This is a genomic window from Cryobacterium breve, assembly GCF_004402375.1.
Taxonomy (GTDB): domain Bacteria; phylum Actinomycetota; class Actinomycetes; order Actinomycetales; family Microbacteriaceae; genus Cryobacterium; species Cryobacterium breve.
On sequence record NZ_SOGJ01000022.1, the window covers coordinates 1 to 115,343 of the forward strand.

General features: G+C 65.9%; 96 protein-coding genes, 1 tRNA gene, 1 other RNA gene and 1 pseudogene (1 of these 99 running past the window's edge). 26 read left to right on the top strand and 73 right to left on the bottom strand.

Annotation, left to right across the window (positions count from 1 at the left end; genetic code table 11):
• Positions 1-317 precede the first annotated feature (317 nt).
• The 3 genes from E3O65_RS08975 to E3O65_RS08985 form a co-directional block, all read right to left on the bottom strand.
• Positions 318-2,666, bottom strand: a complete 2,349-nt coding sequence (locus E3O65_RS08975) for a HelD family protein (RefSeq protein WP_134363399.1) — start codon at positions 2,664-2,666, stop codon at positions 318-320.
• 109 nt (positions 2,667-2,775) lie between these two features.
• A complete protein-coding gene (locus E3O65_RS08980; protein WP_134363400.1) occupies positions 2,776-3,822 on the bottom strand; it encodes an LCP family protein in 1,047 nt (348 codons plus the stop codon).
• A complete protein-coding gene (locus tag E3O65_RS08985) occupies positions 3,819-5,132 on the bottom strand; it encodes a UDP-glucose dehydrogenase family protein (protein ID WP_134363401.1) in 1,314 nt (437 codons plus the stop codon). Before E3O65_RS08985 ends, E3O65_RS08980 begins: the two co-directional genes overlap by 4 nt.
• A gap of 116 nt (positions 5,133-5,248) precedes the next feature.
• Here E3O65_RS08985 and E3O65_RS16695 point away from each other — a divergent pair, with 116 nt between their 5' ends.
• On the top strand, positions 5,249-5,395 hold the full coding sequence (locus E3O65_RS16695; RefSeq protein WP_166785706.1) for a hypothetical protein: 147 nt from the start codon (positions 5,249-5,251) through the stop codon (positions 5,393-5,395).
• A 14-nt stretch (positions 5,396-5,409) separates the two neighbouring features.
• Here the strand turns inward: E3O65_RS16695 and E3O65_RS08990 are convergent, their stop codons facing one another.
• Positions 5,410-6,867, bottom strand: a complete 1,458-nt coding sequence (locus E3O65_RS08990; protein ID WP_166785707.1) for a DUF4012 domain-containing protein — start codon at positions 6,865-6,867, stop codon at positions 5,410-5,412.
• Between the two features lie 601 nt (positions 6,868-7,468).
• On the bottom strand, positions 7,469-8,917 hold the full coding sequence (locus tag E3O65_RS08995) for an acyltransferase family protein (protein ID WP_134363403.1): 1,449 nt from the start codon (positions 8,915-8,917) through the stop codon (positions 7,469-7,471).
• On the opposite strand from E3O65_RS08995, the pseudogene E3O65_RS09000 reads away from it, so the two are divergent.
• Positions 8,857-9,078 (top strand): annotated as a pseudogene (locus E3O65_RS09000) (ATP-binding protein); the annotation flags it as partial. The gene E3O65_RS08995 and the pseudogene E3O65_RS09000 overlap by 61 nt on opposite strands.
• Positions 9,079-9,666: 588 nt before the next feature.
• Here the strand turns inward: E3O65_RS09000 and E3O65_RS09010 are convergent.
• From E3O65_RS09010 to E3O65_RS09165, 31 genes are all read right to left on the bottom strand, one after another.
• Positions 9,667-10,776 (bottom strand): DegT/DnrJ/EryC1/StrS family aminotransferase, encoded by a 1,110-nt coding sequence (locus tag E3O65_RS09010; RefSeq protein ID WP_134363405.1) that lies wholly within the window; start codon positions 10,774-10,776, stop codon positions 9,667-9,669.
• A complete protein-coding gene (locus E3O65_RS09015) occupies positions 10,773-11,180 on the bottom strand; it encodes a sugar 3,4-ketoisomerase (protein WP_134363406.1) in 408 nt (135 codons plus the stop codon). Before E3O65_RS09015 ends, E3O65_RS09010 begins: the two co-directional genes overlap by 4 nt.
• A 147-nt stretch (positions 11,181-11,327) precedes the next feature.
• Complete coding sequence (locus tag E3O65_RS17425) at positions 11,328-11,825, bottom strand: acyltransferase (protein WP_134363407.1); 498 nt, start codon at positions 11,823-11,825, stop codon at positions 11,328-11,330.
• 491 nt (positions 11,826-12,316) lie between these two features.
• On the bottom strand, positions 12,317-13,066 hold the full coding sequence (locus E3O65_RS09025) for an ATP-binding protein (RefSeq protein WP_134363408.1): 750 nt from the start codon (positions 13,064-13,066) through the stop codon (positions 12,317-12,319).
• Positions 13,063-13,359 carry a hypothetical protein gene (locus tag E3O65_RS09030; RefSeq protein ID WP_198411695.1) on the bottom strand — a complete coding sequence of 99 codons (297 nt, stop codon included), beginning with the start codon at positions 13,357-13,359 and terminating at the stop codon, positions 13,063-13,065. Before E3O65_RS09030 ends, E3O65_RS09025 begins: the two co-directional genes overlap by 4 nt.
• 594 nt (positions 13,360-13,953) lie before the next feature.
• Positions 13,954-15,117: an IS30 family transposase gene (locus tag E3O65_RS09035; protein WP_338419180.1), complete on the bottom strand. Its 1,164-nt coding sequence runs from the start codon at positions 15,115-15,117 to the stop codon at positions 13,954-13,956.
• A gap of 734 nt (positions 15,118-15,851) precedes the next feature.
• Positions 15,852-16,790 (bottom strand): glycosyltransferase family 2 protein, encoded by a 939-nt coding sequence (locus E3O65_RS09040; protein WP_134363409.1) that lies wholly within the window; start codon positions 16,788-16,790, stop codon positions 15,852-15,854.
• Positions 16,772-18,082: an O-antigen translocase gene (locus E3O65_RS09045; RefSeq protein WP_134363410.1), complete on the bottom strand. Its 1,311-nt coding sequence runs from the start codon at positions 18,080-18,082 to the stop codon at positions 16,772-16,774. The genes E3O65_RS09040 and E3O65_RS09045 overlap by 19 nt, the downstream gene beginning before the upstream one ends.
• Positions 18,079-19,365, bottom strand: a complete 1,287-nt coding sequence (locus tag E3O65_RS09050; RefSeq protein WP_134363411.1) for a hypothetical protein — start codon at positions 19,363-19,365, stop codon at positions 18,079-18,081. Before E3O65_RS09050 ends, E3O65_RS09045 begins: the two co-directional genes overlap by 4 nt.
• A 103-nt stretch (positions 19,366-19,468) precedes the next feature.
• Positions 19,469-20,611 (bottom strand): non-hydrolyzing UDP-N-acetylglucosamine 2-epimerase, encoded by a 1,143-nt coding sequence (gene wecB, locus E3O65_RS09055; protein ID WP_134363412.1) that lies wholly within the window; start codon positions 20,609-20,611, stop codon positions 19,469-19,471.
• A 2-nt stretch (positions 20,612-20,613) separates the two neighbouring features.
• Positions 20,614-21,708: a polysaccharide biosynthesis C-terminal domain-containing protein gene (locus tag E3O65_RS09060; RefSeq protein ID WP_134363413.1), complete on the bottom strand. Its 1,095-nt coding sequence runs from the start codon at positions 21,706-21,708 to the stop codon at positions 20,614-20,616.
• Positions 21,708-22,754 carry an SDR family NAD(P)-dependent oxidoreductase gene (locus E3O65_RS09065; protein ID WP_134363414.1) on the bottom strand — a complete coding sequence of 349 codons (1,047 nt, stop codon included), beginning with the start codon at positions 22,752-22,754 and terminating at the stop codon, positions 21,708-21,710. The genes E3O65_RS09060 and E3O65_RS09065 overlap by 1 nt, the downstream gene beginning before the upstream one ends.
• Positions 22,751-23,995, bottom strand: coding sequence for a glycosyltransferase family 4 protein (locus E3O65_RS09070; RefSeq protein WP_166785709.1), 1,245 nt, complete (start codon positions 23,993-23,995; stop codon positions 22,751-22,753). The genes E3O65_RS09065 and E3O65_RS09070 overlap by 4 nt, the downstream gene beginning before the upstream one ends.
• Positions 23,992-24,966, bottom strand: a complete 975-nt coding sequence (locus E3O65_RS09075) for an NAD-dependent epimerase/dehydratase family protein (RefSeq protein WP_134363416.1) — start codon at positions 24,964-24,966, stop codon at positions 23,992-23,994. Before E3O65_RS09075 ends, E3O65_RS09070 begins: the two co-directional genes overlap by 4 nt.
• Positions 24,963-25,961 (bottom strand): MraY family glycosyltransferase, encoded by a 999-nt coding sequence (locus E3O65_RS09080; RefSeq protein ID WP_166785710.1) that lies wholly within the window; start codon positions 25,959-25,961, stop codon positions 24,963-24,965. Before E3O65_RS09080 ends, E3O65_RS09075 begins: the two co-directional genes overlap by 4 nt.
• Positions 25,962-25,987: 26 nt before the next feature.
• Positions 25,988-27,829, bottom strand: coding sequence for a polysaccharide biosynthesis protein (locus tag E3O65_RS09085; protein WP_241985765.1), 1,842 nt, complete (start codon positions 27,827-27,829; stop codon positions 25,988-25,990).
• Positions 27,820-28,797: a beta propeller repeat protein gene (locus E3O65_RS09090; RefSeq protein ID WP_134363418.1), complete on the bottom strand. Its 978-nt coding sequence runs from the start codon at positions 28,795-28,797 to the stop codon at positions 27,820-27,822. Before E3O65_RS09090 ends, E3O65_RS09085 begins: the two co-directional genes overlap by 10 nt.
• Before the next feature lie 8 nt (positions 28,798-28,805).
• The gene (locus E3O65_RS09095) at positions 28,806-29,411 is read right to left on the bottom strand and encodes an arsenate reductase/protein-tyrosine-phosphatase family protein (protein WP_134363419.1); all 606 of its coding nucleotides are present in this window, start codon (positions 29,409-29,411) and stop codon (positions 28,806-28,808) included.
• Positions 29,411-30,853, bottom strand: coding sequence for a tyrosine-protein kinase domain-containing protein (locus E3O65_RS09100; protein WP_134363420.1), 1,443 nt, complete (start codon positions 30,851-30,853; stop codon positions 29,411-29,413). Before E3O65_RS09100 ends, E3O65_RS09095 begins: the two co-directional genes overlap by 1 nt.
• Positions 30,854-31,003: 150 nt before the next feature.
• Positions 31,004-33,430: a sensor histidine kinase gene (locus tag E3O65_RS09105; protein WP_134363421.1), complete on the bottom strand. Its 2,427-nt coding sequence runs from the start codon at positions 33,428-33,430 to the stop codon at positions 31,004-31,006.
• Positions 33,427-34,080: a response regulator gene (locus tag E3O65_RS09110; protein WP_134363422.1), complete on the bottom strand. Its 654-nt coding sequence runs from the start codon at positions 34,078-34,080 to the stop codon at positions 33,427-33,429. Before E3O65_RS09110 ends, E3O65_RS09105 begins: the two co-directional genes overlap by 4 nt.
• 260 nt (positions 34,081-34,340) lie before the next feature.
• Positions 34,341-34,970, bottom strand: coding sequence for a thymidine kinase (locus E3O65_RS09115; RefSeq protein ID WP_134363423.1), 630 nt, complete (start codon positions 34,968-34,970; stop codon positions 34,341-34,343).
• Positions 34,971-35,028: 58 nt separating this feature from the next.
• Positions 35,029-36,531 (bottom strand): hypothetical protein, encoded by a 1,503-nt coding sequence (locus E3O65_RS09120; RefSeq protein ID WP_134363424.1) that lies wholly within the window; start codon positions 36,529-36,531, stop codon positions 35,029-35,031.
• Positions 36,528-37,835: a sensor histidine kinase gene (locus E3O65_RS16700; RefSeq protein ID WP_134426016.1), complete on the bottom strand. Its 1,308-nt coding sequence runs from the start codon at positions 37,833-37,835 to the stop codon at positions 36,528-36,530. Before E3O65_RS16700 ends, E3O65_RS09120 begins: the two co-directional genes overlap by 4 nt.
• 960 nt (positions 37,836-38,795) lie before the next feature.
• Complete coding sequence (locus E3O65_RS09135) at positions 38,796-40,265, bottom strand: malate:quinone oxidoreductase (protein ID WP_134363427.1); 1,470 nt, start codon at positions 40,263-40,265, stop codon at positions 38,796-38,798.
• A gap of 88 nt (positions 40,266-40,353) precedes the next feature.
• Positions 40,354-40,806: a DUF1801 domain-containing protein gene (locus E3O65_RS09140; protein ID WP_134363428.1), complete on the bottom strand. Its 453-nt coding sequence runs from the start codon at positions 40,804-40,806 to the stop codon at positions 40,354-40,356.
• Positions 40,803-43,370: an EAL domain-containing protein gene (locus tag E3O65_RS09145; RefSeq protein ID WP_134363429.1), complete on the bottom strand. Its 2,568-nt coding sequence runs from the start codon at positions 43,368-43,370 to the stop codon at positions 40,803-40,805. The genes E3O65_RS09140 and E3O65_RS09145 overlap by 4 nt, the downstream gene beginning before the upstream one ends.
• Before the next feature lie 79 nt (positions 43,371-43,449).
• Positions 43,450-44,535 carry an aspartate-semialdehyde dehydrogenase gene (locus E3O65_RS09150; RefSeq protein ID WP_134363430.1) on the bottom strand — a complete coding sequence of 362 codons (1,086 nt, stop codon included), beginning with the start codon at positions 44,533-44,535 and terminating at the stop codon, positions 43,450-43,452.
• 346 nt (positions 44,536-44,881) lie between these two features.
• The gene (locus E3O65_RS09155; protein WP_134363431.1) at positions 44,882-46,219 is read right to left on the bottom strand and encodes an aspartate kinase; all 1,338 of its coding nucleotides are present in this window, start codon (positions 46,217-46,219) and stop codon (positions 44,882-44,884) included.
• 323 nt (positions 46,220-46,542) lie between these two features.
• Complete coding sequence (gene recR, locus E3O65_RS09160) at positions 46,543-47,142, bottom strand: recombination mediator RecR (RefSeq protein ID WP_134363432.1); 600 nt, start codon at positions 47,140-47,142, stop codon at positions 46,543-46,545.
• Positions 47,143-47,145: 3 nt separating this feature from the next.
• A complete protein-coding gene (locus tag E3O65_RS09165; RefSeq protein ID WP_134363433.1) occupies positions 47,146-49,830 on the bottom strand; it encodes a DNA polymerase III subunit gamma and tau in 2,685 nt (894 codons plus the stop codon).
• 41 nt (positions 49,831-49,871) lie between these two features.
• Here E3O65_RS09165 and E3O65_RS16705 point away from each other — a divergent pair, with 41 nt between their 5' ends.
• Entirely contained in the window at positions 49,872-50,042 is a 171-nt protein-coding gene (locus E3O65_RS16705) for a hypothetical protein (protein ID WP_166804627.1), read from the top strand.
• A gap of 33 nt (positions 50,043-50,075) precedes the next feature.
• On the opposite strand, the gene E3O65_RS09175 is transcribed toward E3O65_RS16705, so the two are convergent.
• Entirely contained in the window at positions 50,076-50,486 is a 411-nt protein-coding gene (locus tag E3O65_RS09175; protein WP_134363435.1) for a YccF domain-containing protein, read from the bottom strand.
• Between the two features lie 552 nt (positions 50,487-51,038).
• Between E3O65_RS09175 and E3O65_RS09180 the strand changes: the two genes are divergently transcribed.
• Positions 51,039-51,941: a type IV toxin-antitoxin system AbiEi family antitoxin domain-containing protein gene (locus tag E3O65_RS09180; RefSeq protein WP_134363436.1), complete on the top strand. Its 903-nt coding sequence runs from the start codon at positions 51,039-51,041 to the stop codon at positions 51,939-51,941.
• A gap of 1,011 nt (positions 51,942-52,952) precedes the next feature.
• On the opposite strand, the gene E3O65_RS09185 is transcribed toward E3O65_RS09180, so the two are convergent.
• The 4 genes from E3O65_RS09185 to ffs form a co-directional block, all read right to left on the bottom strand.
• Positions 52,953-54,170: an acetate/propionate family kinase gene (locus E3O65_RS09185; protein WP_134363437.1), complete on the bottom strand. Its 1,218-nt coding sequence runs from the start codon at positions 54,168-54,170 to the stop codon at positions 52,953-52,955.
• Positions 54,167-56,401: a phosphate acetyltransferase gene (pta, locus tag E3O65_RS09190; RefSeq protein WP_134363438.1), complete on the bottom strand. Its 2,235-nt coding sequence runs from the start codon at positions 56,399-56,401 to the stop codon at positions 54,167-54,169. Before pta ends, E3O65_RS09185 begins: the two co-directional genes overlap by 4 nt.
• A gap of 3 nt (positions 56,402-56,404) precedes the next feature.
• A complete protein-coding gene (locus E3O65_RS09195) occupies positions 56,405-58,873 on the bottom strand; it encodes a phosphoketolase family protein (RefSeq protein WP_134363439.1) in 2,469 nt (822 codons plus the stop codon).
• A gap of 176 nt (positions 58,874-59,049) precedes the next feature.
• An RNA gene (ffs, locus tag E3O65_RS09200) (signal recognition particle sRNA small type) lies at positions 59,050-59,146 on the bottom strand.
• A 129-nt stretch (positions 59,147-59,275) separates the two neighbouring features.
• On the opposite strand from ffs, the gene E3O65_RS09205 reads away from it, so the two are divergent.
• A tRNA-Ser gene (locus E3O65_RS09205) sits at positions 59,276-59,363 on the top strand.
• A 569-nt stretch (positions 59,364-59,932) separates the two neighbouring features.
• On the opposite strand, the gene E3O65_RS09210 is transcribed toward E3O65_RS09205, so the two are convergent.
• From E3O65_RS09210 to E3O65_RS09220, 3 genes are read right to left on the bottom strand one after another with little or no spacing between them, the layout of a single operon-like run.
• Positions 59,933-60,175: a putative acetyltransferase gene (locus E3O65_RS09210; protein ID WP_134363440.1), complete on the bottom strand. Its 243-nt coding sequence runs from the start codon at positions 60,173-60,175 to the stop codon at positions 59,933-59,935.
• Positions 60,176-60,196: 21 nt separating this feature from the next.
• A complete protein-coding gene (locus tag E3O65_RS09215; RefSeq protein ID WP_241985626.1) occupies positions 60,197-60,895 on the bottom strand; it encodes a potassium channel family protein in 699 nt (232 codons plus the stop codon).
• A complete protein-coding gene (locus E3O65_RS09220) occupies positions 60,888-62,255 on the bottom strand; it encodes a TrkH family potassium uptake protein (RefSeq protein WP_241985627.1) in 1,368 nt (455 codons plus the stop codon). Before E3O65_RS09220 ends, E3O65_RS09215 begins: the two co-directional genes overlap by 8 nt.
• A gap of 161 nt (positions 62,256-62,416) precedes the next feature.
• On the opposite strand from E3O65_RS09220, the gene E3O65_RS09225 reads away from it, so the two are divergent.
• Together E3O65_RS09225 and E3O65_RS09230 are read left to right on the top strand one after the other, a co-directional pair.
• Positions 62,417-63,016: a hypothetical protein gene (locus E3O65_RS09225; protein ID WP_134363441.1), complete on the top strand. Its 600-nt coding sequence runs from the start codon at positions 62,417-62,419 to the stop codon at positions 63,014-63,016.
• 212 nt (positions 63,017-63,228) lie between these two features.
• Entirely contained in the window at positions 63,229-63,729 is a 501-nt protein-coding gene (locus E3O65_RS09230; protein WP_134363442.1) for a hypothetical protein, read from the top strand.
• A 25-nt stretch (positions 63,730-63,754) separates the two neighbouring features.
• On the opposite strand, the gene E3O65_RS09235 is transcribed toward E3O65_RS09230, so the two are convergent.
• The 8 genes from E3O65_RS09235 to E3O65_RS09270 all read right to left on the bottom strand — a co-directional run bounded on the left by E3O65_RS09235 (position 63,755) and on the right by E3O65_RS09270 (position 71,899).
• Positions 63,755-65,422, bottom strand: coding sequence for a helicase HerA-like domain-containing protein (locus E3O65_RS09235; protein WP_134363443.1), 1,668 nt, complete (start codon positions 65,420-65,422; stop codon positions 63,755-63,757).
• A gap of 63 nt (positions 65,423-65,485) precedes the next feature.
• Positions 65,486-66,859, bottom strand: coding sequence for an NAD(P)/FAD-dependent oxidoreductase (locus E3O65_RS09240; protein ID WP_134363444.1), 1,374 nt, complete (start codon positions 66,857-66,859; stop codon positions 65,486-65,488).
• Between the two features lie 184 nt (positions 66,860-67,043).
• Entirely contained in the window at positions 67,044-67,478 is a 435-nt protein-coding gene (locus tag E3O65_RS09245) for a DUF805 domain-containing protein (RefSeq protein ID WP_134363445.1), read from the bottom strand.
• Between the two features lie 590 nt (positions 67,479-68,068).
• On the bottom strand, positions 68,069-68,575 hold the full coding sequence (locus tag E3O65_RS09250) for a hypothetical protein (RefSeq protein WP_134363446.1): 507 nt from the start codon (positions 68,573-68,575) through the stop codon (positions 68,069-68,071).
• On the bottom strand, positions 68,572-70,881 hold the full coding sequence (locus tag E3O65_RS09255; protein ID WP_134363447.1) for a TNT domain-containing protein: 2,310 nt from the start codon (positions 70,879-70,881) through the stop codon (positions 68,572-68,574). Before E3O65_RS09255 ends, E3O65_RS09250 begins: the two co-directional genes overlap by 4 nt.
• The gene (locus tag E3O65_RS09260) at positions 70,878-71,228 is read right to left on the bottom strand and encodes a DUF6507 family protein (protein ID WP_134363448.1); all 351 of its coding nucleotides are present in this window, start codon (positions 71,226-71,228) and stop codon (positions 70,878-70,880) included. The genes E3O65_RS09255 and E3O65_RS09260 overlap by 4 nt, the downstream gene beginning before the upstream one ends.
• Before the next feature lie 16 nt (positions 71,229-71,244).
• The gene (locus tag E3O65_RS09265; protein WP_174722284.1) at positions 71,245-71,562 is read right to left on the bottom strand and encodes a pore-forming ESAT-6 family protein; all 318 of its coding nucleotides are present in this window, start codon (positions 71,560-71,562) and stop codon (positions 71,245-71,247) included.
• Between the two features lie 10 nt (positions 71,563-71,572).
• Complete coding sequence (locus tag E3O65_RS09270; protein WP_241985628.1) at positions 71,573-71,899, bottom strand: hypothetical protein; 327 nt, start codon at positions 71,897-71,899, stop codon at positions 71,573-71,575.
• A 148-nt stretch (positions 71,900-72,047) separates the two neighbouring features.
• Between E3O65_RS09270 and E3O65_RS09275 the strand changes: the two genes are divergently transcribed.
• The 8 genes from E3O65_RS09275 to E3O65_RS09310 are packed head-to-tail and all read left to right on the top strand — an operon-like array spanning position 72,048 to position 81,761.
• Positions 72,048-73,157, top strand: coding sequence for an FHA domain-containing protein (locus E3O65_RS09275; protein WP_166785712.1), 1,110 nt, complete (start codon positions 72,048-72,050; stop codon positions 73,155-73,157).
• Positions 73,154-74,263: a DUF6177 family protein gene (locus E3O65_RS09280; protein ID WP_134363451.1), complete on the top strand. Its 1,110-nt coding sequence runs from the start codon at positions 73,154-73,156 to the stop codon at positions 74,261-74,263. Before E3O65_RS09275 ends, E3O65_RS09280 begins: the two co-directional genes overlap by 4 nt.
• The gene (locus tag E3O65_RS09285; RefSeq protein WP_134363452.1) at positions 74,253-74,510 is read left to right on the top strand and encodes a hypothetical protein; all 258 of its coding nucleotides are present in this window, start codon (positions 74,253-74,255) and stop codon (positions 74,508-74,510) included. Before E3O65_RS09280 ends, E3O65_RS09285 begins: the two co-directional genes overlap by 11 nt.
• A complete protein-coding gene (locus tag E3O65_RS09290) occupies positions 74,507-75,835 on the top strand; it encodes an EsaB/YukD family protein (protein ID WP_134363453.1) in 1,329 nt (442 codons plus the stop codon). The genes E3O65_RS09285 and E3O65_RS09290 overlap by 4 nt, the downstream gene beginning before the upstream one ends.
• A 2-nt stretch (positions 75,836-75,837) precedes the next feature.
• A complete protein-coding gene (locus E3O65_RS09295) occupies positions 75,838-76,692 on the top strand; it encodes a CpaE/TadZ family protein (protein ID WP_134363454.1) in 855 nt (284 codons plus the stop codon).
• Positions 76,689-80,837, top strand: coding sequence for a type VII secretion protein EccCa (eccCa, locus tag E3O65_RS09300; protein ID WP_134363455.1), 4,149 nt, complete (start codon positions 76,689-76,691; stop codon positions 80,835-80,837). The genes E3O65_RS09295 and eccCa overlap by 4 nt, the downstream gene beginning before the upstream one ends.
• On the top strand, positions 80,827-81,177 hold the full coding sequence (locus tag E3O65_RS09305; protein ID WP_134363456.1) for a hypothetical protein: 351 nt from the start codon (positions 80,827-80,829) through the stop codon (positions 81,175-81,177). The genes eccCa and E3O65_RS09305 overlap by 11 nt, the downstream gene beginning before the upstream one ends.
• Positions 81,174-81,761: a hypothetical protein gene (locus E3O65_RS09310; protein WP_134363457.1), complete on the top strand. Its 588-nt coding sequence runs from the start codon at positions 81,174-81,176 to the stop codon at positions 81,759-81,761. The genes E3O65_RS09305 and E3O65_RS09310 overlap by 4 nt, the downstream gene beginning before the upstream one ends.
• 32 nt (positions 81,762-81,793) lie before the next feature.
• On the opposite strand, the gene E3O65_RS09315 is transcribed toward E3O65_RS09310, so the two are convergent.
• The 3 genes from E3O65_RS09315 to E3O65_RS09325 form a co-directional block, all read right to left on the bottom strand.
• Positions 81,794-83,071: a saccharopine dehydrogenase family protein gene (locus E3O65_RS09315; protein ID WP_134363458.1), complete on the bottom strand. Its 1,278-nt coding sequence runs from the start codon at positions 83,069-83,071 to the stop codon at positions 81,794-81,796.
• A 108-nt stretch (positions 83,072-83,179) separates the two neighbouring features.
• Positions 83,180-83,893 carry a phosphatase PAP2 family protein gene (locus tag E3O65_RS09320; RefSeq protein WP_134363459.1) on the bottom strand — a complete coding sequence of 238 codons (714 nt, stop codon included), beginning with the start codon at positions 83,891-83,893 and terminating at the stop codon, positions 83,180-83,182.
• A gap of 212 nt (positions 83,894-84,105) precedes the next feature.
• Positions 84,106-85,383, bottom strand: coding sequence for a multidrug effflux MFS transporter (locus tag E3O65_RS09325; protein ID WP_241985629.1), 1,278 nt, complete (start codon positions 85,381-85,383; stop codon positions 84,106-84,108).
• Positions 85,384-85,983: 600 nt separating this feature from the next.
• Between E3O65_RS09325 and E3O65_RS09330 the strand changes: the two genes are divergently transcribed.
• Entirely contained in the window at positions 85,984-86,856 is an 873-nt protein-coding gene (locus E3O65_RS09330; RefSeq protein WP_134363460.1) for a DsbA family protein, read from the top strand.
• 107 nt (positions 86,857-86,963) lie between these two features.
• Positions 86,964-87,290 carry a CHY zinc finger protein gene (locus E3O65_RS09335; RefSeq protein ID WP_134363461.1) on the top strand — a complete coding sequence of 109 codons (327 nt, stop codon included), beginning with the start codon at positions 86,964-86,966 and terminating at the stop codon, positions 87,288-87,290.
• 15 nt (positions 87,291-87,305) lie between these two features.
• On the opposite strand, the gene E3O65_RS09340 is transcribed toward E3O65_RS09335, so the two are convergent.
• Entirely contained in the window at positions 87,306-88,148 is an 843-nt protein-coding gene (locus tag E3O65_RS09340; RefSeq protein WP_166785713.1) for a M23 family metallopeptidase, read from the bottom strand.
• A gap of 306 nt (positions 88,149-88,454) precedes the next feature.
• On the bottom strand, positions 88,455-88,814 hold the full coding sequence (locus E3O65_RS09345) for an ArsR/SmtB family transcription factor (protein ID WP_134363463.1): 360 nt from the start codon (positions 88,812-88,814) through the stop codon (positions 88,455-88,457).
• 155 nt (positions 88,815-88,969) lie between these two features.
• Here E3O65_RS09345 and arsB point away from each other — a divergent pair, with 155 nt between their 5' ends.
• Genes arsB through E3O65_RS09360 form a run of 3 tightly spaced genes read left to right on the top strand, consistent with a single transcriptional unit; the run spans position 88,970 to position 91,281 of the window.
• Complete coding sequence (arsB, locus tag E3O65_RS09350; protein WP_134363464.1) at positions 88,970-90,124, top strand: ACR3 family arsenite efflux transporter; 1,155 nt, start codon at positions 88,970-88,972, stop codon at positions 90,122-90,124.
• Positions 90,125-90,184: 60 nt separating this feature from the next.
• Positions 90,185-90,595 carry an arsenate reductase ArsC gene (locus E3O65_RS09355; protein ID WP_134363465.1) on the top strand — a complete coding sequence of 137 codons (411 nt, stop codon included), beginning with the start codon at positions 90,185-90,187 and terminating at the stop codon, positions 90,593-90,595.
• Between the two features lie 11 nt (positions 90,596-90,606).
• Positions 90,607-91,281: an arsenate reductase/protein-tyrosine-phosphatase family protein gene (locus E3O65_RS09360; protein ID WP_134363466.1), complete on the top strand. Its 675-nt coding sequence runs from the start codon at positions 90,607-90,609 to the stop codon at positions 91,279-91,281.
• A gap of 110 nt (positions 91,282-91,391) precedes the next feature.
• Here the strand turns inward: E3O65_RS09360 and E3O65_RS09365 are convergent, their stop codons facing one another.
• Positions 91,392-93,506, bottom strand: a complete 2,115-nt coding sequence (locus tag E3O65_RS09365; protein WP_134363467.1) for a hypothetical protein — start codon at positions 93,504-93,506, stop codon at positions 91,392-91,394.
• Positions 93,507-93,682: 176 nt separating this feature from the next.
• Between E3O65_RS09365 and E3O65_RS09370 the strand changes: the two genes are divergently transcribed.
• Positions 93,683-94,042, top strand: a complete 360-nt coding sequence (locus E3O65_RS09370; RefSeq protein ID WP_134363468.1) for a TIGR02611 family protein — start codon at positions 93,683-93,685, stop codon at positions 94,040-94,042.
• Here E3O65_RS09370 and E3O65_RS09375 read toward each other — a convergent pair.
• Complete coding sequence (locus tag E3O65_RS09375) at positions 93,963-94,490, bottom strand: MarR family winged helix-turn-helix transcriptional regulator (protein ID WP_134363469.1); 528 nt, start codon at positions 94,488-94,490, stop codon at positions 93,963-93,965. The two genes, E3O65_RS09370 and E3O65_RS09375, sit on opposite strands and share 80 nt — an antisense overlap.
• Before the next feature lie 85 nt (positions 94,491-94,575).
• Between E3O65_RS09375 and E3O65_RS09380 the strand changes: the two genes are divergently transcribed.
• The gene (locus E3O65_RS09380; RefSeq protein WP_134363470.1) at positions 94,576-95,025 is read left to right on the top strand and encodes an organic hydroperoxide resistance protein; all 450 of its coding nucleotides are present in this window, start codon (positions 94,576-94,578) and stop codon (positions 95,023-95,025) included.
• An 86-nt stretch (positions 95,026-95,111) separates the two neighbouring features.
• Here the strand turns inward: E3O65_RS09380 and E3O65_RS09385 are convergent, their stop codons facing one another.
• Positions 95,112-95,771, bottom strand: coding sequence for a ScbR family autoregulator-binding transcription factor (locus E3O65_RS09385; RefSeq protein ID WP_134363471.1), 660 nt, complete (start codon positions 95,769-95,771; stop codon positions 95,112-95,114).
• Positions 95,772-96,007: 236 nt separating this feature from the next.
• Here E3O65_RS09385 and E3O65_RS09390 point away from each other — a divergent pair, with 236 nt between their 5' ends.
• Positions 96,008-96,229, top strand: coding sequence for a PLDc N-terminal domain-containing protein (locus E3O65_RS09390; RefSeq protein WP_134363472.1), 222 nt, complete (start codon positions 96,008-96,010; stop codon positions 96,227-96,229).
• A gap of 10 nt (positions 96,230-96,239) precedes the next feature.
• On the opposite strand, the gene E3O65_RS09395 is transcribed toward E3O65_RS09390, so the two are convergent.
• Complete coding sequence (locus tag E3O65_RS09395) at positions 96,240-96,710, bottom strand: universal stress protein (RefSeq protein WP_134363473.1); 471 nt, start codon at positions 96,708-96,710, stop codon at positions 96,240-96,242.
• 160 nt (positions 96,711-96,870) lie between these two features.
• Here E3O65_RS09395 and E3O65_RS09400 point away from each other — a divergent pair, with 160 nt between their 5' ends.
• From E3O65_RS09400 to E3O65_RS09410, 3 genes are all read left to right on the top strand, one after another.
• Complete coding sequence (locus E3O65_RS09400; protein ID WP_134363474.1) at positions 96,871-97,761, top strand: hypothetical protein; 891 nt, start codon at positions 96,871-96,873, stop codon at positions 97,759-97,761.
• Positions 97,762-98,163: 402 nt separating this feature from the next.
• A complete protein-coding gene (locus E3O65_RS16910; RefSeq protein WP_181446282.1) occupies positions 98,164-99,072 on the top strand; it encodes a hypothetical protein in 909 nt (302 codons plus the stop codon).
• Between the two features lie 258 nt (positions 99,073-99,330).
• Positions 99,331-99,777: a DUF1801 domain-containing protein gene (locus E3O65_RS09410; RefSeq protein ID WP_134363475.1), complete on the top strand. Its 447-nt coding sequence runs from the start codon at positions 99,331-99,333 to the stop codon at positions 99,775-99,777.
• Here the strand turns inward: E3O65_RS09410 and nrdF are convergent.
• From nrdF to E3O65_RS09470, 12 genes are all read right to left on the bottom strand, one after another.
• Positions 99,774-100,748 carry a class 1b ribonucleoside-diphosphate reductase subunit beta gene (gene nrdF, locus E3O65_RS09415; RefSeq protein WP_134363476.1) on the bottom strand — a complete coding sequence of 325 codons (975 nt, stop codon included), beginning with the start codon at positions 100,746-100,748 and terminating at the stop codon, positions 99,774-99,776. The two genes, E3O65_RS09410 and nrdF, sit on opposite strands and share 4 nt — an antisense overlap.
• A 113-nt stretch (positions 100,749-100,861) precedes the next feature.
• Positions 100,862-102,994 carry a class 1b ribonucleoside-diphosphate reductase subunit alpha gene (gene nrdE / locus E3O65_RS09420; RefSeq protein WP_134363560.1) on the bottom strand — a complete coding sequence of 711 codons (2,133 nt, stop codon included), beginning with the start codon at positions 102,992-102,994 and terminating at the stop codon, positions 100,862-100,864.
• Between the two features lie 5 nt (positions 102,995-102,999).
• The gene (nrdI, locus tag E3O65_RS09425) at positions 103,000-103,404 is read right to left on the bottom strand and encodes a class Ib ribonucleoside-diphosphate reductase assembly flavoprotein NrdI (RefSeq protein ID WP_134363477.1); all 405 of its coding nucleotides are present in this window, start codon (positions 103,402-103,404) and stop codon (positions 103,000-103,002) included.
• A gap of 77 nt (positions 103,405-103,481) precedes the next feature.
• The gene (gene nrdH / locus E3O65_RS09430; protein WP_134363478.1) at positions 103,482-103,715 is read right to left on the bottom strand and encodes a glutaredoxin-like protein NrdH; all 234 of its coding nucleotides are present in this window, start codon (positions 103,713-103,715) and stop codon (positions 103,482-103,484) included.
• A gap of 603 nt (positions 103,716-104,318) precedes the next feature.
• Positions 104,319-105,308 carry a type IV toxin-antitoxin system AbiEi family antitoxin domain-containing protein gene (locus tag E3O65_RS09435; protein ID WP_134363479.1) on the bottom strand — a complete coding sequence of 330 codons (990 nt, stop codon included), beginning with the start codon at positions 105,306-105,308 and terminating at the stop codon, positions 104,319-104,321.
• 316 nt (positions 105,309-105,624) lie between these two features.
• Complete coding sequence (locus E3O65_RS09440) at positions 105,625-106,716, bottom strand: substrate-binding domain-containing protein (RefSeq protein ID WP_134363480.1); 1,092 nt, start codon at positions 106,714-106,716, stop codon at positions 105,625-105,627.
• 64 nt (positions 106,717-106,780) lie between these two features.
• Positions 106,781-108,115, bottom strand: a complete 1,335-nt coding sequence (gene mmsB / locus E3O65_RS09445) for a multiple monosaccharide ABC transporter permease (RefSeq protein WP_134363481.1) — start codon at positions 108,113-108,115, stop codon at positions 106,781-106,783.
• Positions 108,112-109,662, bottom strand: coding sequence for a multiple monosaccharide ABC transporter ATP-binding protein (gene mmsA, locus E3O65_RS09450; protein WP_134363482.1), 1,551 nt, complete (start codon positions 109,660-109,662; stop codon positions 108,112-108,114). The genes mmsB and mmsA overlap by 4 nt, the downstream gene beginning before the upstream one ends.
• A gap of 313 nt (positions 109,663-109,975) precedes the next feature.
• On the bottom strand, positions 109,976-110,995 hold the full coding sequence (locus E3O65_RS09455; RefSeq protein WP_134363483.1) for a LacI family DNA-binding transcriptional regulator: 1,020 nt from the start codon (positions 110,993-110,995) through the stop codon (positions 109,976-109,978).
• Between the two features lie 410 nt (positions 110,996-111,405).
• Positions 111,406-112,560: a cystathionine gamma-synthase gene (locus tag E3O65_RS09460; RefSeq protein WP_134363484.1), complete on the bottom strand. Its 1,155-nt coding sequence runs from the start codon at positions 112,558-112,560 to the stop codon at positions 111,406-111,408.
• Positions 112,561-112,583: 23 nt separating this feature from the next.
• Positions 112,584-113,948 (bottom strand): cystathionine beta-synthase, encoded by a 1,365-nt coding sequence (locus E3O65_RS09465; RefSeq protein WP_134363485.1) that lies wholly within the window; start codon positions 113,946-113,948, stop codon positions 112,584-112,586.
• A 10-nt stretch (positions 113,949-113,958) separates the two neighbouring features.
• Positions 113,959-115,343 carry the 3' portion of an ABC transporter ATP-binding protein gene (locus tag E3O65_RS09470; RefSeq protein ID WP_422386415.1) on the bottom strand. It continues 565 nt past the right edge of the window, so only the last 1,385 of its 1,950 coding nucleotides appear in the window; its start codon lies beyond the right edge, outside the window — the gene reads right to left on this strand; the stop codon is at positions 113,959-113,961.

Consider the following 115,343-nt stretch of genomic DNA (forward strand, 5'->3'; position numbering starts at 1 on the left):
GGGCGGCCGCGTGCCGGGGGCCTGCCGGGGCGGGCCGGGGGCGGGCGGGGCCGGCGGAGCCAGCGCGGGGCATCCGCGGTGACGTTAACACGGAGATTTTTAGGACACACCGGGTTTGGTGGCGCGATGAACGGCGTGTCGCGAAAAAGTCCTCAGTTAGCGCGATGGCACGGATGCCGCGGCGCGGGTTCAGAGGATAACTCACCCACCACAGGCCCACCCACCGAGCAACTCAACCACCGCAGACCCACCCACCGAGCAACTCACCCACCGCAGACCCACCCACCGAGCAACTCACCCACCGCCGAGAGACGGAGCTACAGCCCCGCGGGCAGCGGAACAGTGGAGACGAGATACAGCCGTTGCGTCGGCCGCGTCATCGCCACGTACAGCGCCCCGGCCCCACGCGAAGACGCCGCCACGATCCCCGCCGGGTCCACCACGATCACGGCGTCGAATTCCAGCCCCTTGGCGTCGTGCGGGGTGAGCACCGCGACGTCCTTGAGCAGCCCAGCAGCCCCCACACCGACACTGATACCAACACCGCCACCAAGACCAAGACCAGCACCGCCGCCGCCACCAACACCAACACCAACACCAACACCGCCACCGCCACCAGCCCCGACTCCGACACCCGAGTCACCGAACGCAGCAGACAGCGCAGCAACAACGCCAGCCAGCGCGGGCTCCAGCACGATCACTGCAACGGTTCCGCCTAACCCCAAAAGCCGTTCCCGACGAACAGCCGAAACGACATCCGGAAGCGTCGAAATCGGCCACTCGCTCGCCCGCACCGACCGGGCCGGGGTGATCGGCAGGTTGTGTGCCAGGGCCATCGACTCGGCAGCCGACGCGATCTGGCTGGGGGTGCGGTAGTTCACGGTGAGCTCCTCCAGCCGCCAGCGCGACTCCTCCTGCGACCCGGAGAGCAGGGGCGCGAGGGCATCGCGCCAGTTAGAGGCGGCGGCGGCCGACGCCGCCTGCGCGATGTCGCCCACGATCGTGAACGACCGCAGGGGGCCGCGCCGCAGCACCAGCCGCCACTGCATCGGCGACAGCTCCTGCGCCTCGTCGACGACAACGTGCCCGTAGGTCCAGCTGCGGTCGAGGGCGGCGCGCTCGGCCGTGGTGGCCCGGTCGCCCAGCTCGGCGAAGTTGTCGGCGAGCGCCTTGGCGTTCACCAAACCCTTCACTTCCATGTTCGAGATGGCCAGCTCCGCGTTCTCCACGTCGCGTTTGCGCTGCTCCTTCTGCTCACGCTTCTGGGCGGCGTCGACCACGTTGTACTCGCCCAGGTGCTCGGCGGCCTCGTCGAGCAGCGGCACATCAGAGATGGTGAACTCGGCGCCCCGCGCCCGGTGCAGCAGCGCGCGCTTCGCGGGTGTCCAGGCGGGGGTGAGCTGCGCCAGCCACTGCGGACGCGCGTAGAGGTCTTGAACGAGCTTCTCGGGGGTGAGCGGCAGCCAGGCGGTGTTCAGGGCCACGCGCACGTCGTCGGCCAGGCGCAGGTCTTCGCGCAGCATGGGCAGGTCGGTGTCGTCCATCGACCGGCCCTGAGCCTTCAACTGTGCGAGCCACTCCCGCGACAAAGCGGCGAGCGCATTCTTCACGAACGTGACCCGGGCCTCGTTGTGCGGCTTGCCGCTGGCCCGCGCCCGGTGAATGGCGGTCTCGATCAGCTGCGGCTTCAAAGTGATCCGGTCACCGTTCACGACCAACACCTGCGAAGACGAAGGCACTCGCTGCCGCGAGCGCACGGCGCGCTCGACGAGCCGGGCCATGGAGGTCTGGCCCTTGATCGCGGCGACGGCCGGGGCATCCTCTCGGGTGGCCTCAATGCCCGGGTAGAGCTGGCCCACGGATGCGAGCACAACCCCGGTCTCCCCCAGCGACGGCAGCACCGCCTCGATGTAGTTCAGGAAGGACTCCGACGGCCCCACGATGAGCACACCCGAGTTCTTCAGCCGATCCCGATGCGTATATAAGAGGTACGCCGCACGGTGCAGGGCCACGGCCGTCTTACCGGTGCCGGGGCCGCCCTGCACGACGAGCACACCCTTCAGGTCTGAACGGATGATGCGGTCCTGCTCCGCCTGGATCGTGGAGACGATATCGCTCATATGCCCGGTGCGCTGGGCGGTGAGGGCGGCCAGTAGTGCGCCCTCACCCTGGTGCACGGTTGCCGAATCGCCCTCGAGCAGCGCGGCGTCGAGGATCTCGTCCTCGATGCGCACGATGTCGCGGCCCTTCGACAGCAGGTGCCGGCGGGCGCGGGCGCCGAGCGGCGTGGCGGCGGTGGCCTGGTAGAACGCACTGGCCTGCGGCACCCGCCAATCCAACAGGATGGGCTGCAGGTCTTCGTCGCGCAACCCCAGCCGGCCGATGTAACGGTAGACGGAGTCAGAGCCAGAATCTGAATCAGAATCAGAGGCGGCCACTTCGAGCCGGCCGAATGCCAGCCGGTCGTCCACCTCGCGCAGCTGCACGATGCGGTCTTCGTAAAGCCGCGCAAACGTGTCGCGCTCCGAGCGGGACTGGTGGTTGCCGCCCACGTCGAGACGCCGCACGGCCACGAGCTGCTGCTCGGCTTCCCGCTGCAATGCGTCGAGGCGCGCGTAGAGGTTCGCCACGTAGTTCTGTTCCCGCTGAAGCTCCTGGTCAACCATTGGCACACCCCTTGAATTCCGAGCCTCAAGTTTACTCGGCTCACGCAGGGCCGCCGGACATGCTCAGCGTCGTTGGCCACGCATACGCGACCCACGCGGCCACAGGCCGTTATTCGATCGTCTGCACCTCGGGCTGGTAGGCGTCGAGGGTGTCCGTCTGGAACCCCTGCTGCACGGCCTTGAGCTTCTCCTGGTCGACCACGACGATCGACTGGCCGTCGGGCGAGGTGCCGGTGCCCGTCGTCGGCAGGGTGAAGAACGTGACGTCGCCCACGCGCACGTCGCGCAGCTGCACGGCCAGCCCGGCCACGTAGGCGGAGTTCAGCCCGTCGTCAACGGCGAGGTAGGGGGCAATCGCCCCGACCAAGCCGCTGATCTTTGCGGGGTTCGTGAGGGTTTCCGCCGTCAGCGACTTGCCCAGCACGGCCTTGATGAAGGCCTGCTGGTTGCGGGCCCGCTGAAAGTCTCCGTCCGCGAAGGCGTACCGTTCCCGCACGAACGCCAGCGCCTCCGTGCCGTTCAGGCGCTGGGGTCCCTCGGCGAAGTAGCGCCCCGGCAGCGCAGACGAGTCGAAGCCGACCGGGTTGTCGATGTCGACGCCGCCCAGGGCATCCGTGATGCCCTTGAACCCGGTGAAGTCGACGATGGCCACATGGTCGATGCGCGCACCCAGCAGACCCTCGATGGTCTGCACGGCCAGGGGAACCCCGCCGTAGCTCATGGCGGCGTTGATCTTGGCCTCGCCCTCACCCGGAATGTCGACCCAGCTGTCACGCATGATCGACATGACGTAGATGTTCTCGCGGTTCTCCGGCACGTGCACCACCATGATGGTGTCCGAGCGCTGGCCGGTGAGGTCGGCGATCGACCCGTCGTTCGCCCCGCGGGTGTCCGAACCGAGCAGAAGGATGTTCTGCCCGGTCGCCGCATCGCCGGTTGCCCCATCACCGGTTGCCGCCGGCGGCCGTGACGCCTCGTCGGGGAACACGTCGGGGATCTTCACGGTCTGACTGTCGAAGGTATTGCTGAGCGTCCAGGCGTAGACGCCCGCGGCCCCGCCGACGAGCAGCACGACGGCGGCGATGGCGACGAGCGCAATCCGCCATCCGCGGCGTTTCCGCCGGGGCGCCGGTGCGCCAGACCACTCGCCGGTCACGGTCGCCCCAGTCCCAGGTAGGTCCAGCCGGCGGCGCGCCAGGCTGCGGCATCGAGGGTGTTGCGGCCGTCGATGATGATCGGCACGCGCACGAGTGCGGCCGCCCAGACCGGGTCGATCTGCTTGAACTCGGCCCATTCGGTGACCAACACCACCGCGTCGGCGGCCCGCAGGGTCTCCTCGATGCTGGTCGAATAGGTGAGCTGCGGATGCCGCAACCGCGAGTTCTCAATCCCCTGCGGGTCGGTGGCCATCACGTCGGCGCCGAGGCCCCGTAGTTGCACGGCCACGTCGAGCGCCGGCGAGTCCCGCACGTCGTCGGAGTGCGGCTTGAAGCTGAGCCCGAGCACCGCCACCTTGGCCGTGTAGACGGGCTTGTCCAGGGCCTGCAGGGTCATGGCGACCACCCGCTGCCGCTGGCGCATGTTGATCGCGTCGACCTCCTTCAGAAAGGAGACCGACTCGCCCCGGCCCAGTTCCTCGGCACGGGCGGTGAACGCACGGATGTCCTTGGGCAGGCAGCCACCACCGAACCCGACACCCGCGTTCAGAAAGCGGCGGCCGATGCGGTTGTCGAAGCCGATGGCGTCGGCCAGTTCGGTGATGTTCGCCCCGGAAACGTCGGCGATCTCGCTCATGGCGTTGATGAAGCTGATCTTGGTGGCCAGGAACGCGTTGGCGGCGACCTTGACGAGCTCCGCTGTCGCGTAGTCGGTCACGATCAGCGGCGTTTCCGCGGCCATCGCTGACGCGTAGACCTCGTTCAACAGTGCGGTGGCGTGCTCGCCGGCCGCGCCGGCCGGCACCCCGTAGACCAGGCGGTCCGGGCTGATGGTGTCTTTCACGGCGAAGCCCTCGCGCAGGAACTCGGGGTTCCAGGCCAGGGTGGCCCCGCTGCCGGATGCCTCGATCACGCTGGCCAGGCGGGCGGCGGTGCCGACCGGCACCGTGCTCTTGCCCACGACCAGGTCACCGGCCGCAAGGTGGGGCAGCAGCGACTGCACGGCCGCGTCGACGTAGCTGAGATCGGCCGCGTGGCTGCCCGCCTTCTGCGGAGTGCCGACCCCGACGAAATGCACCTGCGCGCCGGCGGCATCGGCAATGTCCGTGCTGAAGCGCAACCGACCCGATGCCATGGCCGAGGTGAGAATCTCGGGCAGGCCAGGCTCGTAGAACGGCGGTGTGCCCGCGGCCAGCTGGTCGATCTTTCGAGCATCGATATCGATGCCCACCACGTCGTGGCCCAACTCGGCCATCGCCGACGCGTGCACGGCCCCGAGATAGCCACAGCCGATTACGGATAGTTTCATATCGTCTTCTCCACCCCTGAAGCCTAGCCTCGGGCATCAGAGGAGGCAGCCCAACCCCCTCCTTGGGGGGCGGAAAACCGCGAGTCTGATGTCACCGCAGCACTACAGTGAAAATTGTGACTAAGATCCGGCCCGAGCAGATGGGCCACAAAGCAATCTTGCGACGAGGTCGCAGCACCAAAGGGCTTCAGTACGCCGTTCTGGCCGTAGCTGCGGTCTCCGCCGGCGTCATCGGCTACGCCGCCTTCGCCATCGGCCTATAGCCCTGCCGCCCTGACTACCCCGCCGCGACGGTGGCGCAGTCGAGGGGCAGATCTGAGATCGTCGTGGGGTTCACCATCGGGGTGACCTCGGCCTCAATCGCCTTCGTGCCGGCGGCAGCCGCCACCACGTCGAGTGTGATCTTCGACGTCGCACCGGGCTCCATGCTCACGATCAGTTTCGCCACCGGGTAGTCAGTGTCGTGAAACGACTCAAGTTGCACGGGAGCACCGTCAACCGTCGCTCCCACGATCTGCGAACCGGGCGGGGCGTAGACCATGACGATCATGCGCTGCACACCCGGCTCCAGCTTCTCCCGCACGAACGTGCCCAGAATCGACGGGCTGATGGTCGTCGCCGCATCGGCTGGAATCTCGTTGGTGAGGTCAACTCCGACGCGGTACGACGCCTTCCCATCAGCCCGGCACGCAGCCTGACCGAGGCTCACGGACTGCTTCAGGTAGTAGTTCATCTTCGAACCGACGTTTTCCTGAAAGTAGACTCCGACCCGATCGGTCTTCTCATCGCTCTTCGGCAGGGATCCATCTACCCCGAGAGTCTCGAAGATGGCTTGTTCTTCTACCTTGGGACTCCACATCAGCACCCGGTGCTCGCTCGTGGCCTGGGTGAGGGCTGAGAGCACCACCTGGGGGTCCAGGTCTCCGCCGAGGAGCTGATCGAATGTTCTTGTGACGATCTCCGCATAGACGGCATCCTGAGCCGCATTGTCTGCGCCAATATCATCGGTGTTGTAACGCATATAGACACCGTTCAGGAGCAAGGGTACAAGGGTGTCGCTCGTCAGAACATCGCCTGTCGACAACGGAATCGGAGCGGTCCCGCGCAGAAGATATCCCAGCGCCACAGGGTCAATGGATATCACACCGTCAACTTCTGTTCCGAACTGCCGTTTCCACATCTCCTGCGCCGTCTCGGCCGCGCTCTCGAAACTGGGCCGCACTGTGAGGTTTGACATTGCCCGGCCGTACTCCGATCCATACAGCGTTTCAACACCTTCCGGCAGAGGAACCACGGATTCCTGGTAATAAGCGAAGTTCCCGAATCCCGCCGGCACGGCGTCACCCAGCGTGACGCGCGCCTTGTCTATCGTCAACAGGGCGAACGAGAGCGAGGTGCCTCCAAGCGCGCGTGCTTCAGCGTTGTTCTGGAACACGATGACGTAGTTGCGTGAGGCACTCCCCCCGAGTGCATCCGGAACAGCGTCTACTGCCTGACTAGCTGACACCAGCGTCGGCGTGATGCTTCCCAGGAAGCCCTGGAATTCGGCCACGGCTGCGGTAACTTGGCTGACGGTCCTGCTGGTGTCGAGATCGCTGACCCGCTTGTCCGCTGCCGCAAACACAGTACTGGCTTGTTTGAGCGACTCCCCCGCTGCAACAATCGGCGCCAGGTCGATGGCGCCGTCAGCAGGCTTCAAAGCCGCCGGATTCAACGTCGCCGCGGCCGCGGCCAAGGGGACGGCCGCGCCGCTGACCACGTCATCGGCGACATCGGCGAGGTTTCGCACAGCCGCAAGATTGGCCCCCGCCAACGGAAGGGACTCCGCTGCACGCCACACCGGATCGCCGGTCAGATCTCGGGCACGGGCGGTGTGCTTTGCCATTCTCTTCACCGATGTGGAGACCGCGGCCGAGTCTCCTGCAAGCACCTGCGCTTTGATCGTAGAGGCCAGCGGTATTGCTGCTTCCAGTTCGGCCTTCGCCTTGAACCCCCGGACGCCCAACCAAGCACCAGCGACGATGACTACGACTACGACTACGACTACGACAATCGCCGCCCAGAACCACCACCGACGATGAACCCTGGGCTTGCGGCGCTTCGCGGCCCTCCGGGCACCCGAGCGGTTTCTTATTTCAGTCACTGTGTCATTGAATCAGGTCGACACGTTCCCGGAGAACCACTGGCCTTGACCCCGGTTGGTGGACACCTCCCAAGAGAGAGTGTTCATCATGGGAAAACACGCCGAGAATTCGCTCCTGAATCCAAAGACGAGGCCGCGAAGCTAGTGATCAACACCGGTCGGCCCGTGTCGACCGTGACAGGCGGGCTTGGCGTCAAGGAAGCCACTCTGGGCTGGTGAGTGAACCTGTTCCAAGCCAGCCACGACACCGGCGAGGCCGGGGTCGCGGAGACGGAGTAGGCCAACCTGCTGCGGCTGCGCGAAGAAAACGCGGACCTGGCACTGGACCGGGCGTTTCTATGGAAGCTTCCCCCTCCTTCGCCCAGGAGGCCTCCGTTACGAACGCCAAGCGTTCGCTCTGATGCTGGTCGAGAAGAACAAAAACGCGGACTTCGCTAGAGCCGCATAACCCCGCGTCCACTAACCGGGGGCAAAGCCAGTCGTGCACGGTAAGGCGTTGATATCTGAGATTGATTGGCGTGACACTCGATCGGGCGGTTATCAATTCTGAGCGGCGAGCTCCGGTCCTTCTTGCGTCCGTTCGTTTCTTGAGCTCCGCAAACGGGTATTCGACGTATCGGTATGTGGTCCACGACAAGACCCCAGTCACCGACATAACCAGCACCACGTTGGCCAGCCACCCGAAGACCGTAGACGGGAAAACGAGGCCAAAGCGGAACAGCATGAGCGTGACCGGGATGTGCCACAAGTACACACTGTAGGAAATGTCGCCAGCGAACCTGAACGGCCTACGTTCGAGAAGGGTAGCCAGACTTCCCTTGCCGTTTGTCGTCACGAACAGAATTACTGCGCCGGAGAGAATAGAAAAGCCCAGGTTCAGAAACCCGAAATACCACGCAACCGGGATGCTCAGCAGGCCTAAAATCAAAGCGCCCCATCGCCACGGCAGGACCTTACGAATTGAACCGTTGCTGATGAGGCAGAAAATCACCGCGGCGATCATGCCCGAAGCGAAAAGATCCACGCTCACGACGAAACTGCGCGCGAGGACAGCTACCCAGTTGCCACCCCATTCGAGCCACCGCAACTCAGCCAGTCCGTTCGGATTCGAGACCAGCGCCAGCCATACTTTCCCGAGCACGCCCGTAATCAGTAGCGCAACTATTGGCATCACCGCGGCTGCTAGTCGCCCCGCGCGGAACCGCTTATGGGCCGCATACGCCAAAAGCGCGAGCATCGGCATGACGATATAGAAGATCATCTCAACGGATAGCGACCACGCCACCGAGATCCCCGTCGTCATGCCTGTTGGGAAGAACGTTTGCAGCATGAGGGCGTTTGGGAGTAACAGCAAGGGGTCAATGAGATACCCGACCGGCTGCTCGCTGGCCAATAGGCCATCCCCTAGCTCTGGCGGTTTTAGATACGCGACGCCTGCTACAAGTGAGACGAACAACAGGATCGCAATGTACGCGGGGAAGATGCGTAGGCAGCGGTTGAACAAGTACCGTCCTAGGCGCGGAGTCGGGGTGCTATTGAGCACAGCACTAACGAACGGGCGGAATAGGAGGAACGGGACTGCCACCGGAATCGATGCGAGGCATGCTGCTGGAGCTGATGGAGCGCCGATACCGCGAGACATCCACAGTGTTCTGTACCCAGTATCAGCAGAAGGACTGGCACCAACGCCTCGGCTCCGGCGTTCACGCCGACGCCATCATGGACCGCATCATCCACAACACCACCTGGGTTGAGACAGGCACCTACAACATGAGGGAACAGACCGCCCAGGCGACCGCGTAAAACATGACGGGACGCCAGTGGTGCTGAGCCACACCACCACTGGTGCTCTTCCGCACGATTGGCGGGGCTCAACCGCACGATCGGGTGGGGCTCAGAGGCTCGAATACTCAGGCCTTACTCCGACGCTTTCAGAGGAGTTCGACCTGGACATTCACGAGCTCAAACGGCGAGAGATGACGATCAATGAGATCGCCCGCCGCACCGATCCGTCGTCGTCACCCTCGCCGGCGATTCCTACCAGCTCCGCAACCACGCCGCCGCATCCAACGGGCATCGTCGCGTGAGAACCGGCACAAACTACCGCTAACCTGACCCGCGACCTGGGGCCTGGATGAGCAGGAATGGGCAATTTCGCTGAGCGCCGCGACTGGAATTGCAGTACTTTCCCAAGTACATCGAACTCGTCATCCACAGCGCAGGCGACCACGCTGCCGGCGCTGCCAAGACCAACAACGGGCCCCAGAAACGACTCGGTTGGACAACACGAGCCCAGCCTCTCGCCGATATACTACCGATCCAGTTAACCGAACAGTGTTGCGACGATCGCTGGAATTCGCCTTGCACTATTGGCCATGTTTTGGGTCGGCTTTAGCATGCCTCGTGCATCAGCTTGTTCACCTTGGACACGACCTCGGCGGCCTGGCTGCGGTTCATCGTTGAAGACATAGGGAGACTCAAAACCTCATCATGGATCTTCTCCGATATGGGGAAGGCTCCTCTCGTAAAACCCATCCCCTCATACGCGCCTTGCAGGTGCGGCGGAATCGGATAATGGATGAGTGTCTCGATTCCAACCGAGCTGAGGCCCTTTTGCAGTGCAACACGGTCTACACACCGAACGACGAACAAATGCCATACGGGTTCAGCCCAATTGGGGACGACCGGCAGCACTAAACCGCTACCGACGAGCCCCTCGAGGTAGAGCCGTGCCGTCAACCTACGCACGTCGTTGAACTGGTCCAAATGCTGGAGCTTGACTCGCAGTACAGCTGCTTGCAGTTCGTCAAGGCGGCTATTGAAGCCTGCGACCTCGTTGACGTACTTTTCTCGAGAGCCGTAATTTCCAAGTACTCTAATTTTTGACGCGAGCTCAGGGTCATTCGTGGTAACGGCACCTCCATCGCCAAAGGCACCTAAGTTCTTGCCTGGATAGAAACTCCAGGCGACAACGTCACCGTGCCCACCAAGCCTCTTACCTTTGTAGCGGGCGCCGTGAGCCTGAGCGCCATCCTCTAGAACCTTCAGGTCATGGCTCCGCGCCAGTGCGATTATAGGATCCAGATCAGCAGGTTGCCCATAGAGATGAACCGCAATGATCACTTTGGTTCTAGAGGAAATGGCGGCCGCTATGCGTTCGGGCCCAATGTTGTAGGTTCCCAAATCCGGCTCGACGGCAACGGGAATCGCACCGCACTGGCTCACCGCGAGCCACGTCGCAATGTAAGTGTTGGCCGGGACGATAACCTCATCCCCGGGCCCGACGCCGAGCGCGATTAGAGCAAGATGAAGTGCATCCAAACCAGATGCAACGCCGACGCAATACCTTGCTTCGCAATACGCAGCGAACTCCCTCTCGAAAGCGGCTACTTCCTCCCCCAGCAGATACCGACCGGAGTTGAGCGTCCGTCCGACAGCCACATCGATCTCCGTGCGCAATTGATCGTAGATAGCTTTCAAATCTACGAAAGGAACGCTCATTCGGACCTCGCTGCGATGTAACTGCTGTAGTCGCGGAAGTAATCCGATTCCTCGTAGACATTCGACGCGAGGACCATACACACGGAACCAGAAGAGAAATTGTCCAGTTCACGCCAAATCATCGGACAGACGTACAGCCCCTGATATGAGCGGTTGAGATGGATCCGGCGCTTTTCTGTTCCGTCATCGAGAACCACATCGAAACTCCCGGACATAGCAACAATCAATTGACTGAGGCCTTTATGAGCGTGCCCACCGCGCTCCGCACCTCCGGGCACGTCATAGAGGTAGTAAACACGCCGAATATCAAAGGGGACGTGAGCATTGCCTTCAATAAACGTCAAGTTCCCCCGGGGATCCTGAATTTTCGGAAGATCAATGACTTTGCAGTTTGATACGTTCACTGAATTCTTTCTATCGCTTTACGAGACCTGCCGACGACTACTGAAAGACGACGGTCGTGCTTGAAATCGAATTTTTCTAGCGAAACTGCTAAATGCCTGCAGACGGCAGGAGTAAATGGCCATCCAGGCTACGAGGCAGCATCCAAATCAACCCTGATCGCGCGTGTTGCCGACGACTCGCGCTGGATTTCCCACAACGATTGTGTGAGGCGGTACAGATTTGCTAACAACCGCTCCAGCACCGACCATCGAGCCGGCCCCAATGGTCACACCAGGCAGGATGACGGCACCGCCCCCAATAGACGCTCCCTTTGCGATCATTGTGGGCAGGAACGCCGAAGAATACACTTTCGACCGGGGGTATGGATCGTTGGTGAATGTCACATTAGGCCCGATGAATACGTCGTCTTCGACTCGCAACCCGTCCCACAACTGAACACCACTCTTGACCGTGACGTTGTTGCCCAGAACCACATCCGATTCGATGAGAACGTGCGCACAGATATTGCAATTTTGCCCAATTATTGCACCCTCAAACACGACACAAAACTGCCAGATTCTAGTGCCCTGCCCGATGTTTACCGTCTGAACGTCGGCTAGAGGGTGAACTTGAACTGCGGAAAGAATGCCACCTCGATTGTCCATCTTGTCTAAATTCCCCCTTAGTTCTCCGAGGCTACCACGCCAGTCAGCCCGGAAACGCCCGAGAAAGGCCGATCACTTTTCGTCCCCTATCAAAGGCGAAAGGAATTCTAAGCGCCCGCATCGGGCTGCCCCTTTGGCCCAACGTTTTGCACCTGGGGCCGCACTCGGGCGGGCACGTTACTTGGCACGCCCCCGCCAACTTCGAGACCGTCAAGTTGCAGCGATCGGACAGCTCCTCGACCCGCTATCAGACGTCTGGTCTTCTGTAGAGGCTGCAGCCGAAGATCTAGTCCTGTCCACGCCCCGAACTCCCCCGAAGCGCCGCCTTGATGCAACTCCCTGAGTATTGCGCTTCTGGTGGCCATCAAATATTGCCTTTTTGGGCCAGCGGTGAGTATTTGACCCCTTGAGCGCCACCAGTTATTGCGGTTGGGCGCCACTGGGTACTGCCGGTGAGCGCCAGCGGTTCAGCTCGCGCTCACCGGCGTGGGTCACGCCGCGTTGTCCGCGGTGTGTTCGCGCATGTTGGTGCCGCCGGTCTCGATCCAGATCGTGCGGTGCACGATTCGGTCCATGATCGCGTCGGCGTGAACGCCGGAGCCCAGTCGCTGAGGCCAGTCCTTCTTGGCGTACTGGGTGCAGAACACGGTCGAGGTGATGTCGTAGCGGCGCTCCAGGAGTTCGAGGAGCATGCTGCGGGTGTTGTCGTCCGGCTGATCGAGCAGCCATTCATCGATCACGAGGAGGGTGAACGCCGCATATTTCCGGAGGAACTTCTCCTTGCCTCCGGGCTTATCGCGGCCTGCAGCCCAGGCCTCTTCGAGGTCGGGCATGCGGATGTAGTACGCTCGATCTCGGTGTTGGCAGGCTTGCTTCGCCAGCGCCGATCCGAGGTAGGACTTTCCGGAGCCGGTGAATCCTTGGAACGCGACGTTCTGCCGCCTCTCGATGAAGGTACAGGTGCCCAGCTGGGCGATGATCCCGCGGTCGAGCCCGCGCTGCTCGATGAGGTCGAGCTTGCGGAGATCGGCGTTGGGATAGCGCAGCCCGGCCCGGCGGATCAAGCCTTCGACTTTCGCGTGGGTGAAAGTCGCATGCGCGTCATCGACGAGGAGCTTGATCCGTTCCTCGAAAGGCATCCCGAGGGTGAGGGTGTCGTCTTGCGTCTCGAGGGCGTCGACCAGCGAGGTCACTCCCATCTCTCGGAGCTTGCGTTTGCTCTCGCCATCGATGCGCGTCATCGTGTCTCTCCTGCGTAGTAGTCGGCGCCTCGCACGTATCCGGCCGGCTCGGCAGGCGTCTCGGTGACGGGCTCGAACCTCGGCCATCTTCTGCCGGGTTGGTCTTGTCCGGTCTCAAGGATCGGGCGCAGATGCGCATACCGGGGCGACCGGACCCGGGAAGCCAGTGCGATCTGGCAGGCCGCCTCGACCCTCGCCGCCGAGTAGCGGCGGGTCAGTCGCAGTACCGCCAGAGCCGCGTCCAGGCCCTGCTCGTCAACGGGAACGGGAACGGACTCGAAGATGCGGTTCACGACAGTCACCGTGTTCTCGCCGATGCGACCGGCCCATTCTCGGACCCGGGCCGAGTCCCATTGCCGGTATCGGGGCCCGTTGGGCAGACACCGCGGCGTCGTCCAGGCCGGCGACGTCGTCCCAGATCACCCTTTCCCGATCCGCGGCCTCGCTATGCCGGGTCAATCCCTGCGCGGCGATCTGCCGCCCCCAAAGCCCTTCGCTGCGCAGCCTGAGCACCAGCTTCGCTTTGATCTTCCGTACCATCTGTAATTACTCCTTCTGCCGCGTGATAGAGCACACGGCAGAAGGAGCCTACGAACAGTGGCGCTCAACCCGAATATTCAGTGGCGCTGAAAGACGCGACCCCGAGAACGAGCAAGTGGCGCTCAACCGCGATACTGGTGGCGCTCAAGAACGCAAATACTCACAACACCTGAACGTCGGTATCGGTCATCGACTTGAGCGTCCCAGCCGTGATGCCTCTGGCCGTGATAGTCTTCTTCACCGTCGATACGTCGCGCCGGGAACACCCCACAGCCTGAACGATCTCGTTGTAGCTGCAGCCATCGTGTCGACGCTCGTTGAAAAGTAGTCCGTTGGCGCTGACAGTTTCAAGCGGTCAATGCAACGCATGCGGCGCTGAAGACCTCATGAGGAGTCTGCCATCCCAATGTTCTCCGTGGGCGATTGTTGAGTTCGGCCACGATCTCCTCGAGTCTCGCGGTGTCGGTGAGGTTGAGGTCAGTGCTCTTGGGGAGGTACTTTCGAAGCAGGCCATTGGTGTTTTCGTTCGTGCCGCGTTGCCAAGGTGAGTACGCGTCGCAGAAGAACACTGGAATCCCTGTCGCTGTTGTGAAATCGGCGTGACGGGCCATTTCGTTGCCGCGATCCCACGTCAGCGTTCGGCGCATGGGAGCGGGCAGCTTGTTGAAGGTATCGATGAGAGCCGCGATTACGATTTCGCTCTTGGCGCCGTGTGGGAGCGGGACGGCGATCAGGGCGCGACTGTGGCGTTCAACTAGAGCCACGATGTGGGACGTGCTGTAGCGCCCGACGATCATGTCGCCCTCCCAATGGCCGGGTGTCTTGCGGTCGTTCGCTTCGGCGGGGCGATCCTTCAGGGGCACGAGGCCCGGTATGCGTGACCTCTTCCCGCCGGAGGCAACGTGCCGTTGCGGATGGCGGCGCAAGCGCCGGGTCCGGAGCTTGGCTGTCAATTCAGCTCGGAGACCAAGTTGAGCCTGCACGAAGAGGGAGGTGTAGATGGTCTCGTGAGACACCCGCATGCCCAAATCATCCGGGAACTCCGTGATCAGGCGCTTGGAGATCTGTTGCGGAGACCAGCAGACCCTGAGTTTGGATTCCACGTGCTCGCGCAAACGATCGTCCGAGGCAAGCTTCCCGAGTCGTGGCCGCCGGCTGCGGGCCTCTGCGAGACGTTCCGCATGAGCCGCACGGTATCCGTTTCTCCCACTGTTGCGGAGCACCTCCCGCGACACAGTGGAAACCGGCCGTCCTAACTCGGCGGCGATCGCCGTCAGTGACCGACGAGCAGCGAGGCCGCGGGAGATGGTCTCACGCTCGTCGAGCGACAACCGCAGTGCCGGCCGAGGCTTCGTCGCCCGCGGTCGGACACCACCAGACTGTTTGAGCCACAGACAGGCCGTCGATCTCGATATCCCCGCCAGTGCTGCGGACTTTCGAAGCGACGCGCCCGACGCACGCGCCGTAAAAAACGCCATCCGTTGTTCCGGTGGCTTCGGTTTCCGTCCCATTTCACTCCTCCTAAGAAGCAGATTAGGAGGTCACCGGAACCACACCGTTGCATTGACCGCTTGAAACTGTCAGCGTTACTGGTCTACTTTTCGAGGAGCGCTGACAGCCATCGAGCACCAGCCCCATGATCTTCCGGTAGTTGGCCATACTGACTCCTTCTAGTTCGAAGCAGCGACACCAACGTGCCACCACTGCGACTAGAAAATCGGAGACTTCACGGCAGTACCAACTACCCAGAACGAGGGGTACCACCTACGTGGACTGGAGGTACCAACTCGGGCTACTCGCCAGTCAATCTTGAACCGAAGCGCCACGACCCGCCGTTCCATGCGCCAGTTCGTGTGGTCCAGCGGCGCGGACGGGCGTGACGACAGATCGCGCATCTCTCCCTCACCAGCGGCCCGATAACGGTCAGCCCACTTCATCGCTTACGCCGGGGCAGCAGACGACCACTTCGGCACAACGAAGAGCTAGCGTGGGACACGAGGGCCTCTTGGAGATCGAGTGAGTGTGGTTACCCACTTCGATACCGGGGGCCCTCCTCCTTCAACTCAGGCCACGTCCATCACAACGTCCTTAGGTGTAACGCCCAGGTACCTGAGTGAGTATCTGGTCGCTCTACGTCTCAAATCTCGGCAAAATGCCGCTGCGGCTCCCCCCTTGGTTTGTTCTCCCGCAGGTAACTATGACCCAGGCGCATTCCTCAGGGTCAGCATCCTTGAACCGCCGGAACCTAAACGTAGCGCTTGAGGAAGGATTTCGCCGCTCGTAGCGCTGAGCCCGTCCCCGGCACACGAGCTAAGGCAACAACGGCACCCGAAACGAATTTCGGGGAATAGTTAGTGAGCTCCCGACCGTAATTCACTGCCAGGTCCGGGCGATCTTGCTCTAACGCCCGATACGTTATGCCCAGAAGGAACCGTCTGGCACCGCGCCGTACTGCAGAATGAATGCCCGGGCGAGAACCGTACCTCTCTTCAACGATGGTTAGCGTCTTCAGGAAATCGTCGCTGTAGCTGAAGTATCGCTGCCCGACGTTGGTCAGGTCCTGGCGGTATATTGCTAGCGGCGTATCGATGCGCGCGACATGCCCCTGCGAACTCACGTCAATCTGGAATAGCCAGTCACTGGCAGTGCATATTTCGTCGTTAAAGCCTCCCGCGGGGATGGCAGACGACCGCACCATCGTTGCAGGCCCAGGCATTTGCGCTCCAAACTTTCCCACGACGTCCAGAAAACCCGTGACCACGTCCTTGCGCCTGCCTCCTACCACCTCGCTCATGACTCCATTGCGAAGAACATGACACGGGTGGTAGCTCAGAACGAGTTCAGGATCGTTCTGAAATGCTGTCACCTGTTCACTGAGCTTGCTTGGTAGAAGCAGATCATCTCCGCCCATAAGTGCGATGAATTCGCCAGAGCATGCAGATAACCCCGCGTTGCAATTGGCAGTAATACCGCTGTTTTCCGGATTCAACACGAGCTTAATCGCATTCGGATGAAGCGTCTTCAGCTCACGCAATATTGTGGGGGTGGCATCGGTCGAGCCGTCGTCAGAAACTACAATTTCGTAGTTTCCGTAAGTCTGATTCAGACACGATTCGATAGTGTCCAGGACAATGTCCTGCTGGTTGTAGGTGATGACAAGAATACTTACGAGTGGATTGGAGATGTGCTGGCCCCATTGTCTTTTAGTGTTTGATTTTCCCGAATCTGCATTCGCTTCAGTTCACCTCGAATTAGAACTGCTATCACGCCTACGTACAGCAATGAGTTGACCAGAAATGCCATAGCGACACCTTGCAGCCCGAACGAGTTCACGAAAACGTGCGACAAGCCAAAGAAGAGTGCGCTGAAAAGCACCTCCGTGATGACATAAGACCGTACCATCGCCCGACCGAGCATCACGTAGCCCAGAATCCAACCCGATATCTTGATGGAGTCACCCAAGAGCTGCCATCCGAAAAGGTCTCTCATTGGCGAAAATGCGGCCGTGAATAGGACCTCGATAATAAGGTCCCTCGCCAAGAAAATAAGAATCGAGCTGACGATTACAACGGGTATGGCAAGGCGAAAGACCTTCAAAATCTCGGATTTTAGTGCTCTGGCTTGGCGAATTTCCGCAATGCGGGGAAGGAAATAGACCGCCAAGGTAGTTGTTATAAGCATCAGGTAGACCTCGCTGAGTCGCCACGACGCTTGCCAGTACCCCGCTTGGGACAACCCCAGCGTGGTTGAGAGCATTTCACGGATGAGTATCAAGGCAGTCGGCATTGACAGGGCGCTGGTGAGTCCCATGAGCGCAAAGCCAGACAGTTCTCTGAGCGCACCTCTATCCAGCGCCCCCCAGAGGTCGCGAAATCTCAGCCACTTGCGTCGACGTAACAGGAAGGCCGTTGCGAGCAGGGTCACTGCTGGGCTAACTGCAAAGGCCACAAGAGCACCGAAAAGATTGAAGTAATACGTTAGAGCCCCTGCAAGGACGAGTATGAGCAGGCTACCCACGACGTTGGCTATGACAAAGACTGCGACGTCTTTCTTGCCGTTGGTCATGGCCAGCAAGAGATTGTTTGCTGCAATTGCAGGCAAACCCATTGCAAGCCACACGAAAACGCCGGCCATGTCCCCATCGTGAAGGAGGGCGTCTGCCAGGAGACCCCGAAACATGACTAAAGCCACGCCCACGCAAATTGAAGAGGCCAGGGCGAGGATCATGGCCGTCCTCCAAATGGCCTTCTGCCGGACCTCATCGTCAAAATGCGCAGCAGTCGATTTCGTAACCCCAGTACCCAAACCGACTCCGGCGAGACTCACGATGACTGAGATCGCATTCTGAAACTGGCCGATGATCGCATAGCCGGACGGCCCGACGAAAACGGCGAGTACTTTGTTGATGACTAACGCTGTCAGCACACGCGTAGCAACGACGATCCCGTTGAGCAAACTTGTGCGCACGAGACTCATGGAGCGCTGCTTCCTGTAAGGGGCCTCATCCCAGTGATACCGGGAGGTTGATCGAGAGTCTTGGGAGAAAAGGCAACGAACATCGCCAAATAGAAGATTGAAGCAGAGGCCGGTTGGTATAGCGTTCCGTTGGCAAAAATGGAATTAACCATGAGTACGAGGTACGCCAGGAGAACGATGAGGTATACGTCCTGCCTAGCTCTGGAGTGCCTCCTTTTAAGAGCCACCCCGATCGCGATGAGGACCCCTATCTGGACTCCTCCCGCTATCGGGCCGAACGCAGTGAGTAGCTCCGCGAACTGATTGTGAGCCATGGGAGCAAGTGCATCTGATTCTGGGACAAGAGCGGTATTCCCCATCCCATACCCCCCTCCGGTCAGATACACGAGAGGGCTTCCTAATTCGCTGAGAGAGTCAAAGTTCGCTTTTGGCAAAGCAATAATTCTGTCCACTGCGCTGCCGCTAAAGCTCATGTCGTAATTTGTAGGTGCAGAGCCAGCCGCCTGGATTCCGAAGCTCTGGAGTGATGCTGAAATTCGCTCCTGCACCCCCGGTATGACGGAGTAGGCAGCGCCCAGCAGGCAACCGACAGCGATACCGGCAAGGGCGAGCTTCGAGAGTGAGCGTCGATTGAGGAAAGCAAGCACGAGTAGGGCGATTGCAACGTTCGCAATTGCGGACTTATTCAGGGATACAAGTGCCGGCAATAAAATCAGTGGCAGGAACACCAGACGGCGGATCTTGGGCAGCCCCTGAGCCAAAACGATGTATGAACCTACGACAATTCCGATCGAAGTCAGGCTGCCAACAAGCGACGCATAGCGCTCAAACCCTCCTCGTTCAGACGCTGAGGCGAACCACGATATGGGTCCGACCAGGAACTGCAGTGGCAGAGAAAGGCTTGCGATTGCGAAGAATCCTGCAAATGTTATTAGGTGGCCCCGGAGATCTTCGAACGTGTCGGTGTACAACACGAAAGCCATATAGATCGGCGCTGCAAATAGAAATCGACTGAGACCTTCAACCGCACCGATCGGAGAGATAAGGACAAGTGAAGTTGCGAAGGCAAACAGTGCGGCCATCACCCACAAATGAAAAGCCAGGCCTTCCGCCACGACGAAGCGACTTTTCCGTTTTGACAGGTACTGGATCGTGACATACGCAGTTACCAGTAGATAGAGCGCGAGATAGAGGGAAACGGATACATTTCGCAAGAGATGCAGATTGACGACAAGAAACACCATCGCAAATTTGACCGGATTGCTTAGTGCGCTTGTCCGCATGGGTGGAATCGTGATCGACGTACCAGATCGGCTATTCGAGTTCATTACCGCTGAACCGGTGCGCTGACTTCGCGCTCGTACCCTCGGCTGAACCTGCGCGCGCTCATCGTGAGAAGCCACCACGAATACCGCTTCGCGCCCGGTGACTATGCGCAGTCGAACGAATAAAGTTCACGACCCGCCGAGACGTATCAGCAATGATGTACTGCTCGGGAATCCCCGGCCTCCCGTCCGTTCGGAAGGATTCCATTGTCAACGCCACGGCATCAAGAATGGCGTCAGACTCCACCCCGGCCGTAATAACCGCACCCATGTCAATGGCCTCCGGGCGCTCGATGCTGTCCCTGAGTGTGACAGCGGGAAAGCCCAGGAGACTCGATTCCTCGCTGATGGTGCCACTGTCGGATAGAACGAGCTTCGCATCCTTCTGCAGCCGAACATAGTCGTTGAAGCCAAAGGGTGCGTGAAAGCTGAGGTGGGTCTTGAGCTCGTCCGGCTGTTGGCCCAACCGAGATAGCGTCCTCGGATGTGTGGAGACGAGGACCGGTAGGCCGTATGTTTCCGCGAGTTCAGTCAGCGCTGAGAGTACGGTCGCGAGTCGCTCAGAATTGTCGACGTTCTCTTCCCGATGGAGACTAACGAGGAAGTACTCTCCTGCAGTGAGGCCTTCTCTCTCCAGAATGTTGCTCGAGGCGATCATCTCCGCGTTGGCGTCCAGAACCTCCCTCATCGGTGACCCCGTGAGGATAATTCTCGATGGGTGGATGCCTTCGCCAAGCAGATTCCGACGCGCATGCTCCGTGTAGACGAGGTTGTAGTCGGCAACATGATCCACCAAACGGCGGTTCGTTTCTTCTGGAACGTTCTCATCGAAACATCTGTTACCGGCTTCCATATGGTAGACAGGAACTTTCATTCGTTTCGCAATGACTGCAGAAATGCAGCTGTTCGTGTCGCCGAGAACCAAGAAAGCATCTGGACTCTCTACGTTCAGAATGCGTTCCGTTTCTACAAGAATCGAGCCAAGTACTCGCCCGAGAGACGTGGTATCGGCTTCGAGGAAGTAGTCGGGTTTCCGCAGGCCCAGGTCTTCAAAGAAGACCTCGTTCAGCTCATAGTCGTAATTCTGGCCGGTATGCACCAGTACGTGATCAGTGAACTGGTCGAGGCGCTTGATCGTGGGCGCGAGCCGAATGATCTCAGGACGAGTGCCGACAACTGTCATTACTTTGAGTCTCTTGGCCATGGTTAAACGCTCTCCGCAATCGTATCGGGCACTTCGGGGTTGAACACTTCGTTGGACCAGAAGGCCGTGTAGAGCGTATCCGCCCCAGTGTTGGTGATGTTATGGGCCCACATGGTTGGCATGTCGATGGCAACCGGTTTGTCGCCTGTGACGTCAAACTCGTAGACCCGATCGGTGAACAGTCGTCGGAGAGTAATCGTCGCAGCGCCCGCGAGAACAGTGAATCTCTCAATCTTGCGTCGATGAAAGTGGTCGCCACGAGTAATGCCGGGCTCGGTCGTGGAGAACGAAGACTGTCCACACCCGCCATGCGATCGGACTGTTTCGAAAAACGACCCCCGAGAATCAGCGTGTCTCGCCAAACGAATGGGAGCTTGATGCGGGAACGTATAGGACCGGTAGGAGTTAAAAAGGTTGCGATCGAAGGCCGCAGCGACATCGGGGATTTCCCCTCGGTCGTAAGTCGCGGCTATTTCGGTCAACCGGCGTAGCAGACCTTTCACACTCTCTCGCACCTGGACTTTCTCACCGGCATCCGCACTCGTCGACCCGATCAGGAGATCCGCTGCATCCTGCGCATGCATCAGCGTCAATTCCGAATCTCGATCAATAAATGGTTGCTCACCATTGGCGAGAAGGTGGCAGAAAGTCGCTGTCACAGCGTTATAGAAAGGCTGCCCATGCTCGCCAAAGAGGTTCGGTAGTTTAACGTCCTGGAATTCGGCACCAACCAACTCCGCCGCCCTTCGGAGGGTAGCCGCCGCGGACGCCTTTGAATTTCCATACACACTGCCATTTGTCGATTGAGTCGAATTGGCGAAAACAATTGTCGATGGCGGTGTGTCTGCTCGGACGATCGCGTCAGCGATTTGGCTGGCGAAGCGCAGATTACCAACCGTCACTTCATCATCTGTCCCACGGTTCACGCCGGCGAGATGGATCACACGGCTCGCCCCGTTGAGGGCGGCAACTGCAGCCGATGGGTTGTGCCCGTCACCCACGGCGATCGCCTTGGATTCGATACCCAGGTCACGCAGAGCTGTACGAACGTGAAAGCCCAAGAAACCATTTGCACCGGTCAGTGCGAACTGTTGCATTAGTTGCGGCCATTCAGCGGAAGCCCTGCTGCGGTGAGCTCGGCCCGGATCTCTGGCAGCGTGAGCAGTAGACCCTCTACATCGGAGACTGTCATCCGCGCCACGGTGTGCGAGTCATAGTCGTCGTACTGGGCCTGCTCAACATCGCCCTCCTCAACGTAGATGCTGTAGTTCAAATCCCGGTTATCGGCCTGAATGCGGAAGTAATCTCCCATGTCACGCGCACGAGCAAGTTCCTCCCTGCTCGCCAGCGCTTCAGACAGTTTTTCCGCATGCCTGGTCCCAATGACATCAATCCGACTGGAGGACTTGAACAGGTTAATCGTTGCCTGCGCAAGATCGCGAACCGTGCACGACTCCGCCTTACGAATAAAAAGATCCCCTTGGTCCGCGTTGTGGAAGGCAAACTCAACGAGGTCCACTGAATCGGCGAGAGACATCATGAAGCGTGTCATATCCGGATTCGTGACGGTGAGGTTCTTGCCGGCCTTGAGCTGCCTGATGAAGAGCGGAATGACTGAGCCGCGCGAGTACATGACGTTTCCGTAGCGCACGCACGACACAGTCGTCGCAGCATTGGGGTTGTTCAGACCGTATGACTGCGCGACCTTTTCCATCATCGCTTTGCTCATGCCCATCGCGTTAACCGGATAGACAGCTTTGTCGGTACTCAGGCAGACAACGGACGTAACTCCGGCACGGTCCGCCGCGCGAACCACGTTCTCGCTGCCAAGAATGTTTGTCTTCACTGCCTCCATCGGAAAGAATTCACACGATGGAACCTGCTTGAGGGCTGCCGCGTGGAAAACGTAGTCAACGTCGCGGGTGGCGCGTTCAACACTCTCATAGTCGCGAATATCGCCAACATAAAAACGCACCCGCGGGTCGGCGATCTCGCTCCGCATAAGGTCCTGCTTTGCCTCATCCCGGCTGAGTATCCGGATCTCGTCAACACCCCGTGAGAGGAGCTTCTTCGTGACGGTATGACCGAACGACCCGGTCCCGCCCGTGACGAGCACCTTCTTATCTGCGTAGCGTGAAGTCATTCTGCATGTGCCTTTCTGATCCCCGTTTTGTGGCGAGACGCGCCCACCAAAATCTTCTCGATAGCACCTACACCGCTGTCAATTGACATTGTCGAGCGGTAGTACTCCGAGGCGTTTCGCCCCATTTCCTGCCTCTGAGCGGCGCCCGTTGAGCCCGCATCAGTGAACGCCTGTGCGAGCTGCTCAACATCCTCCGGATCACAGGCGTAGCCGATGCCGTTGCACCGGACCATGTCCTGCACGTCACCTCGAATTGCGGTGATGACTGGAATTCCATGAGACAGACTCGCCTGCAATTTCGAGGGAATCGTGCCCTCGAATATGGGCCGATCCTTAAGGGAGACAACCTGAAAATCAGATTGCGCATGGATTGCTTCCATGCTTTCCGGGGCCACCCTCCCTTTGAAGTTGACGTTATGGGCATCGAGTTCACGTGCCAACGCACGCAGTCGCTCCTCAGCCACACCGGATCCAACAATCGTGACGACGACATGGTCCAGATGCTTCACGGCGTTTGCCGCGCGAATGACGGTGTCAAGCGATTGATGATCGCCGAGGTTACCTGCGTACACGATGGATACCTTGCCCGTGTCGACTGGTGCAACGCGCGGAGCGGCCAGCGGGTCTTCTGATGCGTCCCAGTTAAGAACGGTGTGAAGACGATCGGCCGGCACCCCTCGGGAGGAGAGCATTCTTGACATGGACGGAGCGATGGCGATCGTGGCAGACGCGGTGCGGTAGAGAAAACGCAGCCACGGGTTAAGAATTCCGCTGATACTGCGCTTGATGATCCCCGCTCCGACCATGGACGAATCAGTGACTGATTCAGGCCAGAGATCCTGGATGTGCAGCACGTACGGGGTGCCAAATAGCGCCCGCCAAACAGACGGACCGATCGCCGGAGTCATTTGAGTGGCATACACGTAAACGACGTCAGCAGAACGAACGAAACCACGTGCAGCCGCGGCACTACCTGCGAAGGTGAGGTAGTTAGCAAACCTGGCGATGGGGTTATAGGAGTGGCTGATCACCATGGGGACGCGGCGAACCCTGATGCCGTCGACCCACTCCGTTGTCGGCAATCTGTGACGATATCCTGGAAACAAGTTGCCGTCAGGGTAATTCGGGTAACCCGTGATCACCCGAACTTCATGACCGCGCGCTGCCAGACCGCGTGCCAGCGTGTCGGGGATGCGGATGGCTTCGGGCGCGTAGTACTGCGAAACTATTGCGATCTTCAATTCGTACGGCCGCCTGTTTCTAGCTTTCGATCTTCGAGATACCACGACACTGTGCGCAGAATCGAATCCGCGAACGCGTGAGGGGGCTTCCAACCCCATTCAGTAGAACTGGAACCAGGGACCACCTCAAGGGATTCGGTGAGGCGGCTGACAATCGGCGCCTTCCCGGTGAGGCGGCCACCGAGGCGCATGACTGCGAGCGGCAGGGGGAAGACGCGCGACTTCCTGCCCATGGCTGAAGTCATCTCCCTCAGTAACTGCGGCGTTGACGGGCTGAAGGCGTCGCCGGCAAGGATCAGCGCTCCCGCCGCGCGCGGGTCACTGGCACATTTTTCCAGCAAATCGACGAGATTCCAGACGGATACCATCGTGCGTCGGTTCCGAAGAGCACCCAGGGGTAGCGGCACACCCACGCGCACAAGAGACAACATCTTGGCGAAGTTGCCCTTGACACCGGGCCCGTAAACCAATGGCGTGCGAACGATCACGACATCGAGATCCGAGTCGCGCTCAACCTTGCGGAGCTCGATTTCTGCTTCGTGTTTGGATATGCCGTAGGGGTCGCTCGGCACCGGCCGGTCCGAAGCTGTGAACCCTACGCCGGATGTGCTTTCTCCATTGACCTTGATGCTGCTCAAGAACACCAGGCGGCGCACACCCTGTGCTGCCGCCGCGCGCGCGAGAGCCGCCGTGGCCAGAGAATTGACCCGGCGAAACTCGCTGAGCGGGTCGGCGGACGTATCGTTCATGACATGAACTCGTGCTGCGAGATGGATGACAACGTCGAAGCCGTGGAGAAGTCCCGTCCAGTCGGTTGCTCCGGACAAATCACCTATGACGACCTCAGTCGTTCGCTCTGGTGCTGAACCCGGAGATCGCACGCCTCTACCAACCGTGTGGCCAAGGTTCTCCAGATGGGAAGTCAGGTGGCGTCCAACGAAACCGTTTGAACCCGTGACGAGGATCTTCATGAGACTCTAACTTTCTGGATGTGCTCGCTGTGCCATTGGGCGCTTCTCCCGAAGGTGGCACCGAACCAGAGGTAGCCAAACGCGATCGCGCCCAGCAGGACCAGCCACAGCGCCCAATACTCGGGGAGCATCAGATTCATGATTCCGAGACCGCCGGACAGCAGACTTGAGCCGGCCACGATCAACGAGACTTTCAGGTGGGACATCCCACCATCCGTCAGACGCTGGTAGGTATGCCCTCGGTGCGCCTCAAACCAGCGTTCACCACGAAGAATTCTGCGACCCAGCGTGGCGCCGGCGTCAGCCAGGTAGATGGCCAGCGGCCCAAGAACCGATAGAACCGGTACTCCATTCGTGATTGCCGCGACTGCGATTATCCCGATAAAGCCACCGAGCAGGTAGCTGCCGACGTCGCCGAGGAACATCCCCCTACCGAACAGGTTCCAGGGAAGAAAACCTGCGAACGCCAGGGCAAGAACAATCCCCGCCAGCCACAGCCAGGGCATATCGAGAACCACACCGAAGACAGCGAACACGGAGCCAACAGCAGCACCGTGGAGCCCTGACATGCCATTGACGCCATCCATGAAGTTGGCGACATTGATATAACCAGCCACCCAGATGGCAAAAACCGGCACCGTCCACCACCAGCCGCCCGAGGCAATGACAACCATGCTGGCACCGGCGACACCAATAACCAGTTGAAGACCAGCACGGAGCAGAATCGGAACGCCCCGGAGATCCTCGAGCCAGCCCAAGGTACCAGAGGAGAGTGCGACTGCGAGAATAATCAGAAGAAGGGCTGGCTCCGGGGTCTCCCCGAAGGCCGCGAGTAGCGCGAAGCCGACAGTGATCGACAGTAGGGGGCCCAGGCCCGCACCACGAATGGCCGACCCGGTGTGGGACGACCGTTCATTGGAGATGTCGAGCACTTTCAGCCTCACCAGAAGGGGCTTGACCAGCACAGGCGCCCCCAACGCCAGGATCAGCACCATAACCAGTGCGAATAAGGCTCCTTGAGTCATGCTGTGGCCACGGCCTTCACGGCCTCAACAGAGACTTCGCCTCGTTCCACCGAACACCGGACACTCCACACCTCTTTGTCGAGTTCTTCCGGACGGATTTGCGCAATTCTGGCGTGGGTGATCTTCGGGTGGATCGGGCGTGCATCCGTCTCGTGGTCGCCGATGAGTTCTTCGTGGAGCTTCTCCCCGGGGCGCAGGCCGGTGAAGATAATCTCAATGTCCTTGCCCGACATTCCGATCATGCGCTCGGCCACGTCCAGAATTCTCACCGGCTCGCCCATGTCGAGGATGAGCACCTCAGCGGGCCCACCGATACCACCGGCCTGGATGACAAGCTGGCACGCCTCCGGAATGGTCATGAAGAATCGCGTGACGTCTGGATGGGTAATCGTGAGCGGTCCACCGGCCTCGATGAGAGTGGTGAAGGTGGGCAGCATCGAGCCTCGACTGCCGATGACGTTGCCGAAACGCACGGAGAGGTAGGCGTGATCGGTTTCCTGGGCAGCCCACGCCGTGAGCTTCTCGGCAACACGCTTGGAATGACCGAGCACACTCGTGGGGTTCGCGGCCTTGTCGGTGGAGATGTTCACGAACGTGGTCACCCCGACAGCCTGGGCGGCTTCGAGCACATTCAGCGTGCCAAGCACATTGGTCTTCCACGCCTCGTCGGGATACTGCTCCAGCATCGGAAGGTGTTTAAGGGCCGCGGCGTGGAAAACCACCTCGGGTCGCCGCTCGGCGAAAATGGTCTGCAGTGCCTCCGCATCGCGGATGTCAGCGAGCACCACGTCTTTAGTGTCGAGAAGCCCGTGACCGAGGATGGAGATCTGGGTGCTCTGAAGGCCGGTCTCATCGCGGTCCAGCATGATGAGCTCGCTCGGGCCGAACTTGGTGATCTGACGGCATAATTCGGAGCCTATGGAACCCCCCGCACCCGTCACCAGCACGCGTTTGCCCGCGAGATAGCCTGCGATCGACTCCACGTGGGTGTCAACGGGGTGACGACCGATCAGGTCTTCGATCGAGATATCGCGAAGGTCATTCAGGCGTGACTTGCCGTTGAGCAGCTCCTCTAGTGGAGGAAGCACCAAGACCTTGAGCTGCGCGGCCTTGGCGGCATCCGAAATCTCCCGCAGCAAGGCGGCATCCGCGTTGGCAATGGCCACAACCAGAGCGGTTGCCCCGGTGGCCTGAGCGGTGGCTGAAAGGGTGGCCCGAGAACCGACAACGCGAACGTCGTGGAGCCACAGATTGCGCTTGCGCGGATCGTCGTCGATGAGCCCCACAGGCAGGAAGGGCGAGTTTCGGTCGGTGGTCATGCGCCGGGCGATCGACGCCCCCATATAGCCCGCACCGAAGATCAGAGCCTTCTGAATGTCGTCATTGGGAACCACTGACCGTTCCACCAGGAGACGCTTCACATAGCGCACCCCGCCCATCAAAACGAAAGCCATCGGCAGAGCAATGAATACCGTGCTGCGGGGAATGCCGACCACCGTGCCGGCAACGGCAACCGGAATGCCGAGGATGACGGACGACGCAAGAACGACCCCGAGTAACGCTCGCACTTCGGCAAAGCTCCCGTAGATATGACGCCCCTGATAGAGGTGGTTGGCCCCGCCCGCAAGAAACTGAACCAAGCACGCAGCCGCGCACAGAACCAAGAGCGGCCGAAGGTCAATCAGCTGCAGGTCGAACTCATAGCGAAGAATCTCGGCCAGAAATAGGGCGACAACCCAGGCTCCCGCATCGAAGGCGAACTGCGTGCCGAAGCGCACCAGAGGCACAGAACCGTGCAGCTCCTGCATTCTCGTCGTCGCAAAATCGCTTATTGCCATATCGAGCCCCCGTTTGTTGACCTGCTCATAACGTCCCCCGCCCATAGCCAGACAATTCCATCGGCACTGGCCACCGCTAGCTCGCCCGGCGTGACCGCCACCTCACGGCATCCGTTCGGGCTCAGCACTGCGTCGGGCTCGTCAGACGTCGCAAGTAGCTGAGCACCCGCGCAGCCGTCCTGATCGGTGGCCACGATGAGGTAGCCGTCGTCAGTGGCGGCCAGATTTGCGGCACCGGGGAGCGCGACCCCGGGCCCGAATGTTGCGGCACCATCGCCGGTGCGGAAGAGGGTGCCGTCTGAACAGAGCACAGCGGCGATCGCGTCGGTGCGCGGGGCGAGCGCTATCACCGCGGAACACGGTGCGGCGAAGGAACCGGCCGGGCTGTGCACGGTGGCCCGATCGACCGGATCGACATACCAGTTCGCCCCGACGCGATCGGGGTATTCCTGCCACTGCTCGCCGCCCACGAAAGTGGACACGCGCTGCGGAGCGCAGTCTGCGGCAGTGAGCGCCACCATGGAGGCCTCGGTTTCACTGTCCACGTAGATCGACAGGATGGAGGAGGAATTAGTGTCTTCCGAAGCGTCGCGCGCTGTCCAGGTGTCACCGGCATCGGTGGACAGCTCCGGGGTCGCGGCGGCGGCGGGGCAGGCTGCGGTCGTGGCCCGCCAGAGTGTGGAGCCGTCCAACGCGGTGAGGATGCGGGTGGGGGGCATGGAGGTTATTGCTTGGGCCTCGACAGGCTCGACCGCCGGCTGCTCCGTTGGCGCGGGCTCTGCAATCGGAGGGTTGGTCTCGAGAGGCTCGACCACCGTGCCGGCATTTGTGGAGGGCTTCTGCGCGGTAAGTGCAAAGGCCACTAGAGCCACATCGAAGAGCAAGAACACGGCCAAGCCAGCGATGAGTAGGCGTCGGCGCAGGATGGTGTTGCGGTTCTTGCGACTCTTAGGCTTGTTTCCCCCCACGGCTTTCACTACTTCGGCTGCACCGTCGCGGCTTTATGGAACAGGGCGGTGACAGCGTTAATGGCCGGAACGAGCTGCTGGGCAGACTCCACGTAGACTTCGTCGCTGCGGCGATAGGGGTCGACGACGTCATCGTCGTCGGCCGATACCAGGGGGGCGACGGCGCCACGTTGAGACGCGGCCAACCCGATCAGGGTAGTGAGGCGCCCGACAAGGTCATCGAGGGGCAGTGCGGCGGCCTCGTCGAGGTCATCGTCGGTGAGATCGGCAACGAGACGCGCGAATTCGCGAATCGTGAATGTGTAACGAATGGCGCGCGGCACCAACTCGACGATCGCGCGCCGGTGTTCACGAGACATTGCGAACACCAAGTCGGCACTCTGAACGTGCTGCTCGGTGAGTTCCTGGGCCACGTGGGCGCTCGGGTCGCCGCCGAAGTGGCGCGAGAGATCAGCGGCTTGAGCGGGCATGCCCTGCCCCGTCAAGCCGATGGTTCCGGCACTGGCCAGCTGAATCTGCGGCCACGATGCCAGGCCGACGCGCAACAGCTGTTCGGCCAGCGGTGAACGGCAAATATTGCCCGAGCAGACCGTGAGAATGGAGAAGGTGTGCATTACGCGGTTCTCCGTCGAGCTTTACGGGCGCCCCGCGGCGCAAGCGCCGCGTCAGCGACAGTGGCTTTCTCTTCTTCGTGGATCGTGCCGTAGCTGTACTGGCCGTAGCCGTAGGAGTCCGGCCCTCTCGTGGGCAGCATCGTGATGACCATGCCCACAAGGCGGCTGCCCGCGCGTTCCAGGGCCTTCACGGCGCTGGTCAGCTCGTTGCGCTTCGTGCGGCCGGAGGCCACTACCATGATGGCGCCGCCGCAGAGCTTGCTCAGCACGGCGGCATCCGTCACCAGCAGCAGCGGCGGGGCGTCGATCAGCACCACGTCGAACTCCCCGGTGAGTGCGCCCAGCATGCGGGCCATTGCGGCCGAGCCGAGCAGCTCACTGGGGTTCGGGGGAATGCGGCCGCTGGGCAGCACGAAGAGTTTGTTCTTGCCCCACTTCTGCAGAACGTCGGCGAGCTCGGCCCGGCCGATGAGCACGTCGGTGAGACCGACGCCACCCTCGATGCCCATGTATTCGGCCACGCGCGGCAGGCGCAGGTCGCCGTCGATCAGCGCAACGCGGGCGCCGGTCTCGGCGAGGGCGATGGCGAGGTTCGCCGTGGTTGTGCTCTTGCCTTCACCGGGCACCGAACTGGTGACCACGAAGCTGCGCGGGCCACCCTCGATGTTGACGAATTGGAGGTTGGTGCGCAGGCTGCGGAATGCCTCGGCCCGCGGGTTCTTGGGGTCGGTGTGCACGACCAGAGGTCGCAGGCTTGCACCGGGATCGTTGGTGATGCCGCCGAGCATCGGTGAATCGGTGACCAGCTCAATATCGTGCAGGCTGTGGATGCGGGTGTCGAGCACGCTGCGCAGCACGGCGAGCGCGATGCCGACCGCGAGACCGACGAGAAGGCCGAGGGCGATGTTTAACGGCACATTAGGGCTGGCGGGTGTGGTCGGCACGATGGCCGGCTGGATTGTTTCGATCTTCACGGGGCTGGCGGCGTCGCCGTCGGGCTTCTCGAGGCGGTCGACGACGATCTTGCTAAAGTTCTGCCCGACGGAGTTGGCGATCTGGGCCGCAAGCTCGGGGTCGCTGTTTGTAACCGACACGTCGATCAGCACGGTATTCAACGGAGAAACGGAAGTGATGGTGGAGGCGAGCTGCGCCGCAGTGAGGTCAAGGTTCAATTCCTTGATGACCTCGTCGAGCACGATGGCACTGTTAACCACGTCGACGTACGACGTCACCGCCTGCCGAGCAAAGCTGGTTCCCTGAACCAGGTCTCCGGTCACGGCGCCGGCGGAGGCCTGCACCGCAACGTAAAGCTGGGTGTTGGCGATGTATTTCGGGGTGGTTGCGATGGCAGCACCGGCCGCGCCGGCAATGCCGAACAGGGTGCACGCCAGAATCAGGATCCAACTTTTGTGGAAAATCCTGAGGTAATCCTTGAGCTCCACGCGCGTTCCTCCGGTAGTGCTAGGCAGAGAGGAACCGCTGGAATTGCTTTTTCCCCTTACCCATCCTTGCACATGGGAGTAGTGAGCCCCCCTCATGGGGGTAATAAGTCGTCCCGGTTTGTGTGGCTTGCTACACGCGGACGGGATGGATCAAGACTGCTGGAGGCGGCCGTCGGGGGTGACCATGAGCATCCGTGGGTCGCCGGCCTCCACCACGATCGAGGCGATGATGGGCCGGTCTGCGGGCAGCACCCGGGCAGTCAGCCGGCCGTGCGTGAGCGCGTTCAATTCGGCGGCGACGAGAACGGCCGCGGCCTGCAACTGCAGCGGCGGTCTATCGGCACTGTCGTCGATCAGGGTGACGTCGACGCCACGAATGCGCGCGGCCCGGGCCGCGCTGATCACCGGTTCCACGAATAGGGACCGCCCCCGGATCGCGTCGCGCAGGGTGGCCTCGACCAGTCGGGCGCGGCCCCGCAGCGCCTCGTCGAGCCGCGCCCCGCCGGCGAGCTGTTCCAGAGTGGGACGGGCCAGCGTGTTCACCCGGGCGAGCTGCGTCTCGCGCTCGGAACTGGCGGCCGCCACGGTGGCCACCGCGGCCTCGTTCAGCGCGCGCTCCCGGTTCAGCTGCTCCAGCGTCTGCGTGGACCGCTTCAGACCCACCGCAAAAAGAGTGCCGGCAAGCAGCGTGCCGGCATGACGGATGGCCAGATTCACCCCGTCGAGCACCGTCAGTCCGTGCAGCAGCGCCCAGGCAATCGCGATCACGGTCATCATCAGGTAGCCGTACCAGGCGAAATCGGAGCGGCCGCGCACGGCCAGCACGACCATCACCATGGTGATCGCGCCGAGATGCCAGTGCGCGAAGGGTGTCGACCCGGTGGGCGGCACCGGGAATGACGTGGCTATGGCCGAGAGGCCGCACAGGGCGAGAACCAGTATCCCGCAGCGCCGCGGCACCGGGTCGGGCACCAGCAGCGTGAGCCACACGGCGGCTGCCGACGCGGCCAGAAAGCCGATGATCTCGAACGGCAGCCCCGAGAGCGGCTCTCCGTCGGCGAAGGCCAGAACGGCGTGCACAGCGATGAAGGCTACGAGGATGCCTGAGGACAGGGGCTTCGGCAGGCGAACCATGGCCTGCCGCGGCAGGTCGGCCTCGACGTCCATGGCGCTGGGGCTTGGGCTTGGGCTTGGGCTTGGGCTTGGGCTTGGGCTTGGGCTGGGGCTGGGGCTGGCGGCAGGCTGTTTGGCGGCGGGCTCGGGAGCCCAGGAGACCACGACCTCCGTGCCGGCGCCGGGCCGGGATCGCACGGCGGCGGCACCGCCGGAGAGGTTCTCCATGCGCCCGATGATGCTCTGCGCGATGCCCAGACGCTCGGGCGACACCCGGGCCGGGTCGAAGCCCACCCCATCGTCGTGCACGGCCACCCGGATGCCGCCCCGGTAGGCGCCGACGGTCACGGTGCGGGCCACCGGGCGGGTTCCGGGGCGCTCGGCGGGGTGGCGTTGTGATCCGGCGGCTCCGACGGCACCGGCGGCTGCGACGGCACGGGTGGCTCCGACGCCGATGGAGCCGGCGCCGCCCGCGGCGACCGAGTTGCGCACGGCCTCGCCGACGGCACCGAGCAGGGCGGTCACTGCATACGCGGGCACCATGAGGGTGTCGGTCAGAGTGGAGGTGAGATGGGCATCCGGTGCCAGTTCGCCGACTAGTTGCTCGAGGCGACGCGTGATCTGGGAGCCGGGCACGTATTCGTCGGTGTGCGGGAGGCGCAGCGCGTCGAGCCGCACCAGGGTGTCGGACGCGTGCCGGGAGAGCACTTCGATCGGGGTGCCGGCGCGCCCGGCCATCAGCAGGGTGGAGATGACACTGTCATGCACCAGCGCGTTGATCGTGAGGCGTTCGCGCTTGCGGGCGAGGCGGTCGGCGCGACCGGCGAGGGTCGAGCGGGCCACCTGGGCGGCGAGGTCGACCTCCATCGAACCGCGTCGGGCCATGGTGGTCAGACCCAGGAGCATGCTGAGCAGCAGCATCGAGTAGAGGGCGTCTTCCACGCCGACGAGAACCGGGTTGGGGTCGGCCGAAGTCACCGCCCGCACCACCCCGCTGAGCGAGCAGACGAGCAGCAGATAGGCCCAGGCCACACTGTCGCGGGTGGCAACCGCCACGGCGATGACGGGCACCCCGGTGAAGGTGATCACCCACGGGATGTCCGCGCCCGCCGGCAGCGGCTCGGCGCGCCCGACCAGCCAGAGCAATATCAGCACGAGGAAGATGAGACCCTCGGCGAGGGCCATCCAGTGCAGCACGTGCAGCGGCGCACGCTGCGAGACCAGCCCGATCAACAGGGGAAGCCCGAACACGAGCAGCCAGGCCGCCATCGATGCGGGCAGCAGCGGCTGGCCGGCCTGCTCGATGAAGCTGCCGAGGCAGAGCAGCCCGAAGACCAGCGCCGTGGGCGCCATGGCGGCGTAGAGCAGCCGGGCGAGGCGCTCGGTCGCGGGCTGCGGGCGGGCCTGCGCACGCTTGCGCGCTGCCAGGGCCTGTTCACGGATGCCCGCGGCCAGGCGGATCACAGCTGGCCGGGGATGGGCAGGATGCCGTCTTCCAGCGCCCGCTTGTACAGGTCGATCTTCGTGCTCGCGGGGCGGCCGACGCGCTCGTACTTCGAGCGCACCCGTCGGATGTAGTCGATCACGGTGAGCTCGCTCAGTCCCATCCGAGAGGCCACCAGCGGCGCCTTCGCCCCCGCAGCGTAGAGGGAGAGCACCTCGCACTCGCGCACGCTCAGTCCGGCGTCGGACAGGTCAGGGTCACCGTCGAGGGCCGCGGCCCACTCGGTGGACACGATGGCCTCCCCCGCCGCCGCCCGGGTCACGGCGTCGAGCAGCACCGCGGTGGGCTCACTCTTGCGCACCACGCCCAGCACACCGCTGCGCGCCGCGGCCCGCATCAGGCCGGCGTCGTCGCCGCCCGTGAATGCGAGCACCGCCGCGCCCGCGGCCCGCAGCCGGTCCACGTTGCCCGTGACTGTGGAGCCGTCGGACAGTCGCAGGTCCAGGATGACGAGGTCCACGGGCGTGGTCTGCGCCGCCGACTCGAGCAGTTCGGTCACCGTGGTCACGGTGGCGACCACCTCGACCTCGGGGATCGTGGCGAAGAGGCCCGCGAATCCGCGGGCTACGATTTCGTGGTCATCGATCAGGGCTACGCGAAAACGGGACATCAACGATCCTTGGTTTCGTGGTGCATATGGCGGGGTCTGGGCCGGATCATGCTCCGGCGCGGGGCCGGTGTGGTGCTGGTCTGTGCTGTTCTGGTGCGGGGGTGGTGCCGGGGGTGGGTGGCCCCCGTTGTGGTGCCACAAGAAGTGACGGCTGGTCAGACCAACCGGGGGCACATACGTTTACAACTGGGGAAAACCTGCCGGGGGGCTGGTGGGGCGCTCGCGATCTACGATCGTCTGAGCGCCCCCTCTCGCCATTTTCATGCGGTCTCGGGTCGGCTGCGATTGTTCAGCACGCCGCCGCTCTCCTCCAAGTAGCACGAGCCGCAGAGCGATTCGTAGGTGACCTCGGCACCATCGATCGCCACCTGGTCGCCGTCGAAGACGAAGACCCCGTCGATCTGGCGCCCGTTGAACACGGCCTTGCGGCCGCACCGGCAGATGGTCTTGAGTTCCTCGAGGCTGTGCGCCACCTCGAGCAGGCGTCGGCTGCCCGGAAATGCCACGGTCTGAAAATCGGTGCGGATGCCGTAGGCCATCACCGGGGTGTTCTCGAGGATCGCGATGCGCAGAAGGTCGTCCACCTGCTGCTCCGTGAGGAACTGGGCCTCATCCACGAGCAGACAGCTCACATCGAGGCCTGACTCGGCCAGCACCCGGGCGCGGTGCTCGCGAAAGAGCGCGAAGGCATCCGTCTCGGGGGTCAAGAGAAAGTCGACTCCCCGGGTGACGCCGAGGCGGGAAAGCACGCCGCGATCACCCTTGGTGTCGACCGAGGGCTTGGCCAACAGCACGTGGTGGCCTCGTTCCTCGTAGTTGTAGGCAGCCTGGAGCATCGAAGTGCTCTTGCCGCTGTTCATGGCTCCGTAGCGGAAATACAGTTTCGCCATAGCTCTTCCGGTTGCCCCCTCGGCGCTGCGTGCTGCGGCGCCGTGGCGCTGCTTGCGCCTAGCTCAGCGTACTGGGCGCGCGCGGCGGGCGCTTGTCGCCGAATTCCAGCGTGAGACGCGGCCGACGGATGCTCACCCGCACCCACGGGAACACCACCCGCAGCACGGCGAGGTAGGAGCGCAGCAGCGCGCGAACCCGGCGCGGCGGGAGGTCGAGGCCGACCTGGATGGAGAAGGTGTCGACTCCGGGGCCTGTGCTGTTCTCGTTGTCGGCTTCGCTTCGACTCTCGTTTTCGCCTTGGCCTTGGCCTTGGCCTTCAGCTTCGCTCTGGTTCTCGGTTGCGCTTTGGCTCTTGTTCGCGCTCTGGTTCTCGGTTGCGCTGTGGCTCTTGTCTGCGCTTCGGCTCTCGTCTGCGCTTCGGCTCTTGTCTGCGCTTCGGCTCTTGTTTGCGCTTTCGTTGCCGTTGTCGGTGCCGGCCTGCACGACGAGGCTCCGCGGGTCGAAGCCGGGGGCCAGGCAGAGCATCGCGATCAGCGCGGACGTGGCGGCGCGCTGCTGCACGCCGAAGCGGGCGGCGCGGTGCTCGGGGTCAGAGAGCACGAGCAGCGGTTCCAGCCCGCGGGAGTGCAGTCCGGCGCGCTCCCGGGCGACCACGGCGTCGAGCCAGGTCTCGTCGATGTGCGCCACGAGCGCCCGGCGCACCCCGGCGGCGAGCTCGTTCGCCCGCGCAATGTCGGCCTTGGTCACCTCGCCACGTTCGAGAACACCGTCGAAGAGAGGGAACACGCCGGGGGTCAGGGTGGCGAGCTGCTGCTCGATAACCGTGCGCACCACGCTTCCGCGGGACTCTTCGGTGCGGCGGGCGATGGCGCGTTGGGCATCCGTCTGCCAGGCCACCAGGAGTCGCACGATGCGGCGGGAGTAGGCGGCGGCGGCCAGGGCGAGCGCGAGCACCTGGGTGACGGCAACGAGCACGTAAATGGCCGGCGACACCTCGACGACGCGCGCCGAGGCCTGAGGGAGTGTGACCGCGCCGATCACGACGGCCGCGAGCATCCCCGACAGCGCCAGCTCACGCCACGGACGCAGCGGCGCCAGACCCACGAGCAGGAGACCGATACTGATCGGCCCGAAGTCGTCTTGCACCAGGGAGTTGCTGCCCCAGCGGGCGGCCTGGTCGAACAGGTGGGCGGCCAGCGCGAGGCCGACGATGAGCAGCAGCTCCTTCTGCCGCACCGGGGAGTGCGACGGGAGGGCGACGAACACGAGCGTGGCGCACGCGGCGGCGATGGCCACGAGCGCGAGGGCGCCCAGCCACGGATTCCGGATCTCGTCACCCTGCAACACCGTCGAGAGCACCGCGTAAGCCAACACGATCGTGGCGATGGCGGGCACCATCGGCCAGGTGGCGAGGGCGCCCAGCGGATCGAGGCGCTGCTGCGACTGGGTGCGCGGGGTGGGCGTTGTGCGCGGGGTCGGCGGCGGGAAGTGCGACTCGTCGACCGGGATGGTGATGGTGGAGGTGGCCGGCGGGGTGCTGGGCGGCGGGGTGTTGGTCATTGGGGCACCCGATCGGGGTTGGGGGCGTCGGTTGCTGCGGCCGCCGGTTGGGGTTCGTCGTCCTCCACGGGAACGCTCAGCAGCACGGATGTCCCCGCGCCCGGCCGCGTGAAGATGCTCACCGAGCCGCCCAGTTGCTCGATGCGGCGGCGCACGGCCTGGCGCAGGCCGAGGCGGTCGGCGCCGGTCTCCGACTCCGTGAAGCCGCGGCCGGCGTCCATCACCATCAGGGAAATGCTGTTCGGCTCGGACTCGATCACTACCTCCGCGGCGACCTTGCCGGAGTGGAGGATCACGTTCACGAGACACTGCTGCACGGCAAGGCCCAGCTCGCGGTCGCTGGCCGGGCTGAGCCGGCAGAGGGCGGCGCGCTCCCCCGAGACTTCGACCACGAGGCCACGATCGCGACTGCGTTCGATGGCGGCGTAGACCTCGCTGGTGAGCCAGGCATCCGTGCCCCTGGACGGCGCGACACTCTGCGCGTCGGCGTCGGTGAGCCAGTCCGTGCCGCGCAGGGTCTGCAGGGAGTCACGGATGCTGCCGGCCAGCTGGTCGCTGAGCGCACCGGGATGCGCGCGGGCGACAGCGACGAGTTGGTTGAGGGTGGTGTCCTGATTGAGGGCGAGAGCGCGCAGGTCGAGGTCGTGGCGCAGCAGTCGGGTCTGGTCGGTCTGCATGGCGCGGTGCAGCGCGGACTGCACGGAGCGCTGGCGGCGCACGAACGCGGTGAGCAGCAGCATGCTGACGAGGAAGAAATAGGTGGAGATGGTGAAGACGTCTTCGCCGTAGGGCACGCCGGTCTGCACCGCGGCGAAGACCGTGACCGCTTCGGCCAGCACGAACCCGATGGTGCCCCAGAGCACGCCCACCAGGGCAGCCGTGCCCGCACCGCCGACCATGACCAGGGCGAGCTTGGGCAGGGTGACAAGGAAGATGTTGGAGCTCGGGAAGACGTCGGGCATGCCGAGCACGGCCATCGTGTAGAGGTAGGTGGCGACGCTTCCCGTGACGAGGTAGGCGACGGAGAGGATGACGGTGCGGCGCAGGGACAGCGCCACAAGCACGGCAGCCATGAGGAGGATGGCGAGGGCCGCGGCGGTCGTTGCGGTGTCGGAGGAGGCGGCGGCTGTGGTGGCTGTTGCGGCGGTTGTGGTGGCGGCTGTGGTGGCGGTTGCGGACATCCGAAGAATGATCAGCGCGGCCAGGGATCCCGCCAGGCAGGTGAGGGCGAACCAGTGCGCTGCCCGTGCGAGGGCATGACTGAGCGTTCTCTTCACAAGGTGTTCGGGTAACCCGAGCGTCATAGTCACACTCTCTCTGCTTCGTCGATTCTCTCATTCCGAGAGGATGCCTCCAAGCAGTCCTCAGCGAACGACGCATTTCCAACGAATTCGACGGAGATTCTGCGTCAAACAACACTCATGTGGACCTTTCGCGCAATGTTCGTGCGAAATTTCCGTCGAATCAGTTCGGGGGGTGCGGTGCGGAAGGGGTGCGGGTGGGAGTGCGGGTGGGAGTGCGGGTGGGAGTGCGGGTGGGGTGCGGGCGGGGGTGGGGTGCGGGTGCGGGTGGATGCGGTGCGGTGCGGGTGGGTGCGGGCGCGGTGCGGTGCGGGTGGGTGCGGGCGCGGTGCGGTGCGGGTGGGGTGGGGTGCGGGCGGGGTGGGGTGCGGGTGCCGGTGCTGGCTGGCCGGGTGGCTGGCCGGCTGTAGTAGATCTACATAATTCCTCCCGTGTGAACAAATCAGGCCAGACTTTGACCGAACTGGCCTGTTTCGCAGAATCTGGCGGAGTTGTGCACGGGGTAGCCGGGAGAAACACTGGTTCGGCACGTCGGCAGCGACATCGGGGAGCCACAGCGACAGGCTCGCCGCAGGAGCGGGCAACGGATGGGGCTAACTCAGGAGAATACGACGCCTCGCCCGACTTCAGCCGCAGACCAGTGCTGAAGCCACCACAACACCGGCCAGATCTCCTGAGTTAGCCACAGGTACGCGGCAGCGGGGCAACCTCGGAGTAGCGCGCCCCCAGCTCCGGCGGCTCCAAAGGTCCCAAAGGTCCCAAAGGTCCCAAAGACTGTCAGGTTTGCCGCAGGAGCGGGCAACGGATGGGGCTAACTCAGGAGAATACGACGCCTCGCCCGACTTCAGCCCCAGACCAGTGCTGAAGCCACCACAACACCGGCCAGATCTCCTGAGTTAGCCACAGGTACGCGGCAGCACGGCAGCGCGGCAGCGCGGCAGCGGCGGCGCGGCGGCAGCGGCGCTAGGCGGTGAGGTGCAGGACGGCGGCGGTGGCGGCGAGGGAGGCTGCGGCAGCGGCGGGATCGTCGGAGAGCTTCGTGCCGAGGCTCGGGATCATCTCGCGCAGCTTGGGTTCCCAGGCCGGATACTGCTCAGGGAAGCAGCGCTTGATCAGGTCGACCATGATCGGGGCCGCGGTCGAGGCTCCCGGGGAGGCACCCAGCAGCCCGGCGATGGTGCCGTCGTCCGAGGTGATGACCTCCGTGCCGAACTGCAGCACGCCGCCCTGCTCCGGGTCTTTCTTCATGACCTGCACGCGCTGTCCGGCGGTGATCAGTTCCCAGTCCTCGATCTTGGCGGTGGGGATGAACTCCTGCAGCGCCTTGAGCTTGGTCTTCTTCGATGCGAAGACCTCCCCGATCAAGTACTTCATCAGTCCGAAGTTGTGCGCGGCCACGGCCAACATCGGTCCGATGTTGTGCAGCCGGATCGAGAACGGGAGGTCGAGCCAGGAGCTCGACTTGAGAAACTTGGGCGTGAAGCCGGCGTAGGGTCCGAACAGAAGCGAGGTCTCCCCCTCGACAACACGCGTGTCGAGGTGCGGCACCGACATGGGCGGCGCGCCCTTGGCTGCCTTGCCGTAGACCTTCGCGTGGTGCTGCGCCACAAGCTTCGGGTTGGTGGTGCGCAGGAACTGCCCGCTGATCGGGAACCCGCCGAAACCCTTGATTTCGGGGATGCCACTCTGCTGCAGCAACGCCAGCGCTCCACCACCCGCGCCGACGAAGACGAACCGGGCGTGAACGGTGCTGGGGTAATTGCCCACCAGGCGGCGCAGATGGAGCTTCCACGTGCCATCCGTGAGCTGTTTCAGACCGGTGACCTGCTGGTTCACGTGCACGCCCACGCCCTGATCCGCGAGGTTGTCGAACAGGTAGCGGGTGAGCGCGCCGAAGTCCACGTCGGTGCCGGACTCGATGCGGGTCGCCGCGATCTTGTGCCCCCTGGGCCGCTTGTGGGTGAGCAGCGGGGTCCAGGTGCCGATCACGGCCGGGTCCTCGCTGTACTCCATGCCCTGAAACAGCGGCTCACCCTTGAGCGCCGCGAACCGCTTGCGCAGATACTCGACGCTGCTCTTGCCATGCACAAAGGTCATATGCGGCGTGGAGTTGATGAAGTTCGTGGGGGCCGGCAGCACGCCCGTCTCGACCAGGTGCGCCCAGAGCTGACGGCTGATCTGGAACTGCTCATTGATGGCCACGGCCTTTTCGGCGGTGACGGTGCCGTCCTTCGCCTCGGGCATGTAGTTCAGCTCGCACAGGGCCGCATGCCCGGTGCCCGCGTTGTTCCACGGGTTCGAGCTCTCCTGCGCAACTTCGCCCAGACGCTCGTAGACCTCCACGGTCCAGTCCGGCTGCAACTGCTTGATCAGGGTACCGAGGGTGGCGCTCATGATGCCGCCACCAATAAGAACGACATCAATCTTCGCCATTGGATTCACTCTTCCACCATATCGGTGGCAACGGATGCCTCCCGCCGGAACGCGGGCCGGGCAGGTCACGGTTGGCCCCGAAACGGCCTCAGGCGCGGTGCTTCACGCGCTCGTAGTTGGCAATGAATTCTTCGACGGACACGCTCGCGACCTCACGGGCGATGAGGTCGAGATCGAGGTCGGCCAGCGATTTGAACCGCACACTACTCGTGCCCATGTTCAAGGCACGACCGGTGGCGGCCCAGTCGGCGCGGAAGGCGGCATCCTTCTCGGGAAAGCTGTAAAGGGCCATCAGGTAGAGCGAGTTGTAGCTCTTGTGCGCGGCAAGGCTGACATAGACCAGGGGCTGTTTGTCACGCGTGTGCGGGTAGGTCTCCAGCGGCACCACCCAGCCGAGGATTCCGTTGTACACCCCCAGCCGGTAGCCGTCGGGCATGGCGTCGCGCACGGTGTCGAGCACCGGGTAGAGCAGGGCGCGCCGGTCCGCGTCGAGGTCGAGAACGAGCGTCTCCACCTCGAACGGAACCGGTTCTGTGCTCATGAATCCAAGGGTAGCGCTGCCGTCTGGGCTGTCGGCGCTGCCGTCAGAGCGGCCGGCGCTGCCAGCTCGACCTCGACGCGGGGCACGACCGCGCGGGCGCCGTGCAGTTCCAGCCGGGACAGTGTCTTCTCGAAGCCCTCCGGCACGCCGTAGTGGAACCCCTGCGCCGAACGGATGCCCAACGCTGACAGGTGGTTCGCCATCACGTCGTTCTCCACGCCCTCGACGATCATCGAGTATTCGAGGTTGTCACCGAAACCCTGCAGGGCGGTGAGCACCTCGCGCTGCCGGATGTCGTCGAGGTCGTCCACGAGGCTGCGGTCGATTTTGAGGATGTCCATGGGCATCCGTACCAGGGCGTCAACCGACGAATCCTGGGAACCGTAGTCATCGAGCGCGATCATCAAGCCGAGATCGCGCAGACGCTCGGCCTGGGCACGGATGGCCGGGGTCACCTTGGTCATCGACCGCTCGTTCAGCTCGAGGCAGAGGGAGATGCCGGGGTAGCGGTCGGCGAGGTCCTCGATGAAGTCACCCACGCGCTCGGGCAGGATCTGCCCGGCTTCGACGTTAATGGTCATGCAGACCACGCGCGGTTCGACCAGCCGGAAGTCGGCGGCCGCGGCCATGGCCTTCACCGCAACCTGGCGGGTCATGGCGTCGAGCCGGCCGAGGCCCTTCGCCTTCTCCACGATCGACGGCGGCGACAGCGGGCCCAGGTCAGGGTGGGTGTAGCGCACGAGCGCCTCAAAGGCCCAGATCTGACCGGTGACCAGGCTGACGATGGGTTGGAAGGCCAGTTCGAGCAGGTCCTCGTCGATGGCGCGAGCGATGATGTCGTTCATCTGCGAGGAGCGGTGGCTCGAGATGTTGATGCTGCTCTCCTTGGACGGCCCGCCGCGCCGCCGGGACTTCTTGATCGCGAGCATCGACCGGTCGGCATCCTGTACCAGCTGGTTGACGTCGGTCTCCCGGTGCGCCGAATAGGCCAGGCCCACGCTGACGATCGGGCTGTACGTTGTCTGGCCCACGGGCATCGGCTCCCCCGCGACCACGACGATGCGCTCGGCGATGGTCTTGGCCTCGCCGAGAGATGCGAGGTGCGTGAGGATGATGACGAACTCGTCGCCGCCGACCCGGGCGACCACATCGCTCGGGCGAACCACGGCGCTGAGGCGGCGGCCGAGTTCGCGCAGCACCTCGTCACCGGTCTGGTGGCCGAAACGGTCATTCAGGCGCTTGAACTCGTCGAGGTCGATGAACAGAACGGCCAGCGCTTCGGAATAGTCCCGGTGGTCGTTGATATTGGCCAACGCCTCCTGGAACGCGCCGTAGTTGGGCAGGCTCGTGAGCGGATCGGTGTTGGCGCGAAGGGTCAGGCCGGCGATGTTGCGGCGGGCGCGCACCACCATCTCGGCGGTCGCGGCGAGAGCCTGCAGGGCGCGGCGGTCATTGCCGGTGAAGGCGCCGTCCATGAGGTCACGTCGGGCGACGATGAATTGTTCCGGCCCGACCACCCCGGGCGTGGGCAACAGCATGCTGATCTCACCGGAGCGCGCGGGCTCGCTGCGCACGACGACGGACTCGGCGCCGATCGCATCCGCCACCACGCGCCGCAGCATCTCGGAGGTCGCGGCCGGGGAGGCCGGCTCGGAGGGTGAGGCAGCGCCGGACACGGTGCCGAGCGCCGTGCCAACCGCGCTGCCAGCGCCGGTGACGATCGCGGTACCGGTGCCGGTGCCGGTGCCGGTGCCGGTGCCGGTGCCGGTGCCGGTGCCGGTGCCGGTGCCGGTGCCGGTGCCGGTGCCATGGTCGACCGGGTCGGCGCCCAGCGTGTTCGCGGCCTCGACCATCCCCGCCAGCCGCTGGCGCATGCCCACGACGACCGTCGCGACCTTCGCCACGAATCCGATGATCATCAGGCCGAACAGCACGATGACCGCGTCGACCGTGCCGTTCAGGTCCACCAGGAACGGCAGGCCCTCGACGCTCCAGAGCGCGGCGAGCACGCAGATCACGGCGGTGCCGAACAGGGTGACCACCACCCGCGTCAGCGAGAGCATCGGCCGCACGCCGCGTTCGACGGGCTCACTGCGCCAGAACCTGCGCAGCACCTCGACCACGATGACGAAGGCGACATAGCCCACGGATGCCGCGGCCACCGCCACCAGGCTCGGCATGCCGCCGCCGGTGAACCAGGTGAACAGGCCCGCGGCGACGAGTGCGCCGGAACTCTGCAGACCGGCACTGTACAAGGCCACGGAGACCCGCCCGGATTCGACCAGAATCGCCAGAACCACGCCGATCGCGATCACTCCGGCACCGGCCGTCAGGCCGACCGTCGGGGCCAGCGCGGGCAGTACCAGCACAGGCAGGCTGATCAGCGGGCTTCGGTGGGCGACGGAGCCGACCCGCACCCAGGTGAGCTCCAGAATGGCGGCGCAGAGCACGCCCACACCGGCAATCAGCCAGTGGTCGGTCGGGGCGGTGACGAGCAACCCCAGCGAGAGGAACATGAGGAGCCCGGCAATCCCGGCGAACACCCCGAATGCCACGCGCGTCACGCCAGTTGAATTCCGAATCCTGCCCACGAAGTCTGACCTTAGCGGAGTGCGCGGCCCGGCAGTCACCACCACGCTCAGGTCAATGAACGAGCAGGTCCGCCGCGACAAGCTCCGCGATCTGCACGGCGTTGAGAGCCGCACCCTTGCGCAGGTTGTCGCTCGTGATGAAGAGGGCCAGGCCGCGCCCGTTCGGCACACCCTGGTCCTGGCGCACGCGGCCGACGAAGCTCGGGTCCTGACCGGCTGCCTCGAGGGGAGTGGGGACATCCGTCACGACCACGCCGGGCGCCGTGGCAAGCAGTTCGAGAGCGCGGGCGACCATGAGGGGGTTGGCGAATTCGGCGTTGATGGAGAGGGCGTGGCCGGTGAAAACGGGCACACGCACGCAGGTGCCGGAGACGAGCAGGTCGGGCAGGCCCAAGATCTTGCGACTCTCGTTGCGGAGCTTCTTCTCCTCGTCGGTTTCGAACTGGCCGTCGTCGACGATGGAGCCGGCCAGCGGGATCACGTCGAATGCGATCGGGCGGGCGTAGACGATGGGGGCCGGCATCGCCACGGCGGACCCGTCGTGCACAAGCTGCAGAAGGTTGTCATTCTGGGCGGCGGCGCGCACCTGACTGGCGAGTTCGCGGGCGCCGGCGAGGCCACTGCCGGAGACGGCTTGGTAGGTGCTCACGATGAGGCGTTCGAGGCCAGCCTCGTCGTGCAACACCTTGAGCACGGGCATGGCCGCCATGGTGGTGCAGTTCGGGTTGGCGATGATGCCCTTGGTGGCAAGCTTGATGTCCTCGGGATTGACCTCGCTGACGACCAGCGGCACGTCAGGGTCCATTCGCCATCCGGACGAGTTGTCGATCACGGTGACGCCCGCAGCGGCGAAGCGGGGAGCCTGCATCTTGGAGAGCGTGGCACCGGCGGAGAAGATGGCCACGTCAAGCCCGGCCGGGTCGGCGGTGGCGGCGTCTTCAACGACGATCTTCGTGCCCTTGAAGAGCAGCGTCGTGCCGGCGGACCGGGACGAGGCGAAGAAACGGATGCCTGCAACCGGAAAGTCGCGCTCCTCGAGCAGGCGGCGCACGACGGCACCGACCTGGCCGGTGGCTCCGACGACGCCGATCTGGATTCCTGGGCTGCTGTTCACTGTATTTCCTCCGCTGGGTGCCATGGCTGCTGCTCCTGCTTCTGCACTTGCTTCCGCATCTGCTTCCGCTTCCGCTTCCGCTTCCGCTTCCGCTTCCGCTTCTGCATCTGCTTCTGCTTCTGCTTCTGCTTCTGCTTTTACGGCTAACTTTCTGTGGCTAACTCAGGAGATTCTCCCGAATTAGCCCGGATTCCGGCCATACCGCCGTCGTTCCGACCGATTCTCCTGAGTTAGCCGCAGGGGAACCGGATGAGTGAAGGTTGTCACCGGGCTCTGACGGGCCGGCTAGATGGTACGGGGTGGGACGGGGTGGATGGTGGGGCGGGCTGGTGGGATCGGCGGGCCGTGCCGGGCCGGGGGCGGATGCCGGCTAGCGGCCGGTGCCGCCGTGGACGACCGCGTTGTCGGTGGCGTCGAGGCCGAACGCGGTGTGCACAACCCGCAGCGCCTCGTTGATGGTGTCGGCACGGGTGACCACCGAGATGCGGATCTCGCTCGTGGAAATCATCTCGATGTTGATGCCCGCCTCGAACAGGGCCTCGAACAGCTTGGCCGAGACGCCTGTGTTGGTGCGCATGCCGGCGCCGACGAGCGCGAGCTTGCCGATCTGGTCGTCGTATTGCAGTCCGGCGAAACCGACCGTGACCTGCTCGTTCGAGAGCGCGGTCAGCACCTGCTGGCCCTCCGACTTGGGCAGGGTGAAGGAGATGTCGGTCAGCCCCGTGGATGCGGCCGAGACGTTCTGCACGATCATGTCGACGTTCGCGTTGGTCTTAGCGACGATCTTGAAGATCTGCGCAGCCTTGCCCGGGATGTCGGGAACACCGACGACCGTGACCTTGGCTTCGCTCAGGTCGGCGGCGACCCCGGCGATGATTGGCTCTTCCACTTTCTCTCCATTCGCGGATGCGTTGTTGGGATGCGTGTGCTCGGTTGCCGACGAGTTCGGGATCGCGACATGCGGGCTCGTGGTGTCGGGGTTGTAGACGATCGTGCCGACGTTGTTGTTGAACGATGACCGCACATGCAGGGTTACGCCGTGTCGACGCGCATATTCCACGGCACGAATATAGAGTACCTTCGCGCCCGCGGCGGCGAGTTCGAGCATTTCCTCGCTGGAGATGCGGTCGAGCTTATGGGCGCGGGGAACGACGCGCGGGTCGGCGGTGAAGACGCCGTCGACATCCGTGTAGATCTCGCAGATGTCGGCGTTCAGCGCGGCGGCCAGGGCGACGGCGGTCGTGTCGGATCCGCCGCGGCCGAGAGTGGTGATGTCTTTGGTGTCGCGGTTGAAGCCCTGAAAGCCGGCGACGATCGCGACGGCACCCTCGTCGAGGGCATCACGGATGCGCCCCGGAGTCACGTCGACGATGCGAGCGGCGCCGTGCTGGGCATCCGTGATCATGCCGGCCTGACTGCCCGTGAAGGAGCGAGCGTCGTAGCCCATGCTCTTGATGGCCATTGCGAGCAGTGCCATCGAGATGCGCTCCCCCGCCGTGAGGAGCATGTCGAGCTCGCGGGGCGCCGGGATCGGGGTGACCTGGTGCGCGAGGTCGAGCAGCTCATCGGTGGAATCACCCATCGCGGACACGGCGACGACAACCTCATTGCCGGCCTTGCGCGTGTCGACGATGCGTTTGGCGACACGTTTGATGCTTTCGGCGTCGGCGACGGATGATCCGCCGAACTTCTGCACGATCAAGCTCACGTGGCACTCCTGGGGTTCGGGTACTCGGGCACAGCCAAGCTCCCATCATAAATGCTGTTGTATTCGCGGCGGTTCATGTGACGGGGTGGGGAAGGGTGGTCGTGCGGGTTGCGGCGGGGTGGGTGGCCGGTCTGGCCGCCGGGCCGGCGGCATCCGTCACCTAACTGCGGAGAAATTCGCGACACGCCGTGTTTGACGGCGGCTCGAATGGCGTGTTGCGAAAAACTCCGAAGTTAGCGCGGGCAACGGATGCCCCGGGCACGGTCAAACAGGTCACCGTGCGGCGGCGCGGCTTGCCCTAGTTCGCGGCGGCGCGGCTTGCCCTAGTTCGTGACGGTGCGGCGGCCTTCAAAGGCGCGGCCGAGGGTGACCTCGTCGGCGTACTCCAGGTCGCCGCCGACCGGCAGCCCCGACGCGAGTCGGGTGACCTTGATCTCGAGCGTGGTCAGCAGGCGCGACAGGTAGGTAGCGGTGGCCTCGCCCTCGAGGTTCGGGTCGGTGGCGATGATGACTTCCTGCACGGTGTTGTCGGCGAGACGCTGCATCAGCTGACGGATGCGCAGATCGTCGGGTCCGACGCCGTCGATGGGGCTGATCGCACCGCCGAGCACGTGGTAAAGCCCGCGGAACTCGCGGGTGCGCTCGATGGCGACGACGTCCTTGGCCTCTTCGACCACGCAGATCATCGCCGGGTTGCGGCGCGGGTCACGGCAGATCATGCATGTCTTCTGCTCGGACACATTGCCGCAGATGTCGCAGAACTTCACCTTGTCGCGCACTTCGAGCAGCACGTTCGCAAGCCGGGTCACGTCAAACTGCTCGGTCTGCAAAATGTGGAACGCGATACGCTGCGCGGACTTGGGCCCGATTCCGGGCAGCGTGCCGAGCTCGTCGATCAGTTCCTGAACGATGCCTTCGTACATGGGTTAGTCGCCTCTGGTTCGGGGGGCCGGGTCGTGCGGCTGCTCTTCGAGGAAGGTGGCGCCGAGAATCTCGCGCACCACTGACTCGCCGTAGCGCTGCTTCTCGGCAAACGCTGGTCCGCGACGGGCAACGGATGCCGCACCGACCGCCGGGTTCGAGGCGTGTCCCTGGGTGCGGGGCTGGGTTGCAGTTTGGTCTGCGGTTTGGTTGCCGCTGCCGTTGCCGTTGCCGTTGCCGGACGAGGGTGATGGGGCGGTCGCGCGTGCTGCGGAGGGCTGGACCCGGCCGGACTGTGCGCCGCCGGCGTGCAGGTCCGGTGGGAATTCCTCGTCGTAGGGCGGCGGTTCGTCGTCATAGGGCGGCTCCGACTCAACGCCGGGCACGGAGGCAGGTTCCGTTGCGGAGGTCGGTGCCGTCGCGGTCGGCGTCGAGCGCGAAGCAGTCTGCGGGGAGGTGTGTTGCGATGTCTGCGCGGAGGTCTGCGCGGAGGTCTGCTGTGACGTCTGCGCGGCGGCTTGCGAGGCGGTCGCGGCGGAAACTACGGCTGCGGCTGATCCGGCAGATGCGAGATTGGGAGTCGCCGCGGAACCGGCCTGGGCTGCCCCGGGGATGGCGACAGTGGCCCAGCCGCTGCCGGAATCCGAGGAACTCGGAATGGCTACGGTAGCCCAGCCGGTGACGGGTGCAGCGGCCGGATCGGGGTCGGCGTCGACAGCCGACGCCTCCTCGGTCGCGGCGGCAGCGGCCTTCGGTTTCGTCCTGGTCCCCGAGGAACCGGTTGCGGAGCCGGTTGCGAAGCCGGTGGCGGAACCGGTTGCGGCTGGGCTGTTGACGGCGGCAGTTGGTGCGGTCGCGGATGCCGCGGCGGGCGACGTCGCCTCGGGCGGCGCGGCTGAGGTCGGTGCACCGGAGCCTGATGGCGGGGCGGATGCGGTGGAGCTCGGGGCGGGCGATGTCGGGGCGGACACGGCTGAGATCGGGCTGGCCGGGGCATCCGTTCTCTGGGACGAGTCGACGATCGCGGTGAGCTTGGGCGTGAAGCCAAGCACCTCGTTGACGGCGCGCTTGAGATAGTCGCCGACACCCTGCCCGGGGGCTGCCGACTGCTTGAGCCCGGCGACGTCGTTGTGGCTCGGGAAGGAGAGCACGAGCAGCTCACCGCCGCGCAGTTCCATGGCGCGGGCGGTGTAGAGCACAAGCCAGGCGCTGATCTTGGCGGCCTTGACGGACTCCAGAACCTGCGGCCAGGCGTCTTTAACCTGCTGAAGAGTGACGGGTCCGATGGCGCGGGCCGCGGCAGCGGGGGTGGCGTCCCCGGCATCGGCACCGGCACCCACCGAGGGAGCACCGCCGAGGGTAGCAGCCTGGCCGGCGGTAGCAGGTGGGCGGGCAGGCTCCGTTGCCGCGACCGCGGCCCCGCGCGGGGGTGAGCCGACCGGGCTGGTGTCTGGGGCATCCGTCGCCGGGATGTCGCCGGAACCGGAATCGGAACCGGCGCCGGAACCAACACCGGCACCCGTGCCGACGCCGATACGACGCTCGAGGCGTTCGACGCGGGCGAGCGCGCCACGGGCGGAATCGTCGCTCGCGGGGATGAGGACGCGCGCGATCATGAGTTCGAGGTGCAGGCGCGGGCTGGTGGCACCGGTCATCTCGGTGAGGGCGGCGTTGATGACGTCTGCGGTGCGGGACAGCTCGGCGGGGCCGAACTTCGCCGCCTGCGAGGCCATGCGGTCGAGTTCGTCCTGCGGCACGCCGCGAAGCACGGCCGCAGCGCCGGCGGCACTCGTGGCTCCCACGATGATGAGGTCGCGCAGGCGTTCGAGTAGGTCTTCAACGAAACGGCGCGGGTCCTGCCCCGTCTGCACGACCCGGTCGACCGCGTCGAAGGCGGCGGACGGGTCGCGGTCGGCGATCGCGTCGATGGACTCGTCGAGCAACGTCGCGTTCGTGTAGCCGAGCAGCGCGACGGCGCGCTCGTACTCCACGGAGTGTCCGTCGGATCCGGCCATCAGCTGGTCGAGCAGCGACAGGGTGTCGCGCGGCGACCCGCCGCCGGCCCGCACCACGAGCGGCAGCACGCCGGGCGCCACGGTCATCTGCTCGGTATCGCACATCTGCTGCACGTATTCGAGCATCTGCCCGGGCGGCACGAGCCGGAACGGGTAGTGATGCGTGCGCGAACGGATGGTGCCGATCACCTTTTCAGGCTCCGTCGTGGCGAAAATGAACTTGACGTGCTCGGGCGGCTCTTCGACGATCTTCAGCAGCGCGTTGAAGCCCTGCGGCGTGACCATGTGCGCCTCGTCGAGGATGAAGATCTTGTAGCGGTCGCGGGCCGGGGCGAAGATCGCACGCTCACGGATGTCCCGGGCGTCGTCGACGCCGTTGTGGCTCGCCGCGTCGATCTCGACCACGTCGAGGGATCCGCCGCCGTCGCGGGAGAGTTCCACGCAGCTCGGGCAGACGCCGCAGGGCGTGTCGGTGGGACCCTCGGCACAGTTCAGGCAACGCGCCAGGATGCGCGCGGACGTGGTCTTGCCACAGCCGCGAGGCCCGCTGAACAGGTAGGCGTGATTCACCCTGTTCGTGCGCAGCGCAGTCATCAGGGGTTCGGTCACCTGAGACTGGCCGATCATCTCAGCAAATGTCTCGGGCCGGTAGCGGCGATACAGGGCGGTAACCACGAAGTCAATCGTAGTCGGAGCCACTGACAGTGGGGTGAGGGGTGCGGTGGGTGTGGGTGCGGGTGGGGCGGGTGCGGGTGGGGCGGGTGCGGGTGGGGCGGGTGCGGGTGGGGCGGGTGCGGGTGCGGGTGCGGGTGCGGTGGGTGCGGGTGCGGGTGCGGGTGCGGGTGGGGGTGCGGGTGCGGCGGCATCCGTTGTTCAGAGGGGCATGACTCAGGAGCTTTTGAGGCCAGGCAGCGCGGGACTCAGGAGCGGCGGGCGACGGCCTGGTCGAACTCGCCGGGGCGGTTGCTCACGATTTGCTTGCCGAGGGGTGCGAGCGAGACCGGGACCATCTTGAAGTCGGCGATGCCGAGCGGGATTCCGATGATGGTGATGCAGAGTGCGATGCCGGAGACGATGTGCGCCAGCGCCAGCCACCAGCCGGCGAGGATCACCCAGATCACATTGCCGATGAACGAGAACGTCCCGCTCGTCGGCTTCGACACGACGGTGCGACCGAACGGCCACAGCGCGTAGACGGCGATGCGGAACGACGCGATGCCCCAGGGGATCGTGATGATCAGCACGCAGAGCACGATGCCAGCGGCCGCGTAGCCCAAGAAAAGCCAGAATCCGCTCAAGACGAACCAGATCAGATTCAAGAGTATGCGCACGCGGGAATTCTACCGGCGCGGGTGGAGAGGCAGCGGAACGGGAGCATTGCGAGGCCGGGCACGGGGCACGGGCACGGTGCGGGGCGCGGGCACGGTGCGCGGTGCGCGGGGTACGGGGCTGCTCGATGCTCATCCCCCGACGCTAAACGAGGAGATTTTCGCAACACGCCGTTCACGGTGCCCACGGATGCGGCGTGTCCCCAAAATCTCCGTCTTTACGTCACCCACGGGGCACAGCCCAGAACGAGAAAACCAGCAGCAGCACCCCGCGGCACTCCCCCCCACAGCACTCCCCTCAGCTCCCCCGCGGCACTCCCCCCCACAGCACTCCCCACAGCTCCCCCGCGGCACTCCCCCCCCACAGCACTCCCCACAGCTCCCCCGCGGCACTCCCCCCCACAGCACTCCCCACAGCACTCCCCTCAGCTCCCCCACAGCACTCCCCTCGCGGCACACCCCCGCGGCACTCCCCCACAGCTCACCGGGCCGCGACCTTTTCCACCGGTCGGCTCTGCCCCGGGAGCGGACCGGGCCCGCGGGCATCCTGAACGGATGCACTCAACCGCGACCCTCATCTGCTCCCTCGGCCACGCCGCCACGACCGACGAGTTGCTCGGGCTCGGTGTCACGCCCTCGCTCCTGCGCACTGCCATCCAACACGGAACGATCGTGCGCGCAGCACGGGGTGTCTACCTTTGCAGCCACGCCGACCGCGACCAGTGGAACGCCGCCACCGCCCACAGTCGAATCAGTTGCCTCAGCGCCCTCCGCCGGGCGAGAGTTTGGGCCGGACTCGACCGGTCTCTGCACTTGCAACTCCCCGCACATACCGGTGGCAGTCGGCCAGGGCGCGACCGCAGCGGGCAGCCGATCCGTTTCCACTGGGCGAATCCGCGGTTCCAGGGAGCAACCCAGCGCTCCTGGCTGGTCTCGCCGATGGAGGCGGTGTGGCAGGCCATCCACTGCCTCGACGAAGAACATGCGATCGCCTGCCTCGAGTCAGCGGTGCACGAGGGCTTCCTCACGATCGACCAGGTGAGGACTCTGTGCGGGCAGGCGCCGGCGCGATTGCGAGGAGGCATCCGGGAGTTGGAATTCACCGCGGGCTCGGGCATGGAGACGGTCGTGCGGCGCCGGCTGCGGCACGTGGGCTACTCCGTGGTGGCGCAGGTGAGTGTCGCGGGCATCGGCGACGAGGATCTCGTCGTCGAGGACTGCGTCGCCATCGAAACCGATGGAGAGAAGTGGCACGGCGCCGACCGGTTCCACGCCGACCGCATCCGCGACCTCAAGACCGAGGCCCTTGGCCGCCGGTCCATCCGGCTTACGCACGATCAGATCTTCTATGAGTGGGAGACGACGCTCGCCGCCATCGCGCGCATCGTGACGGATGCCCAGCGCGGCCGATCCCGCCGCTTCGGCCGCATCCTCACCCGCCTCGACGACCCGCTCTAACCGGTCCGGCGGGTGCGGGTGTCGGCGCGGGCCCGTCCCCAGGCGCGGGTTTCGGTCGTCTGTGCCGGCGCGGGTTTCGGCTGCCGATGCCGGCGCGGGTTTCGGCTGCCGATGCCGGCGCGTGCCGGCCCCCAGGCACGGGTTTCGAAGCAGGCACAGACACAGGCATGGCGTGGGTGGTGCGCCGCTCCGCGCCTGGAGTGCCATGCGCGCAACGGCGCAGCTCCCGCGCGCCGCGCATTCAGAGGCGGTGAGTCGCAAGCCAACCCCGACCGCCCTTCCCGCGAATCAACGGTCCCACTCCGCACCTAACTGAGGAGATATTCGCGACACGCCGCATCCGTCGCCCGGGGATGCCGCGGGTCGCCAAAAACACCTCAGTTACGTCACCCCGCACCCCACACCAGGACCAAAAGCCCCCACCGCACCAACGCACCCAGCGCACCACGCATCAGCGTGCCAGCGCTCCACCTCCGCACGTAACTGAGGAGATATTCGCGACACGCCGCATCCGTCGCCCGGAGATGCCGCGGGTCGCCAAAAACACCTCAGTTACGTCACCCCGCACCCCACACCCCACACCAGGACCAAAAGCCACCAACGCACCAACGCACCCAGCGCACCACGCATCAGCGTGCCAGCGCTCCACCTCCGCACGTAACTGAGGAGATATTCGCGACACGCCGCATCCGTCGCCCGGGGATGCCGCGGGTCGCCAAAAACACCTCAGTTACGTCACCCCGCACCCCGCTCCAGGACCAAAAGCCCCCCACCGCACCAACGCACCAACGCCGCAAGCCCACCGCACCAACGCCACAAGCCCAAGCCCACCAGCCCACCCCCGCAAGCCCACCGCACCAACGCCACAAGCCCAAGCCCGCAAGCCCCCCAGCCCACCAACCCACCCGCGCACCCCAGGAACGGATGCCCGGCGCCACCCCCACCCCCGCACGCAAATCGGCCGCCCCCGGAACTCGGGAACGGCCGATGGACAGCAGTGAGCGCTGGCAGCTACAGGGCAGACGGATGCGTGCGGCTGATCGTCGCCAGCGTCTGTCGGGCGATCTCCAGCTCCTCGTTCGTCGGAATGACGAGCACCGTGACGCGGGAGTTGTCCGTGGAGATAACGCGCGGCTTGCGGGATCTCGCCTCGTTGCGCACGGGATCGATCTCGATGCCCAGGCCCTCGAGTCCGGCCAGCGCGCCGGCGCGAACGATCGGCGAGTTCTCGCCGACACCCGCAGTGAAGACGATGACGTCCACGGTGCCCAGCTGCGCGTAGTAGTTGCCGACGTAGCCCTTGATTCGGTGGAAGTACACGTCGAGAGCGGCTTGGGCGACCGGGTCGCCGGCCACAGAGGCATCCTCCACGTCGCGCATATCGCCGTTGCCGGCCAGGGCCAGCATGCCGCCGCGGCGGTTGAGCAGGTCGTCTAGCTCGGCGGTGGTCATGCCGGCGCGGCGGCGCAGGTGGAAGATCACAGCCGGGTCGATGTCACCAGAGCGGGTGCCCATGACGAGCCCCTGTAGCGGGGTCATGCCCATCGAGGTGTCGACCGAGTTTCCACCGTCGACGGCGCACACGGATGCCCCGTTGCCCAGGTGCAGCACGATCGTCTTGAGCTCGGCCAGCGGCCGGTCGAGGAAGGAAGCCACGGCTTCCGACACGAACTTGTGCGACGTTCCGTGGAAGCCGTACTTGCGAACGCGGTAACGCGTGGCGAGGTCCTTGTCGATGGCGTAGGTGTACGCGGCCGGCGGCAGCGTCTGGTGGAACGCGGTGTCGAAGACGGCGACGTGAGGCACGTTCGGGAAGCTGGCGCGCGCGGCACGGATGCCCTGCACGTTGGCCGGGTTGTGCAGCGGCGCGATCTCGGAGAGGTCCTCGATGTTCAGCTCCACGAGGTGGGTGATCTCGGTCGGTTCGAAGAAACGGTTTCCCCCCTGCACCACGCGGTGGCCGACGGCGATCAGGTTCGCCTCGGACAGCGCCGGCCCGTGTTCGGCGAAGGCCTCGATCATGACGGCGAATCCGGCGGTGTGGTCCACGATCGGCAGGTCGCGCTCGGAGCGTCCGTCCTTCGCCGTGCCCACGTTGTGTCGCGAGTGGCCGATCGGCTCACCGATGCGCTCGACGAGCCCGCTGGCGAGTTCGGTTTCGGTGTCCATGTCGATCAGCTGGTACTTGAACGACGACGAGCCGGAGTTGACGACCAGGATGGCGGTCATGCGGACACCGCCGCTGTTGCCGAAGCGGACGTGCCAGTGGCGATGGACGCGGACAGCGTCGCAGCCTGGATCGCGGTGATGGCTACGGTGTTGACGATGTCTTGCACTAGTGCTCCTCGAGAAAGGTCATTGATGGGTTTGCGCAGACCCTGGAGCACGGGGCCGATGGCCAGGGCTCCGGCACTGCGCTGCACGGCCTTATACGTGTTGTTACCCGTATTCAGGTCGGGGAATATGAAAACGGTGGCGCGGCCGGCAACGGCTGAACCGGGCATCTTTGTGGCGGCGACGGCGGCATCCGCTGCCGCGTCGTACTGGATCGGGCCTTCGATCATGAGGTCGGGGCGCCGCTCCCGCACGAGGGCGGTGGCCGCCCGCACCTTGTCCACGTCGGCACCCTGGCCGGACTCCCCGGTCGAGTAGCTGAGCATGGCGATGCGCGGCTCGATCCCGAACTCCACGGCCGTCTCCGACGCCGAGATGGCGATGTCCGCGAGCTGCTCCGCGGTGGGGTCCGGGTTGACCGCGCAGTCGCCGTAGATGAGCACCTTGTCGGCGAGCGCCATCAGGAACACGCTGGACACGACCGAGACTCCCGGGCGCGTCTTGATGATCTCGAAGCTGGGCCGGATGGTGTGCGCGGTCGTGTGGGTTGCCCCGGAGACCATGCCGTCGGCCAGGCCGAGCTGCACCATCATGGTGCCGAAGTACGAGACGTCGGTGACGACATCCATTGCCTGCTCGACCGTGACGCCCTTGTGGGCGCGCAGCAGGGAGTAGGCCTCCGCGAATTTGTGGCGCAGAACGTCGTCGAAGGGGCTCACGACCTGCGCCTTGGCGATGTCGAGGCCGAGGCCGATGGCGCGCGAACGCACCTCGAATTCCTCGCCGAGGATGATGATGTCGGCCACATCCCGCGCCAGCAGGGTCGCTGCGGCGCGCAGCACGCGGTCGTCGTCCCCCTCGGGCAGCACGATGCGCTTGCGGTCGGTGCGTGCACGTTCGAGTAGCGTGTACTCGAACATGAGCGGGGTCACCACATCTGCGCGGCTCACCCGCAGCCGGTCCAGCAGCACGGATGCCTCAACGTGGCCTTCGAAGAGAGCCAGCGCCGTGTCCCGCTTGCGCTGGGAATCGGCGGCCATTCGCCCGGGCGTGTGCGTGATGCGCAGCGCCGCGTCGTAGGAGTTGAGCTCGGTGCGGATGATCGGCACCGAGGAGTCGAGCCCCTCGACGAGACGTTCGATCTCGTCGGGCAGGGGGAAACCGCCGACGAGCACGATGCCGGCGACAGACGGGAAGGTGGCGGACGCGTTCGCCATCAGCACAGCCAGCAGCACCTGGGGCCGGTCGCTGGGGACTACGACCACGGCGCCGTCGAAGAGGCGCGGCAGCACGTTGACCATCGACATCGCCGCAACGACCACGCCGAGCGCCTCGCGGGTGAGCAGGGCCGGGTCACCCTTGATCATGGTGCCGTCGGTGGCCTTGAGGATGCTCTTCATGCTGGGAGCAACCAGGTACGGGTCTTCGGGCAGAGCCCAGACCGGCACCGCGCCGCGCCCGTCTCCGGGCTTCGTGTCAGCGTCGACGACGCTGCGCACGGCGCCGATGAGCTCATCGAGCCGGGTCGGGTCGGCCCGGTTCACGATCACGCCGAGCAGCGAGACGTGCTCGTCGCGCAGCTCGGCCAGGGTGACGTCGGTGAGCTGACGGATGTCCTCCGCCGTGCGCGGGTCGCTCTGCCCGAGCTGACGGTCGGCCTGAGTCAACGCGTCACGCTGGCCGGGACCAACCCGCCCGCCGAGCACCAGCAGCACCGGCACCCCGAGGTTCGCGGCGATGCGCAGGTTGAAGGCGAGCTCGGTGGGACTGCCGACATCCGTGTAGTCGGAACCGATCACGACCACAGCGTCACACTGGGCCTCGATGGCCTTGTAGCGCTGCACGATGCGGCCGAGGGCCGCGTCGGGGTCGAGGTGCACCGCGTCGTAGGTGACGCCGACGCACTCGTCATAGCTCAGCGGGGGCTGCGTGCTCAGCGCGGACGCACTCGACAGGTGCGAGAGCAGCAGCTCGAGCACATAGTCGGGGTGGTGAGCCGACCGGGCCACGGGCCGGAACACGCCGACGCGCTGCACCGAGCGGAGCAGGGTGTCGAGCACGCCCAGGGCGATGGTGGATTTGCCGGTGCTTCCCTCGGCAGAGGTGATGTAGATGCTGTCAGCCACGGTTTATACGTTGTCTCCGCCGGTGGAGACACCGGCATTGTCGGGGGTCACGCCGACGCCATCGGCGTCCCAGACCCATTCGGTGACGGCGGGGATGTCTTCCCCGTGGTCGCGGGTGTAGTTGCGGGCCCGGAGTCGGGCATCCTGCATCTCTTGGCGAAGCAGTGCGGCTCGGGCGCCGAGGCCGGGAACCCGATCGATGACGTCCATGACCAGGTGGTACCGGTCGAGGTCGTTGAGCATGACCATGTCGAACGGGGTGGTGGTGGTACCGTTCTCCTTGTAGCCGCGGGCGTGCAGGTTGCCGTGCCCGTTGCGCTTGTAGGTGAGGCGATGGATCAGCCACGGATACCCGTGGTAGGCGAACACGATCGGCTTGTCGGCGGTGAAGATGGCGTCGAACTCGTTGTCGCTGAGGCCGTGCGGGTGATCCGCCTCGGACTGCAGGCGCATCAGGTCCACGACGTTCACGACACGCACGGACAGGTCGGGCAGCCATTCCCGCAGAATGGCGGCCGCGGCCAGCACCTCGAGGGTGGGCACCTCGCCGGCGGCGGCGAGCACGACATCGGGAGAGGTGCCGAACGTCTCGGTGCCGGCCCAGTCGAAGATGCCGAGACCCCGCTTGCAGTGCGCGACGGCCTGGTCCATGGTGAGCCAGTTCGGCGCGGGCTGCTTGCCGGCGACGACCACGTTGACGTAGTCCACGCTGCGCAGGCAGTGGTTGTAGGTGGCGAGCAGCGTGTTGGCGTCAAACGGCAGGTAGACGCGCACGACATCCGCGCTCTTGTTCACGACGTGGTCGATGAAGCCGGGGTCCTGGTGCGAGAACCCGTTGTGGTCCTGACGCCAGACGTGGGAGCTGAGCAGGTAGTTCAGGCTCGAGATGGAGCGGCGCCACGGGATCTCGCGGGTGACCTTGAGCCACTTCGCGTGCTGGTTGAACATCGAGTCGACAATGTGGATGAAGGCCTCGTAGCAGTTGAACAGGCCGTGACGGCCGGTGAGCAGGTAGCCCTCCAGCCAGCCTTGACACTGGTGCTCGCTGAGCATCTCCATCACGCGGCCCGCGCGGGCGAGGTTGGTGTCGCCGTCGTGGAACTCCGCGTTCCACTGCTTGCCGGTGGCCTCGTAGACGGCCGGGGCGAGGCGGTTGGAGGCCGTCTCGTCGGGCCCGAAGATTCGGAAGTTGTCGGGGTTGTCACGGATGACGTCGGCCAGCCAGGTGCCGAGAACCTTGGTGGCCTCATCGGTGGTGGCGCCCGGGGAGGGGACGGGCACTCCGTACTCCCGGAAGTCGGGGAGCTTCAGCGCCCGGCGCAGCAGCCCGCCGTTGGAGACGGGGTTCGCGCTCATCCGCAGGTCGCCGACGGGTGCCAGCGCCGAGACCTGCGCGGCAGGGGCACCGTCGGCGTCGAAGAGCTCCTCCGGCCGATAGGAGGCCAACCACTCTTCGAGCAGTCGAGTGTGGGCCTCGGTGTCGCGGGCGTTGCTCAGCGGCACCTGGTGCGAACGCCACGAGTCGACGACCTGCACCCCGTCGATCACGGGCGGGCAGGTCCAGCCCTTGGGCGTGCGCAGGATGATCATGGGCCAGCGCGGACGCTCGGTGTCGCCGGCGAGGGCGCGTGCCTTGATCGCGGCGATCTCGTTGAGCACCTCGTCGAGGGTGACGGCCATGCGCTGGTGCACGAGCAGAGGATCTTCGCCGTCGAAACCGCCGGCCACGACGTAGGGCTTGTGTCCGTAACCGCGCATCAGGTCGAGGAGTTCCTCTTCCGGGATGCGGGCGAGCACGGTGGGGTTGGCGATCTTGTACCCGTTGAGGTGCAGGATCGGCAGCACGACGCCATCCTGAAGCGGGTCGATGAATTTGTTCGAGTGCCAGCTGGTGGCGAGTGGGCCGGTCTCGGCCTCGCCGTCGCCGACGACCGCAGCGACCAACAGGTCGGGGTTGTCGAATGCGGCGCCGTAGGCGTGGCTGAGCGCGTAACCGAGTTCGCCGCCCTCGTGGATCGAGCCGGGTGTCTCGGGCGAGGCGTGGCTGGGAATTCCGCCGGGGAACGAGAACTGGCGGAACAAGGCTTTGACGCCCTGCTCGCTCTGGTCGACGCCGGAGTAGATCTCGGAATAGGTGCCGTCGAGGTAGGCGTTGGCGACCATGCCCGGGCCGCCGTGGCCGGGGCCGGTGACGTAGAGGGTGCTGATCGACCGTTCCTGGATGGCGCGGTTCAGGTGGGCGTAGAGAAAGTTAAGCCCCGGGGTGGTTCCCCAGTGGCCGAGCAAGCGAGGTTTAATGTGGTCCCGCTTGAGCGGCTCACGCAATAACGGGTTGTCGAGGAGGTATATCTGCCCTACCGACAGGTAGTTGGCGGCCCGCCACCAGGCATCGACGCTGGCGAGCGCTTCAGCGCTGAGCGGATGCGGTGACCGGTCTGGCCAGAGAAAGGGTGTACCGGATATTTCAGCCATGGGTGCCTCCAGGCACTATCGGAGCGTTAACTGCGCGATCTCATCTTACGAGATGACGCGAAATCGTTATCATTGCTAACGGCCCGCGGCAAGGCGCTCATCGCCCGCGGCAAGGCGCTCATCGCCCGCGGCAAGGCGCTCATCGCCCGCGGCGAGGCATTGCGGCTGTCGGGCACGAAAAAGACTCCTCGCGCACCCACCAGAGCCCGGTTACCCTTGCTACGTTTCCGTCCTGGGGGAGTTGGCCGAGATGGCGCCACACGAGGAGCCGACTTTGAGTTTAGACGCAAAGTCGGCGAGGGCGAAAACTGGCGTTTCGAAGCATCCGGAACAGGTGTGCGCGGAGGCCTCCGGAAACAGGTAAGATTCTCTAGGTCGTTCCCTTAGGGGAACGTTCGGCCAGGAGAATTCGCCTAGTGGCCTATGGCGCACGCTTGGAAAGCGTGTTGGGTGAGAGCCCTCGGGGGTTCGAATCCCCCATTCTCCGCCAGATTTGGCATGAGCCCGTTCACGCGGTCGTTCGCACGAGCCCGATGTGACGCCTCCGACTCCGCCGGCAGTCCTGCCCTTGCTGCGGCGCTCGCCGGTGGCCGCGCGTCGTGAGGCCGGCCGTCGTGAGGCCACCCGTCGTGCCGCCACCCGTCGTGCACCCACCCGTCGTGAGGCCACCCGTCGTGAGGCCACCCGTCGTGAGGCCAACTCAGGAGATCCGCGCCGCGCGTAGACATCCGTCGCCTGATTCCGGGGCGGATGCCGGAACCGCAGCCGCAGCCGGGCACGGATTTCCTGAGTTAGCCCCAACCCCCGTGCATGACTCCTGCGATTCCTGCGATTCCTGCCGAACGTGCCCGATTCAGCCCCGGAACAGCCTTCCAGCACGAAGGGGAAGGTTCGGCGCCTGAGGCCGGGCTCCGACCCCGCCCGGATGTGGCTAACTCAGGAGAATCAGGCAGACCGATCCGCCGAGGCCGCGCACCAGTGACGAGCCGGAGCCGGCGGAACCGGATCTCCTGAGTTAGCCACGGGAGTGAGGGGGCTGCCGGACTGCGTAGCACAGATCTAGTCGGCGGGCGGGCGGCGTGGCGCCCGCGGCGCGGGGGGCGGCGGCACCTGCTTCGCGGCAACGACATCGGCGAGCGCGAGGGTGACCAGACCGCGCTTGGTCTCGACCGTGCACCCAGTGTCGGTGATGGAACGCAGGTAGCCCACGGCATCCGTCACCCCGCCCTCGATGCGGGTTCGCACCACGATTCTGGTTCCGAGGGCGGTGCTGGAGACGAAGTGGGCGGCGGCTAGGCTCATCCGGCTGAGCCTAGCCGCGACTCACCGGAGGCGGCTGAAGGATTCCACCTTGCGCACGTCACCGGCGATCAGGATGACGTCGTCGGCCTCGAGTTGCGTGTCGAGGGTCGTGTAGCTCCAGCCCTGGCCGGGCCGGTTGTACGCGGTGACCGTGATCCCGTGGATGGTGCGCACGCTCGATTTGCCGAGCGGCACACCGATGATCTCCTTCGGCGGGTTGGTCTTCACCAGGGCGAAGTTCTCGTCGATCTCGATGTAGTCCTGCATGACTCCGCGCACGAGGTGAGCCACGCGCTTGCCCATGTCCTTTTCGGGATAGATGACATGCCTGACCCCGATCTGGCGCAGAATCTCACCGTGCGGGTCGCTGACCGCTTTGGCCCAGATATTCGGGATGCCCAGCTTGAGCAGCAGGCTCGCGGTGAGGATGTTCGCTTGGATATCGCCGCCGATTGCGACGACAGCGCTGCTGAAGTCCGGCACCGAGAGCTGGCGGAGGGTGTCCTCCTTGGTGGAGTCGGCGCGCACCACGTGCGTGAGCAGGCCGTTGTGCGCCTGCACGATCTCCTCGTTGCCGTCGATTCCGAGAACCTCGCTCCCGCTGGCCATGAGCTCCAGTGCGAGGGCACTGCCGAACCGGCCCAGGCCGATCACGACGATTGCATCCTCTTCGGCCATGCGCGCGGGCTGCTGGTGCCCGAACAGGGAAAACTTAGCCAATGATGGGCCTCTCTTTCGGGAATTCGTACGCGATGGGGCGTTCCCGCAGGGCGATCGCCGAGGCGAAACCCATCGGGCCCAGACGGCCAATGAACATGAGCAGCATCAGGATGACCTGGCCCGCCGGTGGCAGACCGGCGGTGATCCCGGTCGACAGCCCCACGGTGCCGAAGGCGGAGATCACCTCGAAGAGCAGTTCGTCGAGGCCGAGATCGGTGATCAGCATCAGGGCAACCGTGGAGATCGTGATCACGGCGACGGCAAGCAGCACGATCGTGATCGCCTGGCGGTGCACGGCCCGGGACAGGCGCTTGCCGAAGACGTTCACGGCCGTCTCACCGCGAATCTCGGTGAGCAGGATGAAGAAGAGCACCGCGAAGGTGGTGATCTTGATGCCGCCGGCGGTGCCGGCCGGGCCTCCGCCGATCAGCATGAGCACGTCCATGCCGAGCAGGCTCGCGGAATCCATGGCGCCGATGTCGACGCTGTTGAACCCGGCCGTGCGGGTCTGCACCGACTGGAAGAAGCCAACCAGCAGTTTGCTCGGCCAGTCGAGCGGGCCGAGCGTGCCCGGATTGTTCCACTCCACACCGGTGATGTACACGGTGCCCGCGACCAGGAGGGTGACGGTGCCGACCAGCACGATGCGGGTGTTCATCGACCACTTCAGCGGGCTCCGCAGGTGCTTGCGCAGCTGCATGATGACGGGGAAGCCCAGCCCGCCGAGAATCACGGCGGCGGCGATGGGCAGGCAGATGAACGGGTCCGTGGCGTACGAGATGAGGTTGTCGCTGAACAGGGCGAAACCGGCGTTGTTGAACGAGGACACGGAGTGGAACACGCCCAGCCAGACGGCCCGGCCGAGCGGTTCGCCGTAACCAACCCAGAACCGCAGTGTCAGCAGCACCGCCACGATGAGCTCCACGATCAGGGAGATGCGCACGACGCCGAGAACCAGGCCACGGACATCCTCGAGCCCGAAGCTCTTCACCTCGGCTGCGGCCGTCATGCGGGAGCGGAGGGACATCTTGCGGATCACGGCGAGCCCGACGACCGACGCGAAGGTCATGATCCCGAAACCGCCGATCTGGATCAGCAACAGGATGATGACCTGGCCGAACGGCGTCCAGTACGTCGCCGTGTCGACGAGGGTCAGCCCGGTCACGCAGACGGCCGAGGTGGCGGTGAAGGCCGCGATCAGGAACGGGGTGCCACCGGGCCCGGGCGTGGCAATCGGGATCATCAGCAACACCGTGCCGACCAGTACGGCACCCGCGAATCCGGCGACAACGACCTGCGCAGGGTGCGGCCGACTGCGCGGTACTCGCGGACCGCTTCTTCGGAGACTCAGGGATGGCACCCGATCACTATACGGTTCACGGATGCCGACGGTCCCGGGTGTGCGGGTATTCGGCCTGCCAATTTCGGTCCCGACCAATCCGGTTCCGGCACGGCACCGGACCACAAGTGCGGCCCGGGTAAATCCGAGGCCGGAACATAACTAGTGGATAGGAACTCAACATGAACACCATCACGAAGCGTCTCAGTGCATTCGGCGTCACCGGCGTCGCAGCGACCGCACTCCTCATCGGCGGCCTGGCCGCCCCCGCCCAGGCATCAGAGCCTGACCGTTCCACCGACACGAGCTCCTCCGTCGAGGCCCTCGACACCGCCGACCTCGACGCTCTCGGCTCTCTCGCCCGCGGCGGAGTGCTGTTCGACGCCCTGACCGGCAACACCGGCGGCAACCTCCTGGTCAGCCCCACCGTGAACGGCCCGCTCGTGGACCGTTCCCTGACCGGTGACCTCGGCGACGTCGCCTCGGGCAACGAGGTGTCGGGCAACGACGTCGGTAACGGTACCGAAATCGGGAACGGCGCCGCAATCGGCAGCGGCAACGACGTGCCCGTCGTCTCGGGCAACGACACCGACGTGACCGCGCCGGTCACAGCACCCATCGACGTTCCCGTCGACGCGCCCATCGACGCTCCCGTTGACGCTCCCGTCGGATCCGGGAACGACGCGGCACTCGACGGCATCAGCGACATCGACACCAGCGTGACCGACACGGTCGACGGTGCTCTCGATGGGCTCAACCTCGGCGCCGTTCTGGGCCGCTAACCACCTCGCACCATCGGATGGAGGACGGCTTCCCCGGAAGCCGTCCTCCATCCGTCGTGGGCCCCGACCGACACGGAATACCCCCCTACCGGTGGCTGCCGCGCACGGGCCGAAACCGCGATAATCTGTGTACACCGGCGAGGGGGAAACCAAGGGTGAGATTCAACGGGGGTGTGCGCATGCATGCGCACGCTTTGCGACCCCAGGGTCGATTGCTCCTTCAGTCGGGGTTGTCCGTCCTGGCCCTCGTCGCGCCCATCTCCGCCGTTCTGTTCTGGCTGACCATCCCCACCGGAACCTGGCAGCCCGTCGCCATCGCCCAGGGCGTGCTGGTGGCCATCTGCGCACTCGCCTACCTCGCCTTCACGCGCACGATCATCCGGGTCGACGCCGACGGCATCTCGGAGCGTGGCTTCCTGGGCCGCGTCGCGAGCTTCTCCACCGCCGAGGTCGGCAGCGTGGTGCTGCTCGATCTCTACCAGAGCGGGGCGCTCGACACCCAGCCGCAGCTGTTCGTGACCGGCACCGACGGACGGCTGCTGGTGCGCATGCGCGGCCAGTACTATTCGCGCGGGGCCATGGACACCGTGATCGATCAGCTCGCCGTTCCCGTGGTGCGGGTGCCCGAGCCGATGACCCTGCAGGACCTCAACCGGGCACGCCCCGAGCTGCTCTACTGGTTCGAGCGACGCCTCACCGGGCGAACGGGCTAGCCCGTGACATCCGTTTCGCCTGCCGTCAGCGGCGGCGGCGGGTGCCGAAGATGCCGCCCACCACGCCGGTCAGGATCGATTTTGTGACGGATGACCCGAGCACCTGCTCGAGCACACTCTTCTGTGGGCGCGACGGTGTTCGGCGGCGCGTTCCGGGCTGCGTCTGCCGCATCAGCCGGTCGTACTCGGCCTGAGCCTTGTTCTCGGCTTTCGCCTCGCGAACCGTGCGCGCGTCTTGCTCCTTCTCTGCCACAGCGGCCGCCTCGGCTTGGTCCAGAGCGTCTTGCGCGGCCTGCGCAGCCCGGTTCGCCTCTTCCAGCCGGGTCGCCAGAATCTCGCGCGCGGAGTCCCGATCGATTGCGGCGCCATAGCGGATGAGCAGCGGCGAGGCTGCCACCATGGTGTCGATCTGTTCCGGCGGCGTCGGCGACATCGTTCCCTGCGGGGCCCGCAATCGGGTCCAGGCGACCGGGCTGGGTGCCCCCTTCTCGTTCATCACGGTGACGATCGCCTCGCCGGTGCCCAGCGTGGTGAGCACCTCTTCCAAGTCATAGCCGGAGTGCGGGAAAGTCGAGACGGTTGCTCGCAGGGCTTTGGCGTCGTCCGGCGTGAACGCCCGCAACTGGTGCTGCACCCGCGATCCCAGTTGCGCCAACACGTCCCCGGGCACGTCTTTCGGCGTCTGGGTGATGAAGAAGATGCCGACCCCCTTCGACCGGATCAGGCGCACCGTCTGGGTGATCGAGTCGAGGAAGTCCCGGGACGCATCTTTGAACAGGAGGTGGGCTTCGTCGAAGAAGAAGACCAGTTTTGGCTTGTCCTGGTCGCCGACCTCAGGCAGGTCGTTGAACAGATCCGCCAACAACCACATCAGGAACGTGGAGAACACGGCCGGTTTGTCGGCCACACCGGGCACCTCGAGCAGGCTGACCACACCGCGACCGTCGGTGGTGGTGCGCAGGAACTCGAGGGTGTCAATCTCCGGCTCGCCGAAGAACACGTCAGCACCCTGGTTGGCGAAAACGGTGAGTTCGCGCAGGATCACCCCGACGGTCGCCTTCGAGAGCCCGCCGAGTTCGGTGAGTTCACCCGCAGCCGCGTCGCTGACCAGAAAAGTGAGCACGGCGCGCAGGTCGGTCAGGTCGAGCAGTGGAAGTCCGGCCTGGTCGGCGTAGTGGAAGACGAGGCCGAGGCTGGACTCCTGCGTGTCGTTGAGGCCGAGAACCTTGCTCAGCAACAACGGACCGAATCCGGCTACGGTGGCGCGCAGGGGGATGCCCCGACCGACACCGCCGAGGGAGAAGAATTCGGTCGGCGATGCCGTGGGCACCCAGTCCTGCCCGATTGCCAGCGTTCGCGCCAGAAGTTTGTCGTTCGGGATGCCCACGCCGGCAATGCCCGACAGATCACCCTTGATGTCGGCGGCGAACACCGGCACGCCGTGCGCGGAGAACTGTTCGGCGAGCAACTGCAGGGTTCTGGTCTTGCCCGTGCCGGTTGCCCCGGCAATCAGACCGTGGCGGTTGGTCATCGCCAGCGGTATCCGAATGGGCACGTCCGGTCGGGCCTCGCCGTTGACGAGGGCACCCAGCTCGAGCGCGGGTGCGTCGAAGGCGTAGCCGGCACGGATGGCCTCGACCCGGTCCGGGGTGAGCGGGAGGTTGCCGGCCGGGGGCTGGTTGCTCGTTGTCATGGCAGGAATACTAGTCCCGGCCGCCGCGCAGCAGCCATCGGCACGACCCTCGACTCGCGTCGGCTAGTGGCCGCGGCCCGAAACCGCGTCGGCGACGGACGCCAGCGGCGGCGTCGTCTGCCGCCGCGAGAGTTCGGCGCGGTCGGCCAGCGAATAGGCGCGGTAGAGCGCGTGCACCGCGAGCCAGCGCAGCGGTTCTGGCTCCCAGTTGCGCACCCGGTGGTTCACCCACGGCAGCCGGGTGAGCCCGGTCTCCCTGTCCAGGATCAGGTCGGTCAGCGTGCGCCCGGCCAGGTTCGTCGTGGCCACCCCGGTGCCCACATAGCCGCCGGCCCACGCGAGCCCGGTCGCCGGGTCGAGGCCCACGGTCGCCGCCCAGTCCCGCGGCACGCCCAGCACCCCGGACCAGGCGTGATCGATCGCCACGCCCGCCGTCGCCGGGAAGAACCGGGTCAGGATGCCCCGCAGCGCCGCCACCGTGCCAGCCGGGGTCTGCCCGTCAGAATCCGTCTGCGACCCGAACCGGTACGGCACGCCCCGGCCGCCGATCGCGATGCGGTCGTCGGCCGTGCGCTGCGCGTACATATACGCGTGCGCCATGTCGCCGAGTGTCTCCCGCCCCTCCCAGCCGATGCTCGCCCAGACGTCCGAGCCGAGCGGTGCGGTCGCGATCAGTGTCGAGTTCATCGGCAGCCAGGCCCGGTGCAGGCCCTTCAATCCCGCCGTGAACCCCTCCGTGGCGCGCACCACGAACTCCGCCTCCACAACACCCCGGGCGGTGATCGCCCGGTGCGGCGCGATCTCGCTGACCTGGGTGTCCTCGAAGATCTCCACCCCCAGGCCCTCCACCACCCGGGCGAGCCCGGCCGCGAGTTTCGCGGGGTTGATGCGCGCGCAGTGCGGGTGCCACATCGCCCCGGTGGCGCCGGCCACGTCGATGCGGGCGCGCGCCGCCGCCGGGGAGAGGAGTTCGACATCCGTCATCGCCCAGCCCTGTTCCGACCGGGCGGATGCCTCGAGGCGCTGCTGCTGCGGCCGGTCGTAGGCCACCGTGAACTCACCGCCCTTGACGATGTCGGCGTCGATGCCCTCGGCCGCGGCCACCCGGATCACCTCGTCGACGGTCTCGTTCATGCCGGTCTGGAACCGGGCCGCCGCATCCCGGCCGTGTGAGGCCACGTACTGCTCGCGCCCGCCGGTGACCGAGTTGGTCAGCCAGCCGCCGTTCCGGCCCGATGCGCCGTAGCCGGCGAAGCGCTGTTCCAGGATCACGATGCGCAGCGCCGGGGCCGCCTTCTTCAGGTAATAGGCCGTCCACAGCCCGGTGTAACCAGCACCCACGATGCACACATCGGCCGTCGTCGGCCCGGGCAGCGGGTCGCGGCTGGCCGGCCGGCCGATCTGGTTCCACCAGAAGGAGACATCACCATTGATCATTCCCGCACCGCTTTCATTCCGACGGATGTTTCGCGTTCAGTCCCTGCATCATCTCGCATCCGGCTCGGGTCGGGCGGGTACCGCGCAGCGGCGTCCAGCCCGCGTCGCTCCGAGGGGCCCGTTCCGGTCGAGAGTGCCCGCTGCGCCGGTCGCTCTCGACCGGAACGGGCACTCTCGCGGCCGGCTAGCCCAGGCGCTGAGCGTTCGACCAGGTCGGCTCGGCGGTCAGCGACGAGGCGCCCCTGTCGAACCGGGCACCGAGCGGGTTGCTCGGCAGCACGGCAAACACGAGGATGGCGATGCCGCCCACGGACGGAATCAGACCGAGGAACGCGAACCAGCCGGCGAAGTTCACGTCGTGCAGGCGCCGCACGAGCAGCGCGATGTTCGGAACGATGGTGGCCAGGTACACGAGCATGATGAGGAACCCGACCGGCACGAGGAGCGGCCCGGCGGCGTCATAGTCGGTGGGCGGCATGTTGAAGGCCAGCACCAGCAGCATCGGCAGGTAGAACACGGCCATCCAGAGGGCCACCCACCAGTACTCGCTGCGGGTTGCGCGCCCGGTGAAGTCCGCATACTTGCGAAAGTAGGTGGAGAGTGCGGCGACGGGTGTCATGGTGGAGCCTCTTTCATCGGCAGAACAGAGCCGGCGCAGGCCGACAGAGGCCAAAAACCCCCGCGATCAGGCTAGTGGCCCGGTCCGGTCCCGCGTGCGGCGCGGATGGCGCGCGTGGCGCGGATGGCCCGGGCGGTGCGCGGGTGGTGCGCCCTTTCGCAGATGGCACGCCACGCGCGCAACGGCGCAGCACCTGCGTGACGCCGAAATGCCCGTTCCGGTGCCGGTGAACGAGCGAACGGGAGTGTCGAACACCGTCAGGCAGTCGTCGGGCAGACGCGACCGGCAATCCTCATCCAGTGCCGCAAGGACGGTCGAAACGGACTCGCGGTCGCCAGCGGAGTCGAACGGCCCCGCGGCCCCGGTGTGACCCCTCGCTCAGAACCGATCGCAATGGCGGCACTGAAGCCATCCGTTACGGGGCCCAGGCGGCACGGGATCTGCACGGCCCCGCACAGAACGCCGGTGATCTCGCGCAGCCCCGGGCTGAACGTCGGTGTCGCCAAGTGCTGACCGAATTAGGCCAGCACTTCCCCGCACAGCGCATCAAAGGCACTGTTTGGCGTCAGTGTCGTCTGAGCGGATGCCCGCTATGCGGACGCCACCGTGCGAAACACAGGCTCACCGTTGACTGATCTCAGTGAATCCACCAGCACCGAGATCGAGAATCCAACACTCTGGGCAAAGAGGCGCATGTGCAAGTGGCCCACCAGTGAGTTTCGAAACAGGCGACTATGACGCTCGCGATCCTCCTCCCAGCTCAATTCGGCCCAACCATCCTCGGTCTTTTCAAGGACCATGCTCGCCTCGGTTGTGGGGATTCCCGCGGGCACGTCAAGTCGTTCACGGGAGTTGCTGCTTCTCCCGGATTCTCCCAAAATGATCAGCAGTTCCCGAACCGCGTCAATCTCATGCGTGAAAGCCGCAACTTCGAACGGCCCCGCACCGCGCTCCCAATTCAGAACGTGAAAGAACCCCTCTGTCTGCTTGATCGCGTAACGCATTTCCAGGTCGACAAGGGCCGTCAGTTCGCCCTCCCGCACGGGCGAGAAGGAAAAACCCGACCATGTGGCGAATTCCAATGGAATGGTCTTCATTTCAGGATTCCCAATCTCATCGCGTCGGTCACGCTCATCGCCTTCAGTTCGCCAACCTCAAAGAAACGAAGCTGGAGTCCTCCACCGGGTCGGCCGAAAGCCGGTGCAATCTCGGAAATTTCAATGCGTATTCCACTACCGATCTCACCAACGACATCGTATTGATGAATCTCAGAACGAAGGTGTCCGGGGGTCAGACTGCGTTCTTCAAACGGAGTTCCGCGGACAGTGAGGTAGTCGCCCCCAGGTTTTCCGATGCGATCCAGCTGGGTGGTGCCAGGGTAGTCCCGGACCAGGGCCTCCACGGATGAGTAACGCACGATTGAACCGGGAGCAGCGCCCGCATTCCCAGGCCAGTCGGTTCCACCGTCTGCAGTGACATACCGCTCCTCGTACTGCTCTCTGGTGTAGGGCAACCCATCATCGCCGACACCGTACGGCGCCTCTGGTCGTGCCATCAAATCCCCCATCTCGAGGCTCAGTTCGTCCGGTGCACTGAACTCATCGGCCAGATGGCCGTGGGCTGTTTTCGGCTGCCCATATTCCGGATCGATCGGGCCGACGTCACTCTCGCGCTCCCAGCCAACCCCGTTTTGGGTAGTGGAACGAACCGGATCATTGCTCAGCCCATCGTCGCTGCCCGAGTGACCAGACCCGGAATCAGCGGCATCTCCCGCACCCTGCGCAGTGGCATCCGCATGAGTCACCGATGAGTCCCCGGCATCCGGCCGGGTGAACGTCAGGTCGGTGCTGCCGGCACCGAGGCTGCCGGCACCGACCAGGGCCGGCTCCCGCACGGGCACCGCGAGCGACGGGTCAGCCAGCTGATCCGCCTGCATCGACAGTTCCACATCGCGCACCGCCGGCACGGAATCCGCCATCTCGCGCACCTCAGGTGTCCACGAGTCCACGTCGCGCAGTTCCGGGGCCAGCCGGGAGGCGTCACCGTCGAATGTGCCCCAGTCGACCCCGGCGGCCCCGCCATCCGGCACCGCGAAATTCTCCGGCAGTACCTTCGACAGCCCGTCGAGATCGACCGCATCGAGGCCCTTGAGCCCCTTCAACGCATCCATCAGGGGGATGCCGGTGAACTTGATCGCGGCCATACCACCCTTGGCCACCCACGACGAGGCATCGACGAATTCGGCGACCTTGGCGGCCCTCCCCAGCAGGGTGCCCGCCTTCGCGCCCGTCACCGCGGCACCGGCCGGAATGAAGATGGTGCCCACGTTGAAGATCGACTCGCCCAGTGCCTTGCCGGGGTTCTCCGCCCAGGTGTCCCACGAGACGACGCCCTTGAGCGTGTTCACCACGGTTTCCTGGCCGCCCCGGGCGAAGTCGCCGACCGGGCCCGGCAGGAGCGCCAGCGGAGCCGGAACGACCAAGCCGACCGTGAGCATCCCGACGTTGCTCCACACAGCTCCGTACGTGTTGCCGTCGAAGAACCCGCCGGTGGCCGGGTTGAATCCGAGAATCATCGAGCCGAGGCCGGTCACCGTGCCCCAGATGCCACCGACGACGATGCCCTCCCACAACACATCACGGAACACGAAACCGACGGTGGCCTCGCCGCACCCTTCGGTGCGTTTGACGGATGCGCCCCACGGCATCTCCGTGCCCACGGGGATCTCGGCCAGACCGTAGCCGTTCTTGTCGTTCTCGCCCGTGGCCGCGTGCAGCGGAGCAGCGCCGGAGAGCGCGCGGATCGTGTTGGCGCAGGTTCGCTCCGCCTCCCACAACAGAACCTGCTGCGCATTGACCTGGCTGATCAGAGAATTATTGCGGTCGATCGCCGTCTGGTCTTCGTCCCAGTCGCGGTGCTCCGACCGAAACTTCGGCGCGTTGGGAGCCGCCACGGCGGTGGAACCGTAGGTGCCGTACCCGCCGGTCTGGGAGGTGGCCGTCGCCCCATACGTCGTCAGGCCGGGCTGCGGCACCGCGACCCGAACGGTGACGCCGTGCGCCACCGTGCTGCCCACGAACGTTTCGGCCTGCAGCTTGAGGGCGGCCAGCTTGGCCACGATCGGCCGAACCTCCTCCGCGAACCGCTTCAGGGCCCCGGCAACCACATCCAGGTTGTCGCCGACCTCGGTCGTCGAGGAGCCCACCGGCGTCATCACGGCGAACAGCTTTTCCGACTCGGGCGCCGTGTACACGCCCGACAGACCCTGCCAGGCCGTGACGACCTGAGCGCCGGAGTCCCGCACCGTCGTGGCCGTGCGGGTCACCAGGTCGGCCTGGGTCACGATCGTGTCCGGGTGGATGTCCGTGCCGGGAATCTGGGTCGGGTCGATCGCGGCCGTCATTGCGGCAGCCCGTGGCGGTCGCCGCGCGGCAGGTTCACCAGGTCGACCTGTTCACGCTGGGAGGTCGCGGCCATCTCGTAGTCGCCCTGCACATATGCCTCGGTTGCGCTGGACGCCCCCGTGACCGACGCCGTGATTCGGGTGCTGATGCCGGTCAGCCGCGGACCCTCGACCGTCTCGAAATAGCCCTGCACGGCCTCGCTGATCGCCGCACTGTTCGTCGCCGTCACGGCAGCCCCAAGGTTCGTGCTCAACGACCCCAATGCCGTGCCCAATTCCTCAGCTTCGCCGTTGACCCTCGTCAGAACGTCGAGAACCCCCTGCGGCTGGATGCTCCACCCCGCCATCACCGCACCGCCGCGATCAGCCGATGCCGTCGACCGCGGTCTTAGCCTTCTGCAGCGTGGACTGGGCGGTCTCGTCGTTCTGTTCCAGCGATTTGCGCAGGGTCGAGATGATGGTGCGAACCTCGGCGCCGGCGCGCTTCCAGCGGTCTTCCTTCGCGCGATACTCGTCCGAGACGCCGTCGGCCTGGTAGTCGGACATCGCCGCGTTCACGTCCCGGTCGCGCTGATCGAGCAGCGACTCGAGCTGCGAGGCAACCCGGTTGAAATTGTCCTGTGCGTTCTGTGAAGCGCCGACGTCATAGTCGCGGCGGTCCATCTGGTTTCCCTGGCCCATCAGATTCCCCTTAACCCTTGGCCCCGCCGAATCGGGCGGCATCGAACGCCGATCCTGATTGGGCAGACTTCATCTGGTCCGACATCGTCTCGTCGCCCTCGGCGAACGACTTGTTCATGCCGCTGACACCGGTCAGCACGGCGTCGAGCGAACCCTTCAGCTCGGCAGCGATCTCATCGGTGCGCGACTTGAAATTGTCGAACGCGGCCCGGCCGGCACCCTGGAACTTGCCCTCCAACGGTTCGGCGGCGATGCCCAGCTGCTTCACCAGCGACGACAGATCGTCGCTGGACGCGGAGGTGTTCTTGGTCAACGCGGTCAGCGTGTCAGATCCCATTGCGAATTTCACGAAAAAACCCACCCCATTTATCTCGTTATCCAGCCAATCTACTTCGGGGGTAGTCTACACAGACGACTGTTCTTCACGGGGCGATGGTCGGCCGGCTCAGACCCGGAATCTGGCAGTACGGCGTGTTCGGGGAGATATGACGGGGATCTTGATCAGCGCGCTGAGTTGTGGCCGCTGCGGGTCCGACCTCGGCGCCTTCGACCCTTTCTGCACCCGGTGCGCCGCCACAGTCGAACCGGCAGCGGATGCCAGGGCCGCCCTGGCGGGAAGCCTGCTGCAGAACACGCTCGCCGCCGGCTCTCGGCAGAAGCTCACCGCCGACCTGATCGACCTGGCGCCCCTCGGCGCGCTGGGCCTGGTCGTCGTCGTGTCCTTCCTGCTCGGGGCACCCGACCTCACCGCCGGCCTCGCCGCGACCGCCCTGGCCACGGTCCTCGTGCTCGGCTACGGCAGCATCCACCTCTGGCTGCTCGGCAGCCGGGGCAGCAGCCTCGGCCGTGCGCTCACCCGGCTGCGCACCGTCGACGAGTTGACGGCCACGGCGCTGTCGACCCGTGGATTGCTCGGCCGCACCACGACAGGACGGTGGCTGCACGGCACCGTGACGCTCGATCTGCGCCGCGGCCGCGACCCGCTCACCCCGGCCTACCGGCCGCTCACCGCCGACCGGCTCCGGTCCGCCGCGACCCAGGAGCCCGGCGCCGGGCTCGGGCACCAGGCCCCGGCCTTCGCGCAGGCGTCCCCGCTCACATTGCCGCAGCCGTCGGGTGCCGCTCCGCCGGCCGCGCCCACCTCGCGCCGCGGCATCCGTTCCGCCGGAACCCCGGTGAGCGCCGCGGACCTTGAGCACACCGTTCTGCGGGACCAGCTGCCGCCCGGCCCCGGTTTCGCCGCTGCGGTGCTCACGGCTGCCCTGGTCTTGGACACCGGCCAGCACGTGCCCGTCGACGGAGCGGTGCTGATCGGGCGCAACCCCGACGCCGACCCCACGGCCCCGCGGCAGTCCGTCTTCGCCTGGCCCGATCTCTCGCGCACCCTGTCGAAGACCCACGCTCTGCTCGACTGGGACGGCCAGAACCTGTGGGTGACCGACCTCGGCTCCACCAACGGCACAACCCTGGTGGACCCGAACGGTGGCGAGCGCCCGGTCAGCCCTGGCGAGCGCACCACGGTGCCGCCCGGCTGGCGGGTGTCCCCCGGCGACCGCAGCTTCGGCTTCGTCACCGCCGGGCAGGTGCGCTCGTGAGCGCGCGGGAATTCACCGGCATGCGGCATCCGCTGGTCGACAGCGTGCACACCGGCTGGGTGCGCTCGGAAAGCCGCGCCCCGGTGATCTACCTCAGCGAGGGACGCGCCGACCTATTCGTGCAGGCCGCCACCCAGAACCTCGCGGTCGTGCTCGTCACCGACGCACTCTCGAGCCTGTCCGAACCGTATTGCCAGGCCATGAGCGACAGCGGCGGCGCCTGGGTCGTGCGCGCAGCCGACGGCACATTGCGGGACGGACTCTCCGGCGCCCGGCTCGAGCAGATCTCCGACGCGGTGGGCCGCACCGCCGTGAGCGCCACCACCGACATCGCCGACGCATTCCTGCGCCCGAAACCCGCCGAACATCTGGAACTGGTGATCAGCGTCTCAATGCGGCACAAGGCCCTGGCCACGACCCGGCTCGGCGGCCCGCTCGAGCTGCTCTCGCAGCGGCTGCGCGGCGAACAGCCATCCTCCTGGGGGGTGCACGAACCGGCCGGGACCGCCTGGGACCGCGACCAGCTGACCGCGTTCGCCCGATCACGGATGCCCGACGACTCCCGGTTCATCGCCACCGGCCGCCGGGACAGCCCGATGCTCGCCACCATTGCGGTCTGCCGCACCGGCCAGGGCCTCGAAGAAACCACCCGCGCCTTCATCGGGATGGGCCTGCCGGGCGCCGACCGGGCCCGCACCGCCGTGGAGACCGTCACCGCGGCCTTCTCGGCCCTGGCCGAGACCGGGATGCCGTTGATCGCCGTAGCGCTGGCCCGCCCGGGCCAGGTCAGCCAGTTGCGCCCGCCGCTCCTGCAACTGCCGCCCACCCCGCTCGCGATGCTGATCGGCCCGCCCGGGGTCAAGGCCCTCCAGCTCAACCCGGCCCGGCTCGCCGGAGAGTTCGGCGCCGTCATCGTTGGGCGGCCGCGCATTCCCGCACTGCTGTTCCCGCTCGGCACCCTCGACGACAGCGGCTGGAACCAACTCGACCGCCTACTCGGCTCCTTCAACCAGGGCCGGCTGAAAACGGCCCTCGGCTCCAACCGGGACGCGCTGCGCGGGCTCGACACCAGACCAGGCACCCGAGGAGGCGACCGTGGCCAATAATCGCGACCTGATCCTGCTCGAGTCGGTGAAGACCCACCGTTCCCGGCTTCGCGCGGCCTTCCTCTTCGGCGAGCTCGACGAGCGGCGCACCGCGAGCGACAACCTCAAGCGGGCCATCGGCAGCGTCGTGCTCGGCGCGGTCATCTGCGCGGCCTGCGTCGGGGTCTCCTTCGTCACCAAAACCATGTCCGATCAGGCCGTTGCCCGCACGCCCCAGCCGGCGTCGACCCAATCGGAGAACCGATGAACGACTTCACCCGCCTCACCGTGATCGGCACCACCCGCAAGGCGGAACTCGTCGTGCCCAGCGATGAGGCGATCGGTGCGCTGCTGCCTCGCCTGCTCGACCTGCTCGAGGAACCGGGCGGCCCGATCGCACGGCCGCTCACGCTGTCCCGGTCGACCGGCGAACAGTTGGATCTCTCGCTCACGGCCGGCCAGCAGCTGGTAGAAGACGGGGAATGCCTGCGCCTGCTCCGCCTCGACGCGGCGCCGCCGTCGCCGTCGGTCGCCGATGTGACGGATGTCGTCGCCGAGTCTCTGACCGATCGGAACGACCTCTGGTCGGCCGGGCACCGCCGGGCGATCGGTGCCGCGGGCATCGCCGCCGCCGCCCTGCTCGCGGGCCTGAGCGTGACCGGCGCCGCCGAGACCGGGGCAATCGCGGTGCTCGCCGGAACGATCGGGGTGCTGCTGCTCGCCGCCGTCATCTCCGGCCGGCTCGCCGCACGCTGGATCGCCACCGGGTGCACCGCGGCGGCCCTCGGCCTCACCCTGCCGCTCGGCCTCGCCCTCAGCGTCGCCCTGCCTGTTCCCGGTGCCCCGCTGCTGCTCGGAATCGTCGGCTACACGGCGCTGCTCGGCTGGGTCGTGCTCGGCCTCGGTGCCGGGGCCGGCCTCGGCGTCCGTTCCGCGCTCTGGGGTGCGAGCCTCGGCGCCCCGCTGGCTGCGCTCCCCCTCGTATTGATTGCAGCCGGGGTCACCGTCGACGGCGCCGTCGGCGTCACCGGCGTGGTGGCCGCCGTGGCATGCGGAATGCTGCCGTGGTACGCCATGTCGGCCGCGGGCCTGACCGGCCTCGACGACCAGGTCTCCGGCGGCCGGCCCAAACCCCGGGACGCCGTGCTCCTGACCGTGACCGAGGCCTACCGCGGCCTGACCTGGTCGACCGCCGCCGTGGCCCTCACCCTCGCCCCGACCGGGTTGTTCCTGGCGCTCCGCCCGGACAACGACTGGGCGGTCGCGCTCGGCGCTGCCATCGCCGTCGTGACCGCGCTGCGCACCCGCGCCTTCCCGCTCGCCGTGCTGGCTCTGCTGCTCTGGCTCGCGGCCGGCAGCATCGTGCTCGTCGGCACACTCGCCCAGCTGTCCGACCGGTCTTGGCTGCCCGCCGCCGTGCTGGCCGTCCTCGCGCTGGTCGGCGCCCTCGCCGTAGGCGTCGACCCGTCGGCGCATTCGCGGGCCTCACTCCGGCGCTTCGGCAACTTCGTGGAGGGTCTGGCGGTTGTGGCCCTGCTGCCGCTGCTGCTCGGGGTTTTCGCGGTCTACGCGCAACTGCTCGGGACGTTCTGACGATGGCCGGGACATCCGCTCTGCTCGGCGCCCTGCCGCTTGCCCTGTTCGGCGGCACCACCGCCCGGGTGCGCGACCTCGGCGATTGGGACCGCGCCATCCGCGGCCCGGTTGCCACCAGCCGGCGCGTCTCCTTCGTGCAGCTGCGCGGCGGGTCCGGCGCCTCGACCGCCGCCACCCAGGTGGCAGCGACCCTCGCCTCCCGGCGCCGGGGGCGGGTGCTCGGCGTCGACGCGTCCGGCGGAAACCGGGGTCTGGCCCAGCGCTCCGGCGCGCCCGCCGACGCCATCGTCACACCGGCCAGCGACCGCCGCCGCACCGCGCGCAGCACAGCGGACGCCGTCGACGGCCTGTTCCGCCCCGGCTCGGGTCTGGGCGTGCTCGGCCTCGCGGCCGCCGAACCGGGCGCTGTGCCCGGCGCGAATCAATGGCTGCTGGACGCGGCGCCGATCGTGCGCTTCTTCGACGCCGTCTGCACCGACTGGGGTGTGCGCGGCTGGAAGCTCGACCTGGCCGACGTCACCGCGCTCAGCGACACGGTCTGCCTCGTCGCCCGCGCCGACCGCCGGTTCGCGGAGGAGGCGCTGGCCCTCTCCCAGGCAATCGAGGACAGCGCGGACCACCCTCGGGTCGTGCTGGCTCTCGTCGACGTGGGCGACACCGCCGGCCTCGCCCCGGCCACGGTCACCCGCACCGCCGCGGTGTGCGTCAGCACCATCCCGTTCGACCGCGGCCATGCCACGGGTGCGCCACTGGCCACCCGCACCCGGCTCGCGTACACCCGGCTCGCGGCCGAGCTGATGCAGCCGGCCGTTTCCGTGAAACAGTCCATGCGCGCCGGCCGGAGCGACTCGTGACGCTGCGGGTCGTGCACCGGCCCACCCGCATCACCCGACCGCTCGACGCCGAGCAGCCTGTGACGATCGCCCCGCCGCCCCCGATGGCGGAGGGCCAGGTCGGCGGCCTCCCGATCCAGACGCTGCTGCCGGTGCTGGGCTCGCTCTCCTCGATCACGATGATGCTCGCCCTGCGCAGCAACCCGATCATGGTCGTCGTCGGGGCGATGGTGCTCATCGTGGCCCTCGTCGGCGGCGTCGGCGCCGCGGTCAGCTCGCGCGGCAACGCCACCCGCACCCGCCGCAACCAGCGGGAACGCTACCTCGACTTCCTCGAACAGACCCGCGTCTCGATGCGCCGCAAGGCGCGCGGCACGCTCGAGCGTGCCGTGCTGGTCGATCCGGAACCGGCGGCGCTGATCGAACTGATCCGCGACCCGGCCCGGCTCTGGGAGCGACGCCGGGGCGACTCCGACTTCCTGCGGGTGCGGGTCGGCGCCGGCGACGTGCCCTGGTTCAAACTCCAGGTTCCCGAGGAGCAAAACCCGATCGCGCCCTTCGACCCGATCATGCTCGCGGAGGCAGGCACCGTCGCCGCGCACTACTCGATCGTGCCGGGCATGCCCGTGACGGTCGACCTCGACCGGGCCGGGCACGTCGCCCTGATCGGCGACCGGGCCGACGTCCTGTCCGCGGCCCGCGCCCTGCTGCTCCAGCTGGCCAGCCTGCACTCCCCCGACGACCTGCACCTGGCGGCGGCGTTCCCCGCGCACGCCGCCGCGGACTGGGCCGGCGTGGACCTGCTGCCGCACACGATGATGACCGGACTGTGGGACGGGCCGATGCCCGCCCGCCGTGTCGCGGCATCCGCCGACGCGCTCGCCAGGGTGCTCGGCGGAGAACTCGGCGACCGCGCCCAGTATGCGGCCACCGCCAAGCGCAGCGGCACCAGCGGAGGAGCGAACAACGCCCGTCTGATCGTGTTCCTTGACGACTACGGCCAGGTCGCCGCCGGGCTGCCGATCCCCGACGCCGACCTGACCATCGACGAACTGCAGATCACGGCCGTGCACCTGCTCAGCGACCGGCTGCACGAGCCGTCCAATGTGACCGTGCGGGTCACGCTCACCGACGGACTCGTCGTGACCGAGGACGCCCGCACCGACACCGGCCCGGGTGCCGGAACCGGTGCCGCCGCGGCCGACACCCTGCCCCGCCCGGTCATGCTCGACCGGGTCTCCGCCGAGCTGTTCGCGGGCGTCGCACGCAGCCTCACACCGCTGCGGCTGTCGCTCTCCAGCCAGGACGAAACCGAGGCAGCCCGGTCGACCAGCATCACCGAACTGCTCGGTCTCGACGACGTCACCACGTTCGACCCGGCCACCGCCTGGGTTCCGCGCTCCCCGCGGGACTTCCTGCGGGTGCCGATCGGGCTCGACGACTACGGCACCCCGCTCCTGCTCGACCTCAAGGAGTCCGCACAGCTGGGTATGGGACCGCACGGGATCTGCATCGGCGCGACCGGCTCCGGCAAGAGCGAGATGTTGCGCACCCTGATCCTCGGGCTGGCCCTCTCGCACAGCCCCGACGACCTGAGCATGGTGCTCGTGGATTACAAGGGCGGCGCGGCGTTCGCCCCGTTCGCCGGTCTCCCGCACGTGGCCGGCATCATCGACAACCTCGCCGAAGACCCCCAGCTGACCGAGCGCGCCCGGGTGAGCATCGCCGGCGAGGTCGTGCGCCGCCAGCAGCAGCTGCGCGACGCCGACAACTCGCCGTCGATCACGCACTACCGGGAGCTGCGCGAGCAGCGCCCCGACCTGCCGCCGCTGCCGCACCTGTTCGTCGTCATCGACGAGTTCGGAGAGCTGCTGACCGCGGAACCGGACTTCGTGGACCTGCTGCTCACCATCGGCCGGATCGGCCGGTCGATCGGCGTGCACCTACTGCTCTCCAGCCAGCGCATCGAGGCCGGCAAGCTTCGCGGCCTCGACACCTACCTCTCCTACCGGCTTGGTCTGCGCACCTTCTCCGAGTCGGAGAGCGCCGTCGTGCTCGACACCCCGGATGCTTTCCACCTGCCGGCCATCCCCGGCTACGGCTTCCTCAAGGTCGACACCTCCGTCTACAAGCGCTTCCGGGCCGGCTACGTGTCAGGCCCGGTTCCCGGCGCCACGGCACCCGGAGCGGACACCGGCGACGACCCGGAAGCCGTCCCACAGCCGATGCTGCTGCCCGTGTACAACGGGATCGGCCAGGACGATTCCGCTACGGAGACCGGCGAGGCCGAACTCAGCCGGCCGCAGGTCGGGCGGGCCCTGATCGACGAAGCCGTCGGCCGCATCCGCCTGGGCGGCCGCACCACCGCCCCCGTCTGGCTGCCGCCGCTGCCCAGCCAGCTCACGCTCTCCCGCGTGCTCGACCCCGGCGGCCGGGGCGAGGTGCCCGGGGCCCACACCGACGACCTGCGCATCCCGATAGGCCTCCTCGACGATCCCGCCCGGCAGCGACAGAACCCGTGGCTGCTCGACCTCGGCACCGGAGGAGGCCACGCCACGATCACCGGAGCGCCCCAGTCGGGCCGGTCGACGTTCCTGCGCAGCCTCGCGGCGTCCGTCGCCCTCAGCTTCACGCCGCGCCAGGTGAGCATGTACGCCATGGACCTGACCGGCGGCGGGTTGAACCGCATCGAGGGGTTCCCGCACGTGGGTGGCGTCGCCACCCGCGCCGACCGGGACCGCCTGCAGCGCCTGCTCGAGGAACTGCACGGCATGCTCGCCGTGCGCGAGGCCGTCTTCCGCGACCGCGGCATCGACTCGCTGCAGTCACTGCGGCGGGCGCACCGCGAGGGGCGCGTGCCCGAGCTGATCTCGGCCGACGTCATCCTGCTCGTCGACGGGCTGGGCGTGCTGCGCAGCGACTTCGAGGAGCTCGAGGACCCGCTCGCCGACCTGCTGCAGCGCGGCGGCAGTTTCGGCATCCACGTGGTGCTCACGCTGAACCGCTGGGGCGAACTGCGCTCGAACCTGCAGAACCTGATCGGCACCCGGCTCGAGTTCCGGCTCAACGACCCTGGTGACTCGCAGATCAGCCGCAAGCTGTCGACCACCCTGAAGCACGACCAGCCGGGCCGCATCCTCACCGATATGAGCCTGCTCGCCCAGGTGACCCTGCCCGTGCTCGACGAGACCGACGACGACGGGGTCGGCGACGCCCTCGAAGCGCTCGCCGCCCGCAGCGCCGCGAGCTGGGAGGGCCCGGCCGCGGCGCCCATCCGGTTGCTGCCGGACGACTTCTCGGCCGTCGAACTGCCCGATGCGCTCGACGAGCCCGACCGGGTGCCGTTCGGGTTGCGCCAGGACACCATGCAGCCGGCCTTCCTCGAACCTGCCGGCACCGACCAGCACCTGCTCGTGCTCGGTGACGCCCGCTCAGGCAAGACCACCCTGATGCGCGGGCTCATCCGCGGGCTGATCGACCGCTACGGCACCGAGGAACTCGTGATCGCGCTGATGGACCTGCGTGGCACCCTCTCCGACGAGGTGCCCGACGATTATCTGGGCGGCCACGCGTCGTCCAGCCGCGAGGCGCGCACACTCGCGCAGGCCATCGCCGACGAACTCGAGAAGCGTCAGGATGCCCCGGGCGGCACGAGCACCGGCCCGCGGATCGTGATCATCGTCGACGACTACGACATCCTCGCGTCCGGCGGCACCGAGCCGCTGCGGCCGCTGCTGGCCTACCTGCCGTCGGCCCGCGACCTGCGGCTGAACGTGCTGCTGACCCGCCCGGTCGCCGGCGCCTCCCGGGCGATGTACGACGTGGTGCTGCAGACGCTCCGGGACACCGGCGGCTCCACGGTCATCCTCAGCGGCGAGCGGTCGGAAGGCCAGCTGCTGCCCAAGGTCTATGCCGAGCAGCTCACCCCTGGGCGCGGCCGCTTCGTGCGCCGCGGCGAACGGCCCCGCCTGGTGCAGATCGCCAACTTCACGCCGGAGAGCAATCCGGAGCACGGCAGCGGGCACGAGGCGCCGTCATCGCCTGTCCTGCCGGTACTGCCCGTGCCGCCCGTGCCGCCCGTGCCGCCCGTGCTGGCGGCGCCCGCCGTCATCGTGCCCGGCGCCGTTCCGGCGGCCGACCCCCGTGAGGAACTCCATGCCCCGTGACGCCGTGATCCTGAGCGCTGTCGCTGTGACGATCGAGCCGGTCCTGGAGGCCGCTGCCCGCGTCACCACCGAGCTGACTGTGCGCACCCTGTTCGGGCGGGCCGTGCTGCAACTGGTCGACCCCGCCGGCCTGGCCATTCTCAGCATCCAGAATTCCACCCGGGTGACCGACGGTGACGAGGTCGCGCGGCTGCTCCCGACCGCGGCCCCGACGCCCCTCCCGACATGGTGGACCGAGGCGGTGGTGCCCTGGGGGCCGCACGGCGACGTGGGCGCCCGCATCCTCGCCGAACTCGCCGACCGGCTCGGCGCGACCCTGGTTCTCGAGGACATCTCGTGACCGGAACCCTGCGCGTGGTCGTCACCGGCACGGGCGGCGGAGTGGGAACCACCACGATCGCCGCGGCGCTGTTCGCGTATCTCGCCGGTCCGGCCGGCCCGGTCCCCTGCCTCGGTGACCGCACCGGGGGCGAGCTCCTGCTGCGCATACCTGCCTACTTCGGTTCCCGCCCCGTCGACGAGGCCCTGATCATCCAGGACCTCGGCTGCCACGCCACCTCGGCCGTGCTGCTGGGACTACTCGACGAGCCGGTGCTGCTTGTCGTGGTCACGGCCGCGACGCCCGACGGGCTGCGGCTCGCAGACGAGTTCGTGGGTCGACTGCCGCGCCGCGCCCGCCTCGGCACGGTCGTCGTTCCTGTGGCCGTGTTCGGCCGTCAGCGGATCGAGGCCCAACTGGCCGCGATGCTGCTCGCCGGGCTGCCGATGCTCTTCCCCGTGCCATCGGACCGCGTGCTCGCGGCCGGGGGTCCGATCCGCTTCGAGTCACTCGCGCCCGGCACCACCACCGCGCTTGTGAGCGTGGCGAGCCAGGTGCGGGAGCTGCTCGGGACATCCGTCACCGTGCGGCCGCTCACCTGGTGAGGGCGGTCGGCGGTTGAGTCGGACGCTGAGCGTCAGGACGCCAGCCGGTCCTCCATGCCCCAAGGCTGGCCGTAGCCGCCCTCGGATTCGGGCGCGCTCATCAGGTCGAGGAACGCCTTCGCGTCGAAGGCCTCCGGTCCGAGCACGCCGATGCCGCCCCAGGTGCCGGCGGCCAGCAGCTCCAGCGCGATCACGGGGTTGAGCGCCGTCTGCCAGACCACGCATTGCGTGTCGTACTCCCGCATCGTCCACTCATTGTCGGCCACGTGATAGAGGTAGACCTCGCGCGGGCGGTCGTTGAGGCCGGTGCCCGTGACCCACACTCCGGCGCAGGTCTTTCCGGTCATCCGCGGACCGATCGTGGCCGGGTCCGGCAGACAGGCTGCCACCACGTCACGCGGCGCGACCAGCACCGGGCCGGACGCACTGCGAACCCGCACCGGGTCGACCCGGTCGAGGCCGAGCAGGTGCAATGTCTTCAGCACGCCGATGAACTCCTCGCCGAGGCCGTACTTGAAGGTGACCCGTTTCGCGTCGAGCCAGCGCGGCATCAGCACCACTTCCTCGTGCTCCACGTTCACGCACTCAACCCGGCCGATGCCCTCCGGAAAGTCGAACATCTCCGGCTCGCTGAACGGCGGGGTGGTAAACCAGCCGCGATCCCTCTCGAAGATCAGTGGCGGGTTCAGGCATTCCTCGATGGTGGTCCAGATACTGAACGAGGGAGCGAAGATCTCGTTCCCGGCGTCGTCACGCACGACCAGGTTGGCGCCGTCACGAGTGCCGAGCTCCTCGATCTGCCGGAACAGGTGGTCGGAGGCGTAGCGGGCGAAGACATCCGAGAGCCCCGGCTCAACGCCCATGCCCACCAGGGCGAGGCGGCCCGCGGTCTCCCAGTCGGCGGCCTGCGCGAACTGGTCGTCACCGAGCATGACCCCGGTCTGGTGGTAGGGATCGGTGGGGTGCGGCTCGGACAGGCTCACGGCCATGTCGAGGTAGTCGCAGCCGGCGGCGAGCGCCCCGGCGAACACGGTGGGCACGAACTTCGGCTCGACCGCGTTCATCACATGGGTGGCGCCGTGCTGCCGGGCGACGGATGCCACCACGTCCGGGTCGCCGGCATCGATCTGCTCGGCCGAGAACCGGGAGGCAACGGCGTGCCCGTGTTTCAGCCCGATGGCGACGATCGTGCGCTTCGCGCGGGCGATGTCATAGTCGCTCACGATGACGTGATCGAAGAACGTGCGCCTGGCGATGATCTTCGCGAACGCGTCACCGACGCCGCCCGCCCCGACAAGGAGGATTCTCATGCGTAGACGCTACCGGAGACATCCGTCAGTGTCTGCCCCGCGCGTGGCCCCTCACCAATTCGACGGAGATTTTGCCGGTATCGAGCGTTCCCGGGCGATTCGGGGCCGTTACGCCGAGTTTTTCCGTCGAATTCGCAGGGGTGACGGATGCTGCGCGGCCAGCCCGCGCTCGCCCTGCAGTTTCGCGGCGACCGGCGCCCACAGCAGCACGGCGACGGCCGCGCCGAGCAGCAGCCCGCCGATCGTGTCCGTGAGCCAGTGTGCGCCCAGGTAGGTGCGGCTGACCATCATCAGCACCGTGTAAAGGGCGCCGGCCAACCAAACCCAGACCCTCGGGAAGAGGATGCCCAGGCACACGGTCATTGTCGCCGCGTTCGCCACATGGCCCGACGGGAAGGAACCGAAATCTGATATGACCAGCATGTCTTCCGGCCTGGCCCGGCCGAACAGGGATTTGAGCACCTGCACCAAGCCCGAGCTCACGATCGTGGCGGCCAGGAAATAGCCGGCCGCCCACGGCCGTTTGAGCAGCAGCAGGAACACCAGGATCAGCACCGGAATCACGATCACGCCGGCGATCCCCGCACCAAGGTAGTTCATCGTGAGCGAGAGGTATTCCCAGACGGGCGCCCGGTGCTCGATGATCTCGTCCATCCACTCGGCGTCGATCTCCAGCGGGCGGCCGGCGCCTCGCAGCACGATCAGGGCGCCGAGCCCCACGGCCAGCAACAGCGCCGCGGCCCCGCTGACCAGAGGCCAGCGGCGGGCGATGCGCCGGGTGGCGGGGGTCGCTGCGGTCTCGGGGGCGCGCTCGCTCATCATTCCTCCATGCTAGATCGGCGCCGGGCTGCGCCTGCTCGCCCGGGCCGTTTACCGCACACCTCCGGGGGCTTACTCAGGAGATCTGCGACGCCGGTGACGACGGATGCCGGAATCACGCGGCATCCGTCATCGGCATCGACTTGTAGCCGTGAATCTCCTGAGTTGGCCACCGAGGCAGTCGCCCCAGGTCGCTCCGGAACTGCCGTTGAGCCTCAGCGATCCAGCGCGGGCACCGACCGGGGGCGCACGATGAACCAGAGGGCGAGGATCGACACCACGGCTGTCACGCCCATCACGGCGCCCATCGGAACGGCGGTCCCGACGCCGAGCACGCCGACGACCGGGGAGATCAGCCCGGCCACACCGAAGTTCGCGGCGCCGAGCAACGATGCTGCGGTGCCGGCCTCGTGCGCGTGGGCGTTCAGGGCGATGACCTGCACGCTCGGCAGGGTGAAACCACAGGCCGCGATGAAGAACCACAGCGGCACGAGGGTGCCCCAGAGCCCCGCGCCGGCGAGGTCGAGCAGCACGATGGCGACGGCCGTGATCAGGAGCACCACGGTGGACACCGAAATTATCCACTGCGGGCCGATGTTGAAGCGGTGCATCAGGCGCGAGCTGAGTTGCACGCCCATCACGATGCCGAGCGAGTTGACCGCGAACAGCACGCCATACTGCTGCGGGCTGAACGCGTAAACCTGCTGAAACAGGAATGACGACGCCGACAGGTAGGAGAACAGACCGGTGAAGGTCATCGCCCCGATGATCGCGACGCCCACGAAGATACGGTCGCTGAGCACGGCACGGTAGCGCTGACGGAGGGAACTGTGCCCCTTGACGTGACGTTCGGCATCCGGAAGCGTCTCGACGATCCAGAACGCGACGGCCAAGATGACGACTGCGCCGTAGGCGGCGAGCACCCAGAAGATGCCGCGCCAGTTCATCACGAGCAGAAGCTGCGAGCCGATGACCGGGGCCAACACCGGGGCCAGGCCGCTGATCAGCGCGAGGCGGGAGAGCATCTTCACGAGCGGCTTGCCGCCGAACAGGTCGCGCACCATGGCCAGGGCCACGACCGCGCCGGCCGCAGCGCCGAATCCCTGCAACAGGCGGAAGACCGCGAGCCAGACGATGTCCTGCGAGAGGGCGGCTCCCACGCTCGCCAGGATGTGGAAGCCGGTCGCGAGCATCAGCGGCAGGCGGCGCCCAACCTTGTCACTCCACGGACCTACGACGAGCTGACCGAAACCGAAGCCGATCATGGTTCCGGTGAGAGTCAACTGGATGGCGGCGGCCGAGACACCGAACTCGCTCTCCAGCGTCGGGAACGCCGGCAGGTACAGGTCGATCGTGAACGGACCGAGGGCTGTGAGCGCACCGAGCACGATGATGTAGACGAGGCGCTGGCCGCGGGAGAGGGAATCGCCGGGATGCTTCGCGGCCGACCTCAGGTCGGCGGCGGTAATGACGGTGATGGCGGCGGTGGTCACGTGATGTTGGTCCTCGGTATCGGTTGTGCAGACCCGACGGGGGCCTGCCGCATGCTGGGCTGAGTTCGTTCGAGGCGCCGCATCGCGGGCGTCAGCACCAGCAGCGGAACACGGGACCGCTCTCAGAGTCAAGACAACGGTGCCTGCGCCTATTCCCCCGTTCAGGGAACGCCGCAGAAGTTGCAGGAATCCACCGGATTGTGCACCGGGCGCTGGGGCGCGGACTCGGGCTCGGGGAGGGCGGGCTCGGACTCGGGGAGGACGGGGCTCGGGCTCGAAGCCGCGCCGGCGCACTGGTGTTCCCCCCTTCGGAGTGGCTAACTCAGGAGATGCAACGGATGCCGCGCGCCAGCGCGCGGAATCCCGCGGCACCCAGCCACCGGCATCCGTCGTTCTCCTGAGTTAGCCCCAAGCTGGAACCGGAACCCCCTCACCGCCACCACCAGCACCAGCACCAGCACCAGCACAACCTCACCGCCATCAGCACCGCCTCACCCGCGCCGCTCACAGCTCCCTCACAGCCCCGCGGCACTTGCCCCGGAGAGAACCCTCTAACCTTGGAACCAACTGCCAGTCGCAACGAAACGGTGCACTAAGTCCATGAGCAATGTCTACGGCAAGCCTGTCCCCCCCAAGAAGGATCGCCGCGAGATGGCGCGTGAAAGCGCCAGGCAGCTCCGCGAGGAGCAGCAGAAGAAGGAGAAGCGCAACCGCTGGCTGTTGCGCGGCGGCATCGGCGCCGGCCTGGTCGCGGCTGCCGTGGTCGTGGCCCTCATCGTGGTCGGAAGCACCGGTCCTGCAGCGCCCGGCCCGCTCAACATGGCCAGCGACGGCGTGCTCCTCACGGGCGACGGCACCAACATCGTTCCGGTCGAGACCGCCGCGGTCGCCGCCGATGAGGATCCCATCGCCACCGACCCCAGCACCCTCGGCGACACCGCGAACATCGTGGTCTACGCCGACTACCTGTGCCCCTTCTGCGGCCAGTTCGAGATCACGAACGGCGAGCAGATCGCCGGCTGGGTCGCCGCCGGAACCGCCACCCTCGAACTGCACCCGATCTCAATCCTCGACCCGGTGTCGGCGGGCAGCAAGTTCCCGACCCGGGCCGCCGCCGCCCTCTCCTGCGTCGCGAACTACGAGCCCAAGAACGTGCTCGCCATGAACGCGGCCCTGTTCGCGAACCAGCCGGCCGAGAACACCGAGGGCCTGACGAACGAAGACCTGGTCACCCTGGCCACCGACGCGGGCGTCACCGATAAGAAGGTGGCCACCTGCATCACGGAGAACACCTTCACTTCCTGGGTCGGCGACGCCACCCAGCGCGCCCTTGACGGCCCCCTCCCCAACGCCGACATCAAGCAGGTCAAGGGCACGCCCACCGTCTTGGTCAACGGCGTCTCCTACCCTGGCGCCCTCGATGACCCGGCCGCCTTCGAAGCCTTCGTCACCGCGCAGGTCACCGGCGAGTAAGCCTGGCTTCACCCCCGTCAACACCGCAAGCGGATGCCGCGGCACCCGCTCGAACACCGGCGCACCCTTACGGGCAGTCGCGTTCGCACCTCGCGCGAAGGACCAGCATGCAGATTCACGGACAGACCGTCGACGCCCAGACCCGGTGCGTGCATTACCGTTCAGCCCTCGACGTCGTGGCCATCAAGTTCTTCTGCTGCGGGCGCTTCTACCCCTGCCATCAGTGCCACTCCGACGGCGAAACCCATGTCGCACGGCTCTGGCCACCCGACCGCTGGGGCGAGCACGCCATTCTTTGCGGAGTCTGCCGGGGCACACTCTCGATCGCTGACTACCGGGCGGTCACGGCGTGCCCGGCGTGCGGCTCCGCCTTCAACGACGGATGCCGCGCCCACGCCCACCTCTACTTCGACGTCCAGGCAACACCGGCCTGATCCGCCGCAGCCTGCCTACATCGGGCCGGCGCGCTGCGTCATCCAGGCGTAGGGATCCGTCGGGGTCACACCGTCGATCAGGATCTCGAAGTGCAGGTGCGGGCCGGTGCTCTGGCCCGTGCTGCCCACATTGCCCAGGTGGGTGCCCACTCCCACGGACTGTCCTGCGGAAACCTGGAGCGAACCGGACTGGAAGTGCGCGTAGACGCTGCTGACAAGTTGGCCGTCGATGGTGTGGTCGACGATCGCATAGACGCCGAAGCCGCCGTTGTCGGTGGCCGAAACCTCTCGCACGACGCCGTCGGCAACCGCGTGCGCCGGAGCACCCTCACCGGGGAGCATGTCGAGACCCTTGTGGAAGGTCGAGCAACCCACGCACGGTGCTTCGCGCGGCCCGTAGGCGCTGGAGAGTCGCACCGAGCCGGGGAACGGCCAGCGCACGGCGCCGCCGGCGGGAACCGCTGCGGCCGCAGCCGCCGGGGCGGAAGCGGCAGGTGCCGCGGGCACCGGAACGGGCTTCGGCGCGTCCGTCACGGTGAACCCGTCGCGCTCCACGGCGGTAGTTCCGGCCGCGCTGGGCAACAGGCTCTGGAGCGGCAGGGCGCCGGCAGTCGCCGCGGCCGCAGACGAATAGCCAGCCGCGGGATCGGAGGCAGACGGCGCCTGGTCATCCGCTGCCGCCCGGACCGAGGCTGCCACCGCGACGTCCGGCAGGCTGGCGTAGGTGTTTAACTGTGCACCCTGGGCCGGGATGGCGATGGTCACTGTGAGGAGCGTGGCGAAGGCCATCGCGACGCCGCCGGCGGCGGCCTGACGCACGGACCGGTTCACGGACCGGTTCAGCTCAGGCGTCTGCATAGGCATCTTCCGCCGAAGCGCGGCAGGCAGGGAACGGGGGGCAAAGGGGCATGATGAAAGCTCTCGTCGGCGCGGTTACGCGGTTCGGGGGAGGGATGGATCCTCGCTCAGACGGAGCATGCGCTCACAGCGCAGAGCAATCCGACCGAGAACGACGCTCCCTCATCGGAAGTGTCCACGTGCGCCGCACGACAAGGGGCTGCGCGCACAAGTGCTGAGAATATCTCGCTATCCTGAACAAACGATGGGCTTGCCCACATCAGCAACGGATGGCGTGAGCCGGCCCACACCTCGACCGCAGCCGGGTCAGAGCCCGAGCACCCGTTCCGCGAGCGATCCCAGCGCCCCGGGGACGAGCCGGTAATAGGCCCACGTGCCGCGTTTGTCGCGGGTGAGGATTCCAGCATCCACCAGCACTTTGAGGTGGTGGGACACGGTCGGCTGGCTGAGACCGAGCGGCTCGGTCAGATCGCAGACGCAGGCCTCCAGATCGGCATGCGCGGCCACCAGGGAAACCAGGCGCAGCCGTGCCGGGTCGGCGACTGCCTTCAGCAGTCGGGCCAGCCTCTCGGCCTCGTCGGTCCCGATCGCCTCGCGCGACGCGGGCGCGCAGCACACCGGCTCGATCGGCGCCTCGGGCACAGGGCGGGTCTCGGTGAACGGCATCTGAACAGTATCTCCCATAAATTGACATCCATCGATGCAATGGGGAAGACTCCCTATCGACGCCTCCAATTTTAGGTGCCACCAGCTGACTTTCGCCTCACTCGCGGATTTTCGCCTCACCCGCTGATTTTTGCCTCACCCGCTGACGGAGCATGATGCCCTACCCCGAACCCTCGACCGTCCAGCCCACCAGGCCCGCCGCCGATCCCGCGCCCGCCCGGCTCGGCGCCATGGACCGCCTGCTGCCGGTCTGGATCCTCGCGGCGATGGCCATGGGCCTGCTGCTGGCCGTCTTCGCGCCCAGCGTCGGCGACGCGCTCGGCGCCTTCACGATCGGCTCGGTCAGCGTTCCCATCGCGATCGGCCTGCTGGTTATGATGTACCCGGTGCTGGCGAAGGTTCGCTACACGGATGCCCGCACCGTCGCCCGCGACCGCCGCCTGCTGGTCTCGTCGCTGGTGCTCAACTGGCTACTTGGCCCCGCCTTGATGTTCGCCCTCGCCTGGACGTTCCTGCCCGATCTGCCTGAGTACCGCACCGGCCTGATCATCGTGGGACTCGCCCGATGCATCGCCATGGTGCTGATCTGGAATGACCTGGCCTGCGGCGACCGCGAGGCAGCCGCGTTCCTGGTGGCTCTCAACTCCGTCTTCCAGGTCATCGCGTTCGCCGCGCTGGGCTGGTTCTACCTTCAGGTGCTTCCCGCCTGGCTCGGCCTGTCCACCACGAGCGCGGAGTTCTCGATCTGGGCGATCACCGTGAGCGTGCTGGTCTTCCTGGGCATCCCGCTACTGGCCGGCTACCTGTCCCGCCGGGTCGGCGAGGCCACCCGCGGCCGCGACTGGTACGAGAGCCGGTTCCTGCCCAAGGTCAGCCCGTTCGCGCTCTACGGCCTCCTGTTCACGATCGTGCTGCTCTTCGCCCTGCAGGGTCGACAGGTGATCGACCGCCCGATGGACGTGGCCCTGATCGCTCTGCCGCTACTCGTCTACTTCGCGGTCATGTTCGCCGCGGGATTCGCCACCGGCAAGCTCACCGGGCTCTCCTACGAACGCACAACGACACTCGCCTTCACCGCTGCGGGCAACAACTTCGAGCTCGCGATCGCGGTGGCCATCGGCACCTTCGGTGCCACGAGCGGCCAGGCTCTCGCGGGGATCGTGGGCCCGTTGATCGAGGTTCCGGCGCTGGTCGCCCTTGTCTACGTGGCGTTGTGGCTGCGGCCGCGCCTGTTCCCGGGGGCCGCGCCGCAGGCATCCGTCGCCGCCACCATCGAGCCTGCAACCGACCCCGTGCCCGACCGGGTCTGACTCTCACCATCCCACCGCACTCCCGCGTGACCCCCTGAAAATGAAGAAGGATTCCCGACCATGACCGCAAAGCCCACCGTTCTCTTCGTCTGCGTGCATAACGCGGGCCGCTCCCAGATGGCCGCCGGCTATATGACCGCCCTGTCCGAGGGCCGCGTCGAGGTGCTGTCCGCCGGCTCAGCGCCCAAGGACCAGATCAACCCCGTCGCCATCCTGGCCATGGCCGAGGAGAACATCGACATCGCGAACAACGTGCCGAAGATCCTCACCACCGAGGCCGTCAAGGAATCGGACGTCGTGATCACCATGGGCTGCGGCGACACCTGCCCGATCTTCCCTGGCAAGCGCTACGAGGACTGGGAACTCGCCGACCCGGCCGGCCAGGGCATCGAGTCGGTGCGCCCGATCCGCGACGAGATCAAGGCCCGCATCCAGGCCCTGCTCGCCGAGATTCTCCCTCCCCAGGCGTAGGTCCAGCCCCCATGAGCGATCTGAGTGCGCGCCGACCACTGCCCGGGCTAACCTTCCCCGAGGAATCGTTGCGGCGGCTCGCGGCGGATCTCACCCGGCGGTTCTCGGGAATCTTCGGCGCCGAGACGATCGAGCGCTATGTGCTCGAGTCGCACACCTCGCTGCTGCGCACATCGACGGTCACGGCGTTCCTGGTGACCAACACGGGGCGCTACGCCACCGACCGCCTGACCGCACTGGCCCAGGCCAAGGGCGCGATCACAAAAGACGTGCCCGAGGTCTTGTTCGTCTGCGAGCAGAACGCGGGACGGTCCCAGATGGCGGCCGTGCTGACCCAGGCCCTGTCCGGTGGCCGGGTGCACGTGCGTTCGGCCGGTTCGGCCCCGGCCAAGGGGCTCAACCCCACAGTGATGACGGTCATGGCCGAGCTCGGCCTCGACTTCGGGGAGGAGTTCCCGAAACCGCTGACGGATGACGTCGTGCAGGCCGCCGATGTCGTCGTCACCATGGGCTGCGGAGACGCCTGTCCCGTCTATCCGGGCAAGCTCTACCAGGATTGGGAACTGACCGACCCGGCCGGGCAGCCGGTGGAAGAGGTGCGTCGCATTCGCGACCAGATCCGGCGCCAGGTCGAGGCCATGCTCGCGACCCTCGGGGTCGACCCGCAGCCGCTGCCGCAGCCCTAGCCGGGCTCGCCGTCTGGTCGCGTGGTTCCCACTTCGACAGATGCGGTCGAGTTCGCCCGGCATAGCGGGCGAACTCGACCGCACGTGACGACCTCAGCGAATCTATGCCGCTACTTGCGCACCAACTTCGCCACGGTGAACCCCCCGGCGGCGACCGTCACGGCCCCCGTCTTCGGGGCCTTCTTGTCGGCGGACGTGACGGGCTTGCCGGTCGCATCGAACGCCTGCTGCGACAGCTTGTAGCCGCGCGGCACGACAACCGTGCGCACACTGGTCTCGTTCGCCGCACTGACGTACACCGTGGACTCCCCCGCCGAACCGGTCACCGTGATCGTCGAGATCAGCGGCTGGATCAGCAGCGCGTCAACGGATGCAGCGCCTCCGGCAACACCGACGACAGCGGTGTCCGAGCCCGGCAGAGTCCGCTCGAGCGAGAGCGGTGTCAGACGTCCCGGGGCATCCGTGATGCCCTGCGCGCCCGCGCCACCGTTGCTCGTGCTGCCCAGCGTCGACGTCGCGGACGACCATGTCGTGGCCCCGGAGTCGGCCTCACTCTGGTTCACGATCGGGAAGACAGTGCGAGGCTGGTCGGTGGCGGGAACCGGGATGCTCAGCGAGTCGCCCGCAGCCAGCCTTACGTACGCGCCGCCCGAGAGGTTGGCCTCGCCGGTCCAGGACGACGGCGGTGTGACCACGGATCCGCTGCCGGCAATGGTGCCGGCCTCTGCCTCGACCACGCTGAGTCCCACCGTAGAGACGGTCTCGTTGATGCCGAGGGCCTGGGCCTTCAGCGTCGGATTCGCGTCCAGTGTGAGCATGGTCATCAGGGCGTGGATGGTGGACTCGGCGCCCGAGTTGGGGTTGATCCGGCCGTCCTGCTCGATGCCGTCGATGGCCGTGCCGGTGGCCGGGTTGTAGGCGGGGGCTCCGTTCGGGTTGGCGCCGAAGAACCAGCCGGCGGTCACGGCGGCGAGGTCGAGCAGGCCAGGGGAGTTCGCGGCCGCGGCGGTGGCGACCAGCCCCTGCACGCGGGAGTCGACGCCGTAGGCGATCTGGGCTTCACCGGGGGTGGGGCTCCAGGCGTTGTCCGGTCCGCCGGCGGCCAGCAGTTGCGGGGTGAACTGGGCGGAGTCCTTGACGGCGGCGCCGAGCAGGTCAGAGCGCCCGAGCACGGTGGACGCGGTGGCGACGGCGGCCGGGGCCAGTCCGCCCCAGGCGTGCCACAGGGTTTGCGACTTGTTCCACGGCATGATCGCGCCGAAAGGCCACTCGGTGGCGGAGCCGGCGGACATCTCGGCGACGCCCTCGGTGAGCTGCGCCAGCGCTGTCCGCGCGGAGTCGTCGTCCGGGGCGGCCGTGACGTAGGCGGCGAGGCCGAGCGCGGCCTCGGCCGAGGCATCCGCCCCGCCCGCGATGAGCCAGGCTGGCACGTTCACGCCGTCGGCCACGTCATAGGTGCCGTACGTGCCGAGCGACTGGCGCTCGAGGGAGTCGAGGGAGAGATGCAGGCGGTCCTGGAGGAACGCGGCGAACTCGGGGTCGGTGTCCTGGAAGGCGGCGAAGCCCTCGCCGAGGGCCCAGACCGTGCGCGCCACCCAGTAGGACTCGGCCGAGTCGCTCGGGTCGGGCAGTTCCACCGGTCTGGCACTCGGGGTCAGGGTTCCGTCGGCCTGCTGCCAGAGCACGACGTTCCCGGCGTTCGGGCCGGTCGCGGTCTGCAGGTAGGTGAGGGAACGCAGGGTCTGCACGGCGTGCTCGCGGCTGGTCTCGTCGCCGGTCTGCTGCCAGTGCCGCAGGTAGACGACCGCCGTGCGGGCCACATCGTCGGCGTTGTACGCGCCCTGGCTCCAGTGCCCGGTCGCGGGGTCGAGTGACCCGCCGCCGACCCGACCGTAGCTGCCGTCGGCCTTCTTGTCGGCGTAGGTCCACGGCGCCTGGGCAGTGGGCTGCGCGTCGATCTCATAGGTGGTGTGCCCCTCCACCGCGATCAGCGGCACAGTGTCAAGCAGGAAGTTCAGGTGCGACAGATTGGTCAGCGGCGTGGAAGACGGCCGCGCCTTGAGGGCGGCCCCGGAGTCTTGGCCGATGGCAGTGTCGGGCGGTGGCGCCGCGGATGCGGTGGCCGTTCCTGCTCCCAGGAGGAGCATGGAGACCGCTGCGGTGAGGGCAACGGCTTTCATTGATCGTGAGCGGGGGGACTCTGAGCGAACAGCGTTGTACGTCATTTCTTCTCTCCTGGTTCGAGTCTGAACCGGTTTGGTATTACCAACTAAACCGGTTAAGGCCTAACGAGTCAAGAGAATCGCGGCAACGTGCCCCCCATTCGAGGCCGAAAAGCGCCCATGCCGAACACCGGATGCCCGCGCAGCAGCTTCCCAGCGACCGGCTCTAGCCTGATCGCATGACCGTCACCCTCCAGCGCGATTTCGACAGTGGACGCAGCTCCGGGCACCCGATCCGGCGCTTCCTTCGACGCACTCGCGCGTGGGTGGACCGCTATCCGCGACTGCGCTGGTTCTACCGGGCTCTGGTCGGCGTGCTCGGTTCCACAGTGGCCGTGATCGGCCTGATCCTGGTTCCGCTGCCCGGCCCCGGCTGGCTGATCGTCTTCCTCGGCATCGCGATCCTGGGCACGGAGTTCCCCACCGCGCACCGCGTCGCGGTGGTGCTCAAGCGCATCCTCACCGCGGCCTGGGCGTGGTGGCGCTCCCGCCGCGCGCGCGCGTCCGCCGGAACGTCGACCGCCTCGGCTGGGTCTTGAGTTCGGTCCGTACCGAGCCGAGTATCCTCGTCACCGTCGCCAGATCCTCCGCGCTGATCCGGTCGAACAGCATTTCCCTCACCAGCCGCACATAGCCGGGGATTCCCCGCATCAGGCAGTCCCGCCCCGCCGGGGTGAGGTGGGCCATCACCGAGCGCTCGTCACCCGCGGCCGGGCGCCGCTCCACCAGACCGCGCTGCTCGAGCTGGCCGACCTGATAGGTGAGACCGCTCCGCGACACCGTGAGCTCGTCGGCGATATCAGTCATCCGTCGCGCCGCATCCGGTCCCTCGCCGATGCGCGCCAGAATCTCGAACTTCGCCAGTGACAGCCCCACACTCCCCCGCAGCTCGCGGTCGGCGGCGTACTGCACGCTGTTCGACGTCTCGAAAATGGCGGCCCAGGCCTGCATCTCGGCAGGGGTCACCGTGGATTCGGGAATACTCATCAACCGTCCCTAGTTGTTTCGAATACGAAGCACTTCCTGGAGAGCTCACCCCAGTCTCTCCCGCCCAGCCCCGAAAGAAGACACCATGAGCACCGTCACCCCCACGAGCACCACCGTTTACACCGCCTCCGCAACCTCCTGGGGCGGGCGAAGCGGCAAGGTCGTCACGAGCGACAACAAGCTTCAGCTCGACCTGTCGATCCCCGCCGAAATGGGCGGCGACAACGGCCCCGGCACCAACCCCGAGCAACTCTTCGCGAGCGGCTGGGCCGCCTGCTTCCACAACGCACTCAAGGGTGTCGCTCGCCAGCAGAAGCTGGACGTCGCCGACTCCGCCGTCACCCTGACCGTCAACCTGGTCGGCGGCATGGCCACGGGCTTCGACTTCGAAGTCACCATCGAGGCCCAGCTGCCCGGCATCGACCCGGCAACCGCCCAGGCGGCCCTTGCGGCCGCCCACGAGGTCTGCCCCTACTCGCGGGCGACCCGCGGCAACATCGCCGTGAACCTGGTCGTCGTCAGCGACGACGAATAGGCACGACGGCCGGGCACTGTCGCGGCGTCGCCGGGCCGGCACTGGCCCGGCCACGGCGCTGACTGGGCCGCTGACTGGCCCGCTGACTACGTCGCGGCGTACTCGCTTCGCAGGTGCGCGGGCAGGGCGACCAGGCTCGCGAGGCGCTCGGCCGGCAGCGCGTCCGAGATCAGGCCCGGCAGCAGCAGCGTCCACATCTCCTCCACCCGCTGGTAGAGGTCGCCCCTGCCGGTCAGAACTTCGGAAACGGTCTGCACACCGGTGAAAGCGGGGCTGATGAAGTGCGCGGCCGCGGACACGTTGAGGTCCGCAGCGGCATCGCCCTCGTCGATCGCGCGCCGCAGCAGCTGTCGGCACACGTCGATCCAGTCGACGTACGGCGCCGCGACGGGCACCGAGAAGTTAGAGGCCTCCAGCGTGAGACGGATGCCCGCGCTCACCACCGGGTCCTCCCGCAGGCTCTTGGCCATCTCGAACGTCATCATGATCGCGGCTTCCAGCCCGGGCCGGGTGCCACCCAGATACTTCGCACCGAGGGCGATGGATGCCTCGTGCTGCGTTTCGATCACGGCGAGCGCGAGAACCTCCTTGGACGCGAAGTGGAAATACAACGCGCCCTTGGTGACTCCGGCGGCCGCCTCCAGGCCGGCGAGGGTCGTGCTTCCGTAGCCGTGCTCCCGGAAGGCTTCCGCCGCGCCCCGGATGATCGCCGCCCGTGTTCCGATCGCCCGTTGCTGCTGCGCCATGCCACTCCTCGATTCGACCAGAGTCCCAGCGTAGCGACCACCCCAGGCCGGGGCGGCGCGGCCGCCGCAGCATCCGTCGTCGGGCTCGGAATCAGTTCGGAAAACGCCCCACCAGAAGATACTGTTTGGTATGGTTTAGGCTCACGATGCTTTCACGGTGAACTGTCGGGGTCGATCTTGATCGCCGCCGGCTGCGTGGGTGGCATCGCCAGGGGATTCAATGTGGGGGGTCACAGATGATCGACGGCGCAAGCATGGTGCATTTTGCCGCACTCGGGCTCGGGGGCCTGGCGGTTCTGGGGAGTATCGCGGTCGTCGTCGTGGCACTGGTTCAGATCACCCGGGCGTTCCACCTGCGCGAGGCGGCGCGGGCGAGCTGGGCGCTCGCCGTGATCTGCGCACCGGTCTTCGGCGCCGTGGCCTGGTTCGCCGTTGGCAACCGGATCGACGCCGACTGAGGCACCGCGGCTAGCTGTTCGGGCGAACGACCAACACCGGGCACGTGGCGTGCCGCACGCACTGCTCGCTCACCGACCCCAGCAGCATGCCACTGAGACCGCCGCGCCCGCGAGACCCGACCACGAGCATCCGTGCGCCCCGGGACGCGTCGATGAGGGACTTCAACGGGCTGGCATAGACGGCCCGGTATGCGACCTTGAGATCGGGGTGCCGGGCCACTTCGGCCATGACGGCCTCGACGAGCTCTTCGCGCACCGCGTCGGCGTACTCCTCGATCGAGGAGACGTAGCCGAATTCCCAGTTGGCCGGGCGCGGTGCCGTGTCGATGGACCACGCGCGCACCAGCACGACCGGTGCGTGCAGCTGCTGGGCGAGATCGAGCGCAACGGCCACGGCGTGATCGGCGTAACCCGATCCGTCGTGCCCGACGACGATGGTGTCGCTGGAGACGGGAGTCTGTTCTTGCTGTGTGTCCGACATGACCCCAAACTACTCCGGGCCCGCCCGCCCGGCAGTGCCCCGCGCCTGCGTGTCGAGACCGCCGCCGGAGCAGCCGCGCACGCCGCTGCCGGAGCCGTCTCGCACGCCGCGCCGCCTTGCTCCCAGCCCTTTCCCGCCGGGCCCGGCTAAGGTCTCCCCTATGACGTACCTGGGCACGCCGCGTCGACGATTGGCCGCAGTGGCGGTGGCTGTCACCCTGGCCCTGGCGGCCGGCGGCCTGGCTTTGGCGGCATCCGTTCGCTCGACCGACGCAGCCGATGGCCCGGCGGTCTTCGAACCCGGCGCTATCATCAGCGACTACAACTTCTACAATGCCGCCGCGATGACAGAGGTGGAAATCCAGGCGTTCTTGGCGGACCGATCCTGCCTCCCCCGCGACGATTCGCCGTGCCTGGCGGACTACGAGGAGAGCACCCGAAGCCAGCCGGCGCAGGGCGACGGGCACTGTTCCGCCTACCCGGGTGGCCGGAACGAGTCGGCCAGCCGCATCATCGCGAAGGTCTCCGCCGCATGCAACATCAGCCCGAAGGTATTGTTGGTGCTGCTGCAAAAGGAACAGTCCCTGCTGACCCGGCCGAGCGCATCCGGTTATCTGCGTGCCACCGGCTACGGATGTCCTGACACGGCCGACTGCGATACGGCGTACTTCGGCTTCTTCAACCAGGTCTATCGGGCCGCCTGGCAATTCCGGCAGTACACGCAGGAACCCGAACGCGCTTACAAGATCGGCACCGTGCGTGTGGGCTTCAATCCGGACGCGACGTGCGGGGCGACATCCGTGTCGATCCAGAATCAGGCCACCGCGAACCTCTACAACTACACGCCGTACCAGCCCAACCGGGCAGCGCTGTCCGAACCGGGCACCGACGGCGACGGATGCTCCACGCACGGCAACCTCAACTTCTGGCGGTTCTACAACCAGTGGTTCGGGTCGTCCCAGTCGATCGGCTACCCAACGGCATTCGCCTCGTGTCTCAACCTCGTCGGCGGGCAGCCGTGCCGCGAGCACGGGCTGATGCCCACCCCCTAATTGCTCTCCCGGTCAAGCGGGTTCGCCACTGGTCCAGCGTCGGTTCGGCGTCGGTTCGCCGTCGGTTCGCCGTCGGTTCGCCGTCGGTTCGGCGTCGGTTTCTTCGCGCAGAGCGTAATCGCCCTGACCGTCACCGGGTCCACCGAGTTCGGCACCGCAGGGCCGCCGCCGCACGCGAGCGACGGACTGAACCCCAGGTCAGATCGCATTACCTAACTGAATGCACACAGCTCATCCTGGTGCGATTCCCGGCGTCGTGCCCCCCTGAGCGCGCGGACATCCGTCTTGATTCCCAGCCCGCACGGACCGGCCGCCCAATCCCGGTACCTAAGCTCCTCCGATGACTACGAACGGTCGATCGGGGTTTTCACCGACCGGCCGCCGCAATCGAAAGGATCCACTTTGAACAAGCACATGATCTCCCCGGCAACCGCCACCTCCCGCACCCGACGTGCCGCCCTCGGCGCCGCCTCCGTGCTGACCGCCGGAGCATTGCTCGGCGTCGGCGCACAGGGTGCCACTGCCGCCCCGCTCAGCTCCGAACCCACGTCGAGTTCCAGCTCGAGCGCCGGCGGGAGCTCCACCACCACGACCGATGCGTTCCTGGCGTCAGTCACGAAGGAACTGCGCGCCGACCTGTCTCACGGGCAGAGCTGGAACGTGAAGGCCCAGAAGGTGGCCACCACGGTCTCTGAGCAGTCTGAGCTCTTCGAGAGCCTGCCGACGAACCTGCAGGATGACCTGACCACGCTGAAGGATGCCTCCGGCGCGGCCGATCGGGCCACCGCCGTCGACACCGTTCGCACCACCGCACTCGCCGGGGGCTACGGCGAGGAGATCACGACGATCGCCGAGGCAGTTCGGGACAACCCGCAGCATCCGCTGGCAGCTGCCGTGCGCGCCGCACTGGGCAGTGACGTCGGAACCGCGTCGGGCGAGGATTCGGGGGCCGGGCAGGAATCGGCTGCGGACACCGGTTTCTCGGTAACGGAACTGGCTCTCAAGCTCGCCGACAATCCCGCGCTCCTCGAGAAGCTGCCCGCCGACCTGCAGACCGACCTGGCCGACCTGAAGGGCGCGCCTGCCGACGAGCAGGAGGCCGCGGCAGAGGCGCTGGAAGCCGCCGCCCTGAACGGTGACTACGGCACCGAGATCCAGAAGCTCGCCGAGCGGGTCGCGGCGCACGTCTCGGCCGAGGCTGACGCCGACGCCAACGTGGGTGGAGACGCCGACGCCAGTGCCGATGCCAATGCCGATGCCGATGCCGATGCCAACGTTGGTGCCGACGCGGACGCTCACGCCGGAAACTAGAACCGCAGCACAACGGATGGCCGGAAGCGCACCGCTTCCGGCCATCCGTCTGCCCGGATGCAGACGTCCCGGCCTGCCAACCTCGTCACCGAACCAATTCGACGGAGATTCTTCGGAAATGGCGGGTTTTGAGACTGTTCGGCGTCAATCTTGGGAAAATCTCCGTCGAATTCGTTCGGGACAGAGAAAGTGAGCGGCGGAAACCGGCGAAATCGTGGCTCCTGGTCCGATCAGGTGCAAGCGCGCGATACTGGGGCCATGTCCGAGAACAAGACGCAACCGACGGATGCCTCCGTCGAGGACTTTCTGGATGCCGCGACACCCGCCCGCCGCCGCGAGGACGGCCAGGCACTCACAGCGATCCTCCGCGAGGTGACGGGGGAGGAACCGGTCATGTGGGGTGCGTCGATTGTGGGCTATGGGACCTATCGCTACGTGTCGCCAGCGAATCCGCGCACGCGCGGCGACTGGATGAAAACGGGGTTCTCGCCGCGCAGGTCGCAACTGTCCTTCTACGGGCTCAAAGACCTCCCCGAGGGCGCCGCGCTCCTCCCGCGGCTCGGCTCGTTCACGGAGGGCGCCGGGTGCGTCCACGTGAAAAAGATCGACGACATCGACCTCGACGTGCTGCGCCGGCTGATCGAGATCGCCTGGTCCCGCGACGACGACCCGGTTCCGGCGGCGCGGTCACACGCCCAAGGCTAGAAGTCCCAGTCGGCGTCTTCCGTGTTGACGGCCTTGCCGATGACGTAGGAGGAGCCCGACCCGGAGAAGAAGTCGTGGTTCTCGTCGGCGTTCGGCGAGAGCGCGGCCAGGATGGCCGGGTTCACGTCAGTGACGGTCTTCGGGAACATGGCCTCATAGCCGAGGTTCATCAGCGCCTTATTGGCGTTGTAGTGCAGGAACTTCTTGACATCCTCGGTCAGACCGTGCTCGTCATAGAGGTCCTGCGTGTACTGGATCTCGTTCTCGTACAGCTCGAACATGAGATTGAAGGTGTAATCCTTGATCTCATCGCGGCGCTCCTGCGACGACGCCTCCAGGCCCTTCTGGAACTTGTAGCCGATGTAGTAACCGTGCACGGCTTCGTCCCGGATGATCAGACGGATGAGGTCGGCCGTGTTCGTGAGGCGGGCGCGGCTCGAGAAGTACATCGGCAGGTAGAAGCCCGAGTAGAACAGGAACGACTCGAGCAGCACCGAGGCGACCTTGCGCTTGAGCGGGTCGTCGCCCTGGTAGTACTTCATGATGATCTCGGCCTTGCGCTGCAGGTTGACGTTCTCCGTCGACCAGCGGAACGCCTCATCGATCTCCTTCGTCGACGCGAGGGTCGAGAAGATCGAGGAGTAGCTTTTGGCGTGCACGGACTCCATGAACGCGATGTTCGTGTAGACAGCCTCTTCGTGGGGCGTGATCGCATCCGGAATCAACGACACGGCGCCCACGGTGCCCTGGATCGTGTCGAGCAGGGTCAGACCCGTGAACACGCGCAGGGTGAGCAGCTGCTCCGCCGGGGTGAGCGTGGCCCAGGACTGCACGTCGTTCGACAGCGGAACCTTCTCCGGCAGCCAGAAGTTGTTCGTGAGGCGGTTCCACACCTCGACGTCTTTTTCGTCTTCGATCTTGTTCCAGTTGATCGCGTCAACGTGGGAGACGAGCTTGAGCTTGTCAATCATTGGTTGTTCCTTAGTCGGCAGTGCACAGGCATTTCAGTGTTCGGGAGCCCAGCGGCGAACTCGTCACGCATCTAGATCGTCACGCATCTAGATCATTCAGGCATCTAGATCATTCAGAGAGCGCAGGAGACGCAACCCTCAACTTCGGTTCCCTCCAGGGCCATCTGGCGCAGACGGATGTAGTAGATGGTCTTGATTCCCTTTTTCCACGCGTAGATCTGGGCGCGGTTGATGTCGCGGGTCGTGGCGGTGTCCTTGAAGAACAGAGTCAACGACAGGCCCTGGTCCACGTGCTGCGTGGCCGCGGCGTAGGTGTCGATGACCTTCTCGTAGCCGACTTCGTAGGCATCCTGGTAGAACTCGGTGTTGTCATTCGTCATGAACGGCGCCGGGTAGTACACGCGACCGAGCTTGCCCTCCTTGCGGATTTCGATCTTCGACGCGATCGGGTGGATCGATGCGGTCGAGTTGTTGATATAGGAGATCGACCCCGTCGGTGGCACGGCCTGCAGGTTCTGGTTGTAGATGCCGTGCTCCATGACGGATGCCTTGAGCTCGGCCCACTCGGCCTGCGTGGGGATGTGCACGTCGGCCTGCGCGAACAGCTCGGCACCGCGCGCGGTGGCCGGCTCCCAGACCTGGTCGGTGTACTTGTCGAAGAACGCGCCGGACGCGTAGGTCGAGTCCTCGAAGCCAACGAAGGCGTGGCCGCGTTCGATGGCCAGCTTGTTGGAGGCGCGGAGGGCGTGGAAGAGCACCGTGTAGAAGTAGATGTTGGTGAAATCGATGCCCTCCTCACTGCCGTAGTAGATGCGCTCACGGGCGAGGTAGCCGTGCAGGTTCATCTGGCCCAGGCCGATGGCGTGCGACTTGTCGTTGCCGTCTTCGATCGAGCGCACGGAGGAGATGTGGCTCTGCTCCGACACCGAGCTGAGGCCGCGGATGGCGGTCTCAACGGTCTGGCCGAAGTCGGGCGAATCCATGGCAAGGGCGATGTTCATCGACCCGAGGTTGCAGGAGATGTCCTTGCCGATCTGGTCGTACGACAGGTCCTCGTTGTACGTGGTCGGGGTGTTGACCTGGAGGATCTCCGAGCAGAGGTTCGACATGTTGACGCGACCCTTGATCGGGTTCGCCGCATTCACGGTGTCTTCGAACATGATGTACGGGTAGCCGGACTCGAACTGGATCTCGGCGAGCGTCTGGAAGAAGTCGCGGGCCTTCATCTTGGACTTCTTGATGCGCGGGTCGTCGACCATCTCGTGGTACTTCTCACTGACGGAGATGTCCGCGAACGGCACCCCGTAGACACGCTCCACGTCATAGGGTGAGAACAGGTACATGTCCTCGTCTTTCTTCGCCAGCTCGAACGTGATGTCGGGCACGACCACGCCGAGGGACAGCGTCTTGATGCGCACCTTCTCGTCGGCGTTCTCACGCTTGGTGTCGAGGAAGCGCATGATGTCGGGGTGATGAGCGTGCAGGTAGACCGCGCCGGCGCCCTGGCGGGCACCGAGCTGGTTGGCGTAGCTGAAGGAGTCTTCAAGCAGCTTCATCACGGGGATGATTCCGCTGGACTGGTTCTCGATCTGCTTGATCGGTGCACCGGACTCACGGATGTTGCTGAGCAGCAACGCGACGCCGCCGCCACGCTTCGACAGCTGCAGCGACGAGTTGATGCCGCGCGAGATCGACTCCATGTTGTCTTCGATGCGGAGCAGGAAGCAGGAGACGAGCTCCCCGCGCTGCGCCTTGCCGGAGTTCAGGAACGTGGGGGTGGCCGGCTGGAAACGGCCGGCGATGATCTCCTCGACGAGGGAGATCGCGAGTTGCTCGTCGCCCTGGGCCAGACCCAGCGCGGTCATCACGACGCGGTCTTCGAAGCGCTCCAGGTAACGCTTGCCGTCGAAAGTCTTCAGCGTGTACGAGGTGTAGTACTTGAACGCACCGAGGAAGGTCTGGAAGCGGAACTTCTTCGAATACGCCAGCTTGTTGAGGTTGGTGATGAACTCGAACGAGTACTGGTCGAGCACGGCCTGCTCGTAGTACTCCTTCTCGACCAGGTAGTCGAGGCGTTCACGCAGCGTGTGGAAGAACACCGTGTTCTGGTTGACGTGCTGCAGGAAGAACTCCCGCGCAGCCTCGCGGTCTTTCTCGAACTGAATCTCCCCGTCGGGTCCATACAGGTTGAGCATGGCGTTGAGGGAGTGATAGTCCATCGCCAGGCCGGGAGCCGGGTGAGCCATCGTCTTCACGGCTGTTGCTTCCAAAATGATTCCAATCCGTCGTGGACGATGCGCACATCATCCGGAGTTCCAAATACTTCAAAGCGAAACATGTGGGGCACCTTGCACTTCTTTGCGATGATGTCCCCGGCGAGGCAGTAGCCCGTGCCGAAATTAGTGTTGCCCGCGCCGATGACGCCGCGGATTAGCGAGCGGTTCTGCTCGTCGTTCAGAAACTTGATGACCTGCTTGGGCACCGCTCCCTTGCTGTCGCCGCCGCCATACGTCGGCACGACCAGCACGTAGGGTTGGCTGACCTGGAGCGGCTCATCGCGCGCGTAGATCGGGATGCGCGCGGCCGGGCGGCCCAGCTTCTCAATGAAGCGGTGCGTATTGCCCGAGGTGCTGGAGAAATAAACGATATCGGTCATGGAACACCCCCTAGTGGTGAGAAGTCGGCACGCCACACGTCGCAGTTTTCTGCGACGCCGCCCCCGGCATCGCGGTGTTAGGCGAGACGCTGCGCGAGCTCGTTGATCTTGTCGGGGCGGAAGCCCGACCAGTGGTCCTCATCGGTGATGACGACGGGAGCCTGCAGGTAGCCCAGGGCCTTGACGGCTTCCAGGGCGTTCTCGTCGACCGAGAGGTCGAGAATTTCGTATTCGATGCCCTTGTTATCCAGGGCGCGGTAGGTTGCAGTGCACTGCACGCAGGAGGGCTTGGTGTAGACCGTGATTGCCATGGCTGGGCCTTTCTCGTCGTTCAGGAATCAGTATTCAAAATCGGTTCAAACATCAGTGCTCAAAATCGGTTTTCATGTGAAATCTGAAGTTCAAGGCGTGCTGTGTGTTGAACTTCAATACTACATCTAGTGATGCTCAAAGGGAACGGCCACTACATGCAGTAATTACAAGTATGTAGTTATCCACCGACATTCCACCGGTTGTGCACAGCCCCACAGCTGCGATACGAGCAGAATCACGCGGAAAACAGCCGAGTTATCCACAGGCAGCGCCCGGGCGGAACTTGCACCTGTGGAAACCCTGTCGGCGTGTCGCGACCGGCCCGCGCACCCCGCGCACCCCCGCGCTCCCCCCCGCTGACTCGGCTCGCGGCGCACCCTCTGGAAGGAGGCGCACGGTAGAACGTGCGCCTGCTTCCAGAGGGTGCGCCGCGGCATCCGGAGGCACGCGGCGGCACGCCACGGCATCCAGAGGGTGCCGCGCCATCCGGAGGCACGCCACGGCATCCGGAGGCACGCGGCAGCACCCGGAGGCTCGCGGCGGCACGCCACGGCACCCCGCCACGGCACGCGGCAGCACCCGGAGGCTCGCGGCGGCACGCGTCAGGCGCGCGGCACCCCGCGCTCGACAAGGAACCGGTGGAAGCGCTGCACCGAGAACGCGATCGCCCAGTCCCAGCGGTCGAAGCTGTCGGAGTGGTGGCGCAGCGCGTCTTCGCGGCGCTTCTCCTCCCAGACGACCTCCCCCGGATCCCGGTCACCCAACACCGCGCCGCGGGTGTACTTGAGCTTGCCGTCGAACTCCCCGATCTTGCGGATGCGGCGCCAGTAGAAGTCCACCCAATAGTCGTGGCCACCCACGTCGGGAAAACAGACCTGCAGCTCGGGCACCTCGAACCCGAGCTGGAACATCCGCACCCGGCTGAGAGATTCCCCGCCGTTGGCCGACAGCCCGTTCCCGAAGGCGATGGCACGTTCGGCCTGCCTCGCACCGGCCCGTGGCTTCACCGCCGCGAGCTCGGCGAACAGGTCCTCTTTGGTGAGGGCACGGCGACCACGGATGCTGCGGCGAGCCTCGGCCGTGACCCGCTCCTGCTCGACCCGCAAGGCATGGTCGATCATGGTGACGCCTACGAGAAAGCTGGTGCTCGCCGCGACGTCCACCAGGGTGCGCGGCAGCGAGGTCACCGCGATCCCTCCGATGAACGACGGGTCGGGGGCCGGAGCCCCGCGGTGGCTGGTCGTAAACCTGGCGGTACTGCCGCCGGAGGCATCCGGGTTGATCATGTGCACCGTGCGCGGCCAGTCGCCGATGATCGGCAGCCCGTGCAACACCGCGGCCGACGTATGCGACAGCACGAGCGGGCGGCACGCGACCAGAGCCGTCGCGAGCACGAACAGGCGGTAGCGCTGATCGGGCCCGGCCGCGCGCCACGCCTCCCCCGGAACGTAGATGCCGCGGCGCGTTCGCACGAGTGCGCCACCGCGAATCAGGGAGTCCACGGCGTGGGAGTTGAGGCCGCGCTCCCGGAGCTCGGCGTAGGTGATGAGCCCGTCAGGGCGGGCGCTGACGACGTCCAGAAGTTGAGTCATGCCTCACCCTGCGCGCGGGCAGCCGACCTGAACGGCTGAGCCGGACATCCGTGCACAACTCGGGTGCCCCCTACCCCTGTGGACAACAGGTCGCCGCGACCCTTGCGCCGCTCGCGGCGCACCTCGTGGAAGCGGGCGCACGGTAGACCGTGCGCCTCCTTCTATAGGATGCGCCACGGCAGGGCAGGCGCAGGACAGGGCACGGCAGGCGCAGGACAGCGCAGGCGCAGGACAGGGCAGGCATGCGAAAGGGCCGGCCCCGTGAGGAGCCGGCCCAGCCGTCTGAACGCTGTGATGCAGGTGTACTGCCGGGGTGTTACTCGGTCAGCGGGGCGAGGGTCGGGTCGTTCGCGTAGGCCTTGGCAGCGTTGTCCTTGGTCACGATGACCGGGGGCAGCAGGTACGCCGGGACGACGATCTTGCCGTTGTCGTAGGACTCGGTGTCGTTGACCTCGGGGGTGTCGCCCTTCTGGAGAACCTTGACCATCTCGATGGCCTTGTCGACGAGCACGCGGGTGTCCTTGTTGATGGTGGAGTACTGCTCGCCGGCCATGATCGACTTGACCGATTCGACCTCGGAGTCCTGACCGGTGACAACCGGGATGTCCTTACCGGCGGCCTTCACCGAAGTGATGATCGCACGGGCGAGGGTGTCGTTCGGGGAGAGAACGCCATCGAGCGTCTTGTCGCTGTACGTGCTGGTGAGCAGTGCGTCCATGCGGCTCTGCGCGTTCTCAGCCTTCCAGCCGGCAGTCGCCGTCTGCTTGATGTCGGTCTGGTCCGAGGCGACGACGAGGGTTCCGTCATCGATCTTCGGCTGCAGCACGCTCATTGCGCCGCCGAAGAAGACCGGGGCGTTGGCGTCGTCCGAGGAACCGGAGAACAGCTCGATGTTGTACGGGCCTTCGGCCTTCTTCGCGGCCAGTCCGTCCAGCAGCGCCTGGCCCTGGAGTTCACCGACCTTGAAGTTGTCGTACGCCACGTAGTAGTCGACGGCCTCTGTGTTCAGGATGAGGCGGTCGTAGGCGATCACGATCGCGCCGGCGTCGCGGGCCGACTGCACCTGGGTGGCCAGCTGGCCACCGTCAGCAGCACCGATGATGATGACCTTGGCACCGTTGGTGACCATCGCCGAGATCTGGTCCTGCTGGTCCTTGACCGTGGTCGATGCGCCGGCGTACTGCACGTCGCCCTTGTAGCCGGCCTCCTTGAGACCGTCTTCGAAGAGCCCGCCGGCGAGGACCCAGTTCTCCGAGGTCTTCGAGGGGAGCGCAACACCGATGACCGAGTCTTCGGCGAAGCCGGCAGCAGCGCCGTCTCCGCCTGCGGTCTCCGTGCGGGTGGAGCAACCAGAGAGTGCCATCAAGGCCACTGCAGCGATCGCAGTTGTCGCAAGAATCTTTCGCATTGTGATTACTTTCTGTTCGTTGTGGTTTGGTGAAGGGATAGGAATGGGATGCGCGGACGCCCGGCTAGTTGGGCAGGGTCGACTGCGGCCGAGCGGTGTCCGGGGTGCCGGAGTCGGGTACGACCATGGGCGGTTCGGAGGGGAACTCGGCGGTCTTCTTCTTGCGGGTCAGCAGGCCGATGATCGACGGGCGACCCTGGCTCTTGTTCCAGACGTCCACGCCGACGGCCACGAGGAGCACCATGCCCTTGATGATCTGCACCCAGTCGGAGCCGACTCCCAGAAGCTGCAATCCGTTGTTGAGCACGGCCATCACGAGGCCACCGATGATGGAACCGACGACGGTTCCGATTCCGCCGGACACGGCCGCACCACCGATGAATACGGCGGCGATCGCGTCGAGTTCCCAGCTGAGGCCGTCCTGTGGGCCGGAGGCCACCGAGCGGGCGACGAAGATCATTCCGGCCAGAGCGGAGAGGATCGACATGTTCATCATGACGAGGAAGTTAACCCGGCGGGACTTGACCCCGGAGAGTTCGGCGGCGAGCTTGTTGCCGCCGACAGCGTAGACGTGACGGCCGAAGATCGTGTTGCGGGTGACGAATGCGTAGAAGAGCACGAGCACGCCGAGGATGATTCCGGAGACCGGGAAGCTCGTTCCGACGCGGCCTCCAGCGAACAGGATGGAGGCGTAGACGATGACCGCGCAGAGGAGGACGACCTTGACGATGCTCACCCAGAGCGGGGCGGGCGTCGAACCCATGATCGACTGCACTCGGCGGGCCCGCCACTCGGCGTAGATGACCGCGAGCACGATGATGAGCCCTAGCAGCAGGGTCAAGTTGTTATAGCCGGTATTCGGGCCGACCTCGGGCAGGTAACCGGAGCCGATGATCGTGAAACCGTCGGGAACGGGGACCGTGTTGGCGTTACCAATGACCTGGTTGCCACCGCGGAAGATGAGCATGCCGGCCAGGGTGACGATAAAGGCGGGAACCCCGACGTATGCAACCCACGCACCCTGCCAGGCTCCGATCAGCGCTCCGACGAACAGGCCCAGCAGGATCGCCAGCGGCCACGGGAAGTTCCAGTCCCGCATCGCGGTGGCGACCACGATGCCGACAAAGGCGGCAACCGAACCAACCGACAGGTCGATGTGACCGGCGATGATGACCATGACCATGCCGATGGCGAGGATCAGGATGTACGAGTACTGGCTGACCAGGTTGATCAGGTTGCCGGAGGACAGCGTCAGTCCGTCGGTCAGGTACTGGAAGAGCAGGATGATGGCGATCAGGCTGAAGAGGATGCCGAATTGCCGCAGGTTCGAGCTGCCGCTGCCGAAGATCCTCTTCAGATCACCAAGCGCGCTCTTGCGGGTACTCGTGTCTTCACTCATATGCTCTGAACCTTCTTCCTTGCGGAGGTCATACTTTTCATCAGGGTTTCGGGATCGGCGGATTCCGCCGGGATGCAGTCGGTGATCGCACCCTCGAAGACCGTGTAGATGCGGTCCGCGAGACCGAGGAGCTCCGGCAGCTCGGATGAGATCAGAATGACTCCCTTACCCTGCTCGGCCAACTGCTGGATAATGCCGTAGATCTCGTACTTCGCACCCACATCGATGCCACGGGTGGGTTCATCCAGGATCAGCAGGTCGGGGTCGGTGAACATCCACTTGGCCAGAACCACCTTCTGCTGATTGCCGCCGGAGAGCTTGCCGACGCCCGCGTTGACGCTGGGGGTCTTGATCCGCAGGCTCTTGCGGTATTCCTCGGCGATTCCGAATTCCTTCGAGTCGTTGACGACCGGTCCGGACGAGATCTTCGCCAGCTTTGCAGAGACGATGGAGCGCTTCACATCGTCGAGCAGGTTCAAGCCCAGCGCCTTGCGGTCCTCACTCACGTAGGCAAGACCGTGATCGATGGCGTCAGCGACGCTCTTCAGGACGATTTCCTTGCCGTCCTTATAGATGTGTCCGGAGAGGAAGTTGCCGTAGGACCGCCCGAAGATGCTCATCGCCAGTTCCGTGCGGCCTGCCCCCATCAGACCCGCGATGCCGACGATCTCGCCCTTGCGCACGGTGAGGCTCGAGCCCTTCACGACCATGCGCTCCGCGACCTGCGGGTGCTGCACGGTCCAGTCCCGAACCTCGAAGAAGACCTCACCGATGTGCGGCGTGCGGTCCGGGAAGCGGCTCTCCAGGCTGCGACCGACCATGCCACGGATGATGCGGTCTTCGTTGACGCCGTCGGCGACGACATCCAGGGTCTCGATCGTCTTGCCGTCGCGGATGATCGTGATGGAGTCCGCGACCTGTTCGATCTCGTTGAGCTTGTGGGAGATCATGATGGAGCTGATCCCCTTGCCCTTGAGCCCGCGGATCAGGTCCAGCAGGTGCATGGAATCTGATTCGTTCAGGGCCGCGGTCGGCTCATCGAGGATGAGCACCTTGACGGACTTGTTCAGGGCCTTGGCGATCTCGACGAGTTGCTGCTTGCCGACGCCGATGTTCTTGATCAACGTGTCCGGGTCGTCGCGGAGTCCGACCCGGGCGAGAAGCTCGAGGGCGGTCTTCTTGGCGGTGATCCAGTCGATCGCGCCCCACTTGGTCGGCTCGTTCCCGAGGAAGATGTTCTCGGTGATGGAGAGCTCGGGGATGAGCGCCAGCTCCTGGTGGATGATGACGATGCCAGCTTCTTCGCTGGAACGGATGTCCTTGAAGTGCACGTTCTTGCCCTGGTAGATGATGTCGCCCGTGTACGTGCCGAACGGGTAGACGCCGGAGAGCACCTTCATCAGCGTGGACTTGCCGGCGCCGTTCTCGCCACAGATCGCGTGGATCTCGCCGCGGTTCACCGTGATGGAGACGTCCGATAGGGCCTTGACCCCGGGGAACTCCTTGGTGATCGACCGCATCTCTAGGATTACGTGGTCACTGGACATCGTTGGACTCCTCACGCCCGGGTCCACAACTGGTGTCCCACACCGAAGACGGGCTGGATGGGCCGAAGGATACGTCGAACCCACCCCCGCTCAGCAGGGCGGCAACGGAGCTGCCGGGCAGGTGGAAAAGTGTGCTCACAAGCTTGACCTCAATGTCATGCGTCTAGAAGATACGGCGGCGACCGGGCCTATGTGACCGATCACATTGTCACTATAGCCCCGTGTCCAGCCCCGGTGTCAAGTTCCGTTTGTCACGCTTGCGTAACAGCATTCGGCACCCCGTGCAAACCGTCGACGGGAGCAGGGCAACAGGTCAGAACAGCGGCGGCGCAGTCGACCCGCGCACGACCAGCTGGGGAACGATCGGCTCCGGGCGTTCACTCGGGGCCCCGTCACTGAGGCTGCTCAGCAGCAGGGCGATGCACCGCCTGCCGAGTTCGGCAAAGTCCTGGCGCACCGTCGTCAGCGGCGGCCAGAAATGTGCCGCTTCCGGTATATCGTCGAAGCCGACAATGCTCATATCGCGCGGCAGCACCAGCCCGGCCTCACGGCAGGCGTGCATGAACCCCAACGCCATCTGGTCGTTTGACGCGAAGATGGCGGTGAAATCCCGCATCCGGAGCAGTTCCCGGCCGGCGTGGTAGCCGAAGTCGGCGGTCCAATCGCCCAGGATCGGTGCCATAGTCGGCACGTCCTTCTCCCACATCTCATCGAGGAAGCCGCGCATTCGCGCTTCGGCCTCGATCCAGTCCTGCGGCCCGGCCAGGTGGTAGATCTGGCGATGCCCGAGGTCGATCAGATGCCGCGTGGCCTGCCTGGCCCCGGTCATCTGATCGACGGACAGGGAGTTGTCATTGAGGAGGCCCCGGGACGACAGGGTGACGAAGGGCACATCGATCGACAGCTGTTCGAGAACGTCGAAGACCCGCACCTGGGGGGCGATCACAACGATCCCCTCCACGGACTGGTTCATCAGATGGTCTAGGGCCGCCTCGATCGACTCCGGGTCGACGTTCGTGAGGTTGGCCGTGTTGACGTAATATCCGGCCTCCTGAGCCGCGTCCTGGATGGCCGCGATGCTGCTGGCCGGCCCGTAGGCACTTTCGGCCGACAGCAGCCCGATGGTGCGCGAACGCCCACGCGACAGTGCGCGGGCAGCCCGGTTCGGCCGGTACTGCAGGTCTTCCATGACCTGAAGCACCTTCGCTTTAGTGGAATCGCGGATGCTGGGGTGATCGTTGAGTACACGGGACACGGTCTGGTGGGAGACCCCGGCCAGGCGCGCCACATCACGGATGCTCGGGGCACGCCCCTTGGGCAGATCGAGAGTCACAGGAAGACCTTGCTCGTATGTGCACGGTCACAATTGTGATCGCAGAACCAGTATGCACTCCGGGGACGCCCCGCGGCGCACCCGCACCGGCCCCGCGCCGCGGGGCCAGGAATACCGGGCGCGGGTGCCAATCCGGAGATAAATGCCCCTGCAGGCATGGTCGTACAGTCTCAATTCACCCAGCGGCATGCGATGTCGGGCACGCCTACAGCGGACGTTCCTCACCGTGTACCGCCAGTACGCTCCGGTTCGGAACGAATTCGACGGAGATTTTGGGGTGAACCTGCTCAATCGGCGGGTTTCGGCCGGATTTGGGCACAATCTCCGACGAATTCGCGACGGGCCAAGGGGTCCCGGTGCTACAGGTCGCGGTGCTGCACGTCGGGGCGGTCGGCGAACGGCGGTTTCGGCTAGACCGACCCGAGGGCTCGATCGATGTCGTCGATGAGGTCGGCGACATCTTCGATGCCGACAGAGAGACGGATGATGTTGTCCGCCACTTCGAGTTCGGTGCCGCGAACCGACGCGTGGGTCATCTCGGAGGGGTAGTTGACGAGCGATTCCACACCGCCGAGAGATTCAGCCAGCTGGAACAGGTGCGTGGCCTCGGCGAAGGAACGTGCCGCGGCCGCGCCGCCCGCGAAGGAGATCGACAGCATGCCGCCGAAGCCGCTCATCTGCTTCTTTGCCAGCTCGTGGCCGGGGTGTGTCGGCAGGCCGGGGTAGTAGACCCGGTCGATCGCCGGGTGGCCCTGCAGGTGCTCGGCGATCGCCTGAGCGTTGCTGCAGTGGCGGTCCATCCGCACCGAGAGGGTCTTGATTCCGCGCACCGTGAGCCAGGCATCCATCGGCGCCGACACCGGACCGGCGGCGAACTGCAGGAACTGGGCTTTCTCGGCGAGCTCGTCGTCGTTGATGATCAGGGCGCCGCCGAGCACGTCGGAGTGACCACCGAGGTACTTCGTGGTGGAGTGCACGACGACATCTGCCCCGAGGGCCAGCGGCTGTTGCAGTGCCGGTGAGGCGAACGTGTTGTCCACGATCACGGTCACGCCGAAACGGTGGCCGATCTGCGCTAGCGCGGCGATGTCGCAGACCTTCATCAGCGGGTTGCTGGGCGTCTCCACCCAGAGGATCTTCGTCTCGCCCGGGATGATGGCCTGTTCGACGGCCGCAAGGTCGCTCATCTCCACAGTGGAGTTGAGAATGCCCCAGGCGCCGTGCACTCGGTTGATCAGCCGGTGGGTTCCACCGTAGACGTCGTTGCCGAGCACGATGTGGTCGCCCGGTGCGAGCAGTGCGCGCAAGATGGTGTCTTCCGCAGCGAGTCCGCTGGCGAAGGACAGGCCGTGCTTGCCACCCTCGAGTGCGGCCAGCAGGGTCTCCAGCACGGTGCGGGTCGGATTGCCGCCGCGGCTGTACTCGTAGCCGCCGCGCAGGTGCCCGATGCTCTCCTGCACATACGTCGACGTCTGATAGATCGGCGGGATCACGGCGCCGGTCGTCGGGTCGAATTCCTGCCCAGCGTGGATGGCGAGGGTGTCGAAGTTCGGTGTGCGAGCCATTGATTCGTCCTTAGTCATGCTGTTTAGGCGCTCAGGTAGGTGAGCAGGTCGTGGCGGGTGATGACTCCGAGTGGTTTGCCGCCGTCGGTGACGAGCAGCGCATCGTGGCCCGCGAACGCGGCGCGTGCGGCCCCGACGGGCTCGTTGACCCCGATCAGCGGGAGGGAGTCGCCGACGAACTCGCCGACCCGGTCGGACAGTTCGGCCTCGCCGGAGAAGATGAGTTCCATCAGCCGGCGTTCGTCGATCGCGCCGACGACCTCCCCCATCACGACCGGGGGCTTCGCGGTGAGCACCAGCACCTGGGAGACGCTGGCCTCGGTCATGACGCCGATGGCGTCGTGCACCGTGGCACTGGGGTGCACGTAGACGAACGGCGGCAGAGCGCCGGTCTTGGATGAGAGGAGGTCGCCGACCGTGTGCCCCGCGGGCGCGTTGCTGAAACCGTAGCTGCGCATCCAGCCGTCGTTGAAGATCTTGCCCAGGTAGCCGCGCCCGCCGTCGGGCAGCAGCACCACGATGGTGTCGGCAGGGCCGAGGGTCTTCGCCGCGCGCAGTGCGGCCACGACGGCCATCCCGCTCGAACCGCCGACGAGGATTCCCTCTTCGAGAGCGAGCCGGCGGGTCATCGCGAAGGAGTCGGCGTCGGACACGGAGATCACCTCGTGCACCACAGCCGGGTCGTAGGCGCCCGGCCAGAAGTCCTCGCCCACGCCCTCGACCAGGTACGGCCGGCCGGTGCCGCCGGAGTATACGGACCCCTCCGGGTCGGCGCCGATGATGCGCACGCCCTCTCCCGAAATCTCGCGCAGATACCGGCCGGTGCCGGTGATGGTGCCGCCGGTGCCGACGCCCGCGACGAAGTGCGTCACGGTGCCGTCGGTGTCGCGCCAGATTTCCGGCCCGGTCGTCTCGTAGTGACTGAGCGGCCCGTTCGGGTTGAAGTACTGGTTGGGCTTGAACGCTCCCGGGATCTCCCGGGCCAACCGGTCTGACACGCTGTAGTAGGAATCGGGGTGGTCGGGGGCGACGGACGTCGGCGTCACCACGATCTCGGCGCCGTACGCCGTGAGCACGTTGCGCTTGTCCTCGCCCACCTTGTCCGGCAGCACGAACACACATTTGTAACCGCGTTGCTGGGCGACGAGCGCCAGGCCGACGCCCGTGTTTCCCGAGGTCGGTTCGACGATGGTGCCGCCAGGGAGCAGAAGGCCGTCGCGTTCGGCGGCATCAATGATCCGCACCGCGATACGGTCCTTCGCCGAGCCGCCCGGGTTCAGGTACTCCAACTTGACCAGCACGGTGGCGCTGAGTCCGTCGGTCACCCTGTGCAGTTTGACCAGCGGGGTGTCGCCGATGAGGTCGAGAACGGTGTCGGCAATTTTCATCGAGAGTCCTTCATCGAGGGGTCTTCGTCAGGGATTCGGGCCGTAACAACTCTATCCGCGCGGGCGACGGAGGTGACGCGGGTGACGGAGACGTGACCTGCTCGGAATACAGGCGCGCATAGACGCCGTCCGCGGCGAGCAGCTCGATGTGGGTTCCGCTCTCCACGATCCGGCCGGCGTCCACGACGAAGATGACATCGGCCGACACGATGGTCGAGAGCCGGTGCGCGATCGCGATGGTCGTGCGCCCCCGGGACGCTGTGTCCAGGGCCGCCTGAACGACACGCTCGGAAATGGCGTCGAGGGCGCTCGTGGCCTCGTCGAGGATGAGCACCTCCGGATCCTTGAGCAACACCCGGGCGATGGCGATGCGCTGCTTTTCGCCGCCGGAGAGGCGGTAGCCGCGCTCCCCCACCATCGTGTCGTATCCGGCCGGGAAGGATGCGATGGTGTCATGAATGCTGGCCGACCGGGCCGCGGCCTCGAGTTCGGCATCCGTCGCCTCCGGTTTCGCGTAGCGGAGGTTCTCCGCGATGGTGGCGTGGAAGAGGTAGGTCTCCTGGCTGACGATGCCGATGTGGGAGACGAGGGACTGCTGCCGGAGGGCTCGCACGTCGACGCCGGAGAAGAGCACCCGGCCTACCGAGGCCTCGTAGAACCGGGGGATAAGGTAGGACACGGTGGTCTTGCCGGCGCCGGACGGGCCGACGAAAGCGGCGAACTGCCCCGGTTCGATCGTGAAGGAGACGGCGTTCAGGGTGGGGCGGGACTCCGTGCCGGTGTCCGGATAGGCGAAGGTGACCTGGTCGAAGGCGACCCGCCCAACCGCTTCTCCGGCCGTGGGCACGGGGGCTGCGTCCGGGGCGTCACTGATCTGCGGGGTGAGGTCGAGGTACTGGAAGATGCGCGCGAACAGGGCGCTCGAGGTCTGCAGGTCGAGGGCGACGCGCATCAGTCCGAGAAGTGGGAACAGCAGGCGAGACTGCACGGTCGTGAAGGCCACGATCGTTCCGGCCGTGATGACGGTCGTGCCGCTGCCCATCAGCAGGCCGGCCGCGAGATAGACGATCGCGGGAATGCTGGAGAGGAAGATGCTGACCATCGCGAAGAACCACTGGCCACTCATCTGCTGACTGATCTGCAGCTTCACCTGGTTGGCGTTCTCGTCGGCGTACCGCCGGATCTCCGTTTGCTGCCGGGTGAAGCTCTTCGAGAGCAGGATGCCGGAAACGCTCAGCGTCTCCTGGGTGATCGCTGTCATATCCGAGAGCGACTCCTGGGTTTTGGCCGCGATCCGGGCGCGCACCTGGCCGACCCGGCGCTGCGCGAAGACGAGCACGGGCATCAGGATCACGGCCACGATGGCCAGTTGCCAGCTCAGCAGGAGCATGGCGA

What these genes read in the sequence shown, in the direction of transcription:
- E3O65_RS08975 (WP_134363399.1), bottom strand. Translation starts at nt 2,666, where the DNA reads ATGGTTGACCAGGAGCTTCAGCGGGAACAGAACTACGTGGCGAACCTC.
- E3O65_RS08985 (WP_134363401.1), bottom strand. Translation starts at nt 5,132, where the DNA reads ATGAAACTATCCGTAATCGGCTGTGGCTATCTCGGGGCCGTGCACGCG.
- E3O65_RS08995 (WP_134363403.1), bottom strand. Translation starts at nt 8,917, where the DNA reads ATGTCTCGCGGTATCGGCGCTCCATCAGCTCCAGCAGCATGCCTCGCA.
- E3O65_RS09010 (WP_134363405.1), bottom strand. Translation starts at nt 10,776, where the DNA reads ATGAGCGTTCCTTTCGTAGATTTGAAAGCTATCTACGATCAATTGCGC.
- E3O65_RS17425 (WP_134363407.1), bottom strand. Translation starts at nt 11,825, where the DNA reads ATGGACAATCGAGGTGGCATTCTTTCCGCAGTTCAAGTTCACCCTCTA.
- E3O65_RS09025 (WP_134363408.1), bottom strand. Translation starts at nt 13,066, where the DNA reads ATGACGCGCATCGATGGCGAGAGCAAACGCAAGCTCCGAGAGATGGGA.
- E3O65_RS09035 (WP_338419180.1), bottom strand. Translation starts at nt 15,117, where the DNA reads ATGGGACGGAAACCGAAGCCACCGGAACAACGGATGGCGTTTTTTACG.
- E3O65_RS09045 (WP_134363410.1), bottom strand. Translation starts at nt 18,082, where the DNA reads ATGAGTCTCGTGCGCACAAGTTTGCTCAACGGGATCGTCGTTGCTACG.
- E3O65_RS09050 (WP_134363411.1), bottom strand. Translation starts at nt 19,365, where the DNA reads ATGCGGACAAGCGCACTAAGCAATCCGGTCAAATTTGCGATGGTGTTT.
- wecB (WP_134363412.1), bottom strand. Translation starts at nt 20,611, where the DNA reads ATGGCCAAGAGACTCAAAGTAATGACAGTTGTCGGCACTCGTCCTGAG.
- E3O65_RS09060 (WP_134363413.1), bottom strand. Translation starts at nt 21,708, where the DNA reads ATGCAACAGTTCGCACTGACCGGTGCAAATGGTTTCTTGGGCTTTCAC.
- E3O65_RS09065 (WP_134363414.1), bottom strand. Translation starts at nt 22,754, where the DNA reads ATGACTTCACGCTACGCAGATAAGAAGGTGCTCGTCACGGGCGGGACC.
- E3O65_RS09075 (WP_134363416.1), bottom strand. Translation starts at nt 24,966, where the DNA reads ATGAAGATCCTCGTCACGGGTTCAAACGGTTTCGTTGGACGCCACCTG.
- E3O65_RS09080 (WP_166785710.1), bottom strand. Translation starts at nt 25,961, where the DNA reads ATGGTGCTGATCCTGGCGTTGGGGGCGCCTGTGCTGGTCAAGCCCCTT.
- E3O65_RS09085 (WP_241985765.1), bottom strand. Translation starts at nt 27,829, where the DNA reads ATGGCAATAAGCGATTTTGCGACGACGAGAATGCAGGAGCTGCACGGT.
- E3O65_RS09095 (WP_134363419.1), bottom strand. Translation starts at nt 29,411, where the DNA reads ATGCACACCTTCTCCATTCTCACGGTCTGCTCGGGCAATATTTGCCGT.
- E3O65_RS09110 (WP_134363422.1), bottom strand. Translation starts at nt 34,080, where the DNA reads ATGTCCCGTTTTCGCGTAGCCCTGATCGATGACCACGAAATCGTAGCC.
- E3O65_RS09115 (WP_134363423.1), bottom strand. Translation starts at nt 34,970, where the DNA reads ATGGCGAAACTGTATTTCCGCTACGGAGCCATGAACAGCGGCAAGAGC.
- E3O65_RS09120 (WP_134363424.1), bottom strand. Translation starts at nt 36,531, where the DNA reads ATGACCAACACCCCGCCGCCCAGCACCCCGCCGGCCACCTCCACCATC.
- E3O65_RS16700 (WP_134426016.1), bottom strand. Translation starts at nt 37,835, where the DNA reads ATGACGCTCGGGTTACCCGAACACCTTGTGAAGAGAACGCTCAGTCAT.
- E3O65_RS09135 (WP_134363427.1), bottom strand. Translation starts at nt 40,265, where the DNA reads ATGGCGAAGATTGATGTCGTTCTTATTGGTGGCGGCATCATGAGCGCC.
- E3O65_RS09140 (WP_134363428.1), bottom strand. Translation starts at nt 40,806, where the DNA reads ATGAGCACAGAACCGGTTCCGTTCGAGGTGGAGACGCTCGTTCTCGAC.
- E3O65_RS09150 (WP_134363430.1), bottom strand. Translation starts at nt 44,535, where the DNA reads ATGGCACCCAGCGGAGGAAATACAGTGAACAGCAGCCCAGGAATCCAG.
- recR (WP_134363432.1), bottom strand. Translation starts at nt 47,142, where the DNA reads ATGTACGAAGGCATCGTTCAGGAACTGATCGACGAGCTCGGCACGCTG.
- E3O65_RS09180 (WP_134363436.1), top strand. Translation starts at nt 51,039, where the DNA reads ATGCACTCAACCGCGACCCTCATCTGCTCCCTCGGCCACGCCGCCACG.
- E3O65_RS09185 (WP_134363437.1), bottom strand. Translation starts at nt 54,170, where the DNA reads ATGACCGCCATCCTGGTCGTCAACTCCGGCTCGTCGTCGTTCAAGTAC.
- E3O65_RS09195 (WP_134363439.1), bottom strand. Translation starts at nt 58,873, where the DNA reads ATGGCTGAAATATCCGGTACACCCTTTCTCTGGCCAGACCGGTCACCG.
- E3O65_RS09210 (WP_134363440.1), bottom strand. Translation starts at nt 60,175, where the DNA reads ATGAGCCTAGCCGCCGCCCACTTCGTCTCCAGCACCGCCCTCGGAACC.
- E3O65_RS09225 (WP_134363441.1), top strand. Translation starts at nt 62,417, where the DNA reads ATGAACACCATCACGAAGCGTCTCAGTGCATTCGGCGTCACCGGCGTC.
- E3O65_RS09235 (WP_134363443.1), bottom strand. Translation starts at nt 65,422, where the DNA reads ATGACAACGAGCAACCAGCCCCCGGCCGGCAACCTCCCGCTCACCCCG.
- E3O65_RS09240 (WP_134363444.1), bottom strand. Translation starts at nt 66,859, where the DNA reads ATGATCAATGGTGATGTCTCCTTCTGGTGGAACCAGATCGGCCGGCCG.
- E3O65_RS09245 (WP_134363445.1), bottom strand. Translation starts at nt 67,478, where the DNA reads ATGACACCCGTCGCCGCACTCTCCACCTACTTTCGCAAGTATGCGGAC.
- E3O65_RS09250 (WP_134363446.1), bottom strand. Translation starts at nt 68,575, where the DNA reads ATGAAGACCATTCCATTGGAATTCGCCACATGGTCGGGTTTTTCCTTC.
- E3O65_RS09255 (WP_134363447.1), bottom strand. Translation starts at nt 70,881, where the DNA reads ATGACGGCCGCGATCGACCCGACCCAGATTCCCGGCACGGACATCCAC.
- E3O65_RS09260 (WP_134363448.1), bottom strand. Translation starts at nt 71,228, where the DNA reads ATGGCGGGGTGGAGCATCCAGCCGCAGGGGGTTCTCGACGTTCTGACG.
- E3O65_RS09265 (WP_174722284.1), bottom strand. Translation starts at nt 71,562, where the DNA reads ATGGGCCAGGGAAACCAGATGGACCGCCGCGACTATGACGTCGGCGCT.
- E3O65_RS09270 (WP_241985628.1), bottom strand. Translation starts at nt 71,899, where the DNA reads ATGGGATCTGACACGCTGACCGCGTTGACCAAGAACACCTCCGCGTCC.
- E3O65_RS09275 (WP_166785712.1), top strand. Translation starts at nt 72,048, where the DNA reads ATGACGGGGATCTTGATCAGCGCGCTGAGTTGTGGCCGCTGCGGGTCC.
- E3O65_RS09290 (WP_134363453.1), top strand. Translation starts at nt 74,507, where the DNA reads ATGAACGACTTCACCCGCCTCACCGTGATCGGCACCACCCGCAAGGCG.
- E3O65_RS09295 (WP_134363454.1), top strand. Translation starts at nt 75,838, where the DNA reads ATGGCCGGGACATCCGCTCTGCTCGGCGCCCTGCCGCTTGCCCTGTTC.
- E3O65_RS09305 (WP_134363456.1), top strand. Translation starts at nt 80,827, where the DNA reads ATGCCCCGTGACGCCGTGATCCTGAGCGCTGTCGCTGTGACGATCGAG.
- E3O65_RS09315 (WP_134363458.1), bottom strand. Translation starts at nt 83,071, where the DNA reads ATGAGAATCCTCCTTGTCGGGGCGGGCGGCGTCGGTGACGCGTTCGCG.
- E3O65_RS09320 (WP_134363459.1), bottom strand. Translation starts at nt 83,893, where the DNA reads ATGATGAGCGAGCGCGCCCCCGAGACCGCAGCGACCCCCGCCACCCGG.
- E3O65_RS09330 (WP_134363460.1), top strand. Translation starts at nt 85,984, where the DNA reads ATGAGCAATGTCTACGGCAAGCCTGTCCCCCCCAAGAAGGATCGCCGC.
- E3O65_RS09335 (WP_134363461.1), top strand. Translation starts at nt 86,964, where the DNA reads ATGCAGATTCACGGACAGACCGTCGACGCCCAGACCCGGTGCGTGCAT.
- E3O65_RS09340 (WP_166785713.1), bottom strand. Translation starts at nt 88,148, where the DNA reads ATGCAGACGCCTGAGCTGAACCGGTCCGTGAACCGGTCCGTGCGTCAG.
- E3O65_RS09345 (WP_134363463.1), bottom strand. Translation starts at nt 88,814, where the DNA reads ATGCCGTTCACCGAGACCCGCCCTGTGCCCGAGGCGCCGATCGAGCCG.
- arsB (WP_134363464.1), top strand. Translation starts at nt 88,970, where the DNA reads ATGCCCTACCCCGAACCCTCGACCGTCCAGCCCACCAGGCCCGCCGCC.
- E3O65_RS09355 (WP_134363465.1), top strand. Translation starts at nt 90,185, where the DNA reads ATGACCGCAAAGCCCACCGTTCTCTTCGTCTGCGTGCATAACGCGGGC.
- E3O65_RS09360 (WP_134363466.1), top strand. Translation starts at nt 90,607, where the DNA reads ATGAGCGATCTGAGTGCGCGCCGACCACTGCCCGGGCTAACCTTCCCC.
- E3O65_RS09365 (WP_134363467.1), bottom strand. Translation starts at nt 93,506, where the DNA reads ATGACGTACAACGCTGTTCGCTCAGAGTCCCCCCGCTCACGATCAATG.
- E3O65_RS09370 (WP_134363468.1), top strand. Translation starts at nt 93,683, where the DNA reads ATGACCGTCACCCTCCAGCGCGATTTCGACAGTGGACGCAGCTCCGGG.
- E3O65_RS09375 (WP_134363469.1), bottom strand. Translation starts at nt 94,490, where the DNA reads ATGAGTATTCCCGAATCCACGGTGACCCCTGCCGAGATGCAGGCCTGG.
- E3O65_RS09380 (WP_134363470.1), top strand. Translation starts at nt 94,576, where the DNA reads ATGAGCACCGTCACCCCCACGAGCACCACCGTTTACACCGCCTCCGCA.
- E3O65_RS09385 (WP_134363471.1), bottom strand. Translation starts at nt 95,771, where the DNA reads ATGGCGCAGCAGCAACGGGCGATCGGAACACGGGCGGCGATCATCCGG.
- E3O65_RS09390 (WP_134363472.1), top strand. Translation starts at nt 96,008, where the DNA reads ATGATCGACGGCGCAAGCATGGTGCATTTTGCCGCACTCGGGCTCGGG.
- E3O65_RS09395 (WP_134363473.1), bottom strand. Translation starts at nt 96,710, where the DNA reads ATGTCGGACACACAGCAAGAACAGACTCCCGTCTCCAGCGACACCATC.
- E3O65_RS09400 (WP_134363474.1), top strand. Translation starts at nt 96,871, where the DNA reads ATGACGTACCTGGGCACGCCGCGTCGACGATTGGCCGCAGTGGCGGTG.
- E3O65_RS09410 (WP_134363475.1), top strand. Translation starts at nt 99,331, where the DNA reads ATGTCCGAGAACAAGACGCAACCGACGGATGCCTCCGTCGAGGACTTT.
- nrdF (WP_134363476.1), bottom strand. Translation starts at nt 100,748, where the DNA reads ATGATTGACAAGCTCAAGCTCGTCTCCCACGTTGACGCGATCAACTGG.
- nrdE (WP_134363560.1), bottom strand. Translation starts at nt 102,994, where the DNA reads ATGGCTCACCCGGCTCCCGGCCTGGCGATGGACTATCACTCCCTCAAC.
- nrdI (WP_134363477.1), bottom strand. Translation starts at nt 103,404, where the DNA reads ATGACCGATATCGTTTATTTCTCCAGCACCTCGGGCAATACGCACCGC.
- nrdH (WP_134363478.1), bottom strand. Translation starts at nt 103,715, where the DNA reads ATGGCAATCACGGTCTACACCAAGCCCTCCTGCGTGCAGTGCACTGCA.
- E3O65_RS09435 (WP_134363479.1), bottom strand. Translation starts at nt 105,308, where the DNA reads ATGACTCAACTTCTGGACGTCGTCAGCGCCCGCCCTGACGGGCTCATC.
- E3O65_RS09440 (WP_134363480.1), bottom strand. Translation starts at nt 106,716, where the DNA reads ATGCGAAAGATTCTTGCGACAACTGCGATCGCTGCAGTGGCCTTGATG.
- mmsB (WP_134363481.1), bottom strand. Translation starts at nt 108,115, where the DNA reads ATGAGTGAAGACACGAGTACCCGCAAGAGCGCGCTTGGTGATCTGAAG.
- mmsA (WP_134363482.1), bottom strand. Translation starts at nt 109,662, where the DNA reads ATGTCCAGTGACCACGTAATCCTAGAGATGCGGTCGATCACCAAGGAG.
- E3O65_RS09460 (WP_134363484.1), bottom strand. Translation starts at nt 112,560, where the DNA reads ATGGCTCGCACACCGAACTTCGACACCCTCGCCATCCACGCTGGGCAG.
- E3O65_RS09465 (WP_134363485.1), bottom strand. Translation starts at nt 113,948, where the DNA reads ATGAAAATTGCCGACACCGTTCTCGACCTCATCGGCGACACCCCGCTG.